This is a genomic window from Belliella alkalica (genome assembly GCF_022549785.1).
GTDB classification, from domain to species: domain Bacteria; phylum Bacteroidota; class Bacteroidia; order Cytophagales; family Cyclobacteriaceae; genus Belliella; species Belliella alkalica.
In genome coordinates this window covers 114,343-229,685 of sequence record NZ_JAKZGO010000003.1, presented here as the reverse complement: position 1 = coordinate 229,685, position 115,343 = coordinate 114,343, and the positions used below count along the sequence as shown (strand labels likewise).

General features: G+C 37.4%; 105 protein-coding genes (2 of these 105 only partly in view). 38 read left to right on the top strand and 67 right to left on the bottom strand.

Annotation, left to right across the window (positions count from 1 at the left end):
* The 5 genes from MM213_RS05025 to MM213_RS05005 form a co-directional block, all read right to left on the bottom strand.
* Nucleotides 1-441: the start of a TlpA family protein disulfide reductase gene (locus tag MM213_RS05025; protein ID WP_241410377.1), read on the bottom strand. 960 nt of this gene lie to the left of the window's left edge; the window shows 441 of its 1,401 coding nt (coding positions 1-441); its start codon is at nt 439-441; its stop codon lies beyond the left edge, outside the window.
* A 10-nt stretch (nt 442-451) separates the two neighbouring features.
* The gene (locus MM213_RS05020; RefSeq protein ID WP_241410376.1) at nt 452-1,741 is read right to left on the bottom strand and encodes a carboxypeptidase-like regulatory domain-containing protein; all 1,290 of its coding nucleotides are present in this window, start codon (nt 1,739-1,741) and stop codon (nt 452-454) included.
* A 19-nt stretch (nt 1,742-1,760) separates the two neighbouring features.
* On the bottom strand, nt 1,761-2,933 hold the full coding sequence (locus MM213_RS05015; protein ID WP_241410375.1) for a hypothetical protein: 1,173 nt from the start codon (nt 2,931-2,933) through the stop codon (nt 1,761-1,763).
* 81 nt (nt 2,934-3,014) lie between these two features.
* A complete protein-coding gene (locus MM213_RS05010) occupies nt 3,015-4,172 on the bottom strand; it encodes a DUF4221 family protein (protein WP_241410374.1) in 1,158 nt (385 codons plus the stop codon).
* Between the two features lie 44 nt (nt 4,173-4,216).
* Entirely contained in the window at nt 4,217-5,353 is a 1,137-nt protein-coding gene (locus MM213_RS05005) for a hypothetical protein (protein WP_241410373.1), read from the bottom strand.
* Nucleotides 5,354-5,550: 197 nt separating this feature from the next.
* Between MM213_RS05005 and MM213_RS05000 the strand changes: the two genes are divergently transcribed.
* Both MM213_RS05000 and MM213_RS04995 read left to right on the top strand, forming a co-directional pair.
* Nucleotides 5,551-5,856 (top strand): type II toxin-antitoxin system HigB family toxin, encoded by a 306-nt coding sequence (locus MM213_RS05000; RefSeq protein ID WP_241410372.1) that lies wholly within the window; start codon nt 5,551-5,553, stop codon nt 5,854-5,856.
* A gap of 288 nt (nt 5,857-6,144) precedes the next feature.
* A complete protein-coding gene (locus MM213_RS04995) occupies nt 6,145-6,621 on the top strand; it encodes an Abi family protein (protein WP_241410371.1) in 477 nt (158 codons plus the stop codon).
* Between the two features lie 239 nt (nt 6,622-6,860).
* Here MM213_RS04995 and leuB read toward each other — a convergent pair whose 3' ends face one another.
* The 9 genes from leuB to ilvD all read right to left on the bottom strand — a co-directional run bounded on the left by leuB (nt 6,861) and on the right by ilvD (nt 18,403).
* Complete coding sequence (gene leuB, locus MM213_RS04990) at nt 6,861-7,922, bottom strand: 3-isopropylmalate dehydrogenase (protein ID WP_241410370.1); 1,062 nt, start codon at nt 7,920-7,922, stop codon at nt 6,861-6,863.
* Nucleotides 7,891-9,519 (bottom strand): hydroxymethylglutaryl-CoA lyase-like TIM-barrel protein, encoded by a 1,629-nt coding sequence (locus tag MM213_RS04985; RefSeq protein ID WP_241410369.1) that lies wholly within the window; start codon nt 9,517-9,519, stop codon nt 7,891-7,893. Before MM213_RS04985 ends, leuB begins: the two co-directional genes overlap by 32 nt.
* A 395-nt stretch (nt 9,520-9,914) precedes the next feature.
* Complete coding sequence (gene leuD, locus MM213_RS04980) at nt 9,915-10,508, bottom strand: 3-isopropylmalate dehydratase small subunit (RefSeq protein ID WP_241410368.1); 594 nt, start codon at nt 10,506-10,508, stop codon at nt 9,915-9,917.
* 19 nt (nt 10,509-10,527) lie between these two features.
* Nucleotides 10,528-11,928, bottom strand: coding sequence for a 3-isopropylmalate dehydratase large subunit (gene leuC / locus MM213_RS04975; RefSeq protein ID WP_241410367.1), 1,401 nt, complete (start codon nt 11,926-11,928; stop codon nt 10,528-10,530).
* A 2-nt stretch (nt 11,929-11,930) separates the two neighbouring features.
* Nucleotides 11,931-13,442: a 2-isopropylmalate synthase gene (locus MM213_RS04970; RefSeq protein ID WP_241410366.1), complete on the bottom strand. Its 1,512-nt coding sequence runs from the start codon at nt 13,440-13,442 to the stop codon at nt 11,931-11,933.
* 4 nt (nt 13,443-13,446) lie between these two features.
* Entirely contained in the window at nt 13,447-14,490 is a 1,044-nt protein-coding gene (gene ilvC / locus MM213_RS04965) for a ketol-acid reductoisomerase (protein WP_241275561.1), read from the bottom strand.
* A gap of 12 nt (nt 14,491-14,502) precedes the next feature.
* Nucleotides 14,503-15,015 (bottom strand): acetolactate synthase small subunit, encoded by a 513-nt coding sequence (ilvN, locus tag MM213_RS04960; RefSeq protein WP_241275560.1) that lies wholly within the window; start codon nt 15,013-15,015, stop codon nt 14,503-14,505.
* Nucleotides 15,016-15,029: 14 nt separating this feature from the next.
* Entirely contained in the window at nt 15,030-16,712 is a 1,683-nt protein-coding gene (gene ilvB / locus MM213_RS04955; protein ID WP_241410365.1) for a biosynthetic-type acetolactate synthase large subunit, read from the bottom strand.
* A gap of 11 nt (nt 16,713-16,723) precedes the next feature.
* Nucleotides 16,724-18,403: a dihydroxy-acid dehydratase gene (gene ilvD, locus MM213_RS04950; protein ID WP_241410364.1), complete on the bottom strand. Its 1,680-nt coding sequence runs from the start codon at nt 18,401-18,403 to the stop codon at nt 16,724-16,726.
* Between the two features lie 581 nt (nt 18,404-18,984).
* Here ilvD and ispE point away from each other — a divergent pair.
* The 3 genes from ispE to MM213_RS04935 all read left to right on the top strand — a co-directional run bounded on the left by ispE (nt 18,985) and on the right by MM213_RS04935 (nt 20,433).
* A complete protein-coding gene (ispE, locus tag MM213_RS04945; RefSeq protein WP_241410363.1) occupies nt 18,985-19,791 on the top strand; it encodes a 4-(cytidine 5'-diphospho)-2-C-methyl-D-erythritol kinase in 807 nt (268 codons plus the stop codon).
* 80 nt (nt 19,792-19,871) lie between these two features.
* The gene (locus tag MM213_RS04940) at nt 19,872-20,114 is read left to right on the top strand and encodes a ribbon-helix-helix domain-containing protein (protein ID WP_241410362.1); all 243 of its coding nucleotides are present in this window, start codon (nt 19,872-19,874) and stop codon (nt 20,112-20,114) included.
* Nucleotides 20,101-20,433 (top strand): type II toxin-antitoxin system PemK/MazF family toxin, encoded by a 333-nt coding sequence (locus MM213_RS04935; RefSeq protein ID WP_241410361.1) that lies wholly within the window; start codon nt 20,101-20,103, stop codon nt 20,431-20,433. Before MM213_RS04940 ends, MM213_RS04935 begins: the two co-directional genes overlap by 14 nt.
* Nucleotides 20,434-20,529: 96 nt before the next feature.
* Here MM213_RS04935 and MM213_RS04930 read toward each other — a convergent pair whose 3' ends face one another.
* The 3 genes from MM213_RS04930 to MM213_RS04920 form a co-directional block, all read right to left on the bottom strand.
* Nucleotides 20,530-21,267, bottom strand: coding sequence for a LytR/AlgR family response regulator transcription factor (locus tag MM213_RS04930; protein WP_241410360.1), 738 nt, complete (start codon nt 21,265-21,267; stop codon nt 20,530-20,532).
* Complete coding sequence (locus tag MM213_RS04925) at nt 21,264-22,343, bottom strand: sensor histidine kinase (protein ID WP_241410359.1); 1,080 nt, start codon at nt 22,341-22,343, stop codon at nt 21,264-21,266. The genes MM213_RS04930 and MM213_RS04925 overlap by 4 nt, the downstream gene beginning before the upstream one ends.
* Nucleotides 22,344-22,468: 125 nt before the next feature.
* Nucleotides 22,469-24,880: a TonB-dependent receptor gene (locus tag MM213_RS04920; protein WP_241410358.1), complete on the bottom strand. Its 2,412-nt coding sequence runs from the start codon at nt 24,878-24,880 to the stop codon at nt 22,469-22,471.
* Between the two features lie 347 nt (nt 24,881-25,227).
* Here MM213_RS04920 and MM213_RS04915 point away from each other — a divergent pair, with 347 nt between their 5' ends.
* The 4 genes from MM213_RS04915 to MM213_RS04900 all read left to right on the top strand — a co-directional run bounded on the left by MM213_RS04915 (nt 25,228) and on the right by MM213_RS04900 (nt 27,804).
* Nucleotides 25,228-25,545, top strand: a complete 318-nt coding sequence (locus MM213_RS04915) for a type II toxin-antitoxin system PemK/MazF family toxin (RefSeq protein ID WP_369413882.1) — start codon at nt 25,228-25,230, stop codon at nt 25,543-25,545.
* 328 nt (nt 25,546-25,873) lie between these two features.
* Nucleotides 25,874-26,104, top strand: a complete 231-nt coding sequence (locus tag MM213_RS04910) for a hypothetical protein (RefSeq protein ID WP_241410357.1) — start codon at nt 25,874-25,876, stop codon at nt 26,102-26,104.
* 68 nt (nt 26,105-26,172) lie between these two features.
* Nucleotides 26,173-26,703: a hypothetical protein gene (locus MM213_RS04905; protein WP_241410356.1), complete on the top strand. Its 531-nt coding sequence runs from the start codon at nt 26,173-26,175 to the stop codon at nt 26,701-26,703.
* 126 nt (nt 26,704-26,829) lie between these two features.
* A complete protein-coding gene (locus MM213_RS04900) occupies nt 26,830-27,804 on the top strand; it encodes a BF3164 family lipoprotein (RefSeq protein WP_241410355.1) in 975 nt (324 codons plus the stop codon).
* Nucleotides 27,805-27,847: 43 nt separating this feature from the next.
* Here the strand turns inward: MM213_RS04900 and MM213_RS04895 are convergent, their stop codons facing one another.
* Genes MM213_RS04895 through tgt form a run of 3 tightly spaced genes read right to left on the bottom strand, consistent with a single transcriptional unit; the run spans nt 27,848 to nt 30,979 of the window.
* On the bottom strand, nt 27,848-28,768 hold the full coding sequence (locus tag MM213_RS04895) for a DMT family transporter (protein WP_241410354.1): 921 nt from the start codon (nt 28,766-28,768) through the stop codon (nt 27,848-27,850).
* Between the two features lie 2 nt (nt 28,769-28,770).
* Entirely contained in the window at nt 28,771-29,844 is a 1,074-nt protein-coding gene (locus tag MM213_RS04890; protein WP_241275553.1) for an LptF/LptG family permease, read from the bottom strand.
* Between the two features lie 4 nt (nt 29,845-29,848).
* Nucleotides 29,849-30,979, bottom strand: coding sequence for a tRNA guanosine(34) transglycosylase Tgt (gene tgt, locus MM213_RS04885; protein ID WP_241410353.1), 1,131 nt, complete (start codon nt 30,977-30,979; stop codon nt 29,849-29,851).
* 134 nt (nt 30,980-31,113) lie between these two features.
* On the opposite strand from tgt, the gene MM213_RS04880 reads away from it, so the two are divergent.
* Both MM213_RS04880 and MM213_RS04875 read left to right on the top strand, forming a co-directional pair.
* Complete coding sequence (locus tag MM213_RS04880; protein ID WP_241410352.1) at nt 31,114-32,253, top strand: glycosyltransferase; 1,140 nt, start codon at nt 31,114-31,116, stop codon at nt 32,251-32,253.
* Nucleotides 32,244-32,855: an RNA polymerase sigma factor gene (locus tag MM213_RS04875; protein WP_241275550.1), complete on the top strand. Its 612-nt coding sequence runs from the start codon at nt 32,244-32,246 to the stop codon at nt 32,853-32,855. Before MM213_RS04880 ends, MM213_RS04875 begins: the two co-directional genes overlap by 10 nt.
* 1,612 nt (nt 32,856-34,467) lie before the next feature.
* On the opposite strand, the gene dnaE is transcribed toward MM213_RS04875, so the two are convergent.
* Entirely contained in the window at nt 34,468-38,754 is a 4,287-nt protein-coding gene (gene dnaE, locus MM213_RS04870) for a DNA polymerase III subunit alpha (protein WP_241410351.1), read from the bottom strand.
* A gap of 95 nt (nt 38,755-38,849) precedes the next feature.
* Nucleotides 38,850-39,854, bottom strand: a complete 1,005-nt coding sequence (locus MM213_RS04865; RefSeq protein WP_241410350.1) for a CDP-alcohol phosphatidyltransferase family protein — start codon at nt 39,852-39,854, stop codon at nt 38,850-38,852.
* A 559-nt stretch (nt 39,855-40,413) separates the two neighbouring features.
* Here MM213_RS04865 and MM213_RS04860 point away from each other — a divergent pair.
* The 8 genes from MM213_RS04860 (at nt 40,414) to MM213_RS04825 (ending at nt 49,544) form a co-directional block, all read left to right on the top strand.
* Nucleotides 40,414-43,521 (top strand): SusC/RagA family TonB-linked outer membrane protein, encoded by a 3,108-nt coding sequence (locus MM213_RS04860; protein ID WP_241410349.1) that lies wholly within the window; start codon nt 40,414-40,416, stop codon nt 43,519-43,521.
* Nucleotides 43,522-43,531: 10 nt separating this feature from the next.
* On the top strand, nt 43,532-44,980 hold the full coding sequence (locus MM213_RS04855) for a SusD/RagB family nutrient-binding outer membrane lipoprotein (protein WP_241410348.1): 1,449 nt from the start codon (nt 43,532-43,534) through the stop codon (nt 44,978-44,980).
* A gap of 18 nt (nt 44,981-44,998) precedes the next feature.
* On the top strand, nt 44,999-45,490 hold the full coding sequence (locus tag MM213_RS04850) for a hypothetical protein (protein ID WP_241410347.1): 492 nt from the start codon (nt 44,999-45,001) through the stop codon (nt 45,488-45,490).
* A gap of 217 nt (nt 45,491-45,707) precedes the next feature.
* Nucleotides 45,708-46,565 carry an ABC transporter ATP-binding protein gene (locus MM213_RS04845; protein WP_241410346.1) on the top strand — a complete coding sequence of 286 codons (858 nt, stop codon included), beginning with the start codon at nt 45,708-45,710 and terminating at the stop codon, nt 46,563-46,565.
* Nucleotides 46,562-47,383, top strand: a complete 822-nt coding sequence (locus MM213_RS04840; RefSeq protein WP_241410345.1) for a hypothetical protein — start codon at nt 46,562-46,564, stop codon at nt 47,381-47,383. The genes MM213_RS04845 and MM213_RS04840 overlap by 4 nt, the downstream gene beginning before the upstream one ends.
* Nucleotide 47,384: 1 nt before the next feature.
* Entirely contained in the window at nt 47,385-47,762 is a 378-nt protein-coding gene (locus tag MM213_RS04835; protein ID WP_241410344.1) for a GntR family transcriptional regulator, read from the top strand.
* Nucleotides 47,749-48,447, top strand: a complete 699-nt coding sequence (locus MM213_RS04830; protein ID WP_241410343.1) for a hypothetical protein — start codon at nt 47,749-47,751, stop codon at nt 48,445-48,447. Before MM213_RS04835 ends, MM213_RS04830 begins: the two co-directional genes overlap by 14 nt.
* A 56-nt stretch (nt 48,448-48,503) precedes the next feature.
* Nucleotides 48,504-49,544: a TlpA disulfide reductase family protein gene (locus MM213_RS04825; RefSeq protein ID WP_241410342.1), complete on the top strand. Its 1,041-nt coding sequence runs from the start codon at nt 48,504-48,506 to the stop codon at nt 49,542-49,544.
* 488 nt (nt 49,545-50,032) lie between these two features.
* Here the strand turns inward: MM213_RS04825 and MM213_RS04820 are convergent, their stop codons facing one another.
* Complete coding sequence (locus MM213_RS04820; RefSeq protein WP_241410341.1) at nt 50,033-51,265, bottom strand: sensor histidine kinase; 1,233 nt, start codon at nt 51,263-51,265, stop codon at nt 50,033-50,035.
* A 146-nt stretch (nt 51,266-51,411) separates the two neighbouring features.
* Between MM213_RS04820 and MM213_RS04815 the strand changes: the two genes are divergently transcribed.
* Complete coding sequence (locus MM213_RS04815) at nt 51,412-51,882, top strand: Dps family protein (RefSeq protein ID WP_241410340.1); 471 nt, start codon at nt 51,412-51,414, stop codon at nt 51,880-51,882.
* Between the two features lie 64 nt (nt 51,883-51,946).
* On the opposite strand, the gene MM213_RS04810 is transcribed toward MM213_RS04815, so the two are convergent.
* The 9 genes from MM213_RS04810 to MM213_RS04770 form a co-directional block, all read right to left on the bottom strand.
* A complete protein-coding gene (locus MM213_RS04810) occupies nt 51,947-53,260 on the bottom strand; it encodes an ABC transporter permease (protein WP_241410339.1) in 1,314 nt (437 codons plus the stop codon).
* Nucleotides 53,253-54,155, bottom strand: a complete 903-nt coding sequence (locus tag MM213_RS04805) for an ABC transporter ATP-binding protein (protein WP_241410338.1) — start codon at nt 54,153-54,155, stop codon at nt 53,253-53,255. The genes MM213_RS04810 and MM213_RS04805 overlap by 8 nt, the downstream gene beginning before the upstream one ends.
* 44 nt (nt 54,156-54,199) lie before the next feature.
* Complete coding sequence (locus tag MM213_RS04800) at nt 54,200-55,087, bottom strand: toast rack family protein (RefSeq protein WP_241410337.1); 888 nt, start codon at nt 55,085-55,087, stop codon at nt 54,200-54,202.
* Nucleotides 55,088-55,165: 78 nt separating this feature from the next.
* The gene (dnaJ, locus tag MM213_RS04795) at nt 55,166-56,278 is read right to left on the bottom strand and encodes a molecular chaperone DnaJ (protein ID WP_241410336.1); all 1,113 of its coding nucleotides are present in this window, start codon (nt 56,276-56,278) and stop codon (nt 55,166-55,168) included.
* Nucleotides 56,279-56,283: 5 nt separating this feature from the next.
* Nucleotides 56,284-56,844 carry a nucleotide exchange factor GrpE gene (locus MM213_RS04790; RefSeq protein WP_241410335.1) on the bottom strand — a complete coding sequence of 187 codons (561 nt, stop codon included), beginning with the start codon at nt 56,842-56,844 and terminating at the stop codon, nt 56,284-56,286.
* Nucleotides 56,845-57,037: 193 nt separating this feature from the next.
* Nucleotides 57,038-58,030 (bottom strand): GTPase ObgE, encoded by a 993-nt coding sequence (gene obgE, locus MM213_RS04785; RefSeq protein ID WP_241410334.1) that lies wholly within the window; start codon nt 58,028-58,030, stop codon nt 57,038-57,040.
* Between the two features lie 86 nt (nt 58,031-58,116).
* Nucleotides 58,117-58,689 (bottom strand): adenylate kinase, encoded by a 573-nt coding sequence (locus MM213_RS04780; RefSeq protein ID WP_241410333.1) that lies wholly within the window; start codon nt 58,687-58,689, stop codon nt 58,117-58,119.
* 68 nt (nt 58,690-58,757) lie between these two features.
* Complete coding sequence (gene hpt / locus MM213_RS04775; protein WP_241410332.1) at nt 58,758-59,288, bottom strand: hypoxanthine phosphoribosyltransferase; 531 nt, start codon at nt 59,286-59,288, stop codon at nt 58,758-58,760.
* Between the two features lie 86 nt (nt 59,289-59,374).
* A complete protein-coding gene (locus tag MM213_RS04770) occupies nt 59,375-60,283 on the bottom strand; it encodes a M20/M25/M40 family metallo-hydrolase (protein ID WP_241410331.1) in 909 nt (302 codons plus the stop codon).
* 170 nt (nt 60,284-60,453) lie between these two features.
* Here MM213_RS04770 and MM213_RS04765 point away from each other — a divergent pair, with 170 nt between their 5' ends.
* The 4 genes from MM213_RS04765 to MM213_RS04750 all read left to right on the top strand — a co-directional run bounded on the left by MM213_RS04765 (nt 60,454) and on the right by MM213_RS04750 (nt 63,856).
* Nucleotides 60,454-61,749, top strand: coding sequence for an OmpA family protein (locus MM213_RS04765; protein WP_241410330.1), 1,296 nt, complete (start codon nt 60,454-60,456; stop codon nt 61,747-61,749).
* A 69-nt stretch (nt 61,750-61,818) separates the two neighbouring features.
* Nucleotides 61,819-62,466: a uracil phosphoribosyltransferase gene (upp, locus tag MM213_RS04760; protein WP_241410329.1), complete on the top strand. Its 648-nt coding sequence runs from the start codon at nt 61,819-61,821 to the stop codon at nt 62,464-62,466.
* A 2-nt stretch (nt 62,467-62,468) separates the two neighbouring features.
* A complete protein-coding gene (locus MM213_RS04755; RefSeq protein WP_241410328.1) occupies nt 62,469-63,401 on the top strand; it encodes a calcium/sodium antiporter in 933 nt (310 codons plus the stop codon).
* Entirely contained in the window at nt 63,398-63,856 is a 459-nt protein-coding gene (locus tag MM213_RS04750; RefSeq protein WP_241410327.1) for a hypothetical protein, read from the top strand. The genes MM213_RS04755 and MM213_RS04750 overlap by 4 nt, the downstream gene beginning before the upstream one ends.
* Here MM213_RS04750 and sdaAA read toward each other — a convergent pair.
* The 6 genes from sdaAA to MM213_RS04720 all read right to left on the bottom strand — a co-directional run bounded on the left by sdaAA (nt 63,845) and on the right by MM213_RS04720 (nt 69,398).
* Entirely contained in the window at nt 63,845-64,753 is a 909-nt protein-coding gene (gene sdaAA, locus MM213_RS04745) for an L-serine ammonia-lyase, iron-sulfur-dependent, subunit alpha (protein ID WP_241410326.1), read from the bottom strand. The genes MM213_RS04750 and sdaAA overlap by 12 nt on opposite strands.
* 261 nt (nt 64,754-65,014) lie before the next feature.
* Nucleotides 65,015-65,971, bottom strand: coding sequence for an FKBP-type peptidyl-prolyl cis-trans isomerase (locus MM213_RS04740; protein ID WP_241410325.1), 957 nt, complete (start codon nt 65,969-65,971; stop codon nt 65,015-65,017).
* A 10-nt stretch (nt 65,972-65,981) separates the two neighbouring features.
* Complete coding sequence (locus MM213_RS04735) at nt 65,982-67,424, bottom strand: outer membrane beta-barrel protein (protein ID WP_241410324.1); 1,443 nt, start codon at nt 67,422-67,424, stop codon at nt 65,982-65,984.
* Nucleotides 67,405-67,953: an RNA polymerase sigma factor gene (locus tag MM213_RS04730; protein WP_241410502.1), complete on the bottom strand. Its 549-nt coding sequence runs from the start codon at nt 67,951-67,953 to the stop codon at nt 67,405-67,407. Before MM213_RS04730 ends, MM213_RS04735 begins: the two co-directional genes overlap by 20 nt.
* Nucleotides 67,954-68,110: 157 nt before the next feature.
* Nucleotides 68,111-68,698: a DUF1287 domain-containing protein gene (locus MM213_RS04725; RefSeq protein ID WP_241410323.1), complete on the bottom strand. Its 588-nt coding sequence runs from the start codon at nt 68,696-68,698 to the stop codon at nt 68,111-68,113.
* A 295-nt stretch (nt 68,699-68,993) separates the two neighbouring features.
* Nucleotides 68,994-69,398: an OsmC family protein gene (locus MM213_RS04720; RefSeq protein ID WP_241410322.1), complete on the bottom strand. Its 405-nt coding sequence runs from the start codon at nt 69,396-69,398 to the stop codon at nt 68,994-68,996.
* 67 nt (nt 69,399-69,465) lie between these two features.
* Here MM213_RS04720 and MM213_RS04715 point away from each other — a divergent pair, with 67 nt between their 5' ends.
* Together MM213_RS04715 and lipA are read left to right on the top strand one after the other, a co-directional pair.
* Entirely contained in the window at nt 69,466-70,197 is a 732-nt protein-coding gene (locus MM213_RS04715) for a hypothetical protein (RefSeq protein WP_241410321.1), read from the top strand.
* 62 nt (nt 70,198-70,259) lie between these two features.
* Entirely contained in the window at nt 70,260-71,138 is an 879-nt protein-coding gene (gene lipA, locus MM213_RS04710) for a lipoyl synthase (RefSeq protein WP_241410320.1), read from the top strand.
* A 36-nt stretch (nt 71,139-71,174) separates the two neighbouring features.
* On the opposite strand, the gene MM213_RS04705 is transcribed toward lipA, so the two are convergent.
* The 3 genes from MM213_RS04705 to MM213_RS04695 all read right to left on the bottom strand — a co-directional run bounded on the left by MM213_RS04705 (nt 71,175) and on the right by MM213_RS04695 (nt 72,821).
* Nucleotides 71,175-71,615: a UPF0158 family protein gene (locus tag MM213_RS04705; protein WP_241410319.1), complete on the bottom strand. Its 441-nt coding sequence runs from the start codon at nt 71,613-71,615 to the stop codon at nt 71,175-71,177.
* Between the two features lie 76 nt (nt 71,616-71,691).
* Nucleotides 71,692-72,339: an alpha/beta hydrolase gene (locus MM213_RS04700; protein ID WP_241410318.1), complete on the bottom strand. Its 648-nt coding sequence runs from the start codon at nt 72,337-72,339 to the stop codon at nt 71,692-71,694.
* Nucleotides 72,339-72,821 carry a cytidine deaminase gene (locus tag MM213_RS04695; RefSeq protein ID WP_241410317.1) on the bottom strand — a complete coding sequence of 161 codons (483 nt, stop codon included), beginning with the start codon at nt 72,819-72,821 and terminating at the stop codon, nt 72,339-72,341. Before MM213_RS04695 ends, MM213_RS04700 begins: the two co-directional genes overlap by 1 nt.
* A gap of 131 nt (nt 72,822-72,952) precedes the next feature.
* Between MM213_RS04695 and MM213_RS04690 the strand changes: the two genes are divergently transcribed.
* Nucleotides 72,953-74,284 (top strand): saccharopine dehydrogenase family protein, encoded by a 1,332-nt coding sequence (locus tag MM213_RS04690; protein ID WP_241410316.1) that lies wholly within the window; start codon nt 72,953-72,955, stop codon nt 74,282-74,284.
* Here the strand turns inward: MM213_RS04690 and MM213_RS04685 are convergent.
* The 6 genes from MM213_RS04685 to MM213_RS04660 form a co-directional block, all read right to left on the bottom strand.
* A complete protein-coding gene (locus MM213_RS04685; RefSeq protein WP_241410315.1) occupies nt 74,281-74,937 on the bottom strand; it encodes a tRNA1(Val) (adenine(37)-N6)-methyltransferase in 657 nt (218 codons plus the stop codon). The two genes, MM213_RS04690 and MM213_RS04685, sit on opposite strands and share 4 nt — an antisense overlap.
* Nucleotides 74,938-75,009: 72 nt before the next feature.
* Nucleotides 75,010-75,483 (bottom strand): ribonuclease HI, encoded by a 474-nt coding sequence (rnhA, locus tag MM213_RS04680; RefSeq protein ID WP_241410314.1) that lies wholly within the window; start codon nt 75,481-75,483, stop codon nt 75,010-75,012.
* A gap of 87 nt (nt 75,484-75,570) precedes the next feature.
* Nucleotides 75,571-78,006: a TonB-dependent receptor gene (locus MM213_RS04675; protein ID WP_241410313.1), complete on the bottom strand. Its 2,436-nt coding sequence runs from the start codon at nt 78,004-78,006 to the stop codon at nt 75,571-75,573.
* A 559-nt stretch (nt 78,007-78,565) separates the two neighbouring features.
* Nucleotides 78,566-79,633, bottom strand: coding sequence for a M42 family metallopeptidase (locus MM213_RS04670; protein ID WP_241410312.1), 1,068 nt, complete (start codon nt 79,631-79,633; stop codon nt 78,566-78,568).
* A gap of 269 nt (nt 79,634-79,902) precedes the next feature.
* Nucleotides 79,903-80,289, bottom strand: a complete 387-nt coding sequence (locus MM213_RS04665; RefSeq protein ID WP_014772372.1) for a four helix bundle protein — start codon at nt 80,287-80,289, stop codon at nt 79,903-79,905.
* 253 nt (nt 80,290-80,542) lie between these two features.
* A complete protein-coding gene (locus tag MM213_RS04660; protein WP_241410311.1) occupies nt 80,543-82,126 on the bottom strand; it encodes an acyl-CoA carboxylase subunit beta in 1,584 nt (527 codons plus the stop codon).
* 205 nt (nt 82,127-82,331) lie between these two features.
* On the opposite strand from MM213_RS04660, the gene MM213_RS04655 reads away from it, so the two are divergent.
* The 4 genes from MM213_RS04655 to MM213_RS04640 all read left to right on the top strand — a co-directional run bounded on the left by MM213_RS04655 (nt 82,332) and on the right by MM213_RS04640 (nt 87,188).
* Entirely contained in the window at nt 82,332-83,288 is a 957-nt protein-coding gene (locus tag MM213_RS04655) for a Ppx/GppA phosphatase family protein (RefSeq protein WP_241410310.1), read from the top strand.
* A 129-nt stretch (nt 83,289-83,417) separates the two neighbouring features.
* Nucleotides 83,418-84,491 (top strand): Ldh family oxidoreductase, encoded by a 1,074-nt coding sequence (locus MM213_RS04650; RefSeq protein WP_241410309.1) that lies wholly within the window; start codon nt 83,418-83,420, stop codon nt 84,489-84,491.
* 518 nt (nt 84,492-85,009) lie between these two features.
* Nucleotides 85,010-86,377, top strand: coding sequence for a Gfo/Idh/MocA family protein (locus MM213_RS04645; protein WP_241410501.1), 1,368 nt, complete (start codon nt 85,010-85,012; stop codon nt 86,375-86,377).
* 88 nt (nt 86,378-86,465) lie between these two features.
* Nucleotides 86,466-87,188 carry a DUF4397 domain-containing protein gene (locus tag MM213_RS04640; protein ID WP_241410308.1) on the top strand — a complete coding sequence of 241 codons (723 nt, stop codon included), beginning with the start codon at nt 86,466-86,468 and terminating at the stop codon, nt 87,186-87,188.
* Between the two features lie 223 nt (nt 87,189-87,411).
* Here the strand turns inward: MM213_RS04640 and cysM are convergent, their stop codons facing one another.
* From cysM to MM213_RS04610, 6 genes are all read right to left on the bottom strand, one after another.
* Complete coding sequence (gene cysM / locus MM213_RS04635; RefSeq protein WP_241410307.1) at nt 87,412-88,290, bottom strand: cysteine synthase CysM; 879 nt, start codon at nt 88,288-88,290, stop codon at nt 87,412-87,414.
* Between the two features lie 5 nt (nt 88,291-88,295).
* On the bottom strand, nt 88,296-89,132 hold the full coding sequence (gene epsC, locus MM213_RS04630) for a serine O-acetyltransferase EpsC (protein WP_241410306.1): 837 nt from the start codon (nt 89,130-89,132) through the stop codon (nt 88,296-88,298).
* A 21-nt stretch (nt 89,133-89,153) separates the two neighbouring features.
* Nucleotides 89,154-89,723, bottom strand: coding sequence for a hypothetical protein (locus MM213_RS04625; protein WP_241410305.1), 570 nt, complete (start codon nt 89,721-89,723; stop codon nt 89,154-89,156).
* On the bottom strand, nt 89,701-89,991 hold the full coding sequence (locus MM213_RS04620; protein WP_241410304.1) for an FtsB family cell division protein: 291 nt from the start codon (nt 89,989-89,991) through the stop codon (nt 89,701-89,703). The genes MM213_RS04625 and MM213_RS04620 overlap by 23 nt, the downstream gene beginning before the upstream one ends.
* A 419-nt stretch (nt 89,992-90,410) precedes the next feature.
* The gene (yaaA, locus tag MM213_RS04615; RefSeq protein WP_241410303.1) at nt 90,411-91,154 is read right to left on the bottom strand and encodes a peroxide stress protein YaaA; all 744 of its coding nucleotides are present in this window, start codon (nt 91,152-91,154) and stop codon (nt 90,411-90,413) included.
* Between the two features lie 11 nt (nt 91,155-91,165).
* On the bottom strand, nt 91,166-96,748 hold the full coding sequence (locus tag MM213_RS04610; RefSeq protein ID WP_241410302.1) for a T9SS type B sorting domain-containing protein: 5,583 nt from the start codon (nt 96,746-96,748) through the stop codon (nt 91,166-91,168).
* Between the two features lie 83 nt (nt 96,749-96,831).
* Between MM213_RS04610 and MM213_RS04605 the strand changes: the two genes are divergently transcribed.
* Both MM213_RS04605 and MM213_RS04600 read left to right on the top strand, forming a co-directional pair.
* Nucleotides 96,832-97,899 carry a PorP/SprF family type IX secretion system membrane protein gene (locus MM213_RS04605; RefSeq protein ID WP_241410301.1) on the top strand — a complete coding sequence of 356 codons (1,068 nt, stop codon included), beginning with the start codon at nt 96,832-96,834 and terminating at the stop codon, nt 97,897-97,899.
* A gap of 9 nt (nt 97,900-97,908) precedes the next feature.
* The gene (locus tag MM213_RS04600; protein ID WP_241410300.1) at nt 97,909-99,141 is read left to right on the top strand and encodes a M48 family metallopeptidase; all 1,233 of its coding nucleotides are present in this window, start codon (nt 97,909-97,911) and stop codon (nt 99,139-99,141) included.
* Between the two features lie 206 nt (nt 99,142-99,347).
* Here the strand turns inward: MM213_RS04600 and ftsY are convergent, their stop codons facing one another.
* The 5 genes from ftsY to MM213_RS04575 form a co-directional block, all read right to left on the bottom strand.
* Nucleotides 99,348-100,307, bottom strand: a complete 960-nt coding sequence (gene ftsY / locus MM213_RS04595) for a signal recognition particle-docking protein FtsY (protein WP_241410299.1) — start codon at nt 100,305-100,307, stop codon at nt 99,348-99,350.
* Nucleotides 100,308-100,400: 93 nt separating this feature from the next.
* Entirely contained in the window at nt 100,401-100,553 is a 153-nt protein-coding gene (locus MM213_RS04590) for a DUF4295 domain-containing protein (protein ID WP_241410298.1), read from the bottom strand.
* A gap of 43 nt (nt 100,554-100,596) precedes the next feature.
* The gene (rpmG, locus tag MM213_RS04585) at nt 100,597-100,779 is read right to left on the bottom strand and encodes a 50S ribosomal protein L33 (RefSeq protein WP_014770901.1); all 183 of its coding nucleotides are present in this window, start codon (nt 100,777-100,779) and stop codon (nt 100,597-100,599) included.
* A 31-nt stretch (nt 100,780-100,810) separates the two neighbouring features.
* Nucleotides 100,811-101,053, bottom strand: coding sequence for a 50S ribosomal protein L28 (rpmB, locus tag MM213_RS04580; protein WP_241276515.1), 243 nt, complete (start codon nt 101,051-101,053; stop codon nt 100,811-100,813).
* Between the two features lie 418 nt (nt 101,054-101,471).
* The gene (locus MM213_RS04575) at nt 101,472-101,639 is read right to left on the bottom strand and encodes a C1orf53 family protein (RefSeq protein ID WP_241410297.1); all 168 of its coding nucleotides are present in this window, start codon (nt 101,637-101,639) and stop codon (nt 101,472-101,474) included.
* A gap of 89 nt (nt 101,640-101,728) precedes the next feature.
* On the opposite strand from MM213_RS04575, the gene rocD reads away from it, so the two are divergent.
* A complete protein-coding gene (gene rocD, locus MM213_RS04570; protein ID WP_255806914.1) occupies nt 101,729-103,003 on the top strand; it encodes an ornithine--oxo-acid transaminase in 1,275 nt (424 codons plus the stop codon).
* A 126-nt stretch (nt 103,004-103,129) separates the two neighbouring features.
* On the opposite strand, the gene MM213_RS04565 is transcribed toward rocD, so the two are convergent.
* The 6 genes from MM213_RS04565 to MM213_RS04540 all read right to left on the bottom strand — a co-directional run bounded on the left by MM213_RS04565 (nt 103,130) and on the right by MM213_RS04540 (nt 108,206).
* A complete protein-coding gene (locus MM213_RS04565; protein WP_241410296.1) occupies nt 103,130-103,909 on the bottom strand; it encodes a hypothetical protein in 780 nt (259 codons plus the stop codon).
* Nucleotides 103,902-104,123, bottom strand: coding sequence for a hypothetical protein (locus tag MM213_RS04560; protein WP_241410295.1), 222 nt, complete (start codon nt 104,121-104,123; stop codon nt 103,902-103,904). Before MM213_RS04560 ends, MM213_RS04565 begins: the two co-directional genes overlap by 8 nt.
* A gap of 183 nt (nt 104,124-104,306) precedes the next feature.
* The gene (locus tag MM213_RS04555) at nt 104,307-105,602 is read right to left on the bottom strand and encodes a glycosyltransferase (protein WP_241410294.1); all 1,296 of its coding nucleotides are present in this window, start codon (nt 105,600-105,602) and stop codon (nt 104,307-104,309) included.
* A gap of 44 nt (nt 105,603-105,646) precedes the next feature.
* Nucleotides 105,647-106,726, bottom strand: a complete 1,080-nt coding sequence (locus MM213_RS04550; protein ID WP_241410293.1) for a glycoside hydrolase family protein — start codon at nt 106,724-106,726, stop codon at nt 105,647-105,649.
* Between the two features lie 50 nt (nt 106,727-106,776).
* Entirely contained in the window at nt 106,777-107,880 is a 1,104-nt protein-coding gene (locus MM213_RS04545) for a BF3164 family lipoprotein (RefSeq protein WP_241410292.1), read from the bottom strand.
* 92 nt (nt 107,881-107,972) lie between these two features.
* Entirely contained in the window at nt 107,973-108,206 is a 234-nt protein-coding gene (locus MM213_RS04540; RefSeq protein WP_241410291.1) for a hypothetical protein, read from the bottom strand.
* A 684-nt stretch (nt 108,207-108,890) separates the two neighbouring features.
* Here MM213_RS04540 and MM213_RS04535 point away from each other — a divergent pair.
* The 4 genes from MM213_RS04535 (at nt 108,891) to hemB (ending at nt 112,872) form a co-directional block, all read left to right on the top strand.
* The gene (locus MM213_RS04535) at nt 108,891-109,541 is read left to right on the top strand and encodes an HAD family hydrolase (RefSeq protein WP_241410290.1); all 651 of its coding nucleotides are present in this window, start codon (nt 108,891-108,893) and stop codon (nt 109,539-109,541) included.
* Between the two features lie 416 nt (nt 109,542-109,957).
* A complete protein-coding gene (locus tag MM213_RS04530; RefSeq protein ID WP_241410289.1) occupies nt 109,958-111,169 on the top strand; it encodes a porin in 1,212 nt (403 codons plus the stop codon).
* 192 nt (nt 111,170-111,361) lie between these two features.
* A complete protein-coding gene (locus MM213_RS04525; RefSeq protein ID WP_241410288.1) occupies nt 111,362-111,874 on the top strand; it encodes a TlpA family protein disulfide reductase in 513 nt (170 codons plus the stop codon).
* A 29-nt stretch (nt 111,875-111,903) separates the two neighbouring features.
* On the top strand, nt 111,904-112,872 hold the full coding sequence (gene hemB / locus MM213_RS04520) for a porphobilinogen synthase (protein ID WP_241410287.1): 969 nt from the start codon (nt 111,904-111,906) through the stop codon (nt 112,870-112,872).
* 90 nt (nt 112,873-112,962) lie between these two features.
* Here the strand turns inward: hemB and rsmG are convergent, their stop codons facing one another.
* The 3 genes from rsmG to MM213_RS04505 form a co-directional block, all read right to left on the bottom strand.
* Nucleotides 112,963-113,595: a 16S rRNA (guanine(527)-N(7))-methyltransferase RsmG gene (gene rsmG, locus MM213_RS04515; RefSeq protein ID WP_241410286.1), complete on the bottom strand. Its 633-nt coding sequence runs from the start codon at nt 113,593-113,595 to the stop codon at nt 112,963-112,965.
* A gap of 81 nt (nt 113,596-113,676) precedes the next feature.
* Nucleotides 113,677-115,020: a vanadium-dependent haloperoxidase gene (locus MM213_RS04510; protein WP_241410285.1), complete on the bottom strand. Its 1,344-nt coding sequence runs from the start codon at nt 115,018-115,020 to the stop codon at nt 113,677-113,679.
* Nucleotides 115,021-115,088: 68 nt separating this feature from the next.
* On the bottom strand, nt 115,089-115,343 hold the end of the coding sequence (locus MM213_RS04505; RefSeq protein ID WP_241410284.1) for a VCBS repeat-containing protein. The gene runs 3,033 nt beyond the window's last position; only the last 255 of its 3,288 coding nucleotides appear in the window; the start codon falls outside the window, past its right edge — the gene reads right to left on this strand; the stop codon is at nt 115,089-115,091.

Below are 115,343 nucleotides of genomic sequence, written 5' to 3'. Positions count from 1 at the left end.
CCCTGTATATCGGGATTGAAATAGCGCTTTGTTTCTTAAGGATTCAAAATTAATTTCATGCGCTTTCGTCTTGCGGTTTACTACTTCAAACCAAGGCATTTTATCTTTTACCTTAATCAATACTGAATCTCCTTTTTGGAACAAATAAGAAAAATCGATGGACGATTTATCCCTGTAATTGATTTCTAAAGTTGGGTTTGCAGTTGGGATATGAAAAGAGAAATTATCGCTTGATAAAAAGAGTGATGCTACAAATACCTCATTTTCCACATATTTCAACCCTGCATTTTGATAGTGAAGATAGTCGAGTGTCAGACTGTCCTCGATCATAAAATATACCGATTCGATTTCCAAATGATCGTTCTCCTCAATTTCCTTAGACCCACAAGACCAAAAAGCTATAAAAAACATCAGAAAAACAAAGCTGGGAATTCTTACCATAGTGTATAAGTTATCTATTTTTTGAATTTTCTTCGAATTGTTTTTCTAAGCTTTTGAAACGCTCAAGACTTTTTTTAACAGATGGATCAAGTGGATGCTTTTTGATTAATTCATACCTTTCCCAAAAATCTTTATCATAGTCAAAACTCCTAGTTTCTATCCGAAAATCTCTATCCAATACATCGCGTGGACGAATTTTTTGTAGGTTTTCTGTCTGTACATCATCAAACCAAAATGTATGTATATCCACCTGATGACTTCCAATATCTCTATTGATAAAACGCATCATTCTGTATTCAACTTTCTCTGGATAATATACTCCCTTCACTTCCTTGTATTTCATGTAATGCTGAACATAAAATTCAATTTTACCAAAACCATTAGAAGTTAACTGAAATTCCTCTATTGCAAAATTTCTACTATTAATCTTGATAAAACTGTCTCCTTTTGGTGGATCTGTATTACCAAAGGCAATATGAAAGATAGTATCCTGCCCATGGATCTCTGTACCAACCAAGCTATGATAAACAGGGAATCTTGAAGAGCCGAAAAATGCAACTTTGTAATTCTCTTTTGATAACATTGAATTGGGAGAGCGTGCATATCTGATAATGTTGCTTTCAAATCCCTCATTGATCATAGAATTTGCTCGCATCCTTTCTACTTGCTTGGCAATATGTTCACTCAGCCTCTGAAAAGATTGGATCAAAACAGAATCAACATCACCCAGCTCATCACTTTGTCTAAGGGCTTCAATTTTTATTTTCGAATGGTAGATATCCCTTTTGTAATCATAGTCCTCGACCAATACAGCGGCCTCCACCAATTTGGTGTATTCATTGTAATCTGTGGATACCCTTCTGTATAGAGCATTGAGCTGATGTTTTTTTGTAGGATAGTTATTGGGAATATTTTCGATGACTTTGGTAAAAAACTCCTCAAACAAAGATTCATCAGGTTGAACCACCACCTCTTGAAGACTTATATCCACTTGATTAAGAGATATTTGATTTATTTTTTGATTCAAATTAGAAAGCGGAATTTGCTTTTTTTGATAACCCAACAAAGAAATTACAAGCGTATCAGTCCTAAATAAATTTGGATAATTGAGATCAAATTCTCCACTGTTGCTTGACAAAATGCTGAATTCACTATGATTTTTTAGATAAATAAAAGTATTAGGCAATGGATCCTGATTTTTAGCATCAATGACAATCCCTTTTATATTTACATTTTTGCCCTTTTGAGCAAAAGTCGGAAAGCTTAGAAATAATAGAAACGTAAATATTCTGTATTTCATAAATGTCTTTTTCATAAAATCATTCGCCTTTAAGCCCCACTCTATACAATCTAAAATATTCTTTTTCAACTTCTGGATCAGGTTTTTCCATGACCCAGAGTTGTCCGTCTCGAAGCAGCATACTAGTTGGATCATAATCTTCAGGAGAAAAATCGTTTAATCTTTTTCCTAAACTATCGAATATTGCCAACCTGTAAGGATACTTTTCTTTTAACCTTTCTCTTAATTCTTTCGATTCATCAGGTGTTTTGTTCGCAAAAAAATACTCTCTATCGACATCATCATATCCTTGGAAATATGCTACCAAAAAATAATCTCCTACTTTCTTAATATTTTCTATTCTAGCAGAGCTTAAAAACAATCCAATAAAATCATACTCGAGGTTTTCATTATTACTTCCCTCAAAATATCGATAATTAGGTATGTCAATGGGAAGACTTGAAATCAATTCAAATGGTGACTCTCCACTGTAATTATAAATCACTGGTTCGCCACCAAAAGCTATAAAAACTTGATTTTCGACTACAGAAAAAACTGGAGACCATGCATTCCTGAAAAAATATTTGCCACTTTTATAAATGCTAGTTTTAGGAAATTGAATTATTGGTTCTTTAGATCCAGTACTTGGATCAAGTAAATTAAATAAAAAAATGTCTGAATGAAGATTTATTTTATCATAATCAATATCTCTGGTCCCTCCCTCTAAATACAAATATTTGTTCCCCAATTTATTCATTGTATGTCCCATGGCAATTCTTCTAAAATTGGGAAAGTATATTTCATCTAGCCCAACCTGATTGTGTAAATTACCTTGAAAATCATAATTCGAAAACCCTTTTAATCCAAAAGCTAATATCTCATCCTTTCCAAGAATTTGTATAGGTGCCAAAAGACTCCCATATCCATCTGGCATATCTCCAAACTTTGAAAAAGAGTTGAAAACATTCCCATCAAAATCAGCCAGCATAATATCATTTGAAAACTCCTCAAACTCCATAAACAGAACCGTCTTCGATTTAGGATCAATGTCATGTACAATCGGATTTCCTAAATATTCTATTTGAATGCTGTCTAGCTTTTCAAGGGTGATGTTTTTCAAATCACTATTTTGATCTGACTTTTCTTCATCGCTCTTTTGGTTACAAGAAAAGATGATGAAAAAATAGAATAAGTATAACAGAGTCTTCTTCATTTATATCTAAATTAAAATTTAACCTTATTTTCTTTCTCAACATTATTCACATAGGACCTGAAATCCCTAGTTTTTCTAAAGTCAATATTGGTTTGTTATTGATAAAATTACAAATCCCATCTCATCATTGATATTCTCGTAGATCCAGATTTTACCATCTTTAGCAAAATGTCTAGGGAATAGATTGGAAAATAACGTTGCTGGTTTTTTCCTTAAATCAGGCACTAAGGCCTCTCCGATTAGATTAAGGTCTTTATCCAATACCGATAGATAAATATCCGAACGGGCAAGGACTCCATTTTCTGAATTGGCTGGCAATTCCTGAAAAGAAAAACGATAAAAAACCTGATTTTTTTCATCCCAAAATGGCGGCAAGAAGTTTATTTCCTGATGGAATCTAGTGAATTCTTCCACCAAAATTTCCTCTGACTCATGGTCCTGTTGATATTTATTTACTTTTTTATTTTCTGTTAGATGACTGCTATACTCTTTTACATACATACTGTCTCCTTGCATATCATATATTGACAGTTCATTCAATAACTGATTTGAAAAGATCAATCTTGATTCTGACAATACCATACTTAGTTTTGGGCCAAATGAAATAGAACTAGGTCCAAATTGCAGGTTGAACTTATAATCGTAAATACCATCAAAACTAGGTATTGGGATTTTTCGATAACTGTAATCATCTAGATTAAAAACTCCTAATGAATACAATTTATCCATTTCTTGACCTAATAATGCAAAAAAACGGGACGCATCGCTGTCTAAATAGGTAGAAATAAAACTCAATGTACCTGAACGAATAGGATTGTTTTCAAGAAAAAAACCCTCATAGTTGATTTTCTTTATTCTTGTTCCATCTAAAGAAAATAAAGCAAGCCAGTTTATAGTTGAAATTGTAAATTCATTAGAGTTTAAAATTCGTAATCCACCAAAAAAATCTCCTGTGCCATTCGGTCCTTCTTTTTCAAATGAAATTTTTTCTTCAAGTTGCAATGCATCCAAATTGACCTTCTCAAAAGTATGATCGTTTGGATTGAAATTGTAAAGATACTTCTTATCATTACTCAAGCTAGCTGATTGAATATCTTGATTAAGAAAAATTATTTCATCTCCGGGATTCACAATCACTGTATCAAGACGGAACTGCATACCTGCTAGATAATTGTCTTTTAATTTATTTGATTTTTGTGAACAGGAAACTATTATAAAAATAATTAATAAATATTTCATGCTAACATTTTGATTTGCTATTAAAATCCAGTTTTTGTCATTGATTATTTTGACACTTGATAAACCCCATACCGCACAAAATCCTCCTCTTCGTCAGGATTGAGCAGTTTGATTAAGATGGAATTATTAGGCATCGCAATTTTGATTTGGCCATATGGAATTTTCATATCATTGCTAAGTTGTTTTCTTTCATCAAATAGAATTACTCTATGGTAATCTGGGTCTTGAAAATGATGATATTGTGCATCCTCTTTTTTCTTTTTTTCAAAAGTGCCGTAAGGGATCTCTTTTACATAATCCAGTAAAACAAGCCCTCCATCCAAATGATAAACATTTAAATTCATTGAGGCAAGCGTATAAGGTGGGTAGCTAGGTAAGTCTTTATCAGAAATTGGGAATTTCTTGAAGCTGCCAAAATCTCCATGATTGATTTTGATGTTGGAGATAGTTTTTCCTGATTGAAGATCAAACACTGTGATTTCATTGTCGAGTGAAGCTGTTACATAAAGCTGATTGCTCTTCTTATCCTGAGTAAAAATCGGCTTGTACATAGAATTGATGGTATTGTCTAAATGTTTAAAAATTGGCCTATGTGCAATAGGTACCAAGTGAAAAGTCTTCTTTGAATTTAATTCGTGCATCTCAATTAAATGATGCTTTTCCAGACTTTTCTCTCTCATAAATCTCGAAGTCCCTGAAGGATATGTAGTAAAGACAAGGTTGTCTTTTTGCCCATTTTTATAATAAAACACAGGAGCCTTTGATCCTCCAAAAACAAAAAATGGATTATCAATTACAAACTTTTTGCTTTCCTTAAAATTCAATTTCCTATCATAAGAGATCATTTGGTTTGGAGTAATTACCCGAATATCTTCCGTATCTGAAAACCCGAGGAAATTCATAGCTGAACTGAATTGCCCTGGACCTTGACCATTCAAGTCTTTCTTTTGCAAAATTCTACCTTTATCATCCAACAAAACTACGACAAACTCACCGCCTCCTTTTTCATAAGCCAAGAATTGCTGTTTAACCGGATCATAATCAACAATTTCAACAGAGTTAAGTGATTTGATCTGAAACTCACGGTTTTTTTCGAATTTGTATTGAGCATTTACTTTTTGCAAATCACAAATAGAAATTAGGATAATTAGAGTGGTTAATGAAAAGATTCTATTTGCCATAACTAAAAACAAAATGTGTTCAACTAATTTTATTTTTCAATTTAATAAACTATATCTTTAAATACCAATCTAAGAAGTTAATTTCTGAATATAGCCTAGAATCAAATTATAAAGTTTAAACCAAATAGAACATTTTAATAATATGTTTTCATTTTGAAAACTTATTGTTGTATTCAACCATTGATAATAAGAGTCCATTGAAAAACATCATAGCCATAAAAAACCTTCTTCAGTTTTACGACAAGCATCCAGATTACAAAGCAAGAATAGAAACTTGGATTGCTATCGTCAAAAATGTTGACTGGCAAAAGTCGTTGGATGTTGTAAAAGATATTCCTGATGCTGATCCGGTAAAGAATAACAGAGTGGTTTTTAATATCGCAAGAAATAAATATAGCTTGATTGTTCAGATCAGCTATATCAGACAATGGTTTTTTATCAAATTCATAGGAACCCTTGCTGAATATGATAAAATTGATGCAAATACAGTTGAGGAGTTTTAAAAAAGTAAAATCCAATCGTAAATATGAAATGGGATAAAATTATCACTACAGAGGAAGAATATGAAAAAGCTTTAAAAAGGGTTTAATTCGAATTGAAACAGTTGAACAGATAAAATATTGTTATTTTATTGATGATTTGGTAAAAGTGGTAATTTTGAATTCATAATGAATAATGAAATTATGTAGGAAGTGAATTTTTTTAATAAATAAACTCTTCTCAACACGATAATACACCCTCCAGGCTTACTTATGTAGCACACTTGGGGGGTTTTTCTTTTTAAAGCGCTTATGAAAAAAAGGAGATATACCAAAACACCTTTGACTTTAGAACAACAACTAAAGAAACTAAAGAATAGAAACCTTACTGTAATCGAAGATGAGTCGGCGCTCCACTACTTAGGGCAAATAAGTTATTATCGATTAAGTGCCTACTTCTTACCCTATCAAAAAGTAAAGGATCATTTTGATAATGGAACAACCTTTGAACAGATTGTTGATACTTATTCCTTTGATAGAGAGTTACGGATTTTAGTTTTTGACTGTATCGAAAGAATAGAGATTGCTATCCGAACACAATTTATTTATTGTATGGCTACTCAATACAATGATAGTCATTGGCAGGATAATCAATCCTTGTTTGTAAAACCATTTTATAATAAAGTAGGCTATCAATTTGATCCGTATTCTGATTTCCAAGCAATTATTTCAAAGGCAAAAACTGCAAGGAGACCTGAAGTATTTTTTAAGAAAAGTAAATCCAAATAACAGTCTTAAAGAAAAATTAGAATTACTTTTTAGAAAATACCCATCAATTCCAATTCAATACATTGGTATTCCGTCAGATGAAAATAATCACTTTTTAGAATGGCAAAAAGAAGCATTATGAAAATAATATTTCTGCAAAAATATTTACACTTATATCAAAAAGAACTTCAGTGAATGATGATAAGAAAAAAACCCACTTCTCTCAAAGTGGGTTTTTAACGACTTATCCTTTTTCAAAATCATAGATTCTCCGCCAACCAATCCCCTACTTCTGAAGTCTTGTAGGCTTTGGATCCTTCGGCGATATCTTCTGTTACGATTCCTTCTGCCAAGGATTTATTGACTACATCAGAAATAGCTTGCGCTTCTGCTTTCATATCAAAAGCATACTCGAACATCATTGCTGCCGAAAGCACTGTTGCCAATGGATTGGCGATGTCTTTTCCTGCTGCTTGCGGGTAAGAACCGTGAATTGGCTCAAACAATTTGTTCTCAGTACCAACCGAAGCTGATGGCATCAAGCCCATAGAGCCCGAAATCACCGAAGCTTCATCAGTCAAAATATCACCAAATAGGTTTTCTGTAATCAAAACATCGTAAGCTTTTGGCCATTGGATCAAGCGCATAGCAACTGCATCCACAAATTCATATTCTACTTTGACATCAGGGTATTCTGGAGCAAGTTCTTGTACAGTCTCTCTCCACAATCTCGAAGTAGCCAATACATTAGCCTTATCTACACAAGTCAACAGTTTCCTTCTTTTTTGCGCAGCTTCGAAACCCATTCGAGCCAATCTCGTGATTTCTTCTTTGGTATAGACATTTGTGTCAAATGCCTTGGTTCCTTGCTCGTTTCTTCCTCTTGGCTCACCAAAATAAATCCCTCCAGTCAGTTCTCTGAAGAAAACAAAATCTACTCCCTCCACCCTTTCGAGTTTCAATGGAGATTTGTGAATCAAAGAAGGGAATGTGAAAGTAGGACGTACATTGGCAAAAAGTCCCAATTTCCTCCTCATTTCCAAAAGACCTTGCTCTGGCCTTACTTTGGCTTTGGGATCATTGTCATACTTGGGATCTCCGATAGCTCCAAAAAGCACCGCGTCTGCTCTTAGACAAACATCGTGGGTAGCATCTGGATATGGGTTGCCAGTCAAGTCTATTGCTGCCGCCCCAACTGGTGCTTCTTCGAAATTGATTGTATGGCCAAACTTCTTACCTACAGCTTTGACCACTTTTACTGCCTGAGCAATTACCTCAGGTCCTATGCCATCACCTGGCAGTAGTGCTATATTCATTTCCATAGAAATTCTCTTTGTCTTGTTCTGGGTTTTGATTTTTCAACTCCTGAAAAATTGCTTTATCAGAAGGATTTTTATGCATTTTATCAATTATGTTCAACATTTTCTCAGTAGCCATCATCGCAGCTACTGTCTGATCCGAATCCAAGCCTTTGGTTTTGAAAATCCTTCCATAGTCCCATGTAATCACAGTCTCTACGAAAGCATCTGTTTTTCCTCCTGGAGGTATGGACACATGGTAATCAGTCAACTTCGGCAACTGCATTCCTTGAGATTTATAGATCTTCACCAATGCACGCATAAATGCATCGTACTGACCATCTCCCGAAGAATGCTCTTCAAAAGACTTGCCATGGATACTCATTTTCAACTGCACTGTAGGCTTCAAGCCCCTAGAGTGGGTCATGTGATATCCCTCGATAAAGATATCTTTGGTGATCGAATTGTTTTGCAATACATCTGAAATGATATACGGCAAATCTTCAGTGGTCACTCGTTCTTTTCTATCCCCAAGTTCAATGATTTTTTGTGTCACTTTGGTCAACTCATCCTTCTCAAGGGAAATCCCCAATTCCTGAAGGTTTTTGAGGATGTTGGCCTTTCCAGAAGTCTTTCCAAGCGCATATTTTCTTTGTCTTCCAAATCTCTCAGGAAGCAAGTCATTGAAATAAAGGTTCTTTTTATTGTCACCATCTGCGTGGATTCCTGCAGTTTGTGTAAAGACATTCTCTCCCACCACTGGCTTATTAGCAGGAATATGTTGGCCGGAAAACTGCTCTACGAGTTTGCTTACACGGTAGATCTTATTTTCGTTGAGGCCAATCCTGTAATCGGTAAAATCCTTCAAAACTGCAATTACAGATTCCAAAGGAGCATTTCCAGCTCTTTCACCGAGTCCATTGACAGTGGTATGAATTCCCGCAATTCCATTGTAAATCGCCTCCAGTACATTTGCTACAGAAAGGTCGTAGTCATTGTGTGCATGAAAATCAAAATGGCAATCAGGGAATTCTGTTGTAATCAGTTTTACGAAATGGGAAACTTCCCTAGGATGCAAAAGACCCAAAGTATCGGGAAGCATAATCCTACGCACTCTGATTTCATTCAAAAAGCTAATTAAATCCATGGTGTAATCCATGGAGTTTCGCATCCCATTACTCCAATCTTCCAAATAGACATTGACAGTTATACCTTTGCTACGTGCATATTTGACACAAGCTCTGATATCTTCAAAATGCTGATCAGGAGTTTTTTTGAGTTGATGGGTTAAATGATTCAATGATCCTTTTGTGAGAAGGTTCATGACTTTGGCACCTGCTTCCACCATCCAATTGATAGATGCAGGCGTATCTACAAAAGCCAAAACTTCAACTTTATCCAAATAACCTTTCTCTGCAGCCCATTGGGTAATTTTTTTGACACCCTCCATCTCTCCCTCAGAAACCCGGGCAGATGCCACTTCTATCCTATCCACCTTCAGTTCCTCCAACAGCAACTTGGCTATCTGGAGTTTTTCAGAAGGAAGAAAAGAGACTCCTGAGGTCTGCTCTCCATCCCTCAGCGTGGTGTCCATGATTTCTATTTTCCTATGTGTTCCCATTTTATTTTTGATTGTAGAGGGTAGATTTTAGACATGAGATTTTGAAAGGATGAAGGATGAAGTTTGAAGGATGAAAATTTGATGTTTGACAGACTTTGGTATTTCACACTATGTTTATGATTTGCAAGCATTTCAAATTCAACCCACTTCGGGGTTGCTGTCCGATGATATCAACTCAATCCCAGGGTTGCAACCCTAGGCTAATCATAGTATAACCTCCCGATTTTCGGAACAAGCTCTTCGGGGTTGTATTTTTCTAATCTAAATATCATATCGAGATAAGATAAAAGATTTCGATTCACTTCCTTGTTCTTTTCCCTTCCTCCATTGATAACCTATTTTTTGGTTATTCAATCTTCCATCTTTCTTACTTCATCCCTCAGCCTTCATCCTTTCTAAGCTCTTCCTTTCTCAAATTCTTCTATTTCCCCTTTTAGGTTCAAAAGATAATCAATATCATCAAAGCCATTTTTCATGTTCTCTTTTTTGTAGGCATTGATATCAAAAGATTCTGATTGACCTGTACTGAGCAAGGTGATCTTTTGTGTATCAATATCCACTTCTACTTCTGTACTCGGATCAGCTTCAACTGCTGCAAACAATACGTCTGCAAACTCTGGACTGATAGTCACTGGAAGTACTCCGATGTTCAGACAGTTGTTTTTGAAGATATCAGCAAAGAAGCTAGATACCACACATCTGAACCCATAATCATACAATGCCCAAACGGCATGTTCTCTACTCGAGCCAGAACCAAAGTTTCTGCCTGCAAGGAGTATTTTCCCAGTGTAAGTAGAATCATTGAGTACAAAATCCTTTTTTGGGTTGCCTTCTACGTCATATCTCCAGTCTCTAAAAAGATTGTCTCCGAAACCTTCCCGCTCAGTTGCTTTCAAGAACCTTGCAGGGATGATTTGATCTGTATCCACATTTTCGGTAGGAAGCGGGACAACTGTTGAAGTCAACACATTAAATTTATCGTAAGCCATTTTTTCCTTTTTTTAAGAATTAAAAGATCTCTCTAGGGTCACATATTTCACCTTTAACAGCTACTGCTGCTACAGTCAATGGACTGGCGAGCATAGTTCTGGCTCCTGGCCCTTGTCTTCCTTCAAAGTTTCTGTTTGAAGTGGAGACAGCGTATTTCCCTGAAGGAATCTTATCATCATTCATCGCCAAACAAGCAGAACAACCCGGTTGTCTCAACTCAAATCCTGCTTCTTCCAAGATTTTCACCAAGCCTTCTTCGTGAGCCATTTTCTCTACTTCCCTAGATCCCGGAACGATCCAAGCGGTAATGTTATCCGCCTTTTTCTTACCCTTTACATAATTGGCAACTGATCTGATATCTTCAATTCGGCCATTGGTACAGCTTCCTACAAAGACAAAATCCACTTTCTTTCCTTGGATCGCTTCACCTGGAGCAAATCCCATGTAATCCAATGACTTCAAGTAGGAAGTTTTGTTGCTACCTTCCATACCTTCGGTGCTTGGGATATTTCCTTTGACTTTGATACCCATACCTGGATTGGTACCATAAGTAATCATTGGCTCAATATCCGCTGCATCAAAATGATATTCTTTATCGAAAACAGCTCCATCGTCAGTTTTCAAAGACTTCCAATAAGACACTGCTTTGTCCCATTCTTCTCCTTTTGGAGAATATTGTTTTCCTTTTAGGTAATCAAAAGTAGTTTCGTCAGGAGCGATTAGGCCTCCTCTGGCACCCATTTCTATACTCATGTTGCAGATGGTCATCCTTGCTTCCATGCTAAGGCTTTCGATTGCCGAGCCAGCATATTCCACAAAGTAACCAGTAGCACCTGCCGCAGAGATTTTAGCGATGATATATAGAATGATATCTTTAGAAGTGACACCAGCACTCAACTCACCATCGACAGTGATGCGCATTTTCTTTGCCTTGCTCTGCATGATACATTGCGTAGCCAATACCATTTCAACTTCTGATGTACCAATACCAAATGCGATGGCACCAAAAGCCCCATGTGTAGAAGTATGGCTATCTCCACAAACGATGGTCATTCCTGGCTGGGTAATCCCAAGCTCTGGACCTATCACATGGACAATTCCATGGTGGGCAGAACCCAAGTCATGCAATTCGATCCCATGCTTCTTGCAGTTTTCACGAAGCTTTTCTACTTGCATTCTTGAAAGCTTGTCTTTGATGGTCTTATCTTGATCCACCGTGGGCACATTGTGATCTGGAGTACCTACTGTCCTCTGCGGATGAAGGACGCCTACACCACGTTTTTCCAAATTCAAAAACGCAACAGGGCTGGTTACTTCATGGATAAAATGCTTATCAATGAAGAATACATCCGGTCCTGATGGGACAGATTTGACCACATGTGCATCCCAAATTTTATCAAATAATGTTTTCTTTTCCATAATTAGGCTACTGTCACTTTATTTTTGACGGGTATTTTATTCAAGGCATCTACAAATGCCTGTGCTGAAGCCAATACGATATCTGTATTGGAAGAAAAACCATAGTAAGGGATTTTTCCTTGCATGATTCTCATGTGAACTTTAGCTACATCATCACTTCCTGCCGTAATAGCTTGGATGAGAAACTCTTCAAGCTCAATATCAGGCTTTACGATTTTCTCAATAGCTTTAAGTACTGCATCTACTGGACCATTTCCTGTAGAAGATGCCACTTCAATTTTATCACCGATTTTTAGGGAAACGGTTGATTTGATTTCTCCATTTGACTCGTAACTCACTTTATCCAATTCGATAAAGGAAGACTCGTCCATATATTTCCCTACCAATGAAAGTAGGTCTTTTGGTGTGATATCCCTTTTGGAATCTGCCATCACCAAAAATTCTTCATAAACTTCTTTCAGAGCCTCACCTTCCAAAACTACACCCAAAGCATCCAAATGGTGCTTCAATGCTGCCCTTCCACTTCTTGCTGTCAATACTATCGATGATTCATGAACGCCAACATCTTTAGGATCGATGATTTCATAATTCTCTCTGTGCTTCAACACACCATCCTGATGGATTCCTGATGAATGTGCAAAGGCATTTCTTCCTACAATGGCCTTGTTTGGCTGAACAGGCATATTCATCAATTTGGAGATCAACCTGCTGGTCTCGTAAATCTTCGGAGTGACAATGCTTGTATGGATTGGAATATCATGGTGACATTTGATTGCCATGACTACTTCTTCCATGGAAGTATTTCCAGCTCTTTCGCCTATCCCATTGATCGTAACCTCCACTTGTCTTGCTCCATTCTGAACACCAGAAATGGTGTTGGCTGTCGCCATACCAAGATCATTGTGGCAATGGGTAGCAATGATTGCTTTGTCAATGTTGGAAACATTTTCTTTTAGATGCCTGATAATTGCTCCGTATTGTTCCGGAAGACAATAACCTGTGGTATCTGGAATATTGACTACAGTAGCACCGGCTTTGATGACTTGTTCCAATATTCTGGCTAAAAAATCTTTTTCGGCACGACCTGCATCTTCTGCATAAAATTCCACATCTTCTACATAACGCTTGGCGTATTTCACCGCCCTTACAGCCCGCTCAATGATTTCATCAGGAGTAGATCTGAGTTTGTATTGTATATGAAAAGGAGACACACCGATGCCGGTGTGAATCCTTCCTTTTTTTGCATATTTCAGCGCGTCAGCAGCTACATCAATATCCTTTTCCACAGCTCTGGAAAGGGCGCAGATAATGGGATTTGATACAGCTTTGGAAATTTCAACAACTGAATTGAAGTCACCTGGACTGGATATTGGAAACCCAGCTTCAATCACATCTACTCCCAGTTCTTCTAATGCCTTAGCGACCACGATCTTTTCTCGGGTGTTCAATTGACAACCCGGTACCTGTTCCCCATCACGAAGGGTGGTATCGAATATCCATAGCTTTTCACTCATAATATCAGTTATTTTCGGGTCTTAATTTTCTGACGGTTGCGCCAGCTTGCCACATTTCAGAATCTCTCAATTCTTTCAATTCAGCTTCTAATTTTACTCTATAGTCAGATTTGCTATTTGAATCAATTGATTTTTGTGCTTCTTTACCTGTTTTTACAGAATCATAAAGCTCTTCAAATACCGGCTTAGTTGCATCTCTGAAAGGCTTCCACCAGTCCAAAGCACCTCTTTGGGCAGTAGTAGAACAGTTGGCATACATCCAATCCATTCCATTCTCTGCCACCAATGGCATCAAACTTTGTGTCAATTCTTCAACAGTCTCATTGAAAGCCTCAGAAGGAGTGTGACCATTCGCTCTCAACACTTCATACTGAGCAGCAAAGATTCCTTGAATAGCCCCCATCAAAGTTCCTCTTTCACCTGTCAAATCAGATGTAACCTCTCTGTAAAAATCAGTCTCGAATAAGTAACCTGATCCTACACCGATTCCAAGTGCTACAACTCTATCTTTTGCTCTACCTGTTCCGTCTTGGAAGATGGCATAAGAAGAGTTCAATCCTCTACCTTCTACAAACATTCTTCTCAAAGATGTCCCAGAACCTTTAGGTGCAACCAAAATCACATCAACATCAGCTGGGGGAACGATACCTGTTTTTTCTTTGTAAGTCACACCGAAACCATGAGAAAAATACAATGCTTTTCCAGGAGTAAGGTGTTTTTTCACTGTAGGCCAAAGCGCTATTTGTCCTGCATCAGAAAGTAAGAATTGAAGAATTGTGCCTTTTTCACAAGCTTCTTCCAATTCGAAAAGTGTCTCTCCAGGAACCCAGCCATCAGCAACTGCTTTGTCCCAAGTCTTGGAATCTTTTCTCTGACCCACGATTACATTGAAGCCATTGTCCTTCAAGTTCAATGCTTGACCAGGACCTTGTACTCCGTAACCCAATACGGCGATCACTTCATCCTTCAATACTTCTCTAGCTTTCTCCAGTGGAAATTCCTCTCTGGTTACTACATTTTCTTCTACTGATCCAAATTTCAGTTTCATAGTTATTGGTTTTTATAAGGTTTGATTATTTAAATATTCTGATACGGAAAATCTAGGTTTGGCAATAGCTACACGGCCTGACCTAGAAAACTCAAGAAGGCTATAAGGCTTGAGTGTCTCCAACAATGCCTGAGTATCTTCTTTATGCCCTGTAAATTCCACCACAACAAATTCCTTCTCTGCTGCAATGATGTGGGCATTATATTGTCTGATTACTTTTTCAAGACTTGCATCCAAGCTGTCAATTGGAAGCTTGTAAAGCGCAATTTCTTGATAGACAACCTCACTATCCATGAAGTAATAAGCTTTGATCACATCTGTGATTTTTTCTATTTGCTTTACCAATTGGATAATCTGCTCTTCTGTCACAGTACACTCGATGGTGATCTTATGGATCCCATCCAAGCGGCTTTCGGAAGCGGTGAGCGCATCAATATTGATGCCTCTTCTGGTGAAAATGATCGTGATCCTATTGAGGATACCGATAAAATTCTCTGTATAAATAAGTATGGTATAACGGTTCATAAATTCTCTTCGATTTAGCTTAGTCTTACCTCTTCTACCGAACAACCCGTAGCGATCATCGGGAATACATTATCCTCTTTTTCTACCACAACTTCCAAGAAATATGGTCCATCATGCATCAGCATATCTGCTACTGCTTCACTTAACCCCTCTCTCTCAGAAACCTTTGTAGCTTTGATGCTGTATGCTTCCGCTAGTTTGATAAAATCAGGATTGTCCAGTTCTGTGAATGAATACCTTCTATCAAAGAACATCTGCTGCCATTGTCTTACCATCCCAAGGAAGTTATTATTCAATAACACTACCTTCACAGGAGCTTTGGTCTGCATGATAGTCCCTAGCTCTTGGATTGTCATTTGGATTCCCCCGTCACCGACCACACAGATCACCTGACGGCTGTAATCGTACATCTGAGCTCCCAATGCTGCTGGAAGGGCAAATCCCATAGTACCCAGTCCACCGGAAGTTACTTGTGTTTTGGAAGTTTTGTAATCAAAATACCTCCATGCGATCATCTGATGCTGTCCAACATCCGTTACCAAAATAGCATCGTCAGCTTTATATTGATTGATAAATCTGATCACCTCACCCATTGTCAACCCTACTTTCGTCGGTGACAGGTCATTGGCGATTACAGATTCTCTTTCTAGCAACTCCAGTTCTTTGAATTTTGACATCCACTCTTCATGGCTGTTTGGATTCACTGCCTGATTTAGCATACTTAAGCTTTGTTTACAATCTCCCAAAACAGGTGCGTCAGCAAATACATTTTTATTGATCTCTGCTGGATCAAGTTCCAAGTGGACCACTTTCGCTTGCTTCGCATAGCGTTTGAGATCACCAGTAACACGGTCATCAAAGCGCATTCCGATAGCTATCAGCACATCACATTGATTTGTCAGCATATTTGGAGCATAGTTTCCATGCATACCAAGCTTACCAACGTAAGAAGGGTGCTCTTCTGATAGTGCTCCAGAACCCAATAAAGTACATGCTGCAGGAATTCCAGTTTTGTCCAAAAATGCTTTTAACTCTGCCTCTGCTTTTCCAATGACAACACCTTGTCCATATAATACATAAGGTCTTTTTGCAGCATTGATCAATTCAGCTGCTTTTTGCACCTCATCTTTCTTGACTTCAAAATATGGCCTGTAGGATCTGATACTTAGACAAGGCACATAATTAAACTCTCCAGCTTCAGTCTGTGCATTTTTTGTGATGTCAATCAAAACTGGTCCTGGACGACCAGATCTTGCGATATGAAAGCCTTTTGCGATAGCCGGAGCAATATCTTCGGCTCTTCTGACCTGAATATTCCACTTTGTCACAGGCATTGAAATTCCGACCACGTCCGTTTCTTGAAAAGCATCAGTACCCAGCAAATGTGCAGCAACTTGACCTGTAATACAGACCAAAGGCGTACTGTCAATCATGGCATCAGCAAGGCCTGTTATCAAATTGGTAGCACCAGGGCCTGAAGTTGCCAAGGCCACACCGACTTGCCCAGAGACACGCGCATATCCTTGAGCGGCATGGATTGCCCCTTGCTCATGTCGTGTCAAAACATGTCTAATCTGATCACTATAATCATAAAGCGCATCATACACAGGCATAATCGCCCCTCCTGGATACCCAAAAATATGCTTGGCATTTTCGGCTATCAATGATCTCACTACGATATCTGCTCCTCTTATCATGGTGTTGGGTTTTATTGTTTGTCAGTCACACATCCTTCAGAGGCTGTGGAAACCAATAAATTATATTTTTTCAAAGTACCTTGTAGGCCCTTAATGTCTTTCTTTTTCCAAGCCTTTCTTCTCTCAGAAAACTCCTCTTCACTGACTTCACAAGTCAATTTCAGTTTGTCTGCATCAATAGTGACCATATCACCATCTTTCAGTAATCCGATCGGTCCTCCAAGAAATGCTTCCGGAGTGACATGTCCTACCACAAAGCCATGAGTACCACCAGAAAATCTGCCATCAGTAATCAATGCCACATCAGAACCCAAGCCAGCACCAATGATCATTGATGTAGGCTTAAGCATCTCAGGCATGCCTGGACCACCTTTTGGGCCAATATTTCGAATCACAAGTACTTCACCTTTCTGTACTTTATGGTCACGAATGGCGTCATTTGCCTCTTGCTCTGAGTCAAAAACCCTTGCAGGCCCTGTAAATGAACTCCCTTCTTTTCCTGTGATTTTGGCAACTGCTCCATCAGGGGCAAGATTTCCATCTAAGATACAAAGGTGTCCCGTAGCCTTGATAGGTTGTTCTAAAGGATGGATTACATTGACCATAGAAGGAACAATGGCATCAATATTCTCAAGATTTTCAGCTAAAGTTTTACCAGTTACTGTAAGGCAATCGCCATGTAAAAATCCATTTTGCAACATGTACTTCATAAATGCAGGAAGTCCACCCTGCTCGTGAAGGTCTTCCATCATAAATTTACCTGAAGGCTTGAAGTCTCCAATCATCGGAGTTTTTGCGTTGATCGCCTTAAAATCTTCAATGGTAAAATCAATACCGGCAGTCCTCGCAATCGCAATGATATGCATCACAGCGTTGGTACTTCCTCCCAGTGCTATTGTCACAGTGACAGCATTCTCCAAACTCTTTTTGGTAATGATATCACTTGGTTTGATGTCTTTTTCAAGAAGGATTTTCATGAATTTATTGACCTCTCTACACTCCCTCAATTTCTCGGGGGAATTAGCAGGATATGATGCGGAATAAGGCAAAGACATGCCCATTGCCTCGATGGCAGAAGACATGGTATTTGCTGTGTACATTCCTCCGCAAGCGCCTTTTCCAGGGCATGAATTTCGGATCACACCATCATAGTCTTCATCAGAAATATTTCCATTGACACGCTTGCCAAAAGCTTCGAATGCAGATACAATGTTAAGTTTTTCACCTTTGTAATTGCCCGAGGCTATTGTTCCGCCATAGACGAGGATTGAGGGTCTGTTTGTCCTGATCATTCCCATCAGTGCTCCTGGCATATTTTTGTCACAACCTGCGACAGAGATACAGCCATCAAAGGAATGACCGATGATAAAAGATTCTATAGAATCGGCGATGATCTCCCTAGATACAAGGGAATAGCGCATACCCAAAGTACCCATCGTCGTACCATCCGAAATACCAATGGTATTAAATACTAAACCGGTCAGATCATGCTCTTGGGAAGATGCTTTGATCAGACCGGCGAAGTCGTTGAGGTGCATGTTGCAAGGGTTGCTTTCATAGCCGCAACTGGCAACACCCACGAAGGGTTGGTTCATTTTCTTATCAGTCAAGCCTGTGGCATACAACATGGCCTTGCCGGCCGGATGCTCTTCATTTTGGCTGATTTCCCAACTGTATTTCTTCAAACTCATGGTTCAATAGGTTTATTTAATAAGCTTGTATAAAAAAAAGTGCCTCACTTGGATGAGGCACCTAGAATTATATGGTTGTTTAATTTATATAGTCTAGCGCCTCATTGTTTTCCAATGATGAGAATAATAATTCCAATAAGGCTGACTGATTTAAACATGTGGTTATGGTTAATATTTTTTGTTTCGATTTCGTGATACAATATTAAACCTCAATTTCCATACTTACAATATTTTAATTCTTTTTTTATCTCACATTTAAATTTTAAATACCGTCATTAAACTTTTTGAAAAAATTATAAATCTATTTTTTGAACAAAATCAGAATTATATATTTATTTTTCAAAATTTATTTAAAATTTCAAAACAAAATCACGGATTCGCTAAGTGTTAACAAAAAGTTATTTTTTTTGATTTTTTTATAAATAAAAAATCCTTATCGATAAGATACAGTAATGAATACGCAAAGTTTTTGTATTTCCACAAATCACAATAAAAAACAATAAACTATTGAAAAACAAATGGTTTTGAAAGATTTGCTTGGTGAATTATTTATCTCGTCACATAATTTATAAATTCGGGGCATGATCAGTTTCCCAAATGCAAAAATAAATCTTGGCTTACACATCACAGCCAAAAGAAAAGATGGCTATCACGAGGTAGAGACTTGCATGGTCCCCATTCCTCTGTACGATGCGTTAGAAATGATCTTAGACAAGAAAACCACTTTCACAAGTACGGGGTTGCCTATCCCTGGTTCAGACAAAGACAACCTCATCCTCAAAGCATTCAAACTCCTGCGCAAAGACTTCAATGAATTGCCGCATGTGAGCATTCATCTTCACAAAAACATCCCTATGGGTGCAGGTTTGGGAGGTGGTTCAGCAGATGCTGCTTTTGCATTGAGCATGATGAACAATCTTTTTGATTTGTTGCTTGAAGATTGGTTTTTGGAAGATTATGCTGCGCAATTGGGTAGTGATTGTGCTTTTTTCGTAGAAAATACGCCAAAGATCGCTACAGGAAGAGGAGAAGTTCTTGAGCCAGTGAATATCGACCTGAAAGGCAAACACCTTCTACTAATCAACCCAAATATACACATTGGGACAAAAGAAGCGTATGCTGGTGTAGTCCCACAAGCACCGACAGTTAACCTATCTGAAGTCCTTGCCGACCGATCGAGGTGGAAGGACGAATTGGTCAATGATTTTGAAGCAAGCATCTTCCCCAAATACCCAGAGATTGCAGCTATCAAAAGTAAACTTTATGAAATGGGTGCTTTCTACGCTGCCATGTCAGGGTCAGGGTCGACAGTGTTTGGATTGTTTGATGAGAAAGTAGAAAAAGGGGTTTGGAAAGAAGGTTATTTTGTGTTTGAGGGAGAGATGTAGTAAAGTTCATGAATAATTTTTGACAAATTATATTTACATTTTATAAATATAATTTGTATTATTACTTCAAATGTAAAAATATGGCAACTTTTACTAGCTCACTTCCAAATGACTTATTGGAAATGCTCGATGAGCATGCCAAGAAATTAGAAATCCCAAAAAACAAGCTAATTGAAAAAGCCTTAAGATTATACCTTGAGCATCTCAAAAGAGCTGCATATGTCAATTCATATAGTCAAACCAAAGAAGACAAGGACATGGTCAATTTAGCAGAAGAAGGGATGGCTGAATATTTCAAGCAAATAGAAGATGAAACAAGGTGAAATCTGGTATGCTGATCTGAATCCTAGTAAAGATTCTGAGCAAGCTGGCTTTCGTCCAGTAGTCATTATCAGTGGAAACTTACTCAACAAACACCTCAAAGTAGTCATCACTGTTCCTTTGACTTCCAAAATAAAAAATTATCAAGGTAACCCAATTTTAATCCCTGACACTACGAACAACCTGAGGGAAATATCTGAAATGATGGTTTTTCATATTCGCTCAATTTCGAAAGAGCGCTTGGTAGAAAAAATCGGTAAAATTTCCGACAAGGAACTGCAAATGGCTTTGGCAACTTTGGGAGATATTACTACGATGTAGCTGAATGATTTTGTTTTTTGAGATCAATTGTTTGTGGCTTAAAGAGTTTACCATCCATATTAATCCTTGACCAATTTAATTGAAAATTTCGACCAACTATTTAAGCCACTCATTGACTTCATCACGAATGATATCACGATAGGTTGTTCCTATCATCACTTCCTCACCTAGAGATGTTTCCAACATATTCCCATTGATGGAAATGATAGAAGATTTTCGAACAATATAAGATCGGCTTACACGCATAAAATCTTGTAAGGGCAGGATTTCCATGATGCGTTTCATAGTCATGTAGGTAATGATACGCCTTTCTTTCAAAAAAATCTGTAAATAATCTTTCATCCCCTTGATCATCTGAACATCCTCAAAGGCTACGTGTACTAATTTCCCGTTTTCTTTTACCCAGAAAAAAGTTGGACTATCAGATTCACTAGATTGCACAGCGGGAATCCTTGGCTGGGTAGCTAGCTTTTGGTATGTATAAACTTTATTTACTGCCTTGAGAAAGCGTTCAAAAGAAATTGGTTTTAATAAATAGTCTGAAACATCTAAGTCAAAACCTTCAAGCGCATGTTCTGGGAATGCAGTCGTAATGATCACCTTTGGCTTGTGATTATTAAGTATTTTGATTAATTCCAAGCCACTCATTTCAGGCATTTGGATATCCATAAAAACCAAATCCGGTAGATACTCTTCTATGTCCTTAAGAGCCTCCACTGCATTATTGGATTTTTTGACCACTTGAAGATATGGAACTTTCTCCGCATGCTTCTCAATCACTTCTTGAGCGAAAGGCTCGTCATCTACTATCAAACACTTGATAAAAATACTCATGCAAGTTCTATTTTTAAATTAACCTGATATACACTTTCTTCATCCAAAATCTCTAAATCATATTTGCCATAATATAAAATATCCAACCTTCTCCTAACACTGGCTATCCCCTGTCCTCCCACTTCCTTTTTTGTAATTCCGTTCCCGATTTTACTATTTGCAACCTTGAAGATGACGATATTGTTAGTTTGTTCCAAAATTATTTTTACCCATGACTCTTTTACCGTATTGTTCACCCCATGTTTAAAGGCATTTTCTATAAAATTAATGAAAATTAGGGGAGCAATTCGCTTATCTCTATTTTGAACTGATTCAAAATCATATGCTATTTGAACATGACTATGATGTCGGATTTTTTCCAACTCTATATAATCTTCCAAAAACCCTATTTCCTTTCCCAGGGATATCGATTCTGTGTTGCTTTCGTAAAGACTAAACCTCAATAAATCAGACAATTTCAATACAACTTCCCCTGCTTGGGGAACGTCCATAACTAATCGGTATAAGTTATTGAGTGTATTAAACAAAAAATGGGGATGAATCTGAGATTTAAGTAAATCCAACTCAAGGTTAGCATTCATTATCTGAAGAGCTGCAATTTTCTTCATAGATTGTACATACCTAAATATAAAAGTTCCAATAAGTAAAAAAAATAGATGAAAATATAACTGACCAGTTGACCAAGAAAGTCCTAATACTGAAAATGCACCTTCTATTGAAGGAAAAAAAAACCTATTGAATATTACCTCTATTCTTTCATCATCTGGTCGAAAATAATTCAACCATTTGAGTGGATACACCAAAAGAAATACCGATACAAAATAAAGTATAACTAAGGATACAAACAAAATCAACCATCTTAGAGTACTTTTAACCCTAAAAACAATGGTTTCTATAGTAAACTGATTCAGAATTACAACCACAAAATTCCAAACCGAATAGCCCAAAATAACAATATCAAATTTTGTTTGATCAAAAAGAATGGCATTATAAAACCAAATTATTATAAAGCTCACTCCATAAAGAGATGCTCTGATCAAAGTGTTTTCTTTAGCCAGTTTTTGATTACTATCCATCGATACTTACTTTTTTGAGATGGTAAATTTACAGCGTTTATATTACTTGCCTAAAAGTATATAAATTCATTGTGTTGCCCTTTAAACAACATCAAAATTGTTGACTACCCTACATTTAAAAGCCTTCAATCCACCCTGTCGATTACATCTTCATTACCCAACCCCTTACTGCTTGCTCTTTTCACAGTTTTCTTGCCAAAGGAGTAAACAAGACCGATTTGAAATCTTCTTGCATCCCTGTAATCTACAGACCTCATAAAGGTATTGAATGAAGTAATCTCTCCCCCTTCAAAACTACCCCTGAATACATCCAATGCAGAAATTGTATAGCGTAACTTATTCTCAAACAATCCTCCACTTAAGGCAATTCTCGTAAATTGATTGGTTATTGTCTTCACCAGACCATAATGAAATGGCCCTGTATAGTTATATCCTAAATCCAACTTAAGATTCTTTGGTAGGCTGAGGGTATTGTTAATACCTAAAGTGTGGAAAAAGCTTTGCGGGATTTCTATATCCCTGAAGTTTTCCTGAAACATCCTCCCATCGTACAAAGCTCCCATGCCAAATACACTCCCTGACCACCAATCTGTAAATTGGTAACTGTAGTTCATGGTCAAACTATAGTAATCCAGATCAAAATTCCTCATCTTAAGAATCATCGTGTTATCAACCAGTTCGGGAATATGGGTATAAACATCTCGTTCTTGCTTGTATTCTAATTCAAGAAAAAGGTTTTCCTTTATAACACTATTGATAGTTAGGAATCTATTATACTGGGGGCGAAGTTCTGGATTACCTTCCATTATGGTAAAATCATCTCTATAAATTCGATATGGGGTCAGAACAGAAAATCCAGGGCGACTAATTGTTTCCCTATAATTAAAACTCATTATTACCTGTTCCGATAGGGGCCTAGAAATCATCAAAGTAGGGAAGAAGTCTGTAAATACCCTATCAACTGGAACGGAACTTTCAACCAAGTCTTGTACCAACATCGTGGAGTGTTCTACCCGTAAGCCTGCATCAATGGTTGTCTTCCCAAACGTCTTTCCTAAGGAACCATACCCTGCCCATATTTGCTCTTCAAAGTCATTTTGAAAGCTAAACTCTTCTTCCTTTACAAAAAGGTCATTTTGCTTTACTTCCTGAAAGGGTCTAGTCTTATTGGTAGACAAAGTCACCTTCGCTCCCGCCGTTCCATTCCATCCATTTTCAAATGGCAACTCAAAATCCAGTTGTCCTACATAGATTTTAGCATTACTGACAGCTGTATTTCTAACAACTGGTAGATTGGCTAAAAGGTCTCCTTCTGAGGAAAGCATATCTTGAAAAAACATTTCATCACTATTTCTATTTCCAATTGGCGTGTAGGTCAATACCAAATCCATACGTCTCCCCTTGTCATCTAACTTACCAGAGTAATAGGCACTATAATTTTGAGTATTCTGATACCCATAAGTAATCGCATCACTCACAAGCGTTGAGTCGGCTACCCCTCCTATGTTATTGGAAAAACCTATTTGGTTATTACTCAAAGATCTATCAGGAACATCTTTGTTTGAGTAATTGGCCTGAATTCCAAAAGCATGTTTTGGAGAAAAACTGTATTCAACCCTTCCTCTAAGCATGAGGGTGTTCCAAACAGTAATAGATTCATAAGCTTCATTGAATACACGCGGAACGCCATCTATGGTCATTGTTCTATAGCCATTTCTATCCAGGAAAAAGTTGTTTGATGAATAATTTACATTTAGATCTGCAAACCATTTTTCCTTACGGTATATTAATGATACTCCCCCGCTTCCCCGAAACTTGACTCCCTGAGAGAAATTTCCTCTGGCACTCCCGGTAAGTCCATAATTCTTTGACTTTTTTGTAGTAATTCTGATTACTGAATTGATATTGGATGGATATCGAGAAGATGGATTCGTGATGAATTCAATATTTTCTATTTCATCTCCTGTCATATTTTCAAGTATTGTATTCATTGTTGCACCAGGCATCTGTACATTGTCCAATACAATCAAAACATTGGGACGTCCATTGATAGCAATACCACCATCACTGATCTGGACAAATGGCAATGCCCTGAAAATATCCATTAAGTTATCTGCTTGAAATGAACTGGCTGTGACATCCATAACAAACCGATCAGATTTTCTTTCCATTACAGGTCGCTGTCCTTTCACTACCACTTCATCAAGTGCTACAGCTGACTCACTAAGGACGATTGGAGAAAGTACCTTTAAATCACCATTATAAGTAAACACCTCTCCTTTGTAAGAAGAATAACCTATTGAACTAATCCCCAATAAGTACTCGCCTGGGTTTGCTGTTTGAATAACAAACTCGCCCTCTTCGTCAGTAATAGCTCCTTTGACCATACTACTGTCTTTGGAGGAAAGTAGTTGCACAGTAGCAAACGGAGCTCCTGATTCGCTACTCTCCATTACCCTGCCTTTTATCTGTCCCTGTACTTCTTTAGCTACAGTACAAAACAACATTACAAATAGTATTTTACTAAACTGTTTCATATTCCTTAACATTATTTTATGAAAAGTCGAAAAGAAATAATACCGATCTGAAACCTATATATACTTTTCATCGGTTGAAATAATAAAACACTAGCTTCTTTTTTAAATTTTTTCGACAAACACAGGGAATTTTTCGACTAAACCAGTATTCGATGAATAAGCCAAAAAGTTAAAAACACCTAAAAACAAGCTAATTGAAAAAGCCTTAAGATTATACCTTGAGCATCTTAAAAGAGCTGCATATGTAAAATCATATAGTCAAGCCAAAGAAGACAAGGACATGGTCAATTTGGCAGAATAAGGGATGGCTGAATATTTCAAGCAGATAGAAGACGAAACAAGGTGAAATCTGGTATGCTGATCTGAATCCTAGTAAAGGTTCTGAGCAAGCTGGCTTTCGTCCAGTAGTCATTATAAGTGGAAACTTACTCAATAAACACCTCAAAGTAGTCATCACTGTTCCTTTGACTTCCAAAATAAAAAATTATCATGGCAACCCAATTTTAATCCCTGACACTACGAACAACCTGAGGAGAATATCTGAAATGATGGTTTTTCATATTCGCTCCATTTCAAAAGAACGCTTGGTAGAAAGAATCGGGAGAATTTCCGAGAAGGAACTGCAAATGGCTTTGGCAACTTTGGGGGATATTACTACATTTTGAGATTCTGAACTTGAAAGCAATTTTCTTAAAAAAATCGAATAATTAAAAAGCCATGATGCCACTTTAAGTGCTTGAAAAGTCAAAATATTTGAAGAAGATATTTTTGAAGTTTTCACTTGACTTTTGTAATTCTATTATTCTTGAGACCAATCACCAAAGCAATAAATAATTTATATAAACCGTAAACAAAAAAAACATCACTATTTCAATCACTTTTTTTAAAAATTTTATTTTAATTATTTGCACTTAATAATAATAATATTGTGAAAGCTTTTAGGTTGAAGCTAGTTCCTTTGGAACTTAATATTTTACCTAACCATTAACAATTATGCGTAAATTATTATTAGGTATTGTTGTTTTAGGAGGTTTTATATTCATTTCAACTAACGCAATATCTCAAGCCTCATTACCTCCAGGTGAAGGCGGAGGTGGAACCGCTGACTGTTATGCTATACAAAATGGAACTATGAATAGTGTGCCCATTTGCAATTCAGGTTGCCCTTACAAGGATGCAGATGATGCGTTTGTCATTGGTACTTGTAACCAAGGAGTAAACTAATTAAGGGTTTGATATCTATTCAAGTTAATGCTTGAATAGATATCTATTTTCAAGAAATAAACAAGAAAATGAAATCAGCATTTATAGTTCTTTTTACAATTTTATCAATTTTTAGTTGTTCTACTAATGAGGAAAAGATTCAATCTCTTTCTTCAAACTATATGAAGCAATTTCCACTAATGAAAGATACTGCAATAAAGCATTTTTATGAAATTGAAAAAGTAAAAGGAATAAATGAAATAAATTCTGAAACTGGGTATAAAGTCATTAAGCTAATTACTACTGAATGTGCAGCATGTTTTTTAGAAATGGAAGATTGGTCAAGTTTTATCTCTTCAAAAAAACTCAACTCTGAATTAGAAATTTATTTCATTGCTACTGGTAAGAGGAATGATTACTTTGACCACGTAATGAAAAACTACAATTACCCATTCACTATTTACATTGATGAAAAAAATTCTTTTATAGATTTAAATAATTTAAATTTCTATTCAAGAGAAACATTTTTATTAGATAGCGAAAACAAAATTTCATTAATTGGATCGCCTGTTGCAAATGAACTAGTATATGATTTATATCAATTAATATTAACGAAATAGAAAATGAGCATCATTTTAAAAAACAAGTATATCTCGTTGACAAGCATCCTTCTTTTTATATTCTTTTCATGTTCTGAAAAAAGCACAAATAAAGACGGATCTACCAATCCCACAAAAGTAACTCAATTGACAGCTGAAAAAATAAACACTATTGAGGAAGATAATGAATTTTCAGAATTCGCAGTCGTGGGTAGCAATTTGATTCTTCTTGATAGAAGTCAAAGTGAAATTTTTCAAGTTTATTCTACATCAAATTTTGAGAAATTAGGGAGTTTTGGAAAAGAAGGAGATGGCCCCGAAGATTTCAGTCTACCTAAATTTGTAAAAAACTCTGTATCTGGAAAAAGTGACGAATTTTGGATTTTTGATCCTAACAAAAAAAGATTCCAGAAAATCAAGGTTGATAAAAACCTCGCCTCGGGTTATTCTTTACAAGAAAACATAATTATGGATCCTAAAATCTTGGGAAGCTTTGATATAAACATTATGCCTTCTGGAAAAATCATCGGAAAAAACCCAATTGAAGGAAAAGGTAGTTTTTATTTGTTTGATCCTGAAACAAGAGAATTAACTTGGCAAGAATTCCACCCAAAAATTCCAGAAGAAAGCCTATTTAAGAAAAGTAAATCATTTGTATACAACAGTTTAATTTTACATAACGAGAAAAATAAAAAGATTGCTCAAGCTATGTATTACTTTAACCAAGTTCACATATATGATGAAAATGCAAACTTGGAAAAAACTTTTACTTTAGGAGATTTAATTACCCCTGATTTATCAGAAGAGTCACGATCTTTTATCCCACCTTCCATTCTTAACAACTTTGTTGACTTAAAAGCTACTGATGCTCACATATATGCTTTGTATATAGGTTTAAAACAATCCGAATTAAGAGAAAATCCTGTAGAAAACTTTTATTCAACTGTATATAAATTAGATTGGAATGGTAATTTAATTGAAACTTATAAGCTTGAACTTTTACTGAACCTTATTGCACTAGACCCTTTGAACAATAAAATTTATGGTCTCCACTTTAAGAGTGATAAGGGTTCTTTTGAAAGAGTCCCGGAAATTTACCAATATAATGTGCCAATTGATTAGAAGGTTTTCACTTTAAACAAGCCCCACTAATTCAACTTTTATCTCACACCCCCAAAACCCTCTTAGCTTGCCTTCTCCTATTGAAATAATTGAACACCGGATAGAGCAAAACTGAGATCAAAATGATCAATGTCCCCAAATAAAAACCAGGTGTCATCTGTTCTTTTTCTCCAAAAATCAATACCGCCAATACGATACCGTAAACGGGCTCTAGATTTACCGTTAGGTTGATCGCAAAGGCTGTTAACCTACGCATCAGTTCTACAGAAACTGAAAAAGCATAAACAGTACAAACACCACCCAAAAGAAACAGCCAAAACCAATCCCAACCTTGTGGAATCAGTTGTAAACCCGCTCCTTCTGTGAAAAAAGCAGCATAAAAGGGCATAAACAAAACCGAAAAAATACAGGCTCCCAGCATTTCATAAAATGTCAATACATAAGGTGAATGTCTTTTGGTCAACCTGCCATTGATGACGGTAAAAATCGCTGCAATCAATGCAGAAACCACAGCCATGGTCAAGCCTAACCAATAGCCTCCTTCAAAGCTGAAAACTACATAAAGCCCAGAAATCACCATCATCCCAAGCAAAATCTCAAACCACTTGATTTTGGATTTATTGACCATCGGCTCAATGAAAGCCGTCCAAAGAGATGTCGTAGCCATGCCTGCAAGACAAACAGAAGCTGTGGAAACCCTCGCCGCCCAAAAAAACAAAATCCAATGGATAGAAATCAAAAAACCTGTACCGATAACTTTCAAAAGTTCTTGGTTTGTAAGTCTGACTTTTTGCTTTTTCACCAAAAACACCAAACCCAAAAAACCGCTTGCCATAAGCGTCCTGTAGAAAACTATCTCTACTGATGGAATACTGATCAATAATCCCAAAATAGCTGTAAATCCCCAAATCAACACGATGAAATGGAGCATTAGGTAATCTTTGACTGTAGTGTTTTGAAGCATATTTATCTTGGCACTGTTTTATACAACACCAATCCTGTGATGGCAAACACCAAGTTGGGCAGCCATATCGCAAATATAGGATATGTGGTACCAGCTTCTGCAAAAGTCCGAGACAATAAAAACAAAATAATATAGACGAAGGCCAGCATGAAACCCAAGGCAATCTGAAATCCAGAACCTCCCCTGGTCTTCTTTGATGAAACGATGACCCCTATAAATGTCAAAATAACTGCCGCAAATGGAGACATGTATCTCACATATCTTTCAATCTTATAATAATTCACATTGTCAGCTCCCCTATCTTCCAATACTTGGATTTGACGTGTCAATTCTGGCAATTTCAAAGTCTCATGATGATTGGAAGGCAAATCAAAATCATCAGGGGTAATGGAAAGTAAGGTATCGAGGTTATCTCCTTTTGTAAAATCTTCCCCCATATCGTTCAAAACCCTCAAGTTCCAGTTTTTCATCGTCCAAGAATTGATGGCAGTATCCCAAACTATTCGGTCTGCTGATAATTTGGCAACCAATTCCCCATCCCTAATTTGCTCCAAAGTGAAGCTATAACCCATATTTCCCGAAGGGTAATACCTCGAAATATAAGCATAAACATCAGGAGCTACTTTGATATGGATGTTTGTTTCGTTGTAGAATTTAGTGTCTTCCAAATATCTTGTCTTAAACTCAGTAACTCCAGCCGTCGCAACAGGCAAAACCCATCCATTCAACAGAAATGAAGCGGCTCCGATCAATGCTGCTCCAGTAAAAAAAGGCACAAGCATGCGAACGAAACTCGTTCCTGAACTCAATATGGCAACGATTTCTGTTCTCCCTGCCATCTTGGAAGTAATAAAAATTACTGAGATAAATACTGTAATGGGAGTAAGTAAATTATTGAGATATAGGCCATAATTGGCCATATACTTCAAAATTTCCGATACAGGCACTTCGTTTCGGATAAATGCATCATTTTTTTCTGTAAAATCCAGAACAAGCACAATAAGGATCAGCATCAAAACCACAAAAAAGTAGGTTTTGAGAAAATCCTTGATGATGAGTTTATCCAATAATTTCATGTGCTTACAATCTAGTACTGACTTTTTTGACCATTTGATCTTTCCAAGTGGAGAATTCACCTGACTTGATTTTTTCCCTCGCCTGACCTACCAGCCATAGATAGAAGGCCAAATTGTGAATACTGGCGATCTGGGCAGCTAGGATTTCTTTTGATATTGTCAAATGTCTCAAATAAGCCTTGGAATAAAAACTACTTACGTAAGAATTGATCGCAGGGTCTATAGAACTGAAATCTTCTTTCCACTTTTCGTTCCTGATATTGATGATTCCCTCAGATGTGAACAGCATTCCATTTCTGGCATTTCTGGTTGGCATCACACAGTCAAACATATCCACTCCCAACGCAATACACTCCAAAATATTGGCTGGAGTACCAACTCCCATCAAGTATCTCGGTTTGTCTTTAGGGAGAATATCAGTGACCATTTCGGTCATTTCATACATCATCTCAGCAGGTTCACCTACAGACAATCCTCCAATAGCATTTCCTTCCCTATCACAAGAAGCAATAAATTCCGCAGATTGCCTCCTCAAATCTTTGTATACAGAGCCTTGTACGATCGGAAACAAAGTTTGGCTATAGCCATATTTCCCTTCAGTCCTATCAAATCTATCAATACAACGCTTCAGCCATCGATGGGTCATCTCCATTGATTTCCTCGCATATTCAAACTCACAAGGATATGGAGTACACTCATCAAATGCCATAATGATATCTGCTCCGATGCTTCTCTGAATATCCATCACTCCTTCCGGAGAAAAAATATGCTTGGAACCATCGATATGTGATTTGAAAACCACACCTTCTTCGGTGATTTTCCTTGTGCCTGCCAAAGAGAATACCTGATACCCACCGCTGTCTGTCAGGATTGGTTTTTCCCAGCCATTGAATTTATGTAATCCTCCAGCTTTTTCCAACACACCTAGTCCAGGCCTCAAATAAAGGTGATAAGTATTCCCCAAAATAATCTGGGCTTTGATATCGTAAGTCAGTTCACGCTGATGAACTGCTTTGACTGAGCCCGCTGTCCCTACAGGCATAAAAATAGGAGTTTCTATATCTCCATGATCAGTCTTGAGTACTCCTGCCCTTGCTTTGCTCTGAGGGTCTGTATGTTCTAATGTAAATTTCATATCCTTTTCTCAAGCACCAAGACCTTTATATTACGGCCTTTGGCACTTCTTCATAAATTCAAGCACAAAAATATAAGCTTATTCTTAAATGAATGCTGAATTTGCTTTTATATTTGCCAGTTAAATGCATAAGAATGATCAATGATATTTTGTGGATAATGTTTTTGGTTGCCCTAGGTGTGCAATTGATCTACATACTTTTTATTTTTGGAAGGCTTTCCTACTCCAACAAAAACAAAATTTCAGGGAAAAACAATGACAACATGGAAGGTGTGACCATTGTAGTTGCTGCTCACAATGAAAAAGCCAACCTCAAAAAACTTATCCCAATTCTTTGCAGCCAAGATTATCCAAACTATGATGTCATGATCATCAATGACAGATCTTTTGATGGGACTAGGGTTTTGTTGGAAAAAATGATGGCAATCTACCCCCAACTCCGAACAGTAACGATCAAATACACCCCCGATCATGTCACCTCAAAGAAATACGCACTCACACTTGGTATCAAAGTAGCGAAAAATGATGTGCTTTTGCTGACCGACGCAGACTGTGTTCCACAATCCGATCAATGGATTCGTTTGATGACAGCACCGGTTAGAGAGGAAGGCAAAACATTTGCTTTAGGCTATTCCCCTTATGAAAAGGACGTCGGTATTTTAAACAAATGGATTCAATTTGAAACATTGTGGACAGGGATGCTTTATTTTTCATTTGCCCTTTGGGGGGCGCCATTTATGGGTGTGGGAAGAAATCTTTGTTATAGAAGAGGTTTCTTCATGGAGAAAAAAGCTTTCAAAGATCTTTGGCAAATCGAATGTGGTGACGACGACCTATTTATCAACAAATATGCAAACGGCAAAAACACCACAGTGGTCATAAATCCATTGTGCAATACACTATCAAAGCCAAAATCAACTTGGAAAAATTACTTTTTGCAAAAAAACAGGCATTTCCATGCCGGAAAATATTATCGCAGCAAAGACAAACTGAAAATTGGACTTTACTCATTTTCCCATCTATTATTTTGGGTATGCAGTATTTCCTTGACTATATTTCATGGCATTAACCAAAATTGGGAACAATTTTCATTAATTATAGGTATAACTATTGTCCGGTCGATATTGCTCACTTCGGTATTTACATCGGCAAGAAAAAAATTAGAAGGAAATACAAAAGTGTATTGGACAACGTTTTTCGATGTCATTTATCTGGGGTATTTTTGGATTGTAGGGACTTTGGGGTATCAATCAAAAAAAGTTAGATGGAAGTAAATACAAGAGGTTTTTCGAATAAAGCTTTAGAAGATTTTGATCTAATAGATCAGGCTGTTGACCAAAAGGATCAGCAAGCTTATGCTACGTTGATGAAGCGTTACAAAAAAGCAGTCTATTTTATGATTTTGAAAATGATCAGAGATGCTGACGATGCCGAAGATTTGACAATGGAAGCTTTTGCAAAAGCATTCAAAAACCTTCACAAGTTCAAAAAAGACTATACTTTCAGTACTTGGCTTTTCAGAATTGCCACCAATAACACCATTGACTTTATCAGAAAGAAAAAACTCAAAACCATGAGTTTGAATACCACCTTGAGCGATGACGGAGGAAACTCTGTGACGATAGATGTGGAAGATGATGACAACAATCCACAGGATGAATTCATCAGATCCCAGAGAATCGAAATGGTCAGGGTATTTGTCGATAAGTTGCCCGCCAAATACAGAAAACTGGTTGAGCTCCGCTATTTCCAAGAATTATCCTACGATGAAATCGCACAAGAACTGGACAAGCCGCTTGGTACTGTCAAAGCCCAACTTCACAGGTCCAGGGAATTGCTTTTTGAGATTGCCTCGGGGAAGGAGAAGCATATATGAGGGTTGGAAAGTTTGAAAGTTGAAGTGTTTTAGAGCTTTTTGCTTGAATTGAGGCTTTTAGGACTTTTATGATTGAATGCGGATAACACTGATTAGTCGGATTTGCACTGATTTATTTCTAAGAATTTGTCATCAAACCAACCCATTTCTCTTCTGCGGGAATCTGCGAGATCTGCGGGAGAATTTAATAGCCCGCTGTTTGCGCTGATATGCGCTGATTCTTTACTGTAAACAAAGAACTTGATCAAGCCACACTCCTACTTCTGCGGAAATCTGCGAGATCTGCGGGAGAATTTAATAGCCTGTTGACTGCGCTGATGTACGCTGATTCTTTACTGGAAACAAAGAACTTGACCAATTCACCCTCCTACTTCTGCGATAATCTGCGAGATCTGCGGGAGAAAACATTAGCCCGCTGACTGCGCTGATGTACGCTGATTCTCTACCGGAAATTAAGAACTTGATCAATCCACACTCCTACTTCTGCGGGAATCTGCGAGATCTGCGGGAGAAATAAATAGCATGCTGACTGCCCTGATGTGCGCTGATTCTTTACCGGAAATCAAGAACTTGATCAATCCACACTCCTACTTCTGCGGTAATCTACGAGATCTGCGGGAGAAATAAATAGCATGCTGACTGCCCTGATGTGCGCTGATTCTTTWCCGGAAATCAAGAACTTGATCAATCCACACTCCTACTTCTGCGGGAATCTGCGAGATCTGCGGGAGAAATAAAAAGCCCGCTGATTGCGCTGATGTACGCTGATTCTCTACCGGAAATTAAGAACTTGATCAATCCACACTCCTACTTCTGCGGGAATCTGCGAGATCTGCGGGAGAATTTAATAGCCTGTTGACTGCCCTGATGTGCGCTGATTCTTTAATGTAAACAAAGAAGTTGATCAATCCACACTCCTACTTCTGCGGGAATCTGCGAGATCTGCGGGAGAAATAAAAAGCCCGCTGATTGCGCTGATGTACGCTGATTCTCTACCGGAAATTAAGAACTTGATCAATCCACACTCCTACTTCTGCGGTAATCTGCGAGATCTGCGGGAGAAATAAATAGCATGCTGACTGCGCTGATGTACGCTGATTCTTTACTGGAAACAAAGAACTTGATCAATCCACACTCCTACTTCTGCGGTAATCTGCGAGATCTGCGGGAAAAAATAAATAGCCCGCTGATTGCGCTGATGTACGCTGATTCTTTACTGGAAACAAAGAACTTGATCAATCCAGACTCCTACTTCTGCGATAATCTGCGAGATCTGCGGGAGAATTTAATAGCCCGCTGTTTGCGCTGATATGCGCTGATTCTTTACTGTAAACAAAGAACTTGATCAATCCACACTCCTACTTCTGCGGTAATCTGCGAGATCTGCGGGAAAAAATAAATAGCCCGCTGATTGCGCTGATGTACGCTGATTCTCTACCGGAAATTAAGAACTTGATCAATCCACACTCCTACTTCTGCGGGAATCTGCGAGATCTGCGGGAGAAATTAATAGCCCGCTGATTAAGCTGGTTTTTTTATACATCACAACATCCCCGAAGAAAAGGTGTAGTCAATTTTTCAATTTTAAAATCTTTTAACCTTTTATCTTCTCCTACACAATCTGATACACCACCTCCGGTAGCATCCCCAATTCTTGGATCATTTCATTGGATGGATCTACTTTGAATTTGGTGGACATGAGATCTAGGGTGATGTTTTCTTTGCTGTCTATGACATTGATAAATAGCTTGGCATCACCTGAATACTTCTGGGTGATTTTCTCCAATTTCTCCATCAAATCCAAAGTCAAATCATCCAAATCAATATTCACTCTTAGCCCTTTGATCATCTTGCCTCGGATTTGATCTAGGAGGGTGATGTTGTTGATCTTGAATTCAAATTCATTTTCCTTCCACTTATTCGGATGTACGGATCCAGTGATATAGAGAAACCAACCCGTCATAAAGTACTCTTTGAACTTCACATAGTCATCCCCAAAGATGAAAAATGTATGAGCTCCATGATAATCTTCAAGCGACAATGTCCCAAACGGTTTCCCTGTCTTGGTTGTCCTATGCGCAAAACTTGATACAGACCCTGCTGTTTTGATATCTCCTTTAGTACGAAGTATATCCATGTTTGCAAAATCAGGAAGTGGTGTATTGGTAAATGCTTCTATCTCGATTTTGAATTGATCCAAAGGGTGTCCCGAAATATACAGCCCGACAACTTCCTTCTCAATATTCAGCTGCTGCAATTGGCTGAAAGGTTCAATTGGAGTAAAGCTCGGTAAGGGAACTTCCATACCAGTTCCTCCTCCAAACAAACTAACTTGAGAGCTGTCTGCTTCCTGTTGTACTTTTTGGGCATACTTTACAGCTTTTTCCAAGACAGTTCCATCACCATCTACGGACTCCAAATACTGCCTTCTATGGTGAGCAGGAAAACAATCAAATCCTCCTGCCATCGCAAGAGATTCCAATGTTTTTTTATTGACAGCTTTTGAATTTACCCGTTTGGTGAAGTCAAAAATATTCTGATATGGTCCTGACTTTTCCCTTTCTTCAATGATCGAATGAACAGCAGCTGAACCAGAACCTTTGATAGCTGCCAACCCAAATCGGATTTTACCTTCTTGATTTACGGTAAAACCACTTTTGGATTCATTCACATCCGGCCCCAATACAGAAATTCCCATTCTCCGACATTCCTCCATAAAGAATGTCACTTGGGTAATATCGTTCATGTTGTTGCTCAATACAGAAGCCATATATTCTGCTGGATAATGTGCTTTGAGGTAGGCTGTCTGATAAGCAATCCATGCATAACAAGTCGAGTGGGATTTATTGAAAGCGTAAGAGGCAAATGCTTCCCAGTCAGTCCAGATTTTCGCGAGTTTCTTGGCGTCATGTCCTTTGGCGGCTGCTTGCTCTATGAACTTTGGCTTCATTTTGTCAAGGACATCTTTCTGCTTTTTACCCATTGCCTTTCTCAATACATCCGCCTCACCTTTGGTGAAATCAGCGAGTTTTTGGGAAAGCAACATCACCTGTTCCTGATAGACAGTAATACCATAAGTTTCCTCTAGGTATTCCTTCATGTCATCCAAGTCGTAGGTAATAGGCTCTGTTCCATGCTTTCTTTGGATAAAAGATGGAATGTAAGCCAAAGGACCCGGTCTATAAAGCGCATTCATAGCAATCAAATCCGCAAAAACAGTAGGTTTTAATTCCCGCATGTATTTTTGCATACCAGCAGATTCATATTGGAAAATACCAACAGTTTCTCCCCTTTGAAAAAGCTCATAGGTCTTCACATCATCAATCGGGAAATTATCAGGATCCAGTTGGATCCCATGCCTTTCTTTGACGATCTTCACCGCATCCTTGATCAGGGTTAGTGTCTTCAAGCCCAAGAAGTCCATTTTCAATAGGCCGGCACTTTCTACTACGGAGTTGTCAAATTGCGTACATACCAAGTCGGAATCTTTAGCCAGTGCAACTGGGACAAAATTGGTAATATCGTCTGGAGTAATGATAACACCACAAGCGTGAATCCCAAGGTTTCTTACTGACCCTTCAAGCATGGTTGCTTGATTGATCGTTTTGGAGGATTCATCTTGACCTTTAGATATTCTGATAAGTTCGTCTGCTTTGCCTAGATCTTCCCCATTGTTTTTAAGCTTGTCAGAAAGCTTTGCTCTGTCTTTTGACAATGCAAAAAGTGCCTTCAGTTTAATATCTGGCACTAGCTTAGCCAATCTATCCGCTTCAGAAAGCGGTAAATTCAACACCCTTGCAGTATCTCGAATAGCAGATTTGGCTGCCATCGTACCATAGGTGATAATTTGGGCTACTTGTTTGGATCCATATTTTTTGATCACATAGTCAATCACACTCTGACGACCTTCATCATCGAAGTCAATATCAATATCTGGCAGAGAAACCCTGTCAGGGTTTAGGAATCTCTCAAAAAGGAGGTTGTACGCTATCGGATCGACATTTGTAATACCTGTGCAATAAGCAACCGCTGAACCTGCTGCAGACCCCCTGCCAGGCCCAACAGAAACCCCCATATTTCTCGCTGCGGTGATAAAGTCCTGCACGATCAAGAAGTATCCTGGATATCCCGTTTTCTCAATCGTAGCCAATTCAAAATCCAGCCTTTCTTTGATTTCATCTGTCAGCTCTGGATATCTTTGCTTGGCTCCTTCGTAAGTCAGATGTCTAAGGAAGGCATTTTCCCCTCTTTTTTGTCCATCTTTTTCATCACGTGGATCCTTGAACTCATCAGGAATATCAAACTTTGGAAGCAATACTTCCCTTGCGAGCTTATAAGTCTCGATTTTTTCAACGATTTCATTGGTACAAGCGATTGCCTCAGGAAGATCCGCAAAGAGCTTTTTCATCTCTTCAGGACTCTTGATGTAGAATTCGTCATTTGGAAATCCATACCTGTACTCTCTTCCTCTCTTGCCAATATATTTTTTTGGCTTTTCTACCAGTTCCCCGTCCTTTACACAAAGCAAAATATCATGTGCCTTGGCATCTGCTTTTTGATTGTAATAGGTATTGTTGGCGGCAAAGTATTTGACATTATATTTCTCTGCCAATTTCAGTAACACTTCATTGACTTTTTCCTCTTCGGGAATCCCATGCCTATTTAGTTCTACATAAAAATCCTCACCAAATTGTTCCTTCCACCAAACAAAGGCTTCTTCTGCTTGAGTCTCCCCAACATTCAGGATCAAAAATGGAATCTCACCCCAAAGTCCACCAGTGGTAGCTATCAAATCAGTTTTGTATTCTACCAAAACATCTCTATCGATTCTAGGCAAATAGTAGAACCCTTCTATGTTTGCATAAGATGCCAGTTTGGCTAGATTATGATATCCTGCTTTATTTTTAGCCAGAAGTACGGTTTGGTACCCATCATCTTTCTGACTTTTGTTTTTCCTATCTTTTGTCAGGTTGAATTCACAACCGATTACTGGTTTAATATCTTTTGCAAGTGCCTCTTTAACAAAGTTGAAAGCCGCCATCATATTCCCATGATCCGTCATGGCTATTGCAGGCATTCCCATTTCTTTGGCAAGGGAAATCATCGCTGGGATTTCAGAAGTTGCCTGAAGCACCGAATATTGTGTATGCACATGAAGATGGGAAAATGGCATCCCGACCATGTCTGAAATATCAGCCTTTCCCGCGGCACGGAGTACGTCTTTGGCAGCTGATTTCTGATCATCTTTGGCATCTACAAAGTTTGCTGCATCAAGTTTGGGTTCCTCATAGACTACTTCAGCAACCTGCACCCCTGTCACAGGAGGTTGAACTCCTTGGGTAATCAGCCCAAAGAAACATTTGGCTGTAGCTGCCACATCATATGCTGCATCATGTGCATCCTCGAAACCTACTCCAAAAAGTTTTTTGTGCAATTCTGTAAGTGTCGGCCATTTGAATTTCCCTCCTCTACCTCCAGGCAAAGCACAGAACTCTGTTGAGATATCCTTGGTATCCAAATCCTCCATCTTCTGAAGCTGCATTGGAACATCCTTTCTCAGGAATTCAGATCCCACTACATTGATATCAAAACCGATATTGTGCCCAACCAGATATTTGGCCTTTTCTACATCCTTATGGAATATTTCCAATACTTTGACCAAGTCATGACCTTCTTTCAATGCCCTCTCCGTGGATATTCCATGGACTTTTTCAGCATTATAAGGAATGGTGAAACCTTCGGGCTTGACAATGAAATTATTATTGGAAATCAACTTTCCTTTGGCATCATGAAGCTGCCAGGCAAGCTGGACTAATCGCGGCCAATTGTCATCTGCTGACATTGGAGCGTCATAACTCCTTGGTAATCCAGTGGTCTCGGTATCAAAAATAATGTACATAAATACTCCTTCAATTTGGGAAAACTAAGTTAAGAAACATCTATGGATAGAGGCAATATTTGGCGGAAATTGTCGGAGAAAATTTCCGCCAAATATTATTTGAGAACGTTCTTTCTGATGTATACAAACAAAAAAAGTAATACTGTGTAGTATATAAGGAAAGGAATTACAATTGACACAAAACCAATTGAAATAAATGTTGCTATTATTAACAATTGAAAACCCAATCCATATATTGAAATCATAGACATAAACCATTTTGGAAATACTATCGACTCATTTGCGTTTTTATCCAATTGATAGATAGCCTTGTCAAATATTATGTAAAGTAAATTATAAGTATCGTAAAGTATATCTACAGTTTTTTGACTTTCCGTATAAAAAGCTTTTGGACGTTCGTTTTCTATAATTTTGCTTGTCCTTTCTCCACCCTCTGTTTTGTGTCTTAAGATTACATAATAATAGTTATACAATGTGCCTTGAAGTTGCATACAAACAAAGGCAAGAATCATAATCAGGAAATGAGTATCTGTAACCTTCCATATTGCCAAAAGGAAAAAGAAATTTAAAAAAATATCAAATATAGAATCTAAATATCTTCCTGTATAAGAGGGTCTGTTTTTGGTCCTTGCTAACTCCCCATCTGCAGCATCAAGAATAGATTTCACGATAAGAAACACCCCTGCTGTAAAATAATGGCTGTTTAAAATGCAGTAAATTGCAATGATTCCACTAATTCCAAATAAGTAAGTAACTTGAACGGGAGTGATTTTAGTATGTTTTATTTGGTCTACAAAGGCTCGGGCTATAGGTCTCCCGTAATCAGAAACATCAATAAACTTTTCTTCAGAAGGTAATTTTGGCATATTTTTTTTTCTGCGTTTCTCTAGAATCCTTGCAAAATTCCAGTTTGGCAGCTTGGTTAAAGAGTGTAAGTCATGTAAAACAGACAACTTATAGAAATTGTTTGAATTTTCTATTTTTTTATATGTATATCCGTTTTCAAACCAGTAGAATCTAAATAATTGAATTAACCTGTGATGTCGAACCAATATCAATAAATATCCAATATCTATTAGTATCAGTTTGCCAAAAAACAATTGTTTAATTGATTAGTGGCATGCTTGCGGATAATCATATTTTTTTAATGAAAAGATGATTTTTTAAAATTGAATTATAGCTAAAAATGTGTTCATGACTACAAAGTCTATCACTCACTCCTATATCAACTTAAGTATTTATTTAGAAAGAATTTTCGGTAAAAAAACAATGAAAAGTAGTATTAAAGACATTATTTAATTTTACGAGTATATTTTTGTAAAAAAAAGTGAAAAAAATTTTCGTTTTGCATAATCATCAATCTGTAAAATTTAATTTTTTTATTAAACAAAAACTAAGATATGCAGATACAAGAATATAATTTCTATTTTTTATTTAATTTAAAATTATATTTTTCATTAATCACAACAACAACCAATAATCATTAATTATTAAAAATGTAATTTTTTAGACCCGAAAATATTATTTTAACATTATAATTTAATTCAAAATAATAATACTGTTTTCAATATTTATAAATATAACTATAACAACTTTTTTTGTAATAAAAAACATTAATATTTGTGATTATTAATTAATGATTAACCTTAATAAAATAAGATGAAGAGAGTTTTATTGTGTTATCTGTTACTCTTGTTTGGTGCCCAGGGAGTTTGGGCACAGAGTAAGACAGTGACCGGTAGAGTGACCTCAAGCGATGAGCCTGAGGGGATACCGGGAGTGAATATTTTGATTAAGGGCTCAGGCTCTGGAACTACAACAGACTTGGATGGTGGTTTTTCCCTTGAAGTAGGGTCAAATGATGCTGTACTTGTATTTAGTTTTGTAGGTTACACGACAAAAGAAGAACGTGTTGGAAATCGCTCGGAAATTAATGTGGTATTGAAATCGGATTTGTCAGAATTGGGAGAAGTGATTGTGACAGCACAAGGGATAGAACGTGACGAACGCTCTCTTGGATATGCAGTACAGTCCATCAAAGGAGATATGGTCAGCCAAAAATCTGAACCAAACCTACTGAATTCACTTCAAGGCAAGTTGACTGGGGTAAATATCGTGGGTGCTTCAGGAGCTCCAGGGGCATCAACGAATATCAACATTAGAGGAATCACTTCCTTTACGGGATCGAACCAACCTTTGATCGTTGTAGATGGAATTATCTTCAACAATGACACTGACAATACTCAAAATACGCTTTTTGGATCACAACCTTCTAATAGGCTGAATGACATCGCACCTGAATCTATTGAGTCTGTCAATGTATTGAAAGGCCCGGCAGCATCCGTACTTTATGGATCTAGAGCTTCTGCGGGAGCTATTGTGATCACTACAAAAAGTGGAGCAGGACTAGAGAACAAAACCGAGGTGACTGTCACCTCCTCTGTAAATGTTCAAAATGTATATGGACTTCCTAAATTCCAAAACCGTTATGGTCAAGGAACCCAAAATGATTTCAACAATATTTCTACAGGTTCTTGGGGACCTGCATTTGGAACACCAGGTTTTGAAACTGTAGAGACCAGTTTCGGTACTACAGTTCCTTACCAAGCATATCCTAACAATGTTATTGACTTTTATCAGCAAGGCAGAATTATCCAAAATGGAGTAAGCATAGCTTCAGGGGATAGAGATGATAATTTTATTGTAGCTGTAAACACCTCCCTTCAAGATGGTATTGTACCAAATTCTTCTTTTGACAGGTACAATGTTCAAATAGGAGGAAATAAAAAATTGAACAATGGTATAAAAGTCGGAGGGAATGTAACCTACGTCAAATCAAGTTCAAGAAACACAATTACTGGTAACGGGGGATCTGCCTTTGGGCAAATTACAAGAATCCCTAGATCATTTGATTTGGTTGGAATGCCTTTTCAGGATGAATTCGGAAATAGTTTATTCTACAACCCAGCTCAAAACCATCCATTATGGAGCACCGAGAATGAATACCTGCAAAGCACTGTTGATAGGGTGTTCGGTAATTTCACCGTCGGGTATGATTTCTCGGATTGGTTAAATGTAACTTATAGAGTTACTGCAGACACATATACAGATAGGAGAAAAAATTTGGCGAGAATTGGATCAGCAAGAACCCCTGCCGGAAGCATAGGAGAAGATATGCTTTATCGTTCTGAACTAAATGGTGACCTATTAATCACTGCCTCTAAGTCTAATTTCTTAACAGAGGGTCTAGACGCATCGTTATTGCTAGGTCAAAACCTAAACCAAAGGAATTTTCAGAGTATTGGCGTTTTTGGATCTGCTTTAAATGTTCCATTCTTTGACAATGTGAGTAGCGCTTCTGTATTTACAGGTTCTGGAGAGTCTTCTTCCGTAAGAAGATTGATTGGCCACTACGCTCAATTGGCGTTAGCATACAATAACTATTTGTTCTTAGAACTATCAGGCAGAGTGGATCAATCTTCCACTTTACCAGCTGGAAATAATGCTTATTTCTACCCATCTGTTGCAACAAGTTTTGTTTTGACGGATGCATTCAACATTGAATCTAACTTCTTGTCTTATGCAAAACTTAGGGCAAGTGCTGCTACAGTAGGTAGAGATGCTGATCCTTACTTGCTAAACACATTCTATGGAACTGCTGGATTTGGTAACAACCTTGCTTCTATTACATTCCCGATAGGGGTTGGGGGGGCAAATGTCCCTGGCTTTCTTCCTGGGGCAAGATTAGGTTCGGAACAGTTGACGCCTGAATTTGTCACAAGTTATGAAGTTGGTGGTAATTTCGGTTTGTTCAATAATAGACTTTCAATTGATGCTGCTTATTTCTTTACAAGATCTACCAATCAGATTTTTAATGTTGCAGTATCAAACTCTTCCGGTTATGATCTTCAGACCACCAATGTAGGGGAAATGGTCAATCAAGGACTTGAATTGGAACTAAGCGGAACTGTCTTGCAGGCAGGTCAATTTACTTGGGATCTTGGATTAAACTTCACCAGAATAAGGAATGAAGTAAGAGAAATTGCTCCAGGAGTAGATCAATCGGGTATTCCAGGGGATGGTTTCATTGGCCTTACCCCTTCTATTGTAGTTGGTCAGCCTTATGGTGTCCTTGTTGGAAATCAAATGCAAAGAAATGGTGATGGTGAATTATTGATTAATCCATTAACTGGTGCATATCAACCAACTCTTGCAGGCCAAGTGATTGCTAATCCTCAGCCAGACTGGCTTGCTGGATTGATGAACACTTTCTATTACAAGAACTTCACCTTAGGTGTATTGATTGACACTCGTCAAGGTGGAGATATTTATTCTTTCGGTATGGTAGATCAAAGAAATGGAGGTTCATTGGAAATGACGGGTGCTGATAGAGAATTGCCAAGAGTTCTTCCCGGTGTGATTGAAGTAGGAGAAGGTCAATATGTGCCTAACAATATCCAAGTTCCTGCACAAACATATTGGTCTGGTCTAGGTGGACTGATATCAGAAAGTGGTGTTTATGATGCGACAGTTTACAGATTGAGAGAGGTAAGCTTGTCATATACTTTGCCTACAAAATATTTAGAAAGGACGCCTTTTGGATCCGCAAGTATCGGATTTAGCGGTAGAAACCTTTGGTTTTTTGCGCCAGGATTCCCGGGCGATCCAGAGTTGAATACGCAAGGTGCGGGCAATATTCAAGGACTGGACTTGAACGGCGTTCCGAATACTAGAAATTATGGTGTCAATATCAGATTCACACTTTAAAAGAGAAACAATGAAAGCAATTAATAATATAATATTAGGTGCAGCACTTACTTTGGTAGCTACTAGTTGTGGAGAATTCTTGGATATCAATGAAAATCCGAATAATCCTGAAGCTGTGACTCCAGAATTATTGCTCCCTTCTGGTTTGGCAGGTGCAGCATTTGCCAACAACAACGAACTTAACAGATTTGGCTCAACAGTAATTTCTGTCACTGCTGGTGCAGCAGGATCTCCTTCAGCTTATGATATCTATGATATTGATGGCGATGATTTTGGTAATCAATGGAGATTTGAACTGTATGGCGGGGCTTTGATTGCATTTGAAGATATGATTACATCTGCCGATGAGTTAGGAGCAGCAGCATACTCTGGTATTGGTAAAATCATGAAAGCTTATGCATTTGCCTTAGCTACAGATACATGGGGCGACATCCCATATTCAGAAGCACTAAAAGGGCTTGAGAATACGCAACCTATATTGGATAGTCAGGAAGACATCTATAAAGGTACCGATCAGATTCAAAGCTTATTTGACTTAGTGAGAGAGGGTATTGATGAATTAGCGGAAGAAAGCACGCTCTCACCTGACCAAGATGACATCGTATATTCTGGTGATCTTGACAAATGGAGAAGAGCAGGGTATACCTTGATGCTCAAAATGGCAAATACTATCTCTTACAGAGAACCAGCATTAGCCACTTCAATTATCAACGAAGTATTGCAGGCTAATGAATATATCATGAGTAATGAAGATGATTTGAATGTGAGGTTTGGGACTTCTCAAGGCAGTTATGCGCCAATTCATGAATGGACGAACGTTTCTACTTTCGCAGGTGATTTGATCATTAGCACTAGGTTTGTTAATTTGTTGAATAGTAAAAACGACCCTCGTTTACCGATTTTTGTTACAGCTCCCACAGGTAGCTTTGTTACTATCGACAATGGTTTTGCAGGGCAAAGGCCTTTACCTCAGGACTCATGGTCAAGATTCAATAGCTATGTGACTGGCGGTGGTGCTGGACCAGTAAGATTGTTGACGAATTTCCAAAGAGCATTTATATTAGCTGAATCAGTTGTCAGGTTAGGTATAGCAGGTGATGCTAATGAATACTATCAAGAAGGAATTAGAGCTTCTATGTCTTTGGCTGGCTTGTCTTCTGCTCAAATAGATGCGTATTTTGCTGAAAATGCATCTGAAGTAACGCTGTCAGGAAATGCTGAAGAGGATTTGGAGAAAATCATCACCCAGAAATATATTGCTTGGACAGGTAACGGTGTCGAGCAATGGACTGACTGGAGAAGAACGGGTTTCCCTACTTTGGCTCCGCATCAGAATGCGGGTGGTATAGATCCTAATCAAAGACCTTTGAGAGCACAATATGTATCTCAAGAAGTGAATAGGAATCCAAATTTTCCAAATAATATATTTCCAAATGTCCCTGTGTGGTGGAATGAATAAATTAAGAACATGAAAAAGATGAAAAATTATATATTTCTATTGGTTTTAGCCTTGTTCGCAAGTTCGTGTGAGCAAGACTTTGGAGAGCTGAACAGAGACAATGTTGCTACTGTTCCCTTGACTTTCCCCAATGCTACGACATTTGGATTTGATCCATACATTGAAGTCTCTTTAAGTGGAGATGGCGAAATTCGATACGAGATGGAAATTCCTGAAACAAGCGGTAGGACTATCAGCGAAATCACCAAAGTGGTGGGTGGTGCTTCAGATATCAACGTTGGTACGCTGAATTCTGGCACAAGCTATATCGATGATCCGATCCAAGTAGCTGGTACAAGCACAGAATTCGTGACATCGATTTCCGAATTTGAAGAAAAGGTAAGGACAAATAGCGAAGGAGAAGTTACTCCTGTTGAAATTGATGAAGAGCTTGCCTTTTTGTTTCTTGTTACACTAGACAATGGTGATCAGATAGTCTCGACAAGAGTTCGAGTAAGAGTAGTTGAATAGTGTTTTGACAAGAGATACTCAATACAAAATAAAAAGGGTGGCAGTTGATCTGTCGCCCTTTTTTTGTTATACCCATTGGGTTTTCTACATTAAAAACCCAATGGATTTTATGTGAGTAGAAAATTAATTTTCAGTATTTTTTTTAAAAAATTTTGACTTATAAATTTAATCGATTATGTTAGTGTCATAATATACTATGACAGTAAAACAATATGATATGATTTCAGTCAAAAAGTTACGTTTTTCCTATCCTAAAAAGCCGTGGCTTTGCGAGGAATTGGATTTGGAATTGAGTGAGGGCAAGATTATAGGGCTCTTGGGATTGAATGGAGCAGGCAAGTCCACATTGATGCGCCTAATGGCAGGATTGCTAAAGCCAGTTTCAGGCGAAGTGAGTTTTGAGGGTGGGGCTACATTTGATCGATCGATTCCTTTTTTGAACCAAATGATTTTTGTGCCTGAAAAAGTTTCTGTGCCTGAGTTTTTGAAAGTGAAGGAATATTCGAGTGTTTACCAAGACTTTTATTCTGGATTTGATTTAGATCGATTTGAAAAGCTGCTTTCAGAGTTTCAGATTATAGGGAATCAACGGGTTTCCAATCTGTCTTATGGACAGCAAAAAAAGTTGCAAATAGCCATAGGATTGAGTACTGGGGCGAAGTTGTTGCTTTTTGATGAACCAACGAATGGCTTGGACATCCCTTCAAAAAGCACGTTTAGAAGAGTGCTTTCGGGAAGCTTGCAAGAAGATCAGACGATGGTTATTTCTACACATCAGGTCAAGGACATAGAAAATCTAGTAGATCAGATCATTGTCTTGGATGAGGGAAAAGTGAAGTTACATGCAGATCTGGAGGAGCTAGAGAATCAATTTGTCTTTTCCCAAGGACCTCAAGCTCCTGATCAAGCTGTTTTTGTAGAGTCACATCTTCTTGGAGCTCAATATATAGTAAAACAGCCTTATGGAGAACGTAATTCTGGTGGTAGTCCAGACTTGGAATTACTATTTAATGCAGTGATCGCAGGCAAGTTGGCCGGAGAATTTTTATCAACTCAAAATCAAGCAACATCATGAATAACATATCTATATCCAGAATTTTGAAGCTGATTAAGTTTGAGTTTTTGATGCATAGGAGGTTTTATCTGATGATTTTTATTGGAGCTTTTGTATTAGTTACTTCCTATTTGACTTATAGCTTATCCCATTATAAGATAGATATGACCCAGTATGGGATGAAAAATCATTTTTATACGGGACCTTATTTTTTCTATATGATGGCTGTTTTAATTTTCGTGGCAGGTCAGAGTTTTATGGATTTGAGATCGAAGGCTGGGGCAGAGCGCTATATCTTACTTCCTGCTTCTGTTTTCGAAAAATTGATTTCCCAAGGGTTCGTGAAATTTGGAGTCACCTTTCTGGTTATGCCTGTTATTTTTGTGTTGAGTGCGCTCTTAGCTCGCTGGATAGCTGTTGAGCATCTGTCACATTGGACGGGAAGTATTAAGAATATTGAAGTGATCAGCTCAAAAGTTCTGTTTTTGGATAAGGATAATTTACCTCTGATCGGATATGTGTTTTTTATAGGTTTTTTTCTTTTTGCATCATCAGCCTTATTTACAGGGAGTCAGTTTTACGGGAGATGGAATTCTGTATTATCTCCTTTATTTATCATGTTGTTCAGTCTGTTTACGGCCTTTTCTCCATACCTATTATCAAGTTTGTTTAGTAGTAAGCATTGGAGCGTAGGGGAGTTTTTAGGTGTCAAAAGGGAAGTTACCATATTAGGTCAAGAAGCTCCGCTGTATATTTTTGCTTTATTAGTTCTTTTTTATCTGGGTTTTTTACTCAGTTGTTTCATTTCATATTTCAGGCTAAAAGAAAAGGAGGTCTAATATGGAATTTAGCGATGGTAAAACCATATTTATTCAAATTAGGGATTGGCTAGTCGATCAGATCCTTACAGGAAGTCTATCGCCAGGTGACAAGGTGCCTTCTGTCAGGGAGCTTGCCATAGACTTGGAGGTCAATAGAAATACAGTGATGCGAAGCTATGCCTTGATGGAGCAAGAAGGTATACTGGATAACAAGCGGGGGATTGGTTTTTTTGTCTCCGATCATGCTAGAGAGCGATTGATTCAGGATGAAAAAAAACTCTTTCTTCAAGAAGAACTCCCCAAGCTGGTGCATCAAGTAAAAGTCTTGAAAATGGTTCCTGCTGATTTTAAAAAGCTATTTGATCAACTTAATGAAAATCAAAATGAAAACAAGTAATAAGTTATTATTCTCTTTTTTAGGATTTGCATGGCTTTCCATGGTTGGGGGCATGCTGGCATCTGTTCACTTATTAGAAAGTAAGCCTTTTGTAAAAGATGCTGTAGTTAGTTCGACTCCTGTTGATGATGATTATTCAGTTGTGTCAATTCAAGACTTTGGCAAGTTGGCATTGGTAATGAGTAAAGATACACGAATAGAACGCCGGAAAATCTCTTTTGAAGGAAATGATGAACATGTTTCAGAAGATGTTGATCCTTATTTCGTTGAGGTTAGAGATGATACTTTGTTTATCAGTAATGCTGAAATAAAGCAATATGAAACATGGACACTTCATGTTGATAGGCAGATAAAATCTCTGATATTAAACAATGTTACAGAGGTGAACGCTCTAAATGCTTTTGAATACGATAGCCTTAAAATATTGGCTTCAAACTCTTCCTTTAGATTGCCAAGAGATCATGGTTTGGCATTTCTAGCTTTCAAGGGAGAGGCTGGTGCTCATTTGTCAGTAGATGGTATTGCTAATTTAGAGATTCATTTGAATCAGAGTAAAGCGGATATCACTCAATTCTTAGGAAAGGTGTCTGGAGAATTGATAGGTGCACAAGTGAGCCTACCTAAAGAAACTACTGAGGTTGCCTTGAAAAAAGATACTAATTCTAAATTTTATTTCTGGAATTGAGAAGGTATTTAGTTCGAAATAAATCCGCAGCTACAATACATCCATAAATACTCACTATGCTACGATACGTTTTCCTTTTATTGATTTTATTTTCAAGTCAACTTTCTGCCCAGAATTCCTTTTCTATAAATGGTTCGTTCCAAGATTTCAATGGCATCATCTATCTGAAATACGATGCTAAAGTTGATAGTTGTACTGTGACTAATGGTGATTTCACCTATTCTGGGAATATTGATCAAACTACCCCAGCTAGTTTTTTTATCAAAGACGAAAAGCAGGTTTACTACAATATATTTGTTCTTGAGCCTGGAGAATTGGCTGTCAAGGTAGATACGGTTACGAGGGTGTATGATGGTGAGCCAGTATGTCGTCTTAGTACAAAGGTGACTGAAGGCGGGAGCACCAACACACTGCTTGATTCATTTCAAACTAGGTTGATGCAAAATGCAAGTGCAATGCAGGGAAAAAGTGTAGATGAAAGGAAACAGTTTTATGTTGACGAACTTAGACAATTTTATGCACAGCATCCAACGGAAATAGCTTCATTGATCTTGGTAGAGCAAGCAAGTCCTGCATTTTCACAACAAGAATTAGTTTCTTTTTATAATAACCTGGATGCGGGTATTCAGGATAGTTATTATGGTATAAGTCTAAAAAAGTCTATAGATAAAAATAGCAAGGCTGAAATCCATCAGCCTATTATGGACTTTTCCCAAGAGAGCCTGAGTGGTGAGCTTATATCTATAAGGGATTTGCGTGGGAAGTATGTGTTGGTTGATTTTTGGGCATCTTGGTGTGGTCCATGTCGCGCAGAAAACCCGAATCTGTTAAAGATATATGAATTGTATAAGGATCTTGGGTTTGAGATTTTGGGAGTGTCTTTAGATGCTGATCGAGAGAGTTGGGGAAAAGCAATTCAAGCTGATGGGTTGACTTGGTTGAATGTTTCAGATTTACAGGGAAGCCAAAATGAAGTCGCTAGGATGTTTGGTGTATATGCTATTCCAGATAATATATTGATTGACCGTGAAGGGAGGATTGTGGCCAGGCAGATCAGTTTGGAGCAGTTGAACCAATTACTTTCTGACGTTTTGTGATTGATCTTGCGAGTAAACACAAAACGTTTCACGATCCCTTCGACGTCTGTTTTTAATTCATGTAATTTCCTAACCTAAGAATTGCATGCTTATTTTCGGTTATGGTCGAAAAACTGCATAAAAATGTGTGTAATTAATTCGAATATAATAACAAGGACTGTTGAAAAAGCAGTAAAAAAATAGACTAAATAGAGGTGAAGTATAGTTGGTAGTGGTGTCAAAGTAAGTCGAGAAGACTAAATTGATGAGGCAGTTAATAGCAAATGAAAAGCTGGACGAATTATAGCTCTATTGTAACCAACCTGAATATAAAGATCAATCCGAAGTTTATATTTCCTCTTATGCGATAAAGGTTTTCTCGGTACATTTTGAAATCCAAAGCTATAGCACTATATTCGAAGCTGTAAGGTTTAATAAATGGAAAGATTTGACAGTCTTTGGCTGTTTTATCTTTTATCTGGGCTTCTTTGAAGCCTTTTTTATTTCTTTTAAAAGCTGAAAAAGTCTTCTTTGGTATTTTCTTCCATTTGTTCTTTCACTCCATTTAGTACAATTCTAAATGTGGTGCCTTTTCCAACTTCTGAGTTTTTAACAAATACTTTTCCTTGATGATAACCTTCAATAATTCGTTTTGCTAGAGTCAAACCTAATCCCCAACCTCTTTTTCTAGTTGAAAAACCAGGATTAAACACCTTCTTATACATATTTTTTTCCATTCCTTTTCCATTGTCTGTAATATCAACAATCACAAACTGCTCACTTTCCTTTATGATATCTATGGAAATTTTACCTTGCCCTTTCATTGCGTCTACGGCATTTTTGCAAATATTCTCAATCACCCATTCAAATAGTGGCTTATTGATCATTGCTTCAATATCTCGTGCATAGCCATTCACATTCATCTCCACCTTACTCGATATTCTTGGCCTTAGATATGTGATTGCATCATCTACTACCTTGAATACATTTTCGGATTCGATTACTGGCTTGCTTCCTATAGAGCTAAATCTTTCTGTCACCATCCGCAATTTGACCACATCTTTATCCATTTCTTGGATCACTTCCTTATTTTCTTCCCAAACTGGGGAATTTTTCAGATAGTCAATCCATGCCATCAAAGATGCAATCGGGGTACCTAGTTGATGGGCAGTTTCCTTAGTCAAGCCAGCCCATACTTGATTTTGTTCTGCAATTTTTGATTGGTTGAATACAGCATAAGCCAAAATACCGAAAACAATAATAACTGCAAGCTGTACATATGGGTAAAACCTCAAAGAAGTGAGCAATTCTGAATTTCTGTAATAAATAAATGATCCATTTTCCATTTGAATGGGCTCGTAAGACTCTTTCATCTTTTGAAGCTCTGACTTGAGCACCTTCAATTTTTCTTCTTCTGATGCTCTCTTACCAAACTTAATATTCTTGTATTCACCAGGGTTCCCATATTCATCCATGATAATCAATGGAATAGAATTGTTTTGTTGAATAATTTCCTGATTGATGAACGTCAAATTGTCAGTATAAATAGATGCATACTCTAACGCTCTTGCCAAAAGTTCGATCTGCCTTTTTTCTCTCTCTTTTAGTTCTTCAACTAGATTGTTCGTATAATAGATTGATCCAAAACTTATTACAACAGAACAAATAAAGATCAACCATTTGATCCTGCTTTTATTCTGATAAAAATCTAAAGTGGTAAATTCCTGAAGGGTATTCTTCATTTTGTAACTCTAATTGAATTTGGGCGTAACATTATAGAGAACTCAATATTCCGATAGTTATTATCAATCGGACAAAATTTACTTTGATTGAGTATGGCTTTATATTTGTTCCATTAAGTATAGTAAGAAACCAAAAATATAATAAAATGAGCACAAACGATATAGGATTAGAAATAAAAGACAGTAAAAAATTAGTCAAAAAACTAAACAGCCTACTGGCAAATTACGAGATATATTATCAAAACTTAAGAAACTTCCATTGGAACGTATCAGGGCCTAATTTCTTCGAGTTACATGCCAAATTTGAAGAACTATACAACGAGGCGAATTTAGGGATCGATGAGACAGCGGAAAGAATTTTGACTTTAGGAGAAAGACCTTTGTCTTCTTTTGAGGAGTATATTGCCCACTCTGAAATCAAAGAAGCAAAAGAAATCAATGATGCCAAAAAAATGGTGGAAACTGTCAGAGAAAACCTCAATGTATTGTTGAAACTTGAAAGAGAGGCATTGGATGCGGCTTCAGAACAGAATGACGAGGGTACAGTAGATCTAATGAGCGGATACATTACAGGAAAAGAAAAAATTGTATGGATGCTTTCGGCTTACTTAAAGTAAGTGACTGACTAAAAAAATCATCAAAGTAAAAGTCAAAAAGCCCGATACTTTTCGGGCTTTTTGATTAGTTCATTTTTATCCATTTCCATAGAGTTTTATAATTCACCTTACTTCCATGCATGAGTATCCCGATTTTATAGATTTTCCCTGCCATCCAAGTTGTGAACAAAAACCCAACTATCAATAGGGACATTGATAAAGCAAGATCGAAGAATGGAACGCCGTAACTGGCTCTCCCCATCATTGCAATAGGAGATGTAAAGGGGACAACTGAGAGCCAAAAGGACACATTGCTATTGGGATCATCAAGTACAAAAACAAACAAGCCGAGATAAGCTATCAATAAAGGTATGGTAACGGGTAACATAAACTGTTGCGCATCAGAAGGTGTATCTACAGCAGCCCCAATAGCCGCAAAGAAAGACCCATACAACAAATAACCTCCTATAAAGTAAAAGATAAAGGTCAATGCTATTTTGACAAAATCAATCCCACCAATAACCTGAAGGATTTCAGAATAATCATTACTGATGTTCATATTTGACATCTCTGTCATGGCTGGACTAGCTAGTTCCATAGCTGTTTGTTGCGGCATTTGCATGCCAAAATACCCTATCACTATACTAGAAACTCCTGCTATGAGCATCAACCAAATGAGAAACTGAGTAAGCCCAACCGCACCTATCCCAATTATTTTTCCCAACATCAATTGAAATGGTTTGATTGAAGAAACCAAAATCTCAATGATTCGGCTAGATTTCTCCTCAATAACACCCTGCATAATCTGATTCCCATAGACGAAAATGAAAATGTAAATCAGTATCCCTGTAAAAAAACCAATCCCATAGTTGATAGTAGCATCAGTAATTTTTTCATTACCTGAGTTATCAAGGGTAATCGATTGGATACTCACCCGCGTCCTATAAGCATCCAGTACTTTTGGATCTATCCCTGATTCCATCATCCGTTGTTCTTCAATTCTCCTTTTCAGACTGGATTCCATGTCAGCGATGAAAGTCATACTTGGATTGGTCTCTCCGAAATAGGTTATCCCAGAAGGATTATCAAGTTGAATTTTGGGAATATATAAAAAGCCAAACCTTTCTCCCGACTGAACCTGTCGCTTACCTTCCTCAATATCTACTTTGGAAAAAGAAAAGGCATACTGATCTCTACTTTCTAAGAAAAATAGATTGTTTTCATCAACAACCTCAATGATTCTCAAAGAAGCTCCCTTTTCTTCCCCTACAGCAATCCATAGAAATATTCCCATCACAGTAGGGAAAATCAAAGGTGTCAGAATAGTCGCAAACAAAAATGACTTCTTCTTCACCCTGGCCAAATACTCTCTCTGAATCACTAAAAAAACCTTATTCATAAGAATGGGATTTGATTTGTTGGATAAAGATCTCTTCCATTGTCGGAATTATTTCTGAAAAACCTTGTACCTCCCCCAATGCTATCATTTCATTCAATAACATATTTGGGCTTTTTTGCTGAAGTGGCACTTCCAATATTATTTGGTTTCCTATAGTAATGGATTTCCATTCTTTTGGTACATCTAGCTCCCCTCGAGGTTCTAAAATAACTTTATAGATTTTGTTTCTAAACTTCCTCTTTACTTCTAAAAGCCCACCACTGAGAATCAATTCGGACCGATGAATCATTGCTATTTGATCACACAATAGCTCGATGGATTCCATCCTATGGGTGGAAAGCACTATGGTGATTCCCTTTTCCCTGAGTTCCAATATCTCATTCTTGATTAATTCCGCATTGACTGGGTCAAAACCTGAGAAAGGCTCATCTAGAATCAAAAGTTCAGGCTCATGAATGACTGTAGCTATAAACTGGATTTTTTGAGCCATTCCTTTTGAAAGATCTTCAATTTTCTTCTCCTTCCATGTCTGTATAGCGAGTTTGTCTAGCCAAAAATTCACTTTCGATTTAGCTTCATCAAGAGACATTCCTTTCAGCCTTGCAAAAAAAATCAACTGATCCCAAACTTTCATTTTCTTATATAAGCCCCTTTCTTCGGGAAGATATCCTATGAATGGGATATGTTTTGGATGTAATTTCTCATTTCTGAAAAATATCTCTCCTTCATTTGCATCTATAATCTGATTGATTATCCTGATCAAAGTGGTTTTACCAGCACCGTTTGGGCCTAGCAAACCGAAGATTGACCCCTTAGGAATGCTTAGATTTATATCTTTAAGAGCAACATGATTTTCAAAAGCCTTACTTAGGTGACTGATTTCTAAAATATTCAATGCAATATCTTTTTTTTAAATGTAGTGATTTGCAAATAAAAAATCTATTTAACTGTAAGGGAACCTACAGAAACATCTATCGTAAGTTCCATAAGATCTGGCGCATCAGCCTTGTAACTCTTGCTTACGTAAGTCTTATCTCCTATGTCCTTTAAGTATTTGGGAAGGTGAGTCCTTGTCATTGCAGTTGAGATTATTTTCAATCTATAGGGTTGGGATTGATCTGGAAGTGTCAGGTTAACTTTACCTGCCCCGACTACAGCAGATACTTTTAAATCGTGCAGAATATTTTCAGAAAACGACAGATTCAACGTACCATAATTAATCTCAAATATCATATTTTCTGCATTTGCATAATTAATATTTGTAGCATCCAAACTGCCCATATTAATAGATACCATCATTGTATCCATCGTAACTGAGTTAGCAACTTTTTTGCTGAAATCCAATTTTATGTCAGCACTTGCGGACTTGATTTTACAATTTGAGACAGGAATATATGAAAAGTCAAGATCAGCTTTCCCTACGCCAAAATAAAGATCAAGATCATAAAGATGATTGGAACTTAATCCTACGTCCCATTTGTGATCAAAGTCCTCAGAATCACTGGAAAAAAGCTTATAGGAAAGGCTTTTTCCCAAAGTTTCAGACTCCACATTTCTATGAACCAAGTGTGTGGACAAAACCCCATCCTTTATTTCATGAGAAAATGTTGGAAGAATATTGACTTTTGACAAGGATGAATTTATGATTAAAGGCAAATCACCATGGTTTCTTTTGAGCTCAGTAATCCCCTTGTACACGTTGAAATCAACGTGAACTAAATTATAACCTTTTCTTTCTTCAATTTTAAAAATTTTGTTTATCTGGGCTTTTGAAGGTATTTCGACTCCAAAAACAAGACAAATCATAAAACACAATCCTCTCAACATACGGATAAATTACGGTGATAATTAGAAAAGGTTTTTTCTGAGTAGAAAAAAAGGCTGGAAAAATTTCCAGCCTCAATTTTAAAAAAATTCTTTCATCTTATCAAAGAAACTTTTCTCTGAGTTTCCCGGATCTGGCTTGAAGTTCTCTGAGTCTTTCAGACCTTCTAAAATTAGCTTCTCTTCTTTGCTTAATTGTTTAGGAGTCCATACATTGACATGAATCAGCTGGTCACCTTTTCCATAACCATTGATGTCTTTTATACCTTTACCTTTGAGTCGAAGCATTTTCCCACTTTGTGTAGCCGCATCGATCTTTATTTTGACTTTTCCATCTATCGTTGGCACCTCTACTTGCGCCCCCAAGGCTGCATCAATGAAACTTACATAAAGATCATAGACAACGTTATTCCCATCTCTTTGAAGGATTTCGTCTTCTATCTCTTCGATTACGATCAACAAATCTCCAGCAATACCACCAGCAGTCTCGTTACCTTTTCCAGACATGCTCAATTGCATACCATCTGCAACCCCTCCAGGTATATTGATCGCAATGACTTCTTCTTTCAAGATCAAGCCGCGCGCATCTGCTTCTGCTGGCTTTTTATCTATCATTTGCCCGTTACCACCACAGGCGGGACAGGTACTGGCAGACACCATTTGCCCAAGCATCGTATTTACTACCTTTTTCACTTGACCAGTTCCCTGACAAGTTCTACAAGTGGTAAATGTAACCCCATCAGCTAAAACGTGCCTCTTAACTTTGATTTTCTTTTCTACACCATTTGCTACCTCTTTGAGAGTTAGCTTCAATTTCACACGTAGATTAGTTCCTTTTTTGGTTCTTCTACCTCTTCCTCCTCCACCAAAAAACGACTCAAAGCCTCCACCTCCACCACCGAAGATATCTCCAAATTGGCTGAATATGTCATCCATATTCATTCCGCCACCGCCAAATCCACCATTCCCACCAACTCCCTGATGACCAAACTGATCGTACCTTTGACGCTTCTCCTGGTTACTTAATACCTCATAAGCTTCAGCTGCTTCTTTGAATTTGTCCTCAGCTTCTGGATTATCTGGATTTTTATCCGGGTGAAACTGTATCGCTAGCTTTCTGTAGGCTTTCTTAATCTCATCTGGTGTTGCATTTTTAGCAACTCCCAACACTTCGTAATAGTCTCTTTTTGCCATATCAATTACGCTCCTATGACAACTTTAGCATACCTGACAACTTTGTCACCTAAAGTATATCCTTTTTCTACAACATCTATTACTTTTCCCTTGAGGTCTTCAGAAGGAGAAGGAATCTGGGTGATCGCTTCTTGTGTATCTGCATCAAAAGGTTCTCCTACCAAACCTTCCATAGGCTTCAAACCTTTGTTTTCAAGGATTTTTTGGAATTTTTGAAACACTAATAAGTTCCCTTCTCTCACTTTATTTGCATCTTCTTCACTCTCACTTGCTTTGAATGCTCTTTCGAAATCATCCACAACTGGGATTATTTCCGACATTAAATCTTGCGAAGCGGTCTTGATTAAATCAAGGCGTTCTTTTGAAGTTCTTCTTCTATAATTCTCAAATTCAGAATACAATCTTAAGTATTTGTCCTTCAATTCCTGAATTTCCGCAAGTAACTTCTCCTCTCCTTTGCTGTCTACAGCAACTTGCTCATCATTATTTTCAACATTCTCCTCTTGTGCAGGCACTTCATTTTTTAGAATCTCTTCTGCTTCTGAAGTCATATTTTCTTTATTCATATCTTTAATTGTCACGTTTCAAATTACTTGACACTTTTACATTCACAGACTACGCTACTAAACCTTCTCTTTTTAGAAAGTGAAATTAACCTAAATTCAAATTTGAGAAATGTATGTATACAATCTGTTTTGATTTCTTAGTATGATTATCAATTTGTTTGCCATAGGGCTAAAACTGACAATCTGACACAGGTCAGTCATTGATAGCCTGCCATAGCATGTCTTTCAATTTGTCTAAGTTGAATTGACTTACTGAAGAAATAAAAACATAAGGGAGTTCTTTTGGCACGTCAGCTTCCATCTCTTTCATCAATCCCTCGTCAAGCATATCTGCTTTGGTTATTGCCAAAAGACGCTTTTTATCTAGGAGTTCTGGATTATACTTTTCTAATTCACCCAAAAGTATCCTATACTGCTCACTTATACTCTCGGCATCTGTCGGGATCATAAACAGCAAGATAGAATTCCTCTCAATATGTCTTAAGAACCTTATTCCAAGACCTCTACCCTCAGCTGCCCCTTCGATTATCCCAGGGATATCTGCCATTACAAAGGATTTATCATCTCTGTAAGGAATCACCCCAAGATTTGGAACCAAAGTAGTGAAGGGATAATCTCCTATCTCAGGTCTAGCTGCTGATATACTAGAGAGTAAAGTAGATTTTCCAGCATTTGGAAAACCAACCAAACCTACATCTGCCAGTAACTTCAATTCCAAAACAATCCACTCTTCTATTCCTTCTTCACCAGGCTGTGCATAGTGGGGGGCTTGATTTGTCGCTGTTTTGAAATGATCATTGCCTAAACCTCCTCTACCACCACGAGTCAAAATAACTTCTTGACCATCTTCTGTAATTTCGTGACGTAATTCAAATGTTTCTGCATCTTTTGCTACTGTCCCCAAAGGAACTTCCAAGATGATATCTTGACCGTCTCTGCCAGTTCTCCTCCCTCCTTCACCATTCTTTCCGGCTTCAGCAATAACATGTTTTTTATATTTCAAATGTAGCAAAGTCCATAATTGTGAACTTCCCCTGAGGATGATATGCCCTCCTCTACCACCATCGCCACCATCAGGACCTCCTTTTGGCACATGTTTTTCTCTTCGGAAATGAACTGAGCCAGCTCCTCCGGCTCCAGACCTAGAGCAAAACTTCACATAATCTATAAAATTGGAATCTGCCACGATATATAATTTTTGGAATAAAAAAGGCTAAGCAAATATGCTTAGCCAAAATATTTGATGCCACAAAGGTAATAAATATTTGATTATTAATACTGATCTATCACTTTTGCGATGTTGTTGAATATTTCGTCTATGGTTCCAACGCCGTGAATTTTGGTTAGCTTGCTTTGATTATCATAAAATCCAGCTACAGGCAAGGTTTCATCCAAATAAACTTTTATACGGGTTTCGATTTTTGAATCATCCTGATCATCCACCCTTCCGGATGTTTTACCTCTTTCACGAATTCGCTCTTTTAAAATGTCTTCTGGAACATCTAAGGCAATCATCCCTGAAATCTTCAGTCCTAAATCCTCCAATACCTTATCAAGCGCACTGGCTTGAGCTACTGTTCTTGGAAAACCATCGAAAATAAAACCATTTCCATCTTTAGTTTCTTTGATTTTGTCTTCGACCATTCCAATCACAACTTCATCAGGCACCAATCTGCCTTCGTCCATATACTTACGAGCCAATTTACCCAACTCTGTACCTTCACCAAGATGTTTTCTAAACAAATCGCCTGTTGACAGATGAATTAAATCATATTTCTCAATTAGCTTCTCGCTTTGAGTTCCTTTACCTGCTCCAGGAGGGCCAAACAATACTATATTAAGCATAACAAATTCTTTTGGAATTATTTTTAATTATAAGATATCAATAAGTGCAACAGACACTCATTCGACGGTTATTTCAATTGATAAATAGATGGCAAATTTCTTCCCAAACCATCATAATCCAAGCCATACCCAACTACAAACTTATTCGGTATTTCAAAACCAATGTAATCTATTTTAACCGGAAACTTCAAGGCTTCTGGCTTAAATAATAATGATACTATCGAAATATCAAGAGGATCTTTTACTTGTAGATTTTCCAGAAGGTGATTCATGCTCAAACCAGAATCTACAATGTCTTCTACTATAATTACCCTTCTACCTTTCAAATCAGTATCCAAACCAATTAAGCTTTTAACCTGACCTGTAGAATTCTCTCCTGAATAGGATGAAAGCTTCACAAAAGTGAATTCAGAAGGTATCTCAATATATTTAGCAAGATCTGATAGAAACATAAACGACCCATTCAATACTCCTAGCAGGATTGGATTGTCATTTTTAAAATCTTTTGAAATTTGTGTCCCAAGCACTTTCAATCGCTGATCGATTGACTCAGCACTTATGAAAGGCACAAACTCTTTGTCTTTTAATTTTACAGTCATAGCTAAATAAAAATGCCCTTAATAAACAAGGGCATCACAAATATAGAAAAAAATGATTCTCATCCACCTATAAAATTGCTAATACATTATAGATGAGTCATTAAATATTTATACAGATCGATCATACATTCCAAATCATACAATGCGACCTTCTCATTTGGCGAATGTACATTGTCTTCAGGAGCACCAATAAAACACCAATCTACTGCATATGGAGAAAACTGAATTTCCCTACCATCACTTCCTCCTGCATCTTCCACCTCTAATTGGAAAGCAACTTTGCTGTTTTTAGCCAGTTCTATCACTTTATTGATAAAACTCCTTCGGGGAATAAATTTATCTCTGATTGAGATAGCAACACCATTTCCGTGAGTCACCCCATCTGTCACCCACGTAATATCAGAAATCAACGCCTGCTTGATCGGTGCATTTTCCATAATAAACTTCAACAAAAAGGGCATACTCCCCCCACCATGTTCTTCATAGGTGGAAAAAACCACCCAACCATCCTTTAAACTCTCACAGACCTTCAATGCATTATATACACCTAGTCTGTTATCTAGATAAGCAGCCTGAATATACCCCTCATGGATCCTTATGTTTTGGGCAAAAGACAAGTTTGTACCCCTTTCAATAGCTCTTGGGAAATCATGGAATAAATTTCCATCAATATTTTTTAGCTTACAAGAGATTGGGCCTAATGAATCTTCGCCTACTAGTTCTGTTCCATCTTCAGACTCAGGCCCTCCTATTGCGATCAATTGATCATGATATCTAGTCATGAAACCAATAGTGTCCATATGAGCAAATACTGCAGTACGAGGATTACCAAACTTGAGTAGTATACAATCATGAAATTCTTCACCTGTATACATAAAAGGTGTAACCTTCCAAGACTGCATACGTTGTAGGATAAGGTTTATAAGAAACTTCTTCATTGGTGACTCATCACCAGAGACACTTTGTATATTCAATAAATCATTTAAAAGCTGCATGTGGCACAATTTATGTTTTGAAACCGACGAATGTATGCCTAATTTATAAAAGATTTGGAATAAAGTTTAAAGATTTAAAAATTAAATATACATTTGTGTTAAGTTAAAAGTTTATAAATTTGCAATTAAATCAATTAAACACTCAAAATTTTGAAAAAAAATTTTTTATCATGAAAAAATTACTACTATCTACATTAATGGCTGGTGCCTTAGCTTTAGGAGCTAACGCCCAGAATGACTACAACAAGTGGTCTCTTGAAGTAAATGGAGGATTCAATAAGCCAATGGCACCTTTGACTGCTGGTTATTTGTCTCCATCATTGAATATTGGACATGCTGACCTTGGGGTTAGGTATATGTTCAATGAAAAATTTGGTGCGAAACTAGATTATGGTTTCGGTTCATTCAGTGAGTCAGACGGAAACAGTCCTTCTTTCTCTACTAACTATTGGAGATTAAACCTTCAAGGTGTTGCAAACTTAGGAAGAATCATGAATTTTGAATCTTTTTCTAGAAGAGTAAACCTTTTGGGTCATTTTGGCGCTGGTATTGGCCAAGTTAATCCACAGGAAAACTTAAACGCTGGATTCAATGATAACGTCTATAATTTCATAGCGGGTTTCACTGGTCAAGTAAAGCTTTCTGAAAGAGTTGCCTTGAATGCAGACATCAGTACTATCCTTAACGGTAGACAGACTACTTCTTTTGATGGCGCTTCTAACATCAACCCATCTACAATGCCAAACCCATCTACCAACAATGGATATTATGGGACTAACGGTACTTGGTGGACTGGTACTTTAGGATTGAGCTTCTACTTAGGTAAGCAATCTACTCACGCTGATTGGTATATAGCAGCTGACAAGTATGCTACTAAAGAAGAACTTGCTAACCAAATTGGTGAGATCAAAGACATGTTGAAAGACTCTGATGGTGACGGTGTACCTGATTACCTTGACAAAGAGCCTAACACTCCAGCTGGCGCTAGAGTTGATTCACATGGTAGAACTTTGGATTCTGACGGTGATGGTATCCCTGATCATTTGGATAAATGTCCATTCGCTCCAGGCCCAGCATCTAATGACGGATGTCCAGTAGAAGAAGTTAAAGAAGTAGATTACTTCAAGAAAGCTATCAATGAAGGTTATGTTAACGTATACTTTGCATTTGACAGTGCTAAGCCTTTGGCTTACTCTTCTTCATCTGTAGGATATGTTTCTAACTTCTTGAAGAGAAATCCAGGTGTTAAACTTGAGATCAAAGGTTATGCTGACGAATTAGGTCCTGAAGATTACAACATGAAGTTGTCTGAAAGAAGAGCTAAATCAGTATACGATCAATTGATCGCTTCTGGAATTGATGCTTCTAGAATCTCTTACAAAGGATATGGCGAAGATACAAGTGTAGATAAAAAATCTGCAGATGCTCGTCAACTTGCAAGAAGAACTAGCTTCGAAGTAAAATAAGATATAATATATCAATTGAAAACCCGATCTTTGCAGATCGGGTTTTTTTTGTACCAAATGTATTCAGTTATGTTTATCTTAAATAAAAACAATAGTATTGCCAACCAATTTTTATCAGAACTCAGAGATATAAAAGTGCACAAAGATCGCTTGAGGTTTCGGAAAAATCTAGAACGGTTGGGTGAGATTTTAGCATATGAGGTTTCAAAATCCCTAGATTATAAAGAGTCTGAGATTGAGACTCCCTTACAGAAAACTAAAGTAAATACTTTAAAAACTCAACCTATTTTAATCAGCGTTTTGAGAGCTGCTGTACCATTCTACCAAGGATTTTCTAACATATTTGATCATTCTGACTCTGGTTTTATCGGCGCATATAGAGTTGAAGAATCTGGTAATGAAGAGATAAACATATCGCTCCAATATCAAGCTACTCCTGATTTGACAGACAAAGAGGTGATTTTGATAGATCCGATGCTGGCTACAGGCAAATCGTTTGTGAAAAGCGTCGAGAATTTACTGAAAAATGGACGCCCAAAAAAAATCCATATCGCTGCCGTTATTGCTGCTCCTGAAGGGATTAATTATATAAAAAACAACTTAGATCTACCCTTTTCTATCTGGATCTGTGCGCTAGATGAGAAATTGAATTCTGCATCATATATTGTCCCGGGGCTTGGAGATGCCGGTGACTTAGCTTACGGATCGAAACTATAGTTATGACAGCCTATTTGATATTGATCTTAGGATTAGCCATTCTTTTGGTAGGAGGGAAATTTCTAGTAGATGGAGCTTCAGCTATTGCTGCTAAACTCGGCCTTAGTGCTGGACTAATAGGATTGACAGTTGTCGCTTTTGGGACATCAGCCCCCGAATTATTAGTAAGTATCAATGCCGCCTTAAAAGGGACTAGTGATATCTCTGTAGGTAATGTGATAGGCTCAAACATAGCCAACATAACACTTGTACTTGGAATTAGTGCTGCGATTTTCCCCATTGCATTAAATAAATCAGTGCTTAAGCTAGATTACATTTTTACACTGTCGTCCTCCTTATTGTTTTTTATTCTTGCATATAATCAAGTCATTTCAAGAATTGAAGGGATAGTTTTTGTAATTCTTCTTGTGTTGGTGAATTTATATATCTTCAAAAAACTAAAAGGTACTGAACCCGAAATAAGTGAAGAGGAAGCTCTATTGCTGAAAAAAGAATCTTCTATAAAAGCTATTGGCTTAATCGTTTTGGGGATAACTGGATTGTATTTTGGCTCTGATTTATTTGTAGATAGTGCTGTAGAGATCTCCAGACTCTTTGGCGTAAGTGAAAGAATTATCGGCATTACTGTAATTGCGGTCGGAACCAGTCTTCCCGAGTTGACTACATCAGTCATCGCTGCAATCAATAAAAAAACAGATATTGCGATAGGAAATATCCTAGGGAGCAACATCATGAATGTACTAGGAATTATTGGAATAACTGCTTTAGTCCAACCAATCAATGTGTCAGAGCAATTTCTAAATCAAGACTTTATTTGGATGCTTGCAGCTACAGCTCTTCTTTTCCCAATTTTAAAAAGTAAGATGAAAATCTCACGGTTAGAAGGTGGATTCTTAGTGTTGTTTTACGCTGTTTATATTTTCGTGATTTTATGATAAGTTACATATTGAAATTTTCAGCTATCTATTTCACTTGTTTATTCAAGTTTGTAGCTGGGCCAATACTAGGAGCTGCTGCTGGATACTCCATATTTGAGATCACTTTGGTGACAGTTTCCGGAATGATGACTACTGTATTTTTCATAACCTATCTTGGAGACTGGGTAAAGGCAAATTGGAAAATAAAGGCCAGAAAGAAAAAGAACATTTTCTCAAAAAAGAATAGAAGAATTGTAAAGATTTGGCAAAAATTTGGCCCCATAGGAATCGCCACAATTACACCAATTCTTTTGACCCCAATAGGGGGCACAATTATCATGATTGCTTTTCGAGTAGAAAAAAGGAAAGTATTTACTTATATGTTTATCAGTGCGCTGAGCTGGGCACTGGTTTTGGCAGCTTCTATTCAACAGATCTTATCGATCCCGATAGTAGATAAATTACTCAGCTAAATCATCATCTGGAAGCATTTCAATATCTTGAATCAACACTCTTTTTGAAATGTTTTGCCCAGTGATAGTTGCTGCCAAGCCACCCATGGCCGTCTCTTTGTATTTGCTCTCCATACTTGATCCAATCTCACCCATTGCTTCTACACATTCATCAACAGGGATTACTGCACTTACATCTGCCAATGCTATTTGAGCAGAACTATTAGCTATCGCTGCAGCACTTGCATTTCTAACCACACAAGGAACCTCTACTAGACCAGCTACAGGATCGCAGACTAACCCCAGCATACATTGAATGGTAATTGCGACGGCATTAAAAATCTGATCAATAGATCCTCCTAAACAATAAACCATCGCTCCCGCTGCCATTGCTGCTGCTGAACCTGTCTCTGCCTGACATCCACCTACAGCACCTGCCAAACTTGCTTTTTCCTCAATAATCAGCGCTACCCCGGCGCCTACTAATAGCCCTTCTAAGATGACTTTATCTTCCAACCCGTGTATTTCTTGTAAAGTGTAAAGTGTGCCAGGAAGAATCCCCGAAGCACCAGCTGTCGGCGCTGCTACTACCCTTCCCATACAAGAGTTGACTTCTTTTGCTGCCAAAGCTCTGGAAATTAATCTTTGAAATTCAGGTGATAACACAGCAACTGGATGCTTATATACTTTTTTTGCTCCGTTGTTGATCATGCCAGACCGAGAGGTCATTTCCTCTTTAAGTCCTGTCTCTACAGCATCCTTCATAACAGCATAAGCATTCTGTAACCCATCCCAAATCGCTTGCTCAGATTTGTTTTTTTGGGTAATCTCATATTCAATTACAGCCTCAAAAAGCTCTAAATTGTATTCTTCACAATATTGTTTCCAGCCCTTGAAGCTATCAAAAAGAAAACTCATATATCTATCGTTTGGGTTTATACTAAAACAAAGTTGGACAAAGTAAACCACAAAACAAATCAGGTATGAAAGAAAAAATAAATATGATTGTGTGTCTCTTTTCCTATTAGGAAGCGTCAAAACAAGCATGTTTTGGATAAAAGTCAATTATATACACTTCTACTAACCGACAGTGCCAATTGATATGGATCAATTAATGGATAAAACAGTCAACAGACACTTTCTTTGCTGAAACAAGATGTCTGCTGACTGTTGAAAAAACTACTTCACTTCTTTAATTTTTGCTTTGAAATATATTGGTTCGTACGGTCTGGCAGCGGTGTTCAAAGCCCCCCTATTGAATAGATCTTGTCTAATTTGAAAAGGAAACACTTGGGAGCTGACACCAAAAGCAAGTCTTGATGGTGAAAAAATCTCGAACTCCATATCTTCTTTGGTATCTTTTAGACCTAAATTCAAGAATCGCAAATTCCCTTGATCTCCTACTTTTGCTTGGATTGATGAATTGGCATTTGATTTTGAAATCACATTATCGCCCAGCATTTGCTTCAACTCGAACTCGAAAAGGACTATATCGTCTTTTGCAGCTACTTTTGCGTCTTCCTTTCCAGTGTTCAATATCTTTAGATAAAGACCTTCCTCAGTTTTCTCAAAGCCCTCAAGTCCTTTTTCCTCCATATAATCTTGTATCAAATCATCTTCTAAAGCGATCAGTTCTTCTTCATCAAAGATGAAAGCATATTTTACTTTAACCACCAAATTAGAATTTGGAATTATCAGTTGCTGAAAGCTATAATCTTGATATGCCAAATAAGAAGGGGAATAAATCATAAAAGTTTCACCTTCTTTTGCTAAACCTGAGTTGAAATTAATCACTCGAGGAATCAATCCTCCATCATTATGCTTAAAAACTCTTGGACTCTTTGTTTCATCTAAATAGCTCTCAATCAACTGCCCATCAATAGTCTTTATTTCATAATAAATACCGAGAACATCATTATTGACAATTTGATTACCAACATCGTTAGATTCTATCTTTTCATAAAAATATCCAAGCTGACTCTCAATAGCCGCAATATTGTTTCTCTCAAGATAATCTTTCAAAAATCTATTATCCCGTTCGACTATTCTTTCATAATCCGAATCCTTATCTTGGATACAACTTCCTGCCATCAATGTCATCAATACAAGGATTACGGGTATTCTAATTGCTTTCATAATTTACTTATTACTTTTTTAATTGAAAATTCATTCGAAGATTTAACCCTCCTATACCAAACTGTTGGTTAATGAATGTCTGACCACCCATTGACATTTTATAAAAAGGCTCTAAAGATATGAATGTCCCATTTTTTAGACTGTATTCATATCCTAATGAGAAATTTAACATTTGCCCTACATTCATCTCGCTTCCTGAGTCAGAACTGCTCGGAGTAGCTGTTTCGGTAAATACCTGAACAGTCTGATTGACCTGCATCAGTCCAGCTGTATTAAAATTGGCAGAAGTGAAAGTCCCAATATTTTTCTGATTCATATAGACCATGCTTGAAACTCCAGTGATCAAATAAAAATCAGATCCTTTATTCTCTAATAATTTATACTTCAAATTAAGTGGGATTTCTAGCTGACCAAAGCTCAACTCGTATGAAGCATTCACAAAATTACTGGCAAAAGCCGATGATCTTGATACATCAGATGAATATTGAACATTACTCATTGACCTCACTTCATTATTGATTGAAGGGTTGATTGATTGTCTCGCATAAGCGACTCCTACATCCAATTTCAGTCTTTTTGTAAAAGAAAATTCAGATAGTACTCCAGCTCCAAGATTCATTGACTGGGTATTATTTGAAATTGTTTGAGGAGCAAGAATTACACCCAACCTCATTGATTTTTCATTGCCTCCCTTGGTATCCAACTTATCTTCTCCCTGAATATTCGCCTCGTAAAGCCAATTCATGATAGTTTGTTGTGCTTTTTCTGTGTCTTCTGCCAACAAGGAGCTTTTTTGTTCTAAGGGAGAAATATTTAAATTCTTTTGATCAAATTGTGGAATTAAAGCTGCCTTTCTATCAGTTTCGTTTTCCAGATTAATTTCTGCAAGTTTTGGCAACTCTAAAGTGAATTCTGGTTTGAATTCAGCCACCAATGGATTCATTGTAATATTTGGCTTATCGGAATTACCCTTTGGTTGCTTTGACTCTTGAATAATTGAATTTTCTTTTACTACTTCCTGCACTGATAATGTCTCAGTATTTTGTTGCTTAATATCTCTATAGGACAAACCTGTCGACTGTTTTTTTACGTCTTCGTCTTTTGATGTTGCAATTTCGTCATTTTCTATAACTGGAACATCTTCTTTTATAGGTGAATTGCCAGAAACAACTCTATCTTGATCATTTTGCTTGACGCTATCTACCAATGACAAATTACCCTCAAACTCTGGTTCTAGTTCTAACCCGCTGAATTGAGAAAACACCAATAGACCAATCACCAAACTTGCTGCTATACCAGTTACCAACCAACCCCAAATTGGCTTTGATGTGGCTTTTGGTTGGAAATATGCTTCAGAAAGCTTTTTCCATTGGACAGGATCATATGACTCTGAATGATTTTCAAAGGAGTCTTTTATCTTGTCTGCAAGTTTCTTATCGAACTGCTCCTTCATTATTAATTTGATTAAGTACGGTGATTTTTTCTCTTAATATATGTTTTGCTCTAGCTAAATAAGTTCTAGATGTGCTTGCTGGGATTCCCAGTTCCTCAGCAACCTCGCTATGAGAAAAACCTTCAATTTCGTACATGTTGAATACGATTCTAAGCATTTCAGGAAGCCCTCTTAGTACTCCAAGAATATCTTCTTTGGATAGTTGGTCTATAATTTCTGGATTGAGGCTTTCGAATTCTGCTGTTTCTATATCCATCACAGCCAAATGCTTTACATTCTTTCTGTAATAATCTATCGAAGTATTTACCAGAATCCTCCTAAACCAAGCCTTAAACGAGTTTTCCTCTTTGTATTGGCTAAGCTTGTCAAACATCTTCATAAAACTATCATTGACAATTTCGCAAGCCTCGTCCCTAGAATTGGAATATCTCAAGGCTATACTCATAGCATAGCCATAGAAATGCTTATAAAGCAATTCTAGGGCCTTAGGGTCTCCATTCTTAGCTTTTTGAATATGGTGTTGCTCCAATGAGTCAGACAATTAATTTCCTGATTTTACCTTCAAGACGTAAGTTGTTAGGGAAATGCTACAAGAATTCTCAAATTTTATGCTTTTGTTTGTTTCCTATCATTTAGACTGTATGTTTCACTTTGATTTCTTTCATCAGTCCAAGCCAAAAAAAGAATCACTGCATATATCTGTAATGCCCTATAATTTTGTATTTGAAAAGGATATCTTCCAAAACTTGTCCTGAACCTATATTATGAACAATTAGATACCTTTTCTCATCAGATGACTTCCTCCTTGAAACAATACCTATGTGCACAAGTCCTCCACTTAAATTCCAACAAACTATATCTCCAGGATGGTAATCATTCGCATCTTGAGTAATAGGTTTAACCACTCCGTGTCTTTCAAAAAATCTCATGAGATTTGGCACTCTTCTATGATCAATATTTTTGTCAGGATGATTTAACCCCCAATTTTTTGGATATTTTTCGAAATTGGCTTTCATATCTAGGTGAACCTCCTTTTGCAGATCAACTTTGAACTTTCGATAGGCTCTAATAATCACATCTGTACAAACCCCTTTATCAGCAGGAACGTCTCCATTGGGATAGTCTATTCTAAAATATGAAGGATCATATTGTACACGCTGCTTAGTCAACACAGTTGCAGAATCTGCCAGCTGAACATAAAAATCAACTTGTCCAAATAATGGATTCAAGTATATCACAGAAATAACAAAGAGCAGTAGTTTTTTTAACATCATTTTTAATTTTATGATTATACACTACTTTGCCAGTATATTATAACCCTAGTACCAATGATTGATTTAGATCAATATCTAAAATTGATTAATAACTTGTCCGCCTCTGGTAGATCGAAATGAATCAAAGAAAACTCTCTCCTTAAATTACTGGAGTCATTTCTTATTTACATTTTTATTAATATCAAATTGAGTAATCACAAAATTTCAGCCAAGTGAAGTTTTGCGATTACTCTTTGTTATTTCAACACTCTTAGACGAGAGCCACTAACGCATTCTTAGTATTGAAAATTAGATGCTAAAAATTAAAATTAATCGTCTGCTTAATCTCAGGATCTAAACTCAAAGCAACCGGGCAAGTTTTAGCAGCACTTTTCAGCTTTTGAATTATTTTTTCATTGACACCATTCTCTTCCCAGTGAAAATCGATGACGATTTCTGAAATCTTTCTGGGTTGAGCTTGCATCACTTTGGTCACTTCCCATGTCAACCCATTCATTGCGATTCCTTCTCTTTCAGCAACAATGCCCATGATTGTGACCATACAGCTACCTAAAGCAGCAGCAACCAAATCAGTGGGCGAAAATGCTTCTCCCTTTCCATTGTTATCAACTGGTGCATCCGTGATGACTTCAGTGCCAGACTGAAGATGTGTCATTTGTGTTCTAAGATTTCCTAAGTATGAACTTTTTAAAGTTGGCATAAACTCTTACTTTTATTTTTGGTTTAGTAACTTAGAACCAAAATTAGCGTTAAATTCCTGACTAACTATGACAAAGGGATTAAAATATACAATGATCGGCCTATTTATCTTCGTCTGCTTCAGCAGCTATGGCCAAAGAGAGGATGCCGGCAACTATGAATATGATAGAGAGGTGTTTTTTGGGCTTAACAAAAACACCAATGGTGGACTTATAGGAGGCGCCTCTTTAAAATTTGGTTTTCGAATTGATGATACCAATTTCCAGTTTTTTGGGATTGACTTGGCAAATGTCAAAAACCCCAAAGAAGTAAGGTATAATACAATACTTGGCAATTCCTTTATTTTTGGAAAATCAAACTATCTTTACTCTATTAGACCATATTATGGCAGAGAGATAGTTCTTTTCAACAAAGCTCCTTCACAAGGAGTGCAAATATCAGCGTTAGCAGCTATTGGTCCCTCCATTGGATTGATTTCACCCTATTTCATAGAGTATGCGATTAGTAGAGTCGAAACTGTAAGAGAACAATATAATCCGGAAGTTCACCAAAGTAGGTTCAACGTCTTGGGACCAGGCAGGATATTTGAAGGTTTAGGACAATCAGAAATAGCCTTCGGTGGAAATGCAAAAGCTGCATTATTTTTCGAATTTGGAACATTTCGATCAAGTGCAATAGGATTGGAACTAGGTTACCAATTAGAGGGTTTTACAAAAGAAATCGAATTAATGCCAACTACTGAAAATAGACAGTTTTATCAATCAGTTTATTTCACTTTGTTTTATGGATTCAGGAAGTAGCGATTATTTTGGGTTTCTAAAGCTATAAACATTAATTTTGCCCAATCAATAAGTAAAAAAAGATGATTGAACTACCTGTAATTTCCGCAGAGACAACAAAAAGAAAAAAGCCTGACTGGCTCAGGGTAAAGTTGCCTGTAGGAAAAGAATATGCAAAAGTCAGAAAACTCGTCGATCAACATAAATTAAATACTATCTGCGAAAGTGGTAATTGCCCAAACATGGGGGAATGTTGGGGCGCTGGTACAGCAACATTTATGATCTTGGGCAATGTCTGTACAAGGTCATGCTCTTTCTGTGCTGTGGCTACAGGAAGACCGCCTGAGTACGATACTGACGAGCCTAGAAGAGTTGCTGAAGCTATTCAACTGATGGGGGTTAAGCATGCTGTAATTACCTCTGTCAATAGAGATGAGCTAAAAGATAGAGGTGCCGAAATTTGGTATCAAACTGTGGTAGAAACAAAAAAACTTTCACCGCAAACCACAATTGAGACATTGATTCCAGATGTAAAATCAAATTGGGATGCTTTGTATAGAATGATCAGTGGTGGCCAAGAAGTGGTTTCACACAATATGGAGACTGTAGAAAGCTTGTATAGAAGAGTGAGACCCCAAGCAAAATATAATCGTTCTTTGGAACAGATCAAGCTTACCAAAGAGTACGGGAAAAGAACCAAAACAGGTATTATGCTAGGTCTTGGAGAGACTAAAGAAGAAGTATTCAAAGCTATGGATGATCTGGCAGCGCATGGATGTGATATCCTTACTTTGGGCCAATATCTACAGCCTACAAAAATGCATATTGAGGTTGCGGAATTTATACATCCAGATATGTTTGCCTTGTATAGAGAAGAAGGGCTAAGTCGTGGCTTGAAATATGTCGAATCAGGACCATTAGTTAGATCCTCTTACCATGCAGAGAGACACGTAAACGTATAAAAAAAGGAGGCTGTGAATTCACAGCCTCCTTTTTATTTATTCATCGGCATAATTGAAAGCATCAACTTGCTCCATCACCCAATCCTTATATTTTTCGAGCTTGTATTCGATCCAACGATCATTATACTTACCTGAATTATCAATTAAAAATTTAAATCCAGTTGCTGCTTTTGGTTTGCTCAAAGCATTGAATAATTCATCTTGAAAATTCTTTTCTTTTACTATCCTATCAGCAAAGCCTTCCATCATTTGGTGCTCCTGATTGAGATCCATCTTTGTGAATTCCGCAAAATTATCTGGATTATCATCTATTTCATCAAGAACGTCCTCTTCTTCAGGAGTCAAGTCGTAGTTGAAATAATCTTCATCATCAGGCAAATGATGTATTTTTTTATTATCTAATTGATAAAAACAAATCATACCTTTTTGCAGCAGAGCCGCGACTTTTTCTATTTCTTTTTCTGTTAGGGTCAGCATTACAGATTATGTATAAAATTTTTAGAAAATTAAGTAACTGAGGGTTAATATCAAACTATTTTCCCTAACCAATAGATTAATTTTTTTTAAGGACTATCATTTCAAGTGTTGGAGTATGCAAATCATGTCCACCAGAATAGGTGATATTATTGACTTTTACTTCTAAACTTAAGATTAACTCTTCTTGTTTTTGAATTGAGTCTGTGGTGATAAATTCATCTTGATCACCTAAAACAACGATTACTTCTGAGAGCTTAAGGGCATCCCCAAGACCTTCTATTTGTAAATCATTCGCAAAACCTCCACCCCAAAGTACCAATTTACTGATGGGATATTTGAGTTGGTTACACCACCTACTTGCCGTAGCTGCACCTTGGGAAAATCCCAGAACATTAATTTTGGGCAAAACTTCATACTCATTGCAAATAGTATCAATCAAACTATTCAAAAGCCTTTGATTATTAGAGATCGCCAACTCCCTCTCATGTCTTGTCATCCAATTTGCCCCTACTCTTCCGCTAAACCCATTCAAATAATTATAATTTGTCGCTTCGGGAGCCACAAAAAGTCTTTCTTCAGAAAAACAACTATTGAATTTTCTCAGAAAAAACTCTGCCAATTGACCATAACCATGTAGAACTATCCAAATTTCTTTTTCTGCTCCGGATGGATTGTGAGAAAGATAATATTGAGCAATGTGCTCGTAACTAACCTGAGATTTCATTAGCTATTCAAATCATTAAACCTAAACGGCAATAACTGATCAATTCCTGATGCTTTAAGTATTTCTTCCTGAGGATTCAACATCAATATTTCTATGGGATGGTTGAATTTCACTTCGTACTCATTGATTGTTTGTCGACATAGTCCGCAAGGAGTGACTGTAGCCAATTGGTTGTCCACTCTTCTTTTTGCCACTATTGCAATTTTCAATGGCCTAGAATCAGGGAAGTTACCCATAGCGTAGCTCAAAACCGCTCTTTCGGCACATATCCCCACAGGGAAGGAAACATTCTCTTGGTTATTCGCAACAAAAACACCCCCATTTTCTAATAGCAATGCTGCACCTACCAAAAAATTGGAGTATGGTGCATGTGCATTTTCCAAAATTTCTTTCGCCTTATTTATGAGCATTGCATCTTCATCTAGCCACTCTTCTTTAGAAAAAACCTCAAGTGACACTTTAATTTCTATATTTTTCGTCATAATTCTCATTTGGAGGGCTTGAATAAACAAAAAATAAATGGCAAAAGTTATTTTTTACGGAAAATTTAACGCGCGATTTTTTTCAATCATACATTTTTTTGATCTTGGAGGACTGAAAAAAAATTTTTATCATGGCAACTATCTTAATTATTGGAACCGGCAAGTCATCCGTCTATTTGATAGAATATTTGATTTTAACGACGGAGAAAAAAAACAGAAATTTAATTCTAGCTGATATAAGTAAAGAAATTGCAGAAAAAAAGTGCAGTGGAAACCCACGCACTACAGCTATAGCGATTGACCTTGAAAATAGAGAAAATAGGCATTCCGCTATTAAAGACGCCGATGTTGTTATTTCTATGCTACCTGCTTTTCTTCACCCAATAATTGCGAAAGATTGCCTTGAACTAGGCAAACATTTTTTTACTGCTTCTTACGAGTCAGAGGAGCTCAGAAAAATGTCTGATGAAATCAAAGCTAAAAACTTACTTTTCCTCAATGAATGTGGTCTAGACCCAGGGATTGATCACATGTCAGCTATGAAAATAATCGATTCGGAAAAAGCCAAAGGCCATGAAATCTTGAGTTTCAAATCCTATACTGGAGGCGTATTGACTCCCGAAAGTGAAGATAATCCTTGGAAATACAAATTCACTTGGAATCCAAGAAATGTGGTTTTAGCTGGTCAGGGAGTTTCTAGGTTTATCCGAAATGGAAGATACAAATACATTCCCTACCACATGCTTTTCAGAAGGTTGGAGACAATTTCATTTGACGAGGTTGGCGACTTCGATGGCTATCCAAACAGGGATTCACTCAGCTACCGAAAAATTTATGGACTGGAAAGCATCCCTACCCTTCTTCGAGGCACGCTCAGAAGAGCCGGATTTTGTCAAAGCTGGGATGTATTTGTCCAATTAGGAATGACTGATGACAGCTTCAAAATGGATTTGCCAGAAGGCTTTACAGCAAGGATGTTTGTAAATTCCTTCTTGCCATATCAAGAAGAAACATCAGTAGAATTGAAAATAAAGGAGCTTCTTCCATGGGTGACAGATGAAATTGTCGAGAAAATCACTTGGCTTGGACTTTTTGATGACACAGCATTACCAATCTTAAAAGGAAGCCCTGCAGCCATTTTGCAGGTATTGCTAGAGGCTAAATGGGCACTAATACCTGAAGACAAAGACATGATAGTGATGCAGCATTTGTTTGAAGTAAAAACAGCTTCTGGTATCAAGAAAATCACTTCCAGCCTTGTCAGTAGAGGGGGAAACCAAGACTATACAGCCATGGCAAAGACAGTAGGTTTGCCACTGGCGATAGCAGTGGACCTATTTCTTGATGGAAAAATCAAATCACGAGGTCTTCAGATCCCAATCACACCTGAAATCTACCTTCCAATCCTTGAATCACTGGAGAAAGAAAATATAATTTTTCAGGAAAAAATCGAATCAATCTAAAAGATGATCAAAAAGTCCTTTAGGAGCTCTCTATAAGCCATTGCATATGTTCCATCATCATTTTTGATATGAAGGTCTTTGGAAATCATGTCTCTTTGATCAAAAGAAAAAGCTTGGACAACTCTGATCACTTTGGAACCAGCCTTATCCCTGACATTGACTTGATGAAAAGGAAAAAGCCCTTCATCCAAGCACAATGTCTGAAAATCCTGCATTTGTCTTGGAGGCAAAATCAACCAAAACGCTCCACTTCTTTCCAATAGAGGCACTGCACCTTGGACTAGTTCTCCAAAAGGGAGGCTATCATTATGGAGCGCTTTGTTTCTTTGAAGATCTTTTGTTTTGATGTGATCAGGAAAATATGGCGGATTGGTGACAATCAAGTCAAACTTTGCTGTATTGTTTTTCGAAAAATCCTGAAAATATCCTTGATGAAATGTAATTCGATTTGAAAACTTGGAGGATTTGGCATTTTCAGAGGCTTGAATAAACGCTTCATCATCTAGTTCTACACCCACAACATCGAGATCACTAAACCTTTGCGCCAGCATCAAAGAAATAACCCCGGTACCAACACCAATATCTAAAGCCGAAACCACGGCTCCACTTCCTGCTATTGCTCCCAAAAGGACAGCATCGGTACTGACTTTCATGCCGCACCGATCTTGATGAATCCCAAATTGCTTGAATTGAAAGAAGGAGTTTGCCATTGGAATCAACAAAGATCAAAACAAATCAGAAGCACCTTTTTTATCCGCCTCATAGCCTATGTCAGCCTGAAGGTTTCTTCCTTCAGCAGCAGACACGGCCAATTGGTCACATCGTTCATTGAGTGGATTTCCCGCATGCCCTTTTACCCAGATGAATTTCGGCTTGAATTTTAAATGCAGAGGGATGTATCTTTTCCACAAATCAACATTTTTTTTGTCCTTAAATCCTTTTTTCTGCCAACCCCAAATCCAGCCTTTTTCTACAGCATCGACAACATACTTGCTATCTGAAAAAATGGAAACAGGAATACCTAACACTTTCAGTTCTTCCAACCCCTTAATCACGGCTAAGAGTTCCATTCTATTGTTGGTGGTAAGCCTAAAACCTTCCGAAAGTTCTTTCCTGTGTTGATTATAAAGCAGCACTGTTCCAAATCCACCTGGACCTGGGTTTCCCTTTGCTGCTCCATCTGTATAAATCGTAATCATCCTACAAAGAAACGGAGTTCAAAATAATAAACCACCTAAAAATGAAAAAATCCAAAAGGGCTCTCCTTTTGGATTTTTCTTGAGAGGTTAAAAATCTCCATCATCGAAATCATCCCTGTCTCTATCTTCTCTTCCGTTTCTTTTATCCTTAAACCCTCCAAATCTGTAGGTAAAAGATAAAGTACCAATTCTGGTTTCTCTATTGAACATTCGATCTTGTGTGAATCTTTGATCTTCTGTTCTGATTTTGAAAATTCTTGTATTGAATATATCACTTACATTAAGACTTATTGTGGCTTTTTTATCCAAAATATCTTTTCGTAAACCTACATTCACACCCCATAGTGGCTCTATCTCCCCTTGAGGCAAGACTATTGGGCCTCTATAGTCTCCTTGTATTTGTAAGGTTGCAAACTTCGGAATTGCCATATTAGCCAGCAAATTCACTGTCCAAGAAAAGTTGGAATTATTGAAACCTGCTTCAATATTATCACCTTGAATTTCAGAATAGAAGAAATTCCCTGAAAGCGTCGCATCAAACCATTGTGTAAACTGAATTTGATTGATCAATTCAAAACCTGTACTCGCACGACTATTTGCATTTTCTCTAGTCTGGATTGCAACATTATCATCATTTAGCCGAATCACCCTAGTTTGGATATCTGTAGAATACCTATGGTAAACTGTGGCATTCAATAGGTACTTTTCCCAACCTTTCATGTATCCTACTTCATAACTATTTGTGAATTCAGGTTGAAGCTGAGGGTTACCAATACTTAAATTGTACAAATCCCCAACTCCAAATATCGGAGCCAATGACCAAATCCCAGGTCTTGAAATCCTACGACTGAAATTTGCCGTAAACTCCTCTTCCTGTCTAATTTCGTAACTTAAATAAGCACTTGGAAAAATATTGAAGTAATTGTTGACAAATTGCGACTGGTCACTTTCCAATGTAGAAATAGTCTCTGTATATTCTGCTCTCAATCCACCTTGATAGCCTAATTTCCCGATTTTATTTCTGTAACTCAAATAGGTAGCATATACATCTTCCTTGAAATTAAATCCATCACTAAAGAAATCATTCAGTACTGGATTGAAACCATTATCTTCATTGCCTTCTGAAAAATTTTGGGAACGATCCCATTGCCCAAATGTTCCTTTCAGTCCAGTTTCCAACATTCCTCCACCAATGAAGGGCTTTTCATAATCCAGCTGTAACACATACAAATTACTTGTCTGAGGCCTCTCATTGATTTGGAGAATTCTATTGGAAGGTACCTCTTGATTAAATGAGTTGAAAAAAGTTTGGTTATAAATCTCCTCTTGTGTCCTTTCATCTCTTGAAAAAGATGCAGAAGTAAAGAATCGCTGTCCTAAAGTATCCAAATCGACAGAATAATTTATTCCGGTTTCAAAATTTGTACTAAATCTAGTCTCTTGATTATCTCTTAGAAACAAACTATCAAGACCTTGATTGGCATTAATGTTTCTTTGGTTCAAAAGTTCACTACCTGTTCTATCTCTAAAATTCCCTTGGGCATAAACTCCCAAGTTTTTGTTTTCAGTCAAGCGCCAATCTACCCCACCTCTCACAAGGTGATTGACATCTCTGTTCAATTGGAAAGCATCTTGATCCAAAATTGGGGAAACTCCAGAAATATTTGATTGTCTAAAAGATTCACTTTCTCTGAACCTTCTTCTATCTTGGAAACTATAAGATAAATAATAATTTGCCTTTTCTGTTCCGTAATTCATGTTTAGACCAGCACTATATTTATCTCGTGTCCCCACGGAAGCATCAACTTGCCCATTAAGACCTGTTTTCTCATTCTTTTTAAGGATAATGTTAATAATCCCACCAACACCTGTCGCATCATATCTAGATGATGGATTGGTAATCAATTCTACAGACTTGATACTGTTAGCTGGAAATTGGGCTAGCACACTTTCTGCATCGTCACCAGATAAGTTTGAAGGTCGGCCATTGATGTAAATCAATATATTCCCACTTCCTCTCATCGAAATCCCCCCTTCATCATCCATTTGAATCGATGGCAAGGTGGACAATAGCTCGGAAGCAGTGGCACCTTCGGCAACAATGCTGTTTTCTACATTATACCTTCTCTTGTCAATATCACTTTCAAACATAGAGGTCACCCCTTCCACTACTACTTCATCGAGATTTTGTGCGTCTTTTCTCAGTCTTACATTTCCTACATTGACTACTTCTTTCTCTCCTACAGTGACATTTCTAAATCTACTCTCGTAACCTATGAAACCTACTCTTAGGATGTAGTTACCCGGACTACTTGTAAAAGAAAAAGTACCATCCAATTCACTCATGCCCCCTGTCACCAATGTCGAATCTTCGGTAGAGAGTAAGGCTATATTAGCAAACTCTAGAGGATCTGAAGATTCCGCTTCAATTACTTTCCCCTTGATCTCTATACTTTGCGCTTTAGTACCTTGTATAGAGAAAAGAGAAACAGTAAATAGTAAATAAGATAAAATCTTTAACATAGTTGGTTTATTTTAATATTTATTTAAAATATTACAATTGGAATATTATATCGATAGACGATTATTAAAATCAGATATGCGATATAAACAAGTAAATATTTAGTGTATTTAAAAATAAAATTTTTATTAGCTGAAATTTTACAAATTAGTATTTCTAATTTAAATTTAATTTACACTTGAATAAAGCATACTATTAAAAACGATATAATCGGTGCATTGTTCCCTGATTTCTTGTATATACATGTATGGTCATATAGATTGTTGTATAGATATATGATTACACAAGAGGGGGAGGGCCGCGTAAAAACTATGTTTGATTTAAAATCTAATAATCAGCACTTTATCACAATTGTTTCAATTGACTTTTTAAAAAAATCTGTAGTAAAAAAGTTTATAATTACTTTTAAAAGCAAGGACCTAAGTACTCAGCGTCAAAGGGTTTACGAATCATGCAATGTTTGTTATCACTAAAAAACAATCACATAATATCTGTATTTTGTCTTTGACACTGAGAGCTTAATCTTTTAATTGTCCAATAATCTTAAGATAAATAACCTTATCAAACAACATACCTAAAGTCAAACTTTGGATCGAAGTCTTCTAGGAATCCCTTGATCAATTGGATGACTTGCTGGATATCTTCTTTGCTGGCAGTTTCCACCGTTGTGTGCATATATTTCAATGGCAAAGAAATCAAAGCTGATGGTACTCCCTCGTTAGAGTATGCAAATGCGTCAGTATCCGTTCCTGTAACACGAGAAGCCGCAGAACGTTGGAAACTGATTTCTCTTTTCGTGGCAGAATCAATGATTAAATCCAATAATTTTTTATGAACAGATGCCCCATAAGTTAAAACTGGGCCTTTTCCTGCTACCAAGTCTCCTGATGTGATTTTATTATACATTGGCGCGGTCGTGTCATGACATACATCTGTGATGATAGCTACTTGAGGCTTGATTCTCGCAGCAATCATGGAAGCACCTCGAAGACCTATTTCTTCCTGTACAGCATTTACGATATATAACCCGAAAGGTAATTTGACTTTGGATTCGTGAAGCAACCTTGCTACCTCAGCAATCATAAAACCTCCTACTCTATTATCCAAGGCTCTACCGCTATAGAATTTATCATTCAACTCTGTCAACTCATCTTGAAACGTGATCACACAACCTACATGAATACCCATTTTTTCCACTTCCTCTTTGGTCCTGGCTCCTACATCAATAAAAATATTGTCCAATGTTGGCGCGTCTTCTTTCCCATCTTTCCTCACATGTATTGCCGGCCAACCAAAAACTCCTGGAATGACTTTCTCATCTGTATGGATATTGACACGCATGGATGGTGCGATCATGTGATCTGAGCCACCATTTCTTCTTACATAAATGTAGCCTTCCGGAGTAATGTAATTGACAAACCAACTGATCTCATCCGCATGAGCTTCAATTACCACTTTGAATTCAGCATCGGGGTTGATCACCCCTACTGCCGTTCCATAATTGTCCGTAAAGTGAGTATCTACATAAGGCTTGATATAATCCAACCATACCTGCTGCCCTGAAGCTTCAAAACCTGTTGGACTTGCTGTATTGAGGTATTTGTATATAAATTTTTCTGATTTTGACATCCTGTATTGATTATTTGATTGATAAGTTGAATTTGTGTATTCGGTTGATTAATTAAATTGGTAATAAGTTAATTGGGGAATTAAGTTATTGGTTGAAATGTTGAATTTGGTAACTTGGGAATGGTTAAGTAAGATATTGATCTATTTATTTGCCCTCACATCGTTACAAGAAACTAAGAGATAGAAACTTTTTAAATGAAAAGAATGCCATTTTTAAATTAACAACAATATCTTAATTACATTTCAAACCTTTTAAAGCTCTTCCGTAATCATTTTGGTGGTGCAGTACCAGACTTTACTTTTATTAAATAGCTAATGTATCCATTCAACAATCTTAGACATTCCCCATGAAGGTTTCTAAACCCTAACAAATCCTCATTAGATATATAACCTTCATCATTTGCAATGATCATATGGTCTAAGGTTTCCTCAAGAGAACCGCGAGCAATTCTACAAAACTGTATGTTTTCCTGAAAAAAGAACCTTCCATAACCTTCTGCTATATTATTGGTAATTGACCTGGAGGATCTAATTACTTGCTTTTCTAGAACATATTTTTCCTCATTTGGGAATTTTTGTACTAGCTTTTTAACAAACATTCGTAGATCTCTACTCTTTTTCCATACCTCTAAATCCTCAAAAGTCTGAAATCCCATTCTCTTAATATTTAATAGTTTTGCAATTAGATAGCTAAGTTATCAAACAGATTATTGATTTTTTGAATTGAATCTAATAGAAAGAAAATCAAATATCTTGACCTTACATTGCAACAGCTTTTATGAAATATCTTAATACAAATAACTTTTTTTCAACAACTCAAGTTCTTTCAGCTAATCAACACCTCTGACCGATAACTAATTCAACTAATCTCCAAGTAACTATTTAACCAATCACTCAATAACCAATCGACTACAAAGGAATATTCCCATGCTTTTTCCTTGGGAGTTTGTCCACTTTGTTTTCTAGCATTTTGAATCCTCGGATTAGTTTCTCACGGGTTTCGGAAGGGATGATGACTTCATCTATGAAACCTCTATGGGCCGCTCTGTATGGGTTTGCGAATTTGGCTGTGTAGTCGTCAATTTTTTCCTGAAGCTTTTCTTCTGGATTTTCGGCTTCTGCAATTTCTCTTTTGAAAATAATCTCTGCGGCTCCTTTTGCACCCATCACAGCAATCTCAGCCGTTGGCCATGCAAAATTCAAATCAGCTCCTATGTGTTTGGAGTTCATCACATCATAGGCGCCTCCATAGGCTTTTCTTGTGATCACTGTAATTCTAGGGACTGTTGCTTCTGAGAATGCATATAGGAGTTTCGCTCCATTGGTGATAATTCCATTCCACTCTTGATCTGTACCTGGTAAAAATCCCGGCACATCCACCAAAACCAATAGTGGAACATTAAATGAATCGCAGAACCTGACAAATCTTGCGGCTTTGACAGAGGCATCATTGTCCAAAACCCCTGCCATAGACTGAGGTTGATTACCAACTATTCCGATACTTCTACCGGCTAACCTTGCAAATCCAACTACAATATTATCAGCGAAATTTTTATGTACTTCCAAAAATGAGCTTTCATCCACTATTCCATCAACGACTTCCCTGATGTCATAAGGATGATTGGCATTGTCAGGAATGATATCATTTAAAACAGGCCTTGATTCATCCTCTTTCAACTCATACGCATAGACCGGCGCTTCATCTTCACAGTTTTGAGGAATATAGCTCAGGAGTTGTTTGAGGTGATTGATACATTCAAGTTCGTTTGCACAAGAAAAATGGGTAACACCACTTTTGGAGCTATGTGTACTCGCCCCTCCGAGTTCCTCTGCTGTGACGGTCTCTTGGGTTACTGTTTTGACCACATTCGGTCCCGTCACAAACATGTACGAGGTATTCTCTACCATCAAGATAAAGTCTGTGATAGCTGGAGAATAAACTGCCCCACCAGCAGATGGTCCCATGATGGCAGAAAGCTGCGGCACCACACCCGAAGCGAGTGTATTGCGGTAAAAAATATCTGCATAACCACCAAGTGAAACCACCCCTTCCTGAATCCTCGCACCTCCAGAATCATTCAGTCCTATAATGGGAGCACCATTTTTCATGGCCATGTCCATTACTTTACAGATTTTCTCTGCGTGAGTTTCTGAAAGAGAACCTCCAAAAACCGTAAAATCTTGAGAATAAACATACGTCAGCCTTCCATTGATTTCTCCATATCCGGTCACAACTCCATCCCCTAGATAATGCTCCTTGTCCAAACCAAAATCTTTTGCCCTATGCATGACAAATTTATCTATTTCTTGAAACGACCCTTCGTCCATCAGAAGGTGAATTCGTTCCCTTGCAGTAAGCTTTCCTTTTTTGTGCTGTGCTGCGATTCTCGCCTCACCTCCACCCAAAAGGGCTTCTTCATTTTTTTTCTTCAATAAATCAATTTTGTCCTTATTCGTAGGCAGGGTGTAAACACCTTTGGTTTGGCTATCCATATCAGTCTAATGTTAATTTGGTTGTTTCAAATATACGGAGCAGAGTATTAGTGGAAAAACAATTCTGAAATTAGATCAAAAAAATCAAAGTTAAGGTGTTGTTAATTTTTAAGGAGAATTGCTTAATTCATCTCCATAAAATTGTTTGAAGACCACCAGTTTTAAATAAAACCTCTATATTCGCAGAACTTTAATTTAGGCGATTATGAAACCTAGAAAAGCAGCGATAATTGATATGGGTACCAATACATTTCATTTGTTATTGGTGAATTTGTATGCAGGAGATTTTACAACTATTTATAAAGAAAAAATTGCTGTAAAAGTAGGACAAGGAGGTATTTCCGACAATATCATCACGCAAGAAGCCAAAAAAAGAGCCTTTCATACATTGCTACATTTCAGGAATCTAATTGATGGGGAAGGAATCACTGAAGTTTTTGCTTTTGCTACAAGTGCCGTAAGAAATGCGGAAAACGGGACACAATTTGTAGAAGAAATAAAAGAGAAATTCAACATAGCTGTACAGGTAATCGATGGTCAGCAAGAAGCCCAACTAATCTATGAAGGAATTCGGTTTAGCGGATCTTTAAGTAGGGAAAATCATCTGATGATGGATATAGGGGGAGGATCTGTGGAATTCATAATCGGTAATGAATACGAAGCTCTTTGGAAACAGAGTTTTGAAATCGGTGGGCAGAGGTTGTTGGATCTTTTTCATTATCATGACCCAATTCATGCAGAAGAGGTATCCAATTTAACCTTATTTTTAGAAGAGAAATTGACAGACCTCGTTGATGCAATCAAAACTTATGAACCAACTGGATTGGTAGGTGCATCTGGGACTTTTGATACATTAAGTGATATTTATTATGCCTCACAACAAATAAAGAAAGGTAAAACAGAACAAACTTTCATGCTGCCTCGTGTTGGATTTGAGGTTATTGCTGATCAACTATTAAATCTCAACAAGTCTGAGCGACTCAAAATACCAGGAATGATCCCAATGAGGGTAGATATGATAGTGGTTGCCTCCTGCTTGATCTCTTATATTTTAAAGCATATTTCAGTAGAGAAGCTTATTTGTTCAAGTTTTGCCCTCAAAGAGGGAGTGATTTCCCAGTTGATAGGAAAAAATTCCTTTGAAAGTGCTCAATTAAATTAAAGAGACTATTGTAGGGCACTATATCTGAAGCTCAACGATATCATAAATTTGAGCCTTTTGATATTCCGATTACTATAGCTGTTGATTATCGGCAAATATCTTTCACTCCAAAAAAACTATGCGTTTATTATGAATAAATTTACTTATCAAGACCTTTTTTCTTTTTCCAAACAAATACTTCTCAACATTGGGTGCCCTGAAGAAGACGCTTCACTTGCCGCCAAAGTCTTGCTTTCAGCAGATTTAAGAGGAGTTGATTCGCACGGAGTTGCGAGGTTGTCGGGATATGTCAGGCTTTGGGAAAAAGGACGGATAAACCCCACTCCCAATGTACATGTAAGCTACGAAACTCCCAGTACTGCTGTAGTTGATGGTGATGGAGGACTTGGATTGGTAGTAGCGCCATATGCCATGCAAGTAGCAATAGAAAAAGCAAAAACAGCTGGCACAGGTTGGGTTTCTGTTAAAAATTCTAATCATTACGGAATAGCTGGTTACCATGCCATGATGGCATTGGAGCATGATATGATTGGGATTTCACTCACCAATGCAAGCCCTTTGGTAAGTCCTACATTTTCTAAAGAAAGAATGCTTGGGACAAACCCAATTTCAGTGGCAATTCCTGCAAAGAATCAACCTCCTTTTGTAGCAGACATGGCTACTACCACAGCTGCAAACGGAAAACTTGAAATCCTTCAGCGCAAAGACCTTGATGCTCCATTGGGCTGGGTACAAGATGCTGAAGGTATTCCAACAACTGATGCAAATGGTGTAAAAAAGGGTGGTGCACTCTTGCCGCTTGGAGGTGATCGGGAACATGGTTCACACAAAGGTTATATCCTTGGTTCGATAGTAGATATTTTTTCTGCGGTTTTGTCAGGGGCAAATTATGGGCCTTGGGCGCCTCCATTTGTAGCTTTTTTGGAGCCAGATCCTAATCCTGTCGGAGAAGGTTTGGGGCATTTCTTTGGTGCTATGCGTGTAGATGCATTTCGCCCAGCTGATGAATTCAAAAGCCATATGGATAATTGGATTTCAAGATTTAGATCTGCTAAACCAATTCTAGGCCATGAAAAAGTCCTCATCCCAGGAGATCCTGAAAGAGAATTGGAAGCAGAAAGAATGGAAAATGGAATCCCACTTATCAAACCCGTAGAAGATGACCTTAGAGCTTTGGGTGAGAAGTTTGGCGTTGTGCTTTGAGAGAATTAGTTAATTTAGTTATTGAGTAACTAGGGGAATTAGGCTATTGGGGAATTATGTTTTTGAGGGATTTGTGAGGAGAGAGACATGAGATATGAGACATGAGACGATGAAAACCACGAAGTGATTAAACTTTGATTAACCCGGAGTTGTAACTCGGGAAATATTGGATGATACAGGATTCATGACCACCCATAAGAACCCTTCCTGACCCCGATAAGAATATCGGGGCTATCGGCACGGGAGGTTAAACTTCTCTAATCAATAGAAAAAAGTGTCAACTTCTATTAGAACTTTGGCAATTTATAAATACATTTTGTATGTGGTTTACCTAATCACTTTACAATCAACCAACCTCTTTTTTGAGGTCCATTTTTAAACTATTCAACTCAATAAACCAATAACTCCTTTGACGAACACGCTGATCAGTGAAGGTTTTTTCTAGTTTTGCCACATTTCCGAATAGGCTAAAAACTTTTGTATATTGGTCACTCAAAACACTTTCACTCTTTAGTTATATGGACAACCTGCAAAAAGGAAGAAGATCGTTTATCAAAAAATCAGCAGCAGCTTTGGCGCTTTCAAGTTTGGGATTGGCCTCTTTTCAGCCTATTCAAAACAAGGAAAAACTTAAAGTAGCTTTGATAGGATGTGGATGGTATGGAAAAATGGACCTATGGAGATTGATTCAGATTGCAAATGTAGATGTGGTCGCTCTCTGTGACGTGGACAGCAAGCACCTTGAGGAAGCAAATTCAATTTTGAAAAACAGATTACCAACAAGTGACCCTAAACTTTATAAAGATTATAGTGAATTATTAAAATCCCATCAGCTCGACATTACTATCATTGGCACGCCTGATCACTGGCATGCACTTCAAACGATAGACGCAATGAAAGCCGGTTCCCATGTCTATTTGCAAAAACCTATTTCAGTGGATGTAATTGAAGGTGAAGCTGTAGTAGCTGCTGCAAAAAAATATGATAAAATCATCCAAGTGGGACTTCAAAGAAGAAGCACTCCGCACTTGATTGACGCCAAAAACATGATCATTGGTTCAGGAAAGCTGGGGAAAATTGCCCATGTGGAGATTTGTTCATATTACCATATGAGAGCAAATGGAAATCCTCCAGAGCAAGAAATCCCCAACCATTTTGACTATGAACTTTGGACTGGCCCTGCCCCAATGAGGCCTTTTGATGGACTTCCACATCAGAGGTGGTGGAGGACATTTATGGAATATGGAAATGGAATCACTGGTGATATGTGTGTCCACATGCTAGATTGTGTTCGTTGGATGTTGGATTTGGGTTGGCCTAATAAAATTTCCGCTACAGGTGGAATTTTTGTTCAGAAAGAAGGGAAATCAAATATTGCAGATACACAAACAGCAATTTTTGAGTACGATGATATTAATATAGTCTGGCAACACAGAACTTGGGGGCCTCCTCAAGATCCAGATTATCCATGGGCATTCAAAATATTTGGCGAAAAAGGATACTTGGCTGGCAGCCCGTTCAGAGCTGATTTTGTTCCTTCAGAAAAAAATGAAGAAAAAATTCACTGGGATGCTGTCTATGAAAAAGACAAATACCCTGAAGACTTGAGTGAAAAAGGAATTGAACTTCATGCTGTACCAGCTACTAGAAAGCATTTTGAGAATTTGATAAACGCTATCAATATAGATTCACAACCTATTGCAGATGTAATAAATAGTCACATCTCAACAGCTAGCTGCATTCTAGCAAATATCTCAATGAAGTTGGGCAGGCCACTTTCATATGATCCAGAGTCTATGACGGTACCATTAGATGAAGAGGCAACTACAAAATTAAGAAGACCATATAGAAAACCATGGGTTCATCCAGAGCCTAATCATATCTAAATATTTTTTGTAGAGCTGTGTAGCATTTCAGAAACTTTGTCCGTCATGGGATAGAAATGACAAAAAAGATATTTCTAAACCAATTATTATGATTACTCCGATTAAAATTTCTCAAAAATTAAAATCCTTTGGATTTTTGGTACTGATTGCACTCAGTATTGGGCTTACTTCATGTTTGAATGATAATGATTCAACTCCGATACCTCCAGCGGCATTTGTTTCTATTTACCATGGCTCACCAGATGCTCCTAGTTTAGACGTATTTGCCAACAGCAATCGTGTGACTAACAACCCTTTCCGCTACAGCGAAACTTTGCCTTACAGCAGGTATTATTTAGGTGAAAGGACTTTTAAATTTTCTCCTTTCAATTCTGTCACTTCCTTGTTGGAAAAGAAATTCACGGTTGAGCAAGATTCAGTATATTCTGTCTTTCTTGCTGGCAATGTAGATGATTTGGACGCAATATTTGTGACAGATAGATGGGAAACTCCAGTACAAGGTAAAGCTCAGCTAAGATTTGTGCACCTTTCACCAGATGCAGGCACGGTAGACATACAAGTCTCTGATTCAGGAAATCCTTTGATTGATGATGCAGATTTCAAATCACATACTGATTTTGAGAGTTTGGATTCAGGCACATATAACTTCAGAGTAATTTCAAAGACTACAGGTGAAACAATACTTACAGCAAACAATGTTGAATTAAGAGGAAGTAGAGTTTATACGCTAATTCTAAGAGGACTTCAAGAAGAAGGCACTGAAGTTGACAAAAGATTAAATCTTCAGTTAGTTACAAATTTTATAAACTAACAACCCACGTTGAATAACAATCAATCCCAGAGTATTAACTATTCTGGGATTTTTTATTTTACCAGCAGAATAGCTTCTTAGAATTATTGAAACTATCAGATGATTAGCATCATACAAAATCAAAAAACCATAGATTAATTTCAAAAGCTAACCTAAGGGTTTTATTCAACTTTTTAATCTTTAGAAGCCTCAAAATGCGGACTGAAAATCAGAACTTTACCTATCACCCAAAAAGATCAGAACTAAGATAGCGATCGCCACGATCGCAGGTAATACATACAATTACCCCTTCAGTCAACTCATTAGCCAAGCGCAAGGCTGCACACAATGCTCCACCGCTGCTCATGCCTGCAAGTATCCCTTCTTCCTTGGCCATTCTTCTTGTCATTGAAGTAGCGTCTTGTTCACTCACATCAATTATTCTGTCTACACGTTTAGGGTCAAAAATTTTCGGTAAAAATTCAGGTGACCATCTTCTAATTCCTGGAATGCTTGAGCCATCAGTAGGCTGGGTTCCTACGATTTGAATGGCATTGTTTTTTTCTTTTAGGTATTTGGAAACTCCCATAATCGTCCCTGTTGTACCCATAGCAGATACAAAATGAGTTATTTTCCCTTCTGTATCATTCCAAATTTCTGGGCCAGTACTTTTGTAATGAGAAAGGTAATTATCCTTATTAGCAAATTGATTAAGCATGAAATAACCATCTTCATCAGCCATTTTTTCAGCTAATTCCCGAGAATATTCAATGGTTTTTTCCGCTGGGGTGAGAATCACTTTCGCTCCGTAGGCTTCCATAGACAATACACGCTCTTTGGTAGAATTACCTGGCATCACTAAAGTCATCTGCACGCCCAAACTGTTTGCTACCATCGCAAGAGCAATTCCAGTATTACCACTGGTAGCTTCTACCAACTTATCTCCTTTTTTGATATCTCCTCTTTCCAAAGCAGATTGGATCATATTGTAGGCAGCTCTGTCTTTGACACTTCCTCCGGGATTTTGCCCTTCCAATTTGCAAAAAATCTTAACTTTTGGGTTTGTCGGAATTGTATTTAGCTCTACTAAAGGCGTATTTCCTATCAATTCAAATAATTTCATCTGAGCTATTCTGAGTCATTTCTAAAAACATAAACATCTGTTATTTCATTATCAGCATTATACATTTTTGCTTGATAATAAATCTTGCTATTGGCTGGAACCGATTTGGTCAACCAGACATTGCCTCCTATGATGGAATTCTCCCCTATAACAGTGTTACCACCCAAAATAGTGGCTCCTGCATAAATAACCACATTGTTTTCAATTGTCGGATGCCGCTTGGTGTCTGCGTCTTCCTTGTGAACACTAAGTGCTCCCAATGTAACACCTTGATACAATTTGACAAAATTGCCAATTACAGTAGTCTCACCCACTACCAAACCCGTACCATGATCTATACAGAAATGATGTCCTATACTTGCTCCAGGATGAATATCAATCCCAGTCCTACTATGCGCAAACTCCGTGATGATCCTTGGAATCATTTTGATACCCAACAGATACATCTCGTGGGAAATCCTATAGGCTGCGATTGCATAGAATCCCGGATAACATCTCAAAATTTCAGCTCGTGATTTGGATGCAGGATCTCCTGAAAACATAGCATCAACATCCTGATGTATCAAATCAAACACCTCTGAAAGGTTGTCAAAAAACTTATCACTTAATGATTCTCCATCACCATGGTGTAAATGTTTATTTTTGACCAAAATATCTGAAAATTGTGATTTCAAAGCTCCAAAGCTCTGCTCAATTTCTGCTTTATCCTTAACTATATTTAAAGCATGTTCTGGAAATAACAGACCTAATAAAGATTCAAAAAAGGTCTGAATCAACTTTGGAGAGGGGCATTCAGGGCAATCTTGGTGTGATTTATAAACTTTGTCAATTAATTTTTTCATACTTGTCTGAGTGATGTCAAATCAAAATACAAAACCCACCCGAATCACATAAGGTTCATTATAAGGTGATCTTAAATTATCATGAAGAAGATTGTACAAAAATGTAAAGTTAGCACCTCCCCTGTTACCGAAAGGTGTGAAATATCCTGCCCCAACAAAAAATGAAGGAACCCACTCCCGTCTGTATTCAGCTGTATTTCTATTGAACAAATCAAAATTCAACATTTCATATTCTGTATGGGCAAATATGTTTGGAAAAACATTGTATCTCAAAAATGTTCGTCCTCCATATAGGTTTCTATTCCCAGTTGAATTTCCAAAAAATCTGCGATCATCAAAATATTGATATGTGGCACCAAGACCTCCAGAAAACTTATCTGTAATCATCACTCCTACCAAGGGTGAAACATCCACAAATGTGATTGTACCAAATTGCATTGCAAGATTACCTCCAAAATATAATCTTTCACTAAAAGGCGGGTTACTTTCTGGATCTATTTCCCTTTGTGCTTGAGCACCGAAATGAAAACAAAATAACAATGCAGCAATTAAAAATAAACTGAAATCTTTATTTGTCTTGGATAATAACATAGAGGTCTTCTGTTTTCTTTTTCATCAAATACCTTTCACGGGCAAACTTCTCAAGAAGTTCATTATTACTCATCAATTCTTGCCTGTCTTGCTTAATTTTTTCCTTCCTTTCGAGAAGATACTCTTTTTGATTCTCCAATTCCTTCACTTTGGAATTCAGCTTAAACTGAGAAAAAATATCATTTGAGTCAATGAAAACCATCCATAGCACAAACAATACTGTGAATATGAAATAAAAATTCTTAGTGTATTTTAAGTATTTACCCATTTTAAGAAAAGCTAATCATTTAACAAATATAGAAAATTCGACAACATAGATAATAGAAGAATCTCTAATTAAATTAGCCTGCTATCAATTATATGTCGTTGTGAAGGTACTTGATACTTTATTTACTGTTTATTTTAGATTTGTTTTTACAATTGGCACTTCATCATTCGATGTTTAAAGCACTCTCGGTGGCCCCGTTAGCAATTGGGGGATATGCATTTTGTCAATTATGAATTTTGAACTCCGAATAATGAATCAAGGATTCAGCAGGCTCTTAATTGTAATCCCATCCACATCACTGTAAACGACCCTGCATATTTCAACTTTATTGCCACCATATTCCCATGGTATATCTAATTTTCTAATTCACCATTCCTTTCGCATTTACAAGATAACTGTGCCACACACTGCTCTCAAAATCACCTCACAAACCTCCACTCAGAACCATCGCCATGCAATTCGTAACCAGCCTCATTGAAAGTTTTTAGTTTCTCAGGGTCATTGATTCTGTTTTTGATGATAAAATCTGTCATCAACCCCCTAGCTTGTTTGGCGAAAATACCAACGATTTGATAATTACCGTTTTTGTACTCTTGAAAAACAGGCGAGACGACTTTGGACTTTAATTCATCTTGATTTACAGCCTTAAAGTATTCCTGAGAAGCTAAATTCACAATAGGTTCTCCTGTTGATGCAGTATTGATGGCTTTTACAATTCTATCACTCCAAAATTCATAAAGGTTTTTCCCCTTTTTATTCTCCAATTTGATCCCCATTTCCAAACGATAGGGTTGAATTAGATCCATAGGCTTCAACAAACCATATAGGCCTGACAAAATCCTGAGGTGATTTTGCGCAAACTCAAAATCTTCTTTCGAATAATTATCTACATCAATTTTGGTGTAAACATCCCCTTTGAATGCCAATAAAGCCTGCTTTGCATTCTCAGGATCAAAAGATTTTTTGAACTCCTTATATCTCTTTTCATTCAAAGACGCAATATTTTCGCTGACCCCCATCAGTTTCCTTATCTCGTCAGTACTTTTCTTTTTCATGATAGACACTAGTTCAAATGTCTCTTTTTGAAAATCTGGGGTTGTAAAAACTTCAACATCCGTACTCGTTAAGTCTAATGTTTTTGCAGGAGAAATTAATGTAATCATATATATTTAAGCTAATCGATAACCAAGATTGCTTCTCTCAGTGTTCTTGTGATATTTTGATTGTTACTTCTAAACCTTACAACAACAGGATATGTTCCAATAGGGACTGTTTTTCCATTCACCGTTCCATCCCAGGGACAAAATGGAGTAGAAACGTCTCTATCCCGCTGAAGATTATTTTCTTCGCAAAAGAAAATCAATTCCCCCCAACGGTTGTATATAAACACAGAAAATTCATCAACAAATTCACTGGCGTAAACTTCAAAACTGTTCTGACCTACAGGACCATTTGGACGCATAGCATTAGGAATTCTCACCATGATATCACAATCCTCTACCACTACAAAATCAACAGCTTCTTCGCAGCCCAAATCATCAAAAACAATCAGCCTGTAATTCCCAGCTACTGTAGGTGTAAAGGTTGCATCAGTTGACATGAGTTCTGTTTCTTCTTCTCCTATTATTAGATACCACTCGTAGTTTTCATACTCCCCTGGATTGATCGTAGGGGTGAGATTTTCTATTTCACAAATTTTGTATTCGGCATCTAACTCAGGTGCTACCAAAACTGACTGCCTAATTGAAACCTGCTCTCTTCCAACTAAACAGTTAAAAGCGTTTCTTATTACAAATTCATAAATCCCTTCCTCTTCTGCACGAAATTGATTTGAACTTTCAGACTGAATTATACTAATTCCAGCGACTACTCTATACCACTCTATTGTCAAACCACTTAAATCTCCAGTAATTTCAATTAAGGCAAATGTCCTGTCATTACAAAAAGGAATTACATCCACATCATAATCAACTTCATTATTAAACTCTCCAACAGTAAAAGCTACAGGAGGAGTAGGGCAATTTGATCCTATCCTCGGCTGCACATCAAGTGTATAGTCACCTGCACTTCTTGGTCTGAAAGTCTGACTTCTCCCGACTACAGTTCCAGCTGCATCTCTCCAGAAAAAGAAAACATCAGCTGGATCAGTCCCTGTAAGAATTGCTTCATAAGAAAAACCCTCGACACAGTCCACAGGCAATTCTAGCAAACTAAAATCAATCGCATCGTTGACCGTCAAATTGATTCTTCTTTCTCTTGGACAAAAATCAGGATCCTGCCCTTCCCCATAGACGATATACTCACCAGAATCAATCAACAAATAAATGCCATCAGAATCTGGAATCACTTCATTTCCATTCGGGTCTGTGACGGTGAAAACTAGATTTTGCTGTGTCAAAATATCCAACTCAAAGCTTTCACATGCTACCACATTAGAAGGAACTGAAAAATCAACCAAGAATCTCCTATCGATAGTCACTTCCCCCACAGGTATGGCACAGCCTGTAGCATCCTCCACTTGCACTTCATATTCTCCAAATCTAAGATCTTGGATCAGCGTAACTTGCCCATCTAAGTTCCCGGTAATTTCTTCCCCATCCCCTTGGCGCGTGATGGTGTAGGAATATGTACCTGTGGGTGGTGCACTGAGCTCGATAGAGATAGTGCCCGGTAAAATTTCATTGATACCACAGGATTCATCTGTGCTATCCAAGCTCACACCGATAAGTTCTGCTGGTGGGTCTAAATTTAAAACTGTGGCAGTACGTGTAAATTCACATCCAAAAGCAGTCTGAGCTCTTATCGTATAATTCCCTGGCGCTAAATCAGTAAATTGAAAAACTTCTCCAGCTGGAACATTGGCAAACAACTCACCCGTTTCCATAATTTCCAATTCCGATAGATCAATCAGTATTTCAATCTCAAAAAAACCGTCATCCGAATCACAATCCGTAGCAGGTGTTTCATCTCTAATCTCAAAATTTGGCAATGGAAAAACTTCTAGCTGAAGTACTTTTTCAACCAAACACCCAGGGACGATTGGGTCTTCAGTCACAAAAATAATCTGATACAAACCTGGACCAGGCAGATCTATTGATGGGGTGATTTCAAGTTCAAATGCTTCTCCTACTGAAAATGGAACCCTGTCAGGAGAACCGTCAAGTTGAAAAAACCATTCTCCCGACACAGGGGTGTCTGGAGCAAAAACAACCAAGGTCTCGTCATAACAAACTTCTTCTGCAGTCTGAGTCAAATCAAATTCAAACGCAGGCCCTACAAAAACAGACCTTGTTGCTGGACAAGCATCAAAAAACTCTTCGTCCTGATTGGTATTTCTATATGATACCGTCACTGTATAAATACTTTCCTCTTCTACAGTAATTTCATTGGAATTTTCATCTCCAAACTGAATTCCAGCTGCATTTCTCCATTCGAAATCATAAAGTCCATCAGCAGGATCATAACCATCTATGGCAGTTAGCGTGACAGGAGTTCCACTACAAAGAGTGACATCATTCTCAAGGGTGATCTCAGGCGGTGCAACCACAAGCACCTCAATGCTATTATTTTCATTATAGTGTTCAGGATCGCCACACCTATCAACCCTTAAAGTCACTGTGTGCAGACCTTGTCTCTGAAAGATATAAGTCAAAGTTTGATTCTCTTCTCCAGGCCCACCAAGATCTGACTCTATTACTTCACCATCCTCATGAACAATCGTCCAGAAGTAACTATCAATATCTGGTTCACCTGCACCCTCAAACAAACCTTCTGCGCCATTTTCAGGATCAAGACATAATCGATCTGGACCACTGATAGCAGGCTCGGGAATACTACTGCCTGACTGCTGCACAAAAGAAGGGAGACCTAAATTCGAAGTTGTACCAGGCAAAAGTTGAAAACCTTCAGTAGTACCTGTACTAGGCCCACAAAGTCCTCCAGGTTGAATCGTACCTAAGAAATTCTGTCCAGGTCTTGCTACATAAATATCTCCCATTGGCCCCATTTGGATGGCACCTATTGGTCCATTGATACCTAAATCTGTTCTTGAGTCTAAGATACACTGTGCTCTTTGGGCGCTTGTCGTAGCTGTTTCGAAACATGCTCCACAACTCAAATCATCATCCTCATCTTGTGAACTCGGACTTTGAATGATAAACTCTTCAACTTTCCCTCCATTACCAGTGTATGTGACAAAAATCCTGTCACTATCATTTGAAAACTCTACTCCATAAACATCATCACCATTGCAATCCAAATCAACTGATGCGTACTCTGTCAGACGCCCTGTACTTTGATCAAAATCGAAAAGTTCCACCCTACTACAAGCACCATCTTGAATAGTCACTGCGACTTTGGTTCCATCTGGACTAAATTTCATGCTCCCTACCCCAGTGTCAAATCCGTGCGTAGAACCAACTGACGAAAAAACAGGAGGCCCAATCCCTAAAGTACCAACAGGATAAGCTCGGAATGTATTATTACCCAATTCATGAAAAAGTACCCATGTGGTATCTCCAGCCGCAATAGCTGCCGAATGCTGTGTAGCTGGGCTGAATAAGAAATTATCTTTGGTAACAACATTTCCCACTCCATCTTGATTTTCAGCCTTGATATCAACTAGGGAAAACTTCACCTGACTACTTCCATCAGCAGCTGTAGATGTAGTAAATAGATAGAAAATGGTTTCTTCTTGCGGAATAGCTACTGCAATTACACCCTCAGAAGCTTGGTTACTTCCCCCGATATCTTCACCATTTGCCATGACATCTCCATTCAAATCCCAAACTGTAGACCCATCTGTGTAAAACAAAACCTGACCAGTTTCATCTGAGATTGTTGTTGTACCTGCGGGGATGTTCTGTGGATGCCTTGGATCTACTGGTCTTGGAGTAGGCAAGATACCAGCTGGGTCTTCATTGAAATCAATCCCAGCGCCATCACCAAAATACCAAATATTATTACTCTGATCATCCAAATCCCACATTCTCACGCGGATACTAGCATATACATAGCAGGAAGACTGAGGTTCTCTTACTAATACCCAATACAATCCAGGCTCACATATCTGATTAGGGGCTTCCGGTCCCCAGCCTTCATCTCGTTTGTTTGACCAAAAATATTCATAAACCCCATTACCACCACCTGGACCACCAACACCAGGACCACCCGGACCACCTGGACCCTGTCCACCTTGTCCTCCTTCACCTTGTTGAACTTCTAAGAGGGGCATTAAGTCAAAGCAAGATTCACAAACTGTGGTATCTTGAGGTGAGAAGTTTGCCTCCAAATTGTTTTCGGATAAGTTGATAGTTCTCGGGCCAGTTGTAGAGGTCGTACCATCAGCAAAAGTAACCGTAAGTGTGGCTGTGACGCTTTCTCCAGATGTCGCCTCCGCAGGCAAAAGCAAATGCTCTTGATTGTAATCAATATCAAGTGGCTCTCCATCTTCGTCAGTCAATTCAGGCTCAAAAGTCCATTCAAAACTCACAGGCCTATAATTCTGCGGAATAATAGAACTTGTGAGCTGTAGTGGGTTGTTGCTACATGGCTCCTCAGGTTGCCATGTAAAATCCACTTCAGCTTCAACATCAGTATTCGGTGCAAATTGGGGGAATACCCTTCCACAAAAATCTACTCCACCAAAAGGGTCTTCGTTAAGCTCTAGTTCTTCTAATTCTTCTTCGTCCGGGTTATCCAATCTTCCTATGAATTGTGGACCTCCATCTTCTTCTTCATAGATATAATACAATCTTCCATCAGGTCCAACTTTGATATCGTAAATCCTATAAATATCATTCTCCAATGGAACTATCTCTGGTTCTGCACCAAGATCATCTGTAGGAACCCTCAGCAATTCATTGCCTTTGGAAAAATAAATAAATTCTCCATCAGGACTGAAAGCTGCTCCTTCAATAGCATCATCTCCACCTGATTGGGAAATCGCAGTAATAGCGCCAAAACTTCCCGTAGCGGTATCATAATCTATCAAAATCAGATCCTCATTTGAATTCTCCGGAATCAGTAGCAGTTGACCTGTGGCTTCATTAAAGATGATGGCTTTGGGGATAAAAGGAATATTTAACTCATCTATTTGAGTGAAATCACCTTGCGTATCTTCAATTCTTCTTGAAATCAAATTTCCACCAGAAAAATTGATCAAATAAGACGGAGACTGGGCTGACTTTACTACAGCGATTGCACCTGCGGCTGGACCGATAGAGGTATTGGGAACAATAACTTCACCCAATGGTGGCTGATTAAGCGGCAATCCTGTCCCTCCATCACCAAGAGCATTCATATCTACTACAGCATATTGTAGCTGTCCGCTGCCGGATACATAAAAAGTATAAAATAGTCTATTACCATTGGGGTCATAATCAAGAGTACTTATGGCTATTTGTTGTCTTCCATCACTGTTACCATTAATACCATTCCCAACCCCAATCATTATATCATTGTTCCCATTATAAATAAACTCTCCATCAGTATAAAAAATAACATTCCCAGTAATAGGATCTACGGCTACGGCTGAGTTATTTGAATTGTATGCTCCAGAAACATCCCGAATAGAAGGCTCTGCCCCTCTACCAAATGAAACTACCCTTTTTATATTATCATCATTACAATAGCCAAAAATCCATTCGTTATTATTAACTCCCTGGGAAAAACTTTTATTTACAGCTAAAACACAAGTCAACACACAAAAAAGTGCGAAAATTGAAATAAACTTGATAGATTTAAAGGGGCTTTTCATATTTTACATTATGCCAGTAAAACAACGCTAAGTCATTAACGTTTACCAACTACATTGAATATCTTAAATTAACGAACAAAAACTTGATTAGGTCTTATCTATACCTTCTTTTTTTTACAGTAATATTTGTTTCTATTGCGCAAAGCTCTAAGGCTCAAGACCCGCAATATAGTCAATATTATGCTGCTCCTTTATATTTGAATCCTGCTTTTACAGGTGCTGAACAAGCAACACGGATTGGGGCAAACTACAGAAATCAATGGCCAGGTATGAATGCACAATTCACTACATTTTCTGCATATATAGACACTTATCTTGATGACTACAACAGTGGAGTAGGCTTCCTTGTAATGAATGATGTAGAAGGCGCCGCCGAGTTGAGATCTACTACCATTTCAGCGCTTTATTCTTATGAGCTTAGGATCGGTCAAGGTGCATATTTTAGACCTGGTTTTCAAGCTAGCTATATCAGAAGAGATATTGGTTTTTTCGAAAATCTAATTTTCGCAAATCAAATAGACCCTACAAACCCATTTGGCCCGACACTGCCAGGAAACGATATCGCAGGGCTGGGTGAACCAGTCAATTTGCTTTCACTATCTTTTGGAGGATTGTTCTTTACAGAAAAATTTTGGCTGGGAGCTTCTGCACACCACGTGAATCAGCCAAATCAGTCATTTATTGAATCTATCCCAAATGACACTCTACCAAGTAGCAGACTTCCTATGAAGCTATCTGTTCATGCTGGTATAAAAATCCCTCTAGGTTCAGGAGGATATAGAAATGACTTCACACACATGTTCAAAGAGCGATATTTTGTTCCTACTGTCAACTACAAAAGACAAGGACCTTTTGAGCAATTGGATGTGGGAGCATATTTGTACATGGAACCACTTATAGTTGGCCTGTGGTATCGAGGCCTTCCTTACAAACCAGTAGAGCAGCAAAGCAATCGAGATGCCATTGTCATGATGGTTGGTGTCAACTTACTATCTGGATTGAATATGGGATATAGTTTCGATTATACAGTTTCGAACCTAGGGATTCAGTCTGGTGGTGCACATGAGGTAAGCATCTCTTATGTTTTCCCTAGTCAGAACCAAGGCAAACCAAAAAGGAGAGATACAGTCCTTCCATGTCCAAAATTCTAAAGTATAAATATGGATTCTTTATCAATCAAATACTTGTTGATAGGAGTAGTTACCTTTGGTTTTTTATTTGAAAAAACGCTTAGCTATTTAAACATTAAAAGACCTCTTACTTCAATCCCAAAGTCTCTTGAGGAGTATTTGAGTGTCACCAAATTAAAGGAAGCAAAAACATATCAGCAAGTAAATTTTAGGTTTGGTGTAATTTCTGGACTTTTTAGCTTTACACTTACAATCTGCCTAATCTTACTTGGTGTGTTTGGCTGGGTTGATGAATGGCTTAGGAATATTATTTCTCATCCAATGCTGCTGTCATTGGCATATTTTGCTATAATTTTCATTTGCTCTGACTTGCTATCTATCCCTTTTGATTTTTACCACACATTTGTCATTGAAGAAAAATTCGGATTTAACAAAGCTAGCAAAGCAACGTTTTTCTCAGACAAATTAAAAGGCTATTTATTGTCCATTATTGTCGGAGGTGGTCTTTTGTTTCTTCTTCTTTATCTTATCCATCAGATAGGAAAAGATTTTTGGTGGCAGTTTTGGATTATCAGTGCAATATTTATGGTGATGGTAAACCTTTTCTATACCGCTTGGATACTTCCATTTTTCAACAAGTTAAAACCACTTGAGGACGGTGAGTTGAAGCAAAAGATTGTAAATTATACTGAAAAAGTGTCATTTCCACTGGAGAATCTTTTTGTCATAGATGGCAGCAAGCGCTCTTCAAAAGCGAATGCTTTTTTTTCGGGTTTCGGAAAAAGAAAAAAAGTGGTTCTATATGACACGCTAATTGAGCAACATACTCCCGAGGAACTTGTTGCTGTGCTAGCCCATGAAGTCGGACATTATAAAAAACGCCATATCATTTTAGGGATGACTGCTGGTATATTGCAAGTTGGTTTATTACTCTTTATCCTTGCCCAATTTATTTATAGCAAAAACATGAGTTTTGCCTTAGGAGGAAATGAAATGGCAATCCACCTCAATATCATTGGATTTACGATGTTATTTTCTCCTATCTCTATGGTGCTGGGTATATTCATGAACATGATCAGTAGAAAAAATGAATTTGAAGCTGATGCATTTGCGAAAGAAACATATGCAGGTGAGCCCTTGGCAGAAGCATTGAAAACACTATCAATAAACACATTAAGTAATATCAACCCCCACCCTTGGTATGTATTTGTGAATTATTCCCATCCACCACTGTTGGAAAGACTGAAAAAGTTGGAAAGATGAAATTCATATGATTGTAGACTATCAAAAACTCACATGAACGTCAGGTTTTATTGGGAAGGAATTATTAGCGAAGACTAAGTAAGGAAAATATCTTCTAAATTTTCCTTACTTAGGGTCTCACAATCAATTTTTTTTGAAAAATCTTTTTATTCCATAAACTGCCAACTATACAGGCTAAAAATTCAACAAACAGTTGGCTAATAGATTTACTTTTTCTTCTTAAACAAGGAATCTACAAATTCCTTTCTGTTAAAAACCTGAAGATCAGTCATCTTTTCGCCTACACCAATGTACTTTACTGGTATTTTAAATTGATCTGAAATACCAATGACTACACCACCCTTGGCGGTTCCGTCCAATTTAGTAATGGCAAGTGCGTTGATATCAGTAGCTTTGGTAAATTCTTTGGCTTGCATAAATGCATTTTGACCAGTAGATCCATCAAGAACGAGTAGAATTTCATGCGGAGCATCTTCGATGAATTTTTGCATGACTCTTTTGATTTTCGTCAATTCATTCATCAAATTCACTTTTGTATGGAGTCTACCAGCAGTATCTACGATTACTACATCAGCATTCATCTCGACTGCTTTTTTTACAGTATCAAAAGCTACAGATGCGGGGTCGGTATTCATTCCATGGGATATTACAGGGACATCCACTCTTTTTCCCCAAAGAATCAATTGATCTACAGCAGCAGCCCTAAAAGTATCTGCTGCGCCCAACACCACTGACTTACCCGCTTGTTTGAATTGATGCGCAAGCTTACCGATTGTGGTAGTTTTCCCAACACCATTCACACCTACGACCATAATAACATAAGGCTTTTTGTCTACAGGAAGATCAAAATCAGCCAGATCGACACTTTGATTTTCTTCAAGTAGTCCTACGACTTCTTCTCTGAGAATCACATCAAGCTCCGCGGTATTTACGTATTTATCTTTAGAGACGCGCTCCTCAATTCTTCTGATAATCTTGATCGTGGTATCCACACCTACATCCGAAGTGATTAGAATTTCTTCCAATTCATCAAGTATTTCCTCATCGACTTTTGATTTACCGACGACCGCCTTGCTAAGCTTTGAAAAAATATTTTCACTTGATTTTTGAAGTCCTTGATCTAGACTTTCTTTTTTCTCCTTGGAGAAGAATCCGAAAATTCCCATAATATTTACGATTTGAGCCCGAATATAATAAAAAAGTCCCTCTAGAGTCTTACTCCGAGGGACTTTATATTTGCAAACTAGTGCAAATGATAATTATTTGTTCAATGTTTCCTGAACCAGAGTGGTTGGAACCATTTCTTCTCTGAAGGTGTAAGCACCAGTTTTCTCCGACTTGACAGCCTTGATAACTTTAGCGTAAGTTACACCACCTTCTTTCTTTAGGGTTGCTACTACTTTCTTAGCCATTTCTTTGAGGTTTTATATATTGTCTATTGACAACAGTCCTAAATTATTTAATTTCTTTATGAACCGTCACTTTTTTCAAGATAGGGTTGAATTTTTTCAATTCCAATCTCTCAGTCGTATTCTTACGGTTTTTTGTTGTGATATATCTTGAAGTACCTGGAACACCAGAAGCTTTGTGCTCTGTACATTCCATAATCACTTGTACTCTGTTACCTTTCTTAGCCATCGCTCTGATTCTTTATAAAGAGTAAATCTTATTATTTAATGATAATGTAACCTTCGTTTTGAGCTTTTTTCAAAACTGAACTGATACCATTCTTGTTGATGGTTCTCAAAGCCTTTGAACAAACTTTCAAAGTGATCCAAGCATCTTCTTCAGGCACATAAAAAGATTTCTTATGTAAGTTTGGAAGGAATTTACGCTTGGTCTTGTTGTTCGCATGCGATACATTGTTACCTACTTGAGGCCTCTTACCGGTGATGTCACAAACTTTTGCCATGATATATGATCGTAATATTTAAGACGTTTTTATAATTGAGTCTGCAAATATCGGAGTTTTTGCTGAATTACCAAAATCAACATTCAAAATAATTCCGTAAAGTTTTAAAAATGTGGATGATTAGGGGAAAAAGACAAAAGATTCAAGACATGAGACACAAGGAGCATAATTCTTGGCAAGGAATAAATTATTGGTTGATTAGGTTATTGAGGGATTAGGATACTAATAGTATGATTAATATTAATTAGTAATAAAGAGTACAAGCAACATGAAGTTCTTCCCCAAGTTCTGTGTCCCCACAGAACTTAACTATGTAGACAGATTGGTTTGCGAGGATACAAGCCATAGTAAAACTAAAATCAGGGTAAACAAAACTCCCTCTCAAGCCAACTTTATAACCTTATAGCTTTACTACCTTTCAACCTTTTGCTTCTTCCTTATATGGGCAATGTTTGCAGCCATTACCGCAGCAATAGCCTCTTCTAAGATGATATTGAGCCGTAAAAACCATCATCCCGTTAGAATTCAAATAATAATCGCCTGGAATCAACTTCATTGGCTCTGCTTTTTTCTTTTTTGAATTCATTCTTTATCCTCTTGGGCATTTACTATATTTGTAAATTACGCTTCAGAAATCACACAGCTATAATTTAAGGCTGTAAAATTACAAATTTTATGATGGAAACAATAAACTCAAGTAAACAAGCAATCGAACTGGAAGACAAATATGGAGCTCATAATTATCATCCACTTCCTGTAGTATTGGCTAAAGGTGAAGGCGTTTTTCTTTGGGACGTAGAGGGAAAAAAATATTTTGATTTCCTTTCTGCATATTCTGCGGTGAACCAAGGACACTGTCATCCAAGAATCAAAGAAGCCTTGATCGAGCAAGCAAGTACGTTGACCTTGACATCTCGTGCTTTTTTTAATGATGTACTTGGACCTTTTGAAAAATACATAACCGAATATTTTGGGTTTGACAAAGTCCTCCCAATGAATACAGGCGCAGAAGGTGTAGAGACAGCACTGAAGATTGCCAGAAAATGGGGTTACGAGAAAAAAGGGGTTGATGAAAATGAAGCTGTGATCGTGGTTGCAGAAAATAACTTTCATGGTAGAACGACTACGATCATCTCTTTTTCAAATGATAAAAATGCAAGAAAGAATTTTGGTCCATACACGGCCGGTTTCGTGAAAATTCCATACGATAATATTCCAGCTTTAGAAAAAGCACTGGAAGATAAAAATGTAGTAGCGTTTCTAGTAGAGCCTATCCAAGGCGAAGCGGGTGTCTATACACCAGCGGAAGATTTTATCAGAAAAGCATCTGAGGCTTGCAAGGCCAAAAATGTACTTTTCATCGCTGACGAAATTCAAACTGGAATCGCAAGAACAGGCTCACTGCTTGCGGTATGTGGCAATTGTACTTGTGAAGCACATTGTGAAAAACAAGCGAGCTATACTCAACCTGACATGCTGATCTTGGGCAAAGCTATATCAGGTGGATTCTACCCTGTATCGGCCGTACTTGCAAATAATGACATCATGAATGTCATCAAGCCAGGGCAACATGGCTCAACTTTCGGTGGAAATCCACTTGGAGCAAAAGTAGCAATCGCTGCATTGGAGGTAGTTAGAGACGAAAAGCTTGCTGTCAATGCCAGAAAACTTGGAAAGATCTTCCGTGAGAGAATGCAGGTTTTGGTAGATAAGTATAGCATTCTAAAATTGGTAAGAGGAAAAGGTTTGCTAAATGCTGTAGTAGTCAATGACACTGAAGACAGCTCCACTGCTTGGGATATGTGTGTCGCACTGAAAGACAATGGACTCTTGGCAAAGCCTACCCATGGGAATATCATCCGCTTCGCACCACCTTTGGTGATGACAGAAGAGCAGCTTCATGAATGCTGTGATATCATAGAAAAAGTGGTGAAGGAGTTTGATAAATGAAATATGACTTCATCGAAATAGAGTAGATGTCCAATAGATATGATGTTGAAGTAAGATCGAAATATCGTAGAGATAATTTGAAAAGGAATGTTTATGGAATTTAAATCCTTAGCATTCCTTTTTTTCTTAACGGATCAATCCTTTATTTTGAAGGTCTTTGAAGGCTTGGATTTGCCCTTGCACATCGCTATCGAAAAAACTTTGGAGAACTAATGGCCATTCAGGTTGTGAATAAAGCTTCTGCAAGGCATGTGCATCTTTTATATAAAGCATGGTTGGGTTTGAGATGAATTCCGCCAAACCTTCGAATGTTTTTGGGTTGATCATTAGATTTTGATTGGAACAGACGATCATCATCTTTCCTGTAAACTGTGTCAACAAATCATAATGCATTCCCACAAACCGGAATGGCTGCCGATCAAAAGCATCCCAAACTTCCATGCTGTTATTCTTCATCCATTGGATTACACTCGGAATCGTCTTGGATTCGTCATGCTCATAGAGGTAATTTCGAGTATGCTCAAAAAGACGGACTTTTACAGCTATGCGCTGCAATAGTTCTCCATTTACTTCCGGTAATAAGAACTCCCATGAATTGAATTGGTAAATTCTATCTACAAGTTCATTCTTTTTTCGCTTTCCTCCATAAAAAGGCTCTTCCAACCCCAGATACCACGCAAACTTTATCCATTTTTCATCTATGAATTCTTGTGAAGCTTCATCATTCTTGATTTCAAAGGGCAGGAAATTCATATTCTTCTGCAAATCAAAAAGAAGGGGATTGATAGCTAATATTTTACTTACTTGATCCGGAAAAACACTCAGGTAATGAAGCGCTATACCTGAGGCACTGGCATATGAAATCAGATGGATTTTTTCATTTCCCAGAACCCCATTTCTAAACAACTCTAAATCTTTGGCTTGCTGATGTATTACAAACTTGACTAGTGACTTCACCCAGACCACAGGCACTCATAGACCAAGTTGACTGACACCAAATCCTTGTGCATGGGAATTCAAAACCTGCAGCTGAATAAGAACTGCCACCTCCAGTAGTTTGAGCCTCCAAATTTACTGGCTGTACAAGCCCAACCCCCATAGTCATGACACTTGCTACCATAACTGCTTTTGCTAGCCTGTTTTTCTTTTACATAATTGTTTTGATTTATGTTAGTATCCAAAAATATTATTTTTTATCAATATGAAAAGATTACGAAAGAAAATTTTAAAAAATAAAAATTAAAAATAATTACTTGAAAGATAAATAATGAATAATTCAAGTTTCAATATAGCTCCGTCTACTTTACCAAATAGATTTGTCTTGATATTTTAAATAGATTTCGTGAGATTCAGTTTGAAACAACTCAATATATCCTCTAATCATATTATCCAAGGTGTATTTTTCAGAAACCAATCGAAATGCATTTTGAGCCAATTGAGTGGCTAATTCAGGGTTCTGTATTAGAGTTATTATTTTCTCTGCCAGAGTCTGGGGGAAAATGGTCTTGAACCCATCTTTATCAAAGCCTACCTGTACTTTGAGACTGTCCAAGCCATCATGATACATTTCTTCCAAACCATCCACAGCACTTATGACCATTGGGAGGCGATGGGCAGCCATCTCTAAGGCCGTAAAGCTGCACTGTTCATGGAAAGAGGGCAGAACCCCTACTGAAGCCATACCGTACCACTTAAACAACTCCTCCCTTGACAACTTCCCTGTGAAGGTAACCTTGGCAGAAATGGGATTGGTCTTTGAAATCATCTCCTTAAAATCTCCAGATCCAATCAACACCAGCCTGTAATCGGGATGTGTTTTATGAATGATTTTAAATGCTTCAATAAGTGCACCTACACCTTTTTCGGATTTGATCCGACCGCAGTATAGGATGGCCTTTTCCGATGATCCAAGTCCATAATCTGAAGGGGAGATTATGCCATCTATTCCCTGCAATTTGTCCATATCCAGACCATTATATATTTTGAAGACCTTGTTTTGTGCTACTCCAAGATGCTTTACAAAAAAATCCCTAGCCTGATCGGTCACAGCAACCACTTTATCAGCCAATAAAGCCAGTTTCTGTTGTTGCTTGGTGTAATACATCGCCTGCTCCAATCTTGGGGTATTTAGAGTATACCAATCCTCCATAAATATCCGGTCCGGCTTATTGTAAAAATCTTTCCAACTCCAGGCATGATGGATATAGGCTATACTGCATGCTTCCAAAGAACCTTTCATCTCCAATACCAAATTCAGGTAATCTATTGAATTGACTACAAAAAATGGGTCTTCAAAGTCCTCAAAAAATGGATATGATATTTCCAACACCCTTTTGGCATAAGTCTTTTGTATTAGGCTATCTTCTACAGTCAGAAACAGCTTGTTCTCAGGCTGTGGAATATCCAACACAGGAATATTGCCATAAGAATTGACTGTAACCTCTCTATACAGCTGGGAATCAGTTCGAATCATCTTTATTTTGAAATTCTCAGACTTGGAAAGCCCGTCTAGTAGTGCGTAAAAATGTGATCCAGCCCCAAAATTCCCTGTTCTTAAACCACAGTATAGAAATATAATCTCTTTCTTTCTTCCCTCCATGATGTCTTGACAAGATTTTAATGATGTAAATCAACTTGTGATTATTAGTTTATTTTGGCAAAACCCAATACTTCAAGCCACTTCCTATTTCCATTCTCCAAGGAAATCAAGGGCAAGGCCGTTCCTGCCAATCCCCTCTCCATACCCATTGGAACTGATTTGGCACCTGGGTCAAATGGGAATAAATCAGGTATGACTTTGCTTTGGAGTTCAAACTTGATTTTTTCCAAGAGCGTCTCCGAAAGCGCCATGGCAGTATTCAAATCGAATTTTTCACCTAGAAAACTGAGTTGGAATGCCCGTAGTGCAAGGTATTCGAAAGGGCATTGGTTTGGGTCTAAAGCGCCAATGTCGTCAACCAACAAAGCCCTGATATGTCTAGTAGATCCAATATAGCCAAAAACAAAATAGGCATCCAAACTCTCCCAATTTGCATCCTTTGACTCTATTTCCAAAATGATTTTTTTCTCAAGACTCGCAAGAACTGCTCCTGTCTCAAGTTCCAAGAATCCCAACTGATGGACACGGTATAAAAAAAGATAAATCCCTGAATATCCATACCAATAAGAAAAAGGTTTAGGATACTCCTTTCTCAATTCATCTTTGAATATTTTCACAAATTGGTAGGTCAAAGAAATAATGCACTTCTTATACATAGCGTATTGCTCATTCCTTTCTTCTCTATTCAGTATTTTGCTACAAGCCTCAACTCTTTGCAAGAAATAAAATCCAAAGCCACTAATTCCCTCCGCCACATCAAGACCTCTCAAATTTTCGCTATATACCAATTCAAAAAGTGAATTTTCAATATCACCTAGCAGTTCTTCCGGCCCTTGCTCCAGTACACCAAGACTTTTCATCCACTGAATCATAGCCCCAATCCCCGCTATACCATGCCCGAAAGTCAAGGGAATATTTCGGTGGATTTGGGATAGGATCTCTTCCAAGAAAGAAAGGGAAATATGCTCTTTGTGATACGGATCATTTGTTGTTGAAAGGATTAATAAAGTTGCTGATTTTCCAGATAAAATCCCCAAATCATCACAAAAGGAGCTATTAAGATGGGTATAGTTTGTTATAGCATTACTCTCTATCTTTATTGAATCAAACATAAAATTCTTCATAAATTAAATGGAAAAAAAAATCGACAAATTACAAACTATAAATCAATTATTTATAGTTTCGACAATCCTATTTCTGATAATACATTTTGAATATTATATTTTAAAAACTTGTCATTTTCACTATCAAACGTATATAACTCCATGCTATTAAAATCGATATCAAAAGACGTTATGTGATTTTCCAATTCAAGTTCTGCCAATGGACTTCCTTCCAAATCGAAAAGAAGTATTGAGGGAGATTTCTTTCTTTTTTCTTCATGATATACAACCCCAAAAAAACCATCAAAAACACTTACATTGGAAAAATGAGATGCCCAACTCCATTCTTCCTGCTCCTGAACAACCGAGATATCAAAAAGCTTATCCCCTACGCATATTGTTTTGTAGAACTCCCCATTTGGAGAATAAAGATTTATATAATTCAAAAAAACAGGCATCTCTACCAATCTATTTCCAAGAGGACTTGACTTGATGATTGTGGACAGAATATTGATATTTTTACCTTTAGATATTGCCGTTTCATTTAGCTTTTCTAAAAAAGGCATCTCTATTTTTTTATTATTTTCATTGACAATGAATCTAATTTGATGAGTATCAAAATCACCAATTTCCCTTATAAAAATCTCTGCACTATCTAACATTACAAAATCAAAAAGAAATGGAGGTAAAATTTTTTCCATTGTAGAAAGATGTAATTCCTTGGATTTTATAGATTCACTTATATTAAATCTTTTTATACTACCTTTTTCAAAGTCATATATGTAAGCAATTATTTGACCTGATTCCTTTACTATTTTATTCTTCATCGAAGCGCCTGGTCCTTGCATAAATTCTTCCGGACCATCTCCTCTTTTTAAGAAAGAGCCAAGAGGTTGATAATCTGGAAGTGAATATAAATCCCACAAACCATCACTCTTTTTTGTTCCTAAAATAAGAAGGCTATCAAAAATCGTAAAATCAGAAAGACCAACTATATCTACTTGAGGCGTTTTGCTTTCTGAAAGCTTGAATGTATTTGGGAAATCAATAACATAATCAACTTTATCAAATGTCATATAGATTTGCTCATCTGAAGTATTTTCACATCCTAAAAAAGGTAATAGAACGAAAGCAAAAAACAGAATCGTTAAACTAATATTTTTGTAATTCTTCATAAATATAGGGCAATTAACACATAATCTTATTTCAAATAAACATAAATGAAAAGAGGGTTAAAAATACAATAACCCTCTCCAATCCTTTAAAATTAGCATTCCTTCTTTTTTGCCCAAGCTGAAGGCTTACTATTATCAACAAATGTACATGATCCGCAAAAGCGTGTTTGTACACCAGGCATTTCAGAAATCCCATTCCAACAGTCTCCTCCTTCACCCCCTCCAGTAGTCTGAGCTTCCAAGTTAAAAGAGTGAATAAGCCCCACTCCCATAGTCATGACACTTGCTACCATAACTGCTTTTGCTAATCTGTTTTTCTTTTTCATAATTGTTTTGGTTTATGTTAATATTCAAAAATATTGTTTTTTTTTTTGAAAAACAAAAACTATTCTAAAAATTAATTACATAACGAAAGATTTATAATATTAAAAAAAGAAAATACATATTTTTACAAATAAAATTACTGAATTAATTTTCTAATACGAAAATATTATGTTCACAAAAATCCAGGTGGTAATATCTACTTTATCATATCAACCATTAAAAACCAATATTTTTATAATTATTAAATGATTAAAAATAACTAATACATTTAATTGATAAACTTAATTAATTATATCTCTACTATTTCAATAACCAACACACCCCAACCCTCATTATTAAAAGAAACTATTTGTAAGTTTAAAATCTTCAAACAAAAATATTTAACCACTACTCTCCCCTTCTTAATTTATAACAACAAGCAACATAGTGCTTGAAACCTATAAAACAATTAAAGCTAGAAGCAAATGTAAACTAAAACCTACTGTACACTCCTTCAATTAATTTTTTTGAAAACCTTACTTGGTTTTACTCATTTATTATTTACAGAAGTCTAAATACCTGTACAGGGTTAAAGGTCTTTCCAGCCTTCCTTTTCATCCTTCCTAATCGAATTACCTATATTTTATCTTGCCCTTCCGTTTGCAACTTCTACCTTTGCACCAAATTAAAACCAAACCTATTACCCCATGCAAAAAGCAATAATTTTCGATATGGACGGAGTGATCTGCCATACCAACCCTTTTCATTCTATGGCATTTAAATCATTTTTTGCCAAAAGAGATATGCAACCCACAGAAGGGGAATTTGCCGAGCACATGTATGGCAAAAGCAATTCATATATCATGAGTCATTTTTTTGGCAGAAAGATAGAAGGTGAAGAACTGCTTCAGCTGGAAGACGAAAAGGAGAGCCTATTTAGGGAAATCTATGCCGACAAGATCGATCCAATAGCTGGATACTTGGAATTCCTGGATAGCATCAAAGCAAAAAATATCTCAACCGGAGTAGCTACTTCCGCCCCTTTGGCAAACTTAGAATTGATAGCCAAGAAACTATCACTTCTAAATAAAATGGAATCTGTCTTGGCCAGTGAAAATGTCAGCAAGCATAAGCCTGACCCTGAAGTCTATCTCAAATCTGCAGATAACCTAAAAGTATCTCCCAAGAATTGCATTGTCTTCGAAGATTCCTTCTCCGGTGTAACAGCAGCTTTGAATGCTGGAATGAAGGTAGTAGGTGTACTCTCTTCACATACCAAAGATGAACTGCCTCCTTGCGATCTATACATCAATGATTACAAAAACCTCAAACTTGAGACAGTATTAAATTTATTTTAATTCTAAACTAGACTATAACTCAGTTCAAGGTTTTTTCAAATCCTTGAACTGAGTTATTTTACTTTTCACATCCCTACTTTCTTTCTAGTAAGCTATCATAATTTGAAATTTTCAATTCAACCTATGTACTGATAACTGATCAACTGATCCCTTAAAACCATTTTTTGCTTAACAATTTTTTGCCCTTAATTTAACATTTGAGTTTCCTTAACATTTTGATAACAATAGATACAAGTATAAAAATGGCATTTTAAATTGTTTTTCAAGCATTTGAATTCAAAAACAGACTTTCCACACTTTACTGCCAGAAATTCACATAACAAATAATTAATTTCTCCATCATCATAAAGAAATATTAGCTTCTCACCTTTGTGACGCTGTACAATACTTCTTATTATTAAACCCCATTTCTGGTTATGCGAATCAAAATCGCTATGGCTATCATCTTAGGATTGATGGTCTTCTCCAAGGATGTTTTTGCAAGGGACATTCCAAGAGACTCAACCGCAACAGAAGAGGTTCAACCAACTTTGAAAAAAAGCTGGTTTGAGTCGATTCAATTGCGCGGATATGCCCAATTGCGGTACAACCGATTATTAGAAACCAATCCCGACCTATCTTGTGATCAGTGTGATAAATCATGGGGAGATAATGGAGGTTTCTTTTTCCGAAGAATCAGGATGATCTTTTATGGACAAATCCATGAAAGGGTCTATTTCTATATCCAACCAGATTTTGCATCTGGAGGCAGTAATTTTGCCCAAATCAGGGATGCTTATTTTGATTTAGGCTTAGATCAAAAACAAGAGTTCCGATTGAGAATTGGGCAAAGCAAAGTGCCATTTGGTTTTGAAAACCTTCAATCCAGTCAAAACAGGATCCCACTTGACCGAAATGATGGGCTCAATTCTGCAGTAGCTAATGAACGTGACATTGGGGTGATGTTTTACTATGCGCCTTCAGTAATCAGAAAAAGGTTTAGCTATTTGGTATCGTCCGGACTCAAAGGATCTGGAGATTACGGAGTGTTTGGCTTGGGACTATACAATGGTCAAACTGCAAATCAACCTGACAAAAACAACTCGCTACATGTCGTATCAAGATTGACCTACCCTTTTGAATTGCCATCGGGACAAATCATAGAAACATCCTTCCAAGGCTATTCCGGAAAGTTTGTGATCAATAGAAATCCACTGACTGACTTCGATCAAACAGAATTTAGGGAATACAGGTATGGACCAAGTTTCATCCTATATCCTCAACCATTTGGAATCCAGGCTGAATTCAACTGGGGAAGAGGCCCAGAATATGATCCTGAAACAAACACTGTTAATGATGCACCATTGGAAGGCGGATATGTATTGGCATCCTATTATCTTCAAAAAGGGAAAGATATTTTTATTCCATTTACGAGATATCATTATTATAAAGGAGGGAAAAAGCACGAGCTTGATGCCACCAAACATAGAGTCAAAGAATTGGAAATCGGAGTAGAATGGCAGCCACACAAAAACTTCGAACTTGTGGCTATGTACACGATCTCAGACAGGACGTTTGAAGATTCATTGAATCCCGACAACAGACAAAAAGGTTCTTTGCTAAGGTTACAAGCACAAATCAATTTTTAACAATCCGATATCTGCTCGTAAAAAAGTATCTTCGTGGAATGAAAGTTGATTTCACCAGGAAGACACTTTTTCTTATTTTAAGAGAGTGATCATGATTTTGAAATTATAAGCTCCGAATTGATAAACTAAGCAATTAAAATTTTTATTTTAATACAAAGAGCATATATTTATTCCAACTAAATAAACATTCCTATGAAAGTCTTAGCAAGCATCCTTTTCTCACTTTTTGTTTTTATTAATCCAAATTCGACACATCCCATTGAGAGCTTCAAAGAAGATTTCAATAAATCTCTGAAAAACACCCAGATACCTGAGATAGCCCCAGGAGATGTAGCTGTTATCAATGTTTGGGCTACTTGGTGTGGACCTTGTATCAAGGAAATTCCAGAAATGAATGAAATAGTTGCTGAATACAAAGACAAAAATGTAAGATTTATTGCATTTTCGGATGAGACAGAAAACGTTTATGAAACTTTCCTGAAAAAAAGGAAAGATTTTCAGTTTGATTATGAAATGAGTTTTGGAAATAAGGCTGCGACTACGATACTTAAAGCCTTGGATAAAAGTGATTACAAGGGCAGAGCTATTCCATTACATGTATTGATTGATAAAAACGGAGAAGTTGCAGAAGTTTTTATAGGTGCTTCACCAATGAATATCCAAAAAATCAAAAGCTTTTTGGAAGCGAATGCTTCTGCGGAATAATGTTAACTTTGCCTCAAAATTCACTTGATATGCAAAGAAGACCAAGAAGAAACAGAAAGTCCCAAGCAATCAGAAATATGGTGGAAGAAACTAGGCTTTCTGTCAAAGACTTTATTTTCCCAATGTTTTTGATCGATGGTATCAACCAAAAGATTGAGGTAGCCTCCATGCCAGGGATTTATAGGTATTCTTTGGATTTGATGTTGAAAGAAATCGAGGAATGTGTAAATCTTGGTATTATGGCATTTGATATTTTCCCTGCATATCCTGAGAGCAAAAAAGATCGATTTGCTACAGAAAGCCACAGTTCAGAAACTTTTTATCTCAAAGCAATTCATAAAATCAAGAGCACCTTCCCCGATATCGTGGTGATGACGGATGTTGCTATGGATCCTTATAGCTCTGACGGACATGATGGATTGGTGGAAAATGGAAAAATCCTCAATGATGAAACTTTGGAGATTTTGGGAAAAATGTCTTTGGCCCAAGCCCAAGCTGGAGCAGATATTCTAGGACCATCTGACATGATGGATGGGCGAGTTGGTTTCATCAGAAGTGTCTTGGATGAAAATGGCTACACTGATGTCTCCATCATGTCCTACACTGCCAAGTATGCTTCTGCATTTTACGGTCCTTTCCGTGACGCATTGGATTCGGCACCGAAATCTGGAGATAAGAAAACCTATCAAATGGATGCTGCCAATTACTATGAAGCTTTGATAGAAGCTGACTTGGACACAGAGGAAGGAGCAGATTTCCTAATGGTAAAACCTGCCTTGGCTTATTTGGATGTAATTCGACTTTTGAAAGACAATTCCAATTTACCAATAGCAGCATACAATGTCAGTGGAGAATATGCCATGATCAAAGCCTCAGCAGAAAAGGGCTGGTTGGATGGTGAACGCGCGATGTTAGAATCTTTGCTAAGCATCAAACGCGCTGGAGCAAATGTGATTTTGAGTTATTTTGCGAAGGAGTTTGCCTTATTGGAAAAATAAAAATGTAATAAAATCCTAAATTGTAACAAAAAATCCGCCACGCCATGATCAACCATGTATGGCGGATTTATTTTTTTCTAAGACCTGAAATTATCTTTTCCCTTCCCATGGAACATAGACGACCTTCTTGGTATCAAAAAATTCTTCTTCAAAATAATCGCTAAGATGATAGGTAACATATCCTACATTTCTTTCTTCCATCTCTTCATCTACATCACCGCCTTTGAGCAAAAATATTCCATTTTGAAATTCGTTGAAGTCTTCTTTCTTGAATTTCCCTTTGACCCAAGGAAAAAAATTGGCGAATCGCGTCACCGCTCGGCTTACTACAAAGTCATATCGCCTGACCAAAGTCTCGGCTCTTACTTGTTGGGCTTCGACATTCGACAATTTAAGCTTTTTGGCAACATCTTTAACAACACTAATTTTCTTCCCAATTGAATCTACCAAATGGAAATGTGTTTCTGGGAAAAGAATCGCCAAAGGAATGCCTGGAAAACCTCCACCTGTTCCTATATCCAAAACTTTTGTGCCTGGCTGAAACTTCATCACTTTAGCAATTGACATCGCATGAAGCACATGTCTTTCATAAAAAAATTCCGTATCCTTTCTGCTTATCACATTGATTTTTTCGTTCCAATCAGCATATAAATCTTGCAATTGAGCCAATTGATCTATTTGATTTGCACTAAGGTCAGGGAAATATTTTAAGATAATATCCATTTGTTAATTTGATTTATAAAGCACAAAAATAGGCTGAATCTTATAAAATCCAGCCTATTATATCTTTTTGATATTGAGAAATTATTTTTCTGCCAATTTCCCATTCTTAGTCTCAATTTTCCCAACGAGATATTGTCCGATTTTTTTTCCTTTAGAAGCGCCATTTACTATTGCTGGCATGTAATGAATCCCACCATAAAGCCTGCTTATGGCAGCTTCATCGGCTGCTATTCTAAATGATTCAAACTCTCTGATAGGAAGTCCATAAGCAACCTCCGTAGAATCTACAAAGTGAAAGCCATCACCAAATAAGCTTGTCAAAGTCTCTGCCGCGGCATTGCTTATCACACTGTGGCCACTTGTGTACTCTGGGAAAGGTGGGGTTTGTAGGATAGGCAGCCATTCCTCATCTATATATTTGTTTATGTATGTTTCTGGCCTGATCAAAACGCTTCTATACTTTTCATCCCAACAAGCTATAAAGCCATCAAACAATGCAATTGAGGTTTTTGCCAAAGTTTCAGCTGCACCTATCCAGTCTTGATTTGCTGTTTTGGAAGAAATTGCGGCTATCCCCATCCAATGCCCTCCAGGCGTTATTTTTTTCTCTGCAAACATGACGTGTCCTTTGACATTTACTTTGTAAGGATTACAATCCCAGAAGAAAGCAATATCGCTTTGTTCTTTGGTCAAATTCTTCACAACATTGAATACCTCCTCTGCTTCTCTGAAAAAATCACTTCCAGGCTTTGAGTCAAAAGCAGTGGCAGGTTCGGATTTAAATTGGCTTGGACTCTCCAAAACAAATGGTCTGATCTTATTCCAATGTGGTTCTATCCCTTCCATATACATTGGAGGAGTAGGTTGCCAAGAGTTTGGATCACTACTGATGGTGTATTTTTCAAAAGACCTGCTTTGATGATAGTTGTCTTTCTTGGAATAGGCGATGACATAGTCTGCTACCTTTTCTCCAAATGCAACAGATCCTTCAAAAACATCATTCGGAATCCCTTTGGATTTAAGCTCTTTGAATGCTGCATTCTTGTGGTCACGCATCATATCTTCTGAAAAAATCAAAGTAGTTCCTACTTTATAATATGCCGCCAAAGAGGCCAATGGAAGATAAACATCCTCCGTAACCTCAAAATCAACTTTTTCAAAGGCATTCAATTGCCCCATCAAAGTTTTGTACTCACCGTTTCCAGCTAATACAGCTACCTCGTAGGCTGCTATGGCAGGATAAGCATAAATCCGGCTAGCTACAGGTGGGGAAAAAATATCGTGAATAATAATTTCAGTCAATTTGTCTTGAGCTGCAATCTGATAAGAACCGTCAGTAATCACATTTTGATAATCTTTTGGCTGGCAACCTACTCCAAAAGCAAAAATCACAAGCAAAACAAATAACCTTTTCAACATCCTCATTTTCAGAATTTCAATAAATATTTTCAAAATTAACAAATACTTACCAGAGTGGCAAAATTGCAATTTCCCTAATTGTTCAAATTAACTTTTAGCAATAAAGGCTTAGCATTGTTTCTCAGTGCTAAAAGGTGAGGCTTCCCCTGTATTGATATTGGTTTTATACATCGGTACTCTCCTTTTATTAAATCAAAATCCAAGTTCAAATCTTGTATTTTTATCTGACCTTCTTCATATACAAAATGTATCATAGGCATCGCATCGGCCTTTCCCAAATCATTCCTAAATCCATAAAACCCACCTATTGCCAATATATGTATAGCCCC

Excerpts from the sequence above, each read along its gene's own strand:
- MM213_RS05020 (WP_241410376.1), bottom strand. The coding sequence starts at position 1,741 with ATGAAATACAGAATATTTACGTTTCTATTATTTCTAAGCTTTCCGACT.
- MM213_RS05015 (WP_241410375.1), bottom strand. The coding sequence starts at position 2,933 with ATGAAGAAGACTCTGTTATACTTATTCTATTTTTTCATCATCTTTTCT.
- MM213_RS05010 (WP_241410374.1), bottom strand. The coding sequence starts at position 4,172 with ATGAAATATTTATTAATTATTTTTATAATAGTTTCCTGTTCACAAAAA.
- MM213_RS05005 (WP_241410373.1), bottom strand. The coding sequence starts at position 5,353 with ATGGCAAATAGAATCTTTTCATTAACCACTCTAATTATCCTAATTTCT.
- MM213_RS04995 (WP_241410371.1), top strand. The coding sequence starts at position 6,145 with ATGAAAAAAAGGAGATATACCAAAACACCTTTGACTTTAGAACAACAA.
- leuB (WP_241410370.1), bottom strand. The coding sequence starts at position 7,922 with ATGGAAATGAATATAGCACTACTGCCAGGTGATGGCATAGGACCTGAG.
- MM213_RS04985 (WP_241410369.1), bottom strand. The coding sequence starts at position 9,519 with ATGGGAACACATAGGAAAATAGAAATCATGGACACCACGCTGAGGGAT.
- leuD (WP_241410368.1), bottom strand. The coding sequence starts at position 10,508 with ATGGCTTACGATAAATTTAATGTGTTGACTTCAACAGTTGTCCCGCTT.
- leuC (WP_241410367.1), bottom strand. The coding sequence starts at position 11,928 with ATGGAAAAGAAAACATTATTTGATAAAATTTGGGATGCACATGTGGTC.
- MM213_RS04970 (WP_241410366.1), bottom strand. The coding sequence starts at position 13,442 with ATGAGTGAAAAGCTATGGATATTCGATACCACCCTTCGTGATGGGGAA.
- ilvC (WP_241275561.1), bottom strand. The coding sequence starts at position 14,490 with ATGAAACTGAAATTTGGATCAGTAGAAGAAAATGTAGTAACCAGAGAG.
- ilvN (WP_241275560.1), bottom strand. The coding sequence starts at position 15,015 with ATGAACCGTTATACCATACTTATTTATACAGAGAATTTTATCGGTATC.
- ilvB (WP_241410365.1), bottom strand. The coding sequence starts at position 16,712 with ATGATAAGAGGAGCAGATATCGTAGTGAGATCATTGATAGCCGAAAAT.
- ilvD (WP_241410364.1), bottom strand. The coding sequence starts at position 18,403 with ATGAGTTTGAAGAAATACAGTTGGGAAATCAGCCAAAATGAAGAGCAT.
- ispE (WP_241410363.1), top strand. The coding sequence starts at position 18,985 with ATGATCAGTTTCCCAAATGCAAAAATAAATCTTGGCTTACACATCACA.
- MM213_RS04940 (WP_241410362.1), top strand. The coding sequence starts at position 19,872 with ATGGCAACTTTTACTAGCTCACTTCCAAATGACTTATTGGAAATGCTC.
- MM213_RS04935 (WP_241410361.1), top strand. The coding sequence starts at position 20,101 with ATGAAACAAGGTGAAATCTGGTATGCTGATCTGAATCCTAGTAAAGAT.
- MM213_RS04930 (WP_241410360.1), bottom strand. The coding sequence starts at position 21,267 with ATGAGTATTTTTATCAAGTGTTTGATAGTAGATGACGAGCCTTTCGCT.
- MM213_RS04925 (WP_241410359.1), bottom strand. The coding sequence starts at position 22,343 with ATGGATAGTAATCAAAAACTGGCTAAAGAAAACACTTTGATCAGAGCA.
- MM213_RS04920 (WP_241410358.1), bottom strand. The coding sequence starts at position 24,880 with ATGAAACAGTTTAGTAAAATACTATTTGTAATGTTGTTTTGTACTGTA.
- MM213_RS04910 (WP_241410357.1), top strand. The coding sequence starts at position 25,874 with ATGCGTAAATTATTATTAGGTATTGTTGTTTTAGGAGGTTTTATATTC.
- MM213_RS04905 (WP_241410356.1), top strand. The coding sequence starts at position 26,173 with ATGAAATCAGCATTTATAGTTCTTTTTACAATTTTATCAATTTTTAGT.
- MM213_RS04895 (WP_241410354.1), bottom strand. The coding sequence starts at position 28,768 with ATGCTTCAAAACACTACAGTCAAAGATTACCTAATGCTCCATTTCATC.
- MM213_RS04890 (WP_241275553.1), bottom strand. The coding sequence starts at position 29,844 with ATGAAATTATTGGATAAACTCATCATCAAGGATTTTCTCAAAACCTAC.
- tgt (WP_241410353.1), bottom strand. The coding sequence starts at position 30,979 with ATGAAATTTACATTAGAACATACAGACCCTCAGAGCAAAGCAAGGGCA.
- MM213_RS04880 (WP_241410352.1), top strand. The coding sequence starts at position 31,114 with ATGATCAATGATATTTTGTGGATAATGTTTTTGGTTGCCCTAGGTGTG.
- MM213_RS04875 (WP_241275550.1), top strand. The coding sequence starts at position 32,244 with ATGGAAGTAAATACAAGAGGTTTTTCGAATAAAGCTTTAGAAGATTTT.
- dnaE (WP_241410351.1), bottom strand. The coding sequence starts at position 38,754 with ATGTACATTATTTTTGATACCGAGACCACTGGATTACCAAGGAGTTAT.
- MM213_RS04860 (WP_241410349.1), top strand. The coding sequence starts at position 40,414 with ATGAAGAGAGTTTTATTGTGTTATCTGTTACTCTTGTTTGGTGCCCAG.
- MM213_RS04855 (WP_241410348.1), top strand. The coding sequence starts at position 43,532 with ATGAAAGCAATTAATAATATAATATTAGGTGCAGCACTTACTTTGGTA.
- MM213_RS04850 (WP_241410347.1), top strand. The coding sequence starts at position 44,999 with ATGAAAAATTATATATTTCTATTGGTTTTAGCCTTGTTCGCAAGTTCG.
- MM213_RS04845 (WP_241410346.1), top strand. The coding sequence starts at position 45,708 with ATGATTTCAGTCAAAAAGTTACGTTTTTCCTATCCTAAAAAGCCGTGG.
- MM213_RS04840 (WP_241410345.1), top strand. The coding sequence starts at position 46,562 with ATGAATAACATATCTATATCCAGAATTTTGAAGCTGATTAAGTTTGAG.
- MM213_RS04835 (WP_241410344.1), top strand. The coding sequence starts at position 47,385 with ATGGAATTTAGCGATGGTAAAACCATATTTATTCAAATTAGGGATTGG.
- MM213_RS04830 (WP_241410343.1), top strand. The coding sequence starts at position 47,749 with ATGAAAACAAGTAATAAGTTATTATTCTCTTTTTTAGGATTTGCATGG.
- MM213_RS04825 (WP_241410342.1), top strand. The coding sequence starts at position 48,504 with ATGCTACGATACGTTTTCCTTTTATTGATTTTATTTTCAAGTCAACTT.
- MM213_RS04820 (WP_241410341.1), bottom strand. The coding sequence starts at position 51,265 with ATGAAGAATACCCTTCAGGAATTTACCACTTTAGATTTTTATCAGAAT.
- MM213_RS04815 (WP_241410340.1), top strand. The coding sequence starts at position 51,412 with ATGAGCACAAACGATATAGGATTAGAAATAAAAGACAGTAAAAAATTA.
- MM213_RS04810 (WP_241410339.1), bottom strand. The coding sequence starts at position 53,260 with ATGAATAAGGTTTTTTTAGTGATTCAGAGAGAGTATTTGGCCAGGGTG.
- MM213_RS04800 (WP_241410337.1), bottom strand. The coding sequence starts at position 55,087 with ATGTTGAGAGGATTGTGTTTTATGATTTGTCTTGTTTTTGGAGTCGAA.
- dnaJ (WP_241410336.1), bottom strand. The coding sequence starts at position 56,278 with ATGGCAAAAAGAGACTATTACGAAGTGTTGGGAGTTGCTAAAAATGCA.
- MM213_RS04790 (WP_241410335.1), bottom strand. The coding sequence starts at position 56,844 with ATGAATAAAGAAAATATGACTTCAGAAGCAGAAGAGATTCTAAAAAAT.
- MM213_RS04780 (WP_241410333.1), bottom strand. The coding sequence starts at position 58,689 with ATGCTTAATATAGTATTGTTTGGCCCTCCTGGAGCAGGTAAAGGAACT.
- hpt (WP_241410332.1), bottom strand. The coding sequence starts at position 59,288 with ATGACTGTAAAATTAAAAGACAAAGAGTTTGTGCCTTTCATAAGTGCT.
- MM213_RS04770 (WP_241410331.1), bottom strand. The coding sequence starts at position 60,283 with ATGCAGCTTTTAAATGATTTATTGAATATACAAAGTGTCTCTGGTGAT.
- MM213_RS04765 (WP_241410330.1), top strand. The coding sequence starts at position 60,454 with ATGAAAAAATTACTACTATCTACATTAATGGCTGGTGCCTTAGCTTTA.
- upp (WP_241410329.1), top strand. The coding sequence starts at position 61,819 with ATGTTTATCTTAAATAAAAACAATAGTATTGCCAACCAATTTTTATCA.
- MM213_RS04755 (WP_241410328.1), top strand. The coding sequence starts at position 62,469 with ATGACAGCCTATTTGATATTGATCTTAGGATTAGCCATTCTTTTGGTA.
- MM213_RS04750 (WP_241410327.1), top strand. The coding sequence starts at position 63,398 with ATGATAAGTTACATATTGAAATTTTCAGCTATCTATTTCACTTGTTTA.
- sdaAA (WP_241410326.1), bottom strand. The coding sequence starts at position 64,753 with ATGAGTTTTCTTTTTGATAGCTTCAAGGGCTGGAAACAATATTGTGAA.
- MM213_RS04740 (WP_241410325.1), bottom strand. The coding sequence starts at position 65,971 with ATGAAAGCAATTAGAATACCCGTAATCCTTGTATTGATGACATTGATG.
- MM213_RS04735 (WP_241410324.1), bottom strand. The coding sequence starts at position 67,424 with ATGAAGGAGCAGTTCGATAAGAAACTTGCAGACAAGATAAAAGACTCC.
- MM213_RS04725 (WP_241410323.1), bottom strand. The coding sequence starts at position 68,698 with ATGATGTTAAAAAAACTACTGCTCTTTGTTATTTCTGTGATATACTTG.
- MM213_RS04720 (WP_241410322.1), bottom strand. The coding sequence starts at position 69,398 with ATGCCAACTTTAAAAAGTTCATACTTAGGAAATCTTAGAACACAAATG.
- MM213_RS04715 (WP_241410321.1), top strand. The coding sequence starts at position 69,466 with ATGACAAAGGGATTAAAATATACAATGATCGGCCTATTTATCTTCGTC.
- lipA (WP_241410320.1), top strand. The coding sequence starts at position 70,260 with ATGATTGAACTACCTGTAATTTCCGCAGAGACAACAAAAAGAAAAAAG.
- MM213_RS04705 (WP_241410319.1), bottom strand. The coding sequence starts at position 71,615 with ATGCTGACCCTAACAGAAAAAGAAATAGAAAAAGTCGCGGCTCTGCTG.
- MM213_RS04700 (WP_241410318.1), bottom strand. The coding sequence starts at position 72,339 with ATGAAATCTCAGGTTAGTTACGAGCACATTGCTCAATATTATCTTTCT.
- MM213_RS04695 (WP_241410317.1), bottom strand. The coding sequence starts at position 72,821 with ATGACGAAAAATATAGAAATTAAAGTGTCACTTGAGGTTTTTTCTAAA.
- MM213_RS04690 (WP_241410316.1), top strand. The coding sequence starts at position 72,953 with ATGGCAACTATCTTAATTATTGGAACCGGCAAGTCATCCGTCTATTTG.
- MM213_RS04685 (WP_241410315.1), bottom strand. The coding sequence starts at position 74,937 with ATGAAAGTCAGTACCGATGCTGTCCTTTTGGGAGCAATAGCAGGAAGT.
- rnhA (WP_241410314.1), bottom strand. The coding sequence starts at position 75,483 with ATGATTACGATTTATACAGATGGAGCAGCAAAGGGAAACCCAGGTCCA.
- MM213_RS04675 (WP_241410313.1), bottom strand. The coding sequence starts at position 78,006 with ATGTTAAAGATTTTATCTTATTTACTATTTACTGTTTCTCTTTTCTCT.
- MM213_RS04670 (WP_241410312.1), bottom strand. The coding sequence starts at position 79,633 with ATGTCAAAATCAGAAAAATTTATATACAAATACCTCAATACAGCAAGT.
- MM213_RS04665 (WP_014772372.1), bottom strand. The coding sequence starts at position 80,289 with ATGGGATTTCAGACTTTTGAGGATTTAGAGGTATGGAAAAAGAGTAGA.
- MM213_RS04660 (WP_241410311.1), bottom strand. The coding sequence starts at position 82,126 with ATGGATAGCCAAACCAAAGGTGTTTACACCCTGCCTACGAATAAGGAC.
- MM213_RS04655 (WP_241410310.1), top strand. The coding sequence starts at position 82,332 with ATGAAACCTAGAAAAGCAGCGATAATTGATATGGGTACCAATACATTT.
- MM213_RS04650 (WP_241410309.1), top strand. The coding sequence starts at position 83,418 with ATGAATAAATTTACTTATCAAGACCTTTTTTCTTTTTCCAAACAAATA.
- MM213_RS04645 (WP_241410501.1), top strand. The coding sequence starts at position 85,010 with ATGGACAACCTGCAAAAAGGAAGAAGATCGTTTATCAAAAAATCAGCA.
- MM213_RS04640 (WP_241410308.1), top strand. The coding sequence starts at position 86,466 with ATGATTACTCCGATTAAAATTTCTCAAAAATTAAAATCCTTTGGATTT.
- cysM (WP_241410307.1), bottom strand. The coding sequence starts at position 88,290 with ATGAAATTATTTGAATTGATAGGAAATACGCCTTTAGTAGAGCTAAAT.
- epsC (WP_241410306.1), bottom strand. The coding sequence starts at position 89,132 with ATGAAAAAATTAATTGACAAAGTTTATAAATCACACCAAGATTGCCCT.
- MM213_RS04625 (WP_241410305.1), bottom strand. The coding sequence starts at position 89,723 with ATGTTATTATCCAAGACAAATAAAGATTTCAGTTTATTTTTAATTGCT.
- MM213_RS04620 (WP_241410304.1), bottom strand. The coding sequence starts at position 89,991 with ATGGGTAAATACTTAAAATACACTAAGAATTTTTATTTCATATTCACA.
- yaaA (WP_241410303.1), bottom strand. The coding sequence starts at position 91,154 with ATGATTACATTAATTTCTCCTGCAAAAACATTAGACTTAACGAGTACG.
- MM213_RS04610 (WP_241410302.1), bottom strand. The coding sequence starts at position 96,748 with ATGAAAAGCCCCTTTAAATCTATCAAGTTTATTTCAATTTTCGCACTT.
- MM213_RS04600 (WP_241410300.1), top strand. The coding sequence starts at position 97,909 with ATGGATTCTTTATCAATCAAATACTTGTTGATAGGAGTAGTTACCTTT.
- ftsY (WP_241410299.1), bottom strand. The coding sequence starts at position 100,307 with ATGGGAATTTTCGGATTCTTCTCCAAGGAGAAAAAAGAAAGTCTAGAT.
- MM213_RS04590 (WP_241410298.1), bottom strand. The coding sequence starts at position 100,553 with ATGGCTAAGAAAGTAGTAGCAACCCTAAAGAAAGAAGGTGGTGTAACT.
- rpmG (WP_014770901.1), bottom strand. The coding sequence starts at position 100,779 with ATGGCTAAGAAAGGTAACAGAGTACAAGTGATTATGGAATGTACAGAG.
- rpmB (WP_241276515.1), bottom strand. The coding sequence starts at position 101,053 with ATGGCAAAAGTTTGTGACATCACCGGTAAGAGGCCTCAAGTAGGTAAC.
- MM213_RS04575 (WP_241410297.1), bottom strand. The coding sequence starts at position 101,639 with ATGAATTCAAAAAAGAAAAAAGCAGAGCCAATGAAGTTGATTCCAGGC.
- rocD (WP_255806914.1), top strand. The coding sequence starts at position 101,729 with ATGATGGAAACAATAAACTCAAGTAAACAAGCAATCGAACTGGAAGAC.
- MM213_RS04560 (WP_241410295.1), bottom strand. The coding sequence starts at position 104,123 with ATGGTAGCAAGTGTCATGACTATGGGGGTTGGGCTTGTACAGCCAGTA.
- MM213_RS04555 (WP_241410294.1), bottom strand. The coding sequence starts at position 105,602 with ATGGAGGGAAGAAAGAAAGAGATTATATTTCTATACTGTGGTTTAAGA.
- MM213_RS04550 (WP_241410293.1), bottom strand. The coding sequence starts at position 106,726 with ATGAAGAATTTTATGTTTGATTCAATAAAGATAGAGAGTAATGCTATA.
- MM213_RS04545 (WP_241410292.1), bottom strand. The coding sequence starts at position 107,880 with ATGAAGAATTACAAAAATATTAGTTTAACGATTCTGTTTTTTGCTTTC.
- MM213_RS04540 (WP_241410291.1), bottom strand. The coding sequence starts at position 108,206 with ATGAAAAAGAAAAACAGATTAGCAAAAGCAGTTATGGTAGCAAGTGTC.
- MM213_RS04535 (WP_241410290.1), top strand. The coding sequence starts at position 108,891 with ATGCAAAAAGCAATAATTTTCGATATGGACGGAGTGATCTGCCATACC.
- MM213_RS04530 (WP_241410289.1), top strand. The coding sequence starts at position 109,958 with ATGCGAATCAAAATCGCTATGGCTATCATCTTAGGATTGATGGTCTTC.
- MM213_RS04525 (WP_241410288.1), top strand. The coding sequence starts at position 111,362 with ATGAAAGTCTTAGCAAGCATCCTTTTCTCACTTTTTGTTTTTATTAAT.
- hemB (WP_241410287.1), top strand. The coding sequence starts at position 111,904 with ATGCAAAGAAGACCAAGAAGAAACAGAAAGTCCCAAGCAATCAGAAAT.
- rsmG (WP_241410286.1), bottom strand. The coding sequence starts at position 113,595 with ATGGATATTATCTTAAAATATTTCCCTGACCTTAGTGCAAATCAAATA.
- MM213_RS04510 (WP_241410285.1), bottom strand. The coding sequence starts at position 115,020 with ATGAGGATGTTGAAAAGGTTATTTGTTTTGCTTGTGATTTTTGCTTTT.